We start from the raw sequence: 113049 nt of genomic DNA, 5'->3' as shown, positions 1-113049 counted from the left end.
TCCGGTACGTCGGGGAAGTGGGGGCGGTAGTACGTGGGGTCCTTGCGCACCAGTGCCGACTGGTGGCTGCGGTGGAACGCGGGGTCGCCGAGCCAGGGTGGCAGCTCACCCGCCGCCGCGAGCCCGGCCTGCTCGCGCACCTCGGCCGACGGGCGCCAGGCGCGGTAGTCGGTGACGAGGGTGAGGGAGCAGGTGTCGGCTCGCCCCTCGGCGGTCCAGGTGTCGCAGACGTCCAGGCCGTACCGCACCAGGGCCTCCTCGTACCCGGCCCACATCCGCACCGCGGGGTGCCGCCGCCACCCGTACGTCGGCACGGTCAGCCCCCGGAACACCTGGAGCGCCTCGACGCGCTGCTTACCAAGACGCCTCGGGTCCAGGACGGCCGCGGAGTCGGAGAAGTTCGCATACGGGAGAAATGTCTGCATGCACCTCTTGTCCCCACGACGGGGCGCCCACTCACCCGGGCGTCACCCGAGGCGGGAGGCGCGGTCGAGCCGACGGGAGACGCGGCGCGCTCTTCCAGCCGTGTCACGTAGCAGAGCCCCGACACGCGTCCACCGCCCTACGTTGCGGACCGGACGAGCCGGGAACCCTTCTGGCATGAGCGGCGCCGAACGGGTCGCCGTGGGGACGTGCTGAGAGGGATGCCGCATGACGGCTGACGAGACGGAAGCGTCGCGGCTCGTGGCGGAGGCCACCGCGGGAGTGTCCCCCGCGGAGCTTCCCCGACGTCTGTGCACGGCTGTCCGCGCGGCGCTGGGAGCGGACGGAGCGACGCTGTCGTTGTTGACCGACACACCCGCCCGTCAGCTGTTGGGCGCCTCCGACGCCACCGCGCTGCGGCTGGAGGAGATCCAGTTCACCGTCCTGGAGGGCCCGTGCATCAGCGCGGCGACGACCGGCGAGCCGGTGATCGTCGCCGACCTGGCCACGACGGTCGGCGCATGGCCCCTGTTCGGCGCGACCATGAGAGAACAACTGCCGCGGGTGCGGGCCGTCCACGCGTTCCCGCTGTACTTCGGCGACTACGTCCTCGGCACGGTGGACGTGCTCGCGGTGCGACCGCGCGCCCTGGAAGCGGACGCGGTGAAGCGGGCGCTGGAGGTCGTCGACGCCGTGGCGGTCGCCCTGATGCCGGCCCGCACCCGGCTGTTCCCCGGCAACAGCGCACCCGTGTGGGAACCGGAGGAGATCGTCCGCGCCCACTGGTTCGACACCCGCCACGCCGTCGGCCTCGTGGCGGAGCACCGGGGGGTCGGTCCCGAGGACGCGCTGGCTCTCATGCGTGCCGAGGCGTTCCGCACCGGGCGGACGCTGGCGGAGATCACCGCCGACGTCCTCGGGAGGCCGCCCGAGCCCTCCTAGCGGACTCCACCGGCAGCCGCCGCGGCGCGGGACCGTCGACCGCGCCGCGGCGAGTTCAGTCTCCGGTGGTCTTGTCCACCAGCGCGGCGTACGCCAGCTGCAACGCGTCCGACCCGGCCAGCGCGGCGAGCGCGCCCATGGTGGTGCGGGTCGCGCGCGGCCAGAGCAGCTGGCCGGCGGTCAGCGTGGAGGCCACCCAGACGCTCATGCAGAAGGGGCAGGTCACCAGTTCGCCGACCGTGTCCTTGCCGCCCTCGGACTGCGCCTCCTCGTGGAGTTCGGCCGGACCCCGTGGACCGACGTACCTGGTGAAGGGAGCCCGCAGCGGGCTGGTCACCGATGCCTTGCTGAGTAGCCGGCTGAGCCGGAACGTGGCCACGGAGGTCAGGACCACGTCCCAGGGTTCGGGCCGGTCGGGCACGGGCCGCCCGCGGAGCCGCACCACCGTCGCCCAGGCCGCGGTGTACGCCCCGAACCCCGCCATGGCCGCGAGGTATCCGCCCAACGGCCGGTCGCGCGTACCCGAGTAGTCCTGCTCGGTGCGCCGGAGGGCCCCGCGCACACGTCGTCGGAGGCCGTCAGCACCTGTGCTCATGGCGCCATCACGCTCCCGCCCCGGTCCGCTTCCCGGCCGTCGCTCGCCCGCTCCGCCCGGTCCTGCCGGCGCAGGCGCACCTCGACGTGGCCGTCGACGACCCGGGTGTCGAAGGCGGGCTGGGGCGCGGTCGCCGGGCCGCGCACGTTCCAGCCGTCCGAGAGCCGGAAGACGCTGCCGTGCCACGGGCACCGCACACACCCGTCATCCACCGTGCCCTCGGACAGCGGCCCCGCCAGATGGCTGCACCGGTCGGCCAGCGCGTGGACCGTTCCGCCGGTCTCGCGCACCACGAGGACCGGCACGTCGTCCACGCTGCGCCGCACGGGCCGGCCGGCCGGGAACTCGTCCACCGTCCCGATCCGGTGCCAGCCCTCGGTGACGAGGTGCGGGACCTCCTCGGCGTGGTTGGCGCCGGACGCCTGCCGGTAGGCCAGGTGGCCGCCGAGCATGCCGCCGACGCCGACCGCCGTCAGCCCCAGGAAGCCGTACGTCCGGCCACGCCCCGTCCGCCCGCGGACGCGACAGGCGAGCGAGGCCGCGTACAGGGCGACGGCCGTGGTGTTGGACAGGGCGTGCGCCAGTCCGACGCGCTGCTGCTGTCGGTGCAGCTCCGCCCAGTCGACGGAGCCGGTCAGCGCGGCGGGCGTGGCCGCCGCGAGTCCGACGGCCACGAGCAGGCCCGCCTCGCGGGAGCGGCCGGGCCGCAGGTCCAGCACGGCCGCGGACAGCCAGCTACCGATCGGCACCTGCACCATCAGCGGATGGACCGGGTGCCCGAGCCCTCTGCCGTGCAGCGCGTCCCGGCCGCGCCCCAGCGGCAGGGCACGCACTGCCCTGCCGAGGAGGTCGATCAGCGGGTCGGCCCGTGGCTCCCGTTCGAGACGGTCCAGCAGCCGCAGCAGACGGTTCTGTCGCATCCGAGGGTGATGTCGCCGTGTACTCATGGGCAGCCGGGTTTCCTTCCGATCACACCGCAAACAACGCAGTCGGGTGGGACCCGCAGCGCCGTCCGGCACCTTGACGGCGCCGTAGTCCGCGCAGGGGGACGCCCACGGTGCTGACCCACCGGCTCAGGAGCGCTTGCGCACCAGCACGGCGACCGCGCCCGACACGAGCAGCCCGGTCAGACCGGCCAGGATCCTCCTGCCCCACGGGCCGGACACGCCTGGCCCCAGCCCGTCACGGAGCCGGTCGTAGAGGCTGAGCGGCACACCCAGAACCGCGTTGCCGGGCGGGCGCCGCGGCACCACCGGGTGCGGACGGGTCGGCGCGCTCCCGCGCACCGTCTCCCATGCCGCACCGAGCCGCCGTAGCCGGCCGGCGTCCAGCGCCTCCTGTAGCCGGGGCAGGACGAGGTCCTCCTCGTCCCGGATGTCCTGCCGGATCAGGGCGAAGACCCGCAGCACCTTCTCCTCGCGCTCGGCCGAGCCGGGGGCCAGGCGCTCGACGTCGGTGACGAGGTCGTTGATCTCCTGGTGCTCCTCCTCGACCCTGGAGGTGAGTTCCTCCCCGTCCGCCGCCGCACGCCGAACGGCCGGCCACAGGACGGTCTCCTCGGCGAAGGCGTGGCTGAAGACGAGTTGGACCAGCTCCCTGAGGACCCGCTCGCGCTCCGCGCCGTCCCGTAGTGCCTGATGCCGGTCCATCAGCCGGTCCATCTGCGCGTGGTCACGGCGCTGCCGGACCAGGACGCTGCCCTCGCCCCCCAGCTGTTCGACGGTCTGGTCCTCTATGGTCCTGGACATACCCCGCTCCTTCCCGCCGCCGGTGACGGCCCGCTGCCCGCCGCGGCACCCGGCGGCGCCGCGCAGGGCGGCGGGTACCCCTTTTCGCGCGGGGCTCCTCCTGCCACCGGTTGGCGGAACCCGCGGGTTTCCCGCGCGGGCACGCCTGGGCCGGGATCCTGGCGCGGGGGCCGGCCGCCGCCGCTGCGGCCCGTCATCCGCGCGGGGCCGGGGAGCCGCCGCGCTCGCGGGCCGCGTGTCCGCCGGGGCCCAGCGGGCCGGTGGGCGCCAGGTGCGACTCCCGCTCCAGCCGGGGCAGCTCCCGCCGGGAGACCCAGGTGACCACGGGGGGCAGTGCGGCCCGCACCGCCTGTACGGCCCTGAGCCAGGCGGGGACGTACACCGTGGCCGACCGCCGTTCGATCTGGCCCACCAACCGCGCGGCGACCACCTCGACGGGATAGATCCGTCTGGCTGGGCGCGGCATGTGGGCCCGTAGTTCCCGCAGCACGGCGTGCCGGTCAGCGTCGTGGATCATGTCGGTGTCGGTCCAGTTCAGGTAGGCGATGCCCACGTCCACCCCGAGATGCGCGAGTTCCGCGCGCAGCGCGTGCGTCATGGCCTCCACACCGGCCTTGGACGCGCAGTACGCGCTCATCAGGGGCGAGGTGCCGAAGCAGGCCAGGGAGCCGATCTGGAGGAAGAAGCCGCGGGTGTCGAGCAGCGCGGGCAGGAACACGCGGGCGGTGACGGCGCTGCCGATGAGGTTGACCTCGACCGTGCGGCGCCAGGTCACCGGGTCGGAGAACGCGAACGGTCCGCCCTCGGCGATCCCCGCGTTGGCGACCACCACCGACGGCGGGCCCATCCGGCCCCGGATGTCCTGGGCGACCCGCGCCATGGCGGCGTCGTCGGTGACGTCCACCTCCCAGCACCGCACATCGCCCGGCAACGGTTCGGCCACCGCCGCCAGCGTCGCCTCTTCGCGGCCCAGCAGCGCCACCCGGGCGCCGCGGTGCGCCAACGCGCGCGCGGTGGCGGCCCCCACACCACGCGCGGCGCCGGTGACCACGGCCAGCCGTCCCCGCAAGGGGCTCACGTTCGTCACCGGCGACTCCCACTCCACGCTCCGCGACCGGGCCACCCGACCCCGACGGCACACGGCCACCTTGGCCACACCGGGGAAGGCCCCGCATCGCGACATCCGCCGATTGGCCCCGCCCGCGCCCGGCATCGTCCGCGCCCGGACACGGGCGGGATGCGCCGGGCCCGGGCGTCGTTCGTGGCCCCGGCGTCCCACCGCACGCCCGGCCGGAGGTGCGCGGCGGCCGGTCGGCCGCGATCGTGGAGCGCAAGGCGTACGGCGACGACGGATCGGGAGCGGGTGCCACGGATGGACAAGTCCCAGTTGGTCAGCACCACCACGGATGAGACGGCCGGGGACGGCGGCGGGCGGCGGCTCGCTCCGGAAGAGGTCGAGCGGGTACTCGACACGGTTTTCGGGACCATGGACCGCCCGGGGGTCATCGCCGGCGCGCTCAGGGAGGGCGAGACGGTCACCCTCGGGAGCTTCGGAAGCTTCCACGGCCAGAACGGAACCGCCGCCTTCCGCCCCGGCAAGGCGCTCACCGAATACCTGCACGACGAGACCGGCTGACGCCACGGGCACGACCGCACGACCGCACGACCGCGCGGCCCCGGAGGCGCCTGAAGGTCGGTGAAGGGGAGGACGTCTGAGGCGTCGGGGCGCATGCGAAGCGTGACCAGTGGCAACGGTGGTTTCGCGTGCCCGTCGCGTCGTTGGGGCACTGACCAGCCATGACCGATCCGTGGGCGCGTCGCCGTACCTCGTCACCTGCGCACGGCGCGCGACGGAATGCCGAACTGGGCGCCCCCGCTGCCCGATTGCGCCCTTTCCCTGCCCGTCCTCCTGGCCGCGATCCTCGGCCGGCCCGTCACGACCGGCGAGGGTGGCGGTGTTCGCGGGGCGGGCGGGCACCTCCACGGGAAAGGTATGGGCGTCACCGGGGCCGGCGCCGCGAACGCCCGGGCGGCGATCTCGGCCGCTCGGGCGCGGCCGGCCGCGTCGGCGACTCCTGGCGTCGGCCGCCTGGCGGCGCTCGCTCGTGACGTCGCTGGCGGTGCCGCGTCAGGGGTGGGTGGTGGCCTGGGCGAGCAGTCGTCGCAGGGTCGCTCGCTCCTCCTGCGTCAGGCCGGCGAGCGGGGATTCCGAGCTGAGCAGTTCGAGGAGTCGCTCGCGCAGCGCGGTGCCCTGCGGGGTGAGGACCAGTTGTTTGGCGCGGCGGTCGGTGGGGTGCGGGTGGCGCTCGATCAGTGACCGCTTCTCCAACTTGTCCACGACGAAAGTGGCGTTGGAGGGTTCGCAGCTCATGCGCTCCGCCAGCTCGCGCATCGTCATCGGCCCGGTCAACTCGCGCAGCGCCGTCGCCTGGGGGGCGGTCAGGCCCAGGCTGACGGCGCGCTGCCGTACGTGTTCCGCGATCTGGTGGGCCATCCCGTTGATCAGGCCGCACAGTTCCCGCTCGGCGATGGCCTGCGTCTCCGGGTGTGTCATGCGGCCAATCGTAGCAAAAGCATCCAGCCTGAATATTGCAAGCTTGCATAGTTCAAGCTTGATGAATACGGTTGCCGGGACGTCGCCGGCCGATGCCCAGCGGGCCAACGGCCGGCGGTGATCGCCTTGTCGTGTGCGCAGAAGTCGTTCGCGGAGACGTCGTCCGCGGAAAGGAACGAGCACCCATGAGCACCACCGCATCGCACCAGGCCGAGCGGCTGCGCCGGCCGTCCGAACTCCGCTCGCTGGAGCTGGGCGGGACGAAGGTGACGTACGTGCCGGACGGGGCGGTCCAACTCGCCCCGCGCGGCTGGCTGCCCGACACCAGCGAGGACGTGTGGGCCACCCACCCCGGGTACCTGGACGATGCCGGCTACCTCGTGGCCGGCATCGGCGGGCTGCTGGTGGAGGCGGAGGGTCGCGCACTGCTGATCGACGCCGGATTCGGCCCGCGGTCGCTGCCCGCCCAGCCGGACGGCCCGATCGGCGCCACGTACGGCGGCGCCCTCCTGGAGAACCTGGCCCGCCTCGGCCACCGCCCCGCGGACATCGAGGCGGTGGCCTTCACGCACCTGCACGTCGACCACCTCGGTTGGGCCGCGCACCGCGCGCCGGGCGCCGACCGGCCCGCCTTCACCGGGGCCGACTACCTGGTCGCCGAGCCCGAGTGGACCCGGCGCGACCTGCTGGCGGCGCACGGCACCAGCCCCGAGACGTTGGCCGCGCTGGAGCCGCGGGTGCGCACGGTGACGGACGGACAGGAGATCTTCCCCGGCGTCCGGGTCCGCTTCCTCCTCGGCCACACGCCCGGCCACACCGCCTACGTCATCCACGGAGACGGACGCCGGCTGATCGCCTTCGGCGACGCCATGCACTCGCCGATCCAGATCGGCCACCCGGAATGGTCCGCCTGGTCCGACCACGACAGCGCGCAGTCCGCCGACTTCCGCCGCCAGCTCGTCGCCGAACTCCAGGAGCCCGACACGATCGGCTTCGGCGTCCACTTCGCCGACGTGGTGTTCGGACGCGTGCGCCCGGGCGACGACGGCCCCACCTGGCACCCCGTCGACGCGTGACCCACGGCGCTTCGGCCCGCGCGGGAGTTCGCCCCACGGCCGGGCGCCAACCTGCCCAGCCCGCGCGCCAACCGCCTACTCCGCGGGGCGATCCAGCCGGATCAGCGTCTGCTGCCCGTGGGCGACGGGCTTTCGCTCGCCGTCACCCTGGACGCCGAACACCTCCAACTGGCAGACCGTCAGGGTGCGTCCGGACCTGATGACGGTTCCGACCGCCTCGATGTGGTCGCCGGTGGCCGGCGCGAGCAGGTTGATCTTGTACTCGACGGTGAGCACGTCCGCGTTCTCGGGGAACAGGGTGTACGCGGCGTAGCCGCCGGCGCTGTCGGCGATGGCGCTGGTGGCGCCGGCGTGGAAGAAGCCGTTCTGCTGGGTGACTTCGGGGCGGGCCGGGAGCACGATGTGCACGCGGCCCGGCGCGATGTGCGATATCCGCGCACCGAGGTGGCTCATCAACCCCTGGCGGTCGAAGCTCTCCTGGACGCGCCGCCGCACCTGCGGACTCGCCGCTTCCTGTCGCTTCAGGTCTGTCACGTGCTCTCCTCCGTCGGGCGTCACGGTCCGGGAGGCGGGCGCGTGGGCGGGCGCCCCGCCGGTCGGCCGGGCGCCCGCCCACGGAGGTCCGCCGTAGCCGATCATCATGGCATCGGGGTGCGGCGCCGTGGCAGACAGTGTCGACAGTGTCAGGCACGCGCTGACTCGCGGGCCCGCCCCGGGCCGGGCCTGCCGGTTTCGTCCCGCGCCCGCCTTGCTGGCGAACGCGCCAGCGGCGAGGATGCGGGAGGTGTCGAACGCCGGGAGGCGCGGTGGAACTGGGAACGGTGGCGATCACGGGTGCCGCGGGGACCATCGGGACCGTGGTACGGGAAGCCCTGCGGGACGAGGCGCGACGCCTGGTCCTCATCGACCGCGTCCCGCTGCGGGCGGAGCGCCCGCACGAGGACGTGCGCACCGTCGACCTGCGCGACGCGTCCGCCATGCGGTCGGCTCTCGCGGGGGCCGACCGCGTGCTGCACCTGGGCGGCGTCCCCGACGAGGCGCCCCTGCCGGACCTGGTGGAGGCCAACGTGCTCGGCACCCACCACGTCCTGGAGGCGGCCCGCCACGCGAGGATCGAGCGGGTGGTGCTGGCCAGCAGCAACCGCGTGACCGGCTTCTACCCCACGGGCCACCACACGGGCCCGGGGGAGCCGGTGCGCCCCGACGGCCTGTACGGCGTGAGCAAGGTGGCCGTCGAGGCGCTCGGGCGGCTCTACGCCGACAAGTTCGGCCTGTCCGTCGTCTGCCTGCGGATCGGCAGCTTCGAGACCGCGCCCAGCGAGCCCCGCCACCTGGCGACCTGGCTGAGCCCACGCGACGCCGTCGGCTACGTGCGGGCCGCGCTCACGGTCCCACCCACCACCCGCTTCGCCTCGGTGTACGCCGTGTCCGCCAACACCCGCCGCTTCTGGGAACTCCCCGATCCGGCGGTCCTGGACTACGCCCCCGTCGACGACGCCGAGCGCTACCGCGAGCACATCCCCGGCGCCGACCTCCCCGCCGACCCGGCCGCACCCCAGGCCGGCCCGTTCGCCCTGCCCGAGTTCACCCTCCGCCACCTCGACCCCTGACCCGCGCCGAAAGCGAGCCCGCGAAATCCGCGGCGGCCCCGGGTCTCTTCCGGGCCCTCCGAAGAGTCGCCGAGACGCCGTACGCGCGCCCGTGGCGGCCCGGCCGAGCACGACGCGGAGTCGTACGGGCCGCGTCGGCCGCGCTCAAGGAGTCAGCACCACCCGGCCGAACACCGTGCCCGCGTCCATCGCGTGGTGGGCCAGCGCCGCCCGGCTCAGCGGCAGGACCTCGTGCACGACCGTGCGCAGGGCCCCGCGGGCGGCGTCGGCGAACTGGGCCGACCGCACGGCCTGTCGGGCGGGGCCGGGCACCGTGTCGGAGCTGAACGTGGCGAACGACAGCGACCTGCGGAAGGCGTCCACCAGCCGCCCGCCGAAGTCCGCCGGCGGCTGCCCGCCGACCACGCCGACCGCCACGTACCGCCCGTTGGCGTTCAACCGGTCGATGAAGTGCGGGAGTCGTGGACCGGCCACGACGTCGACCACCACGTCGAAGCCGTGCGGCGCGTCCGGTCCGCCCGCGCCGGAGCGGTCCAGGACGTGCGTCGCGCCCAACTCCCGCAGGCGGGCCCCGCGCTCGGCCGACGCGGTGGTGACCACCACCGCACCGGCCCCGCCGCCGGCCGCGAGCTGGACCGTCGTGAGCCCGATGCTGCCCGCCGCGCCGCGCACCAACACCGTCTCGCCGGGCGCGAAGCGGGCCCGGTCCAGGGCGAAGTGGGCGACCACGCCGGAGGCGCCCAGGGTCACCGCGTCGGCGCAGGTCAGGCCGGCGGGCAGCGGGAGGACGTCCTCGACCGCGGCGACGGCCTGCTCGGCGTAGCCGCCGGACAGGCCGGTGAAGGCCCACACCCGCCGCCCGGTCCACGCGGCGTCCACGCCCTCTCCCACGGCGCTCACGCGGCCCGCGACCTCGCTGCCGAGCAGGTGGCCCGCCCGGAAGCCGTGAGCGGCCAACGTCCCCCGGCGGATCACGGCGTCCACGCCGCCCACCCCGATCGCCTCCGTGGCGATCCGCACCTGGCCCGGCGCGGGGTCGGGCACGGGTACGTCGACCACCTCCAGACCGTCCGGGCTTCCGAACGTCCTGATCACGACGGCTTTCATAGCGACTCCTCGGAGCGGGGGAAGGGGGGCGGCGCACGGCCGCGACGGTCGTGCGCGGAGCGCGTCGGTCCCACCCCGACACCGCACGGCGCGGGCGGGGTGGCACCGCGCCGCGAACGTAACCGGCGCCCTCGTCCGGTTGGCTAAAGTGAGAAGGGATGACCGGTCATTTGTCTCACCCGGCGCGCTCCGACGCCCGCGACAACCGAGCGCGCATGGTGGAGGCCGCCAGCGCGGTCTTCGGCGACGAGGGCCTGGGCGCGCCCATGCGCGAGGTCGCCCGGCGCGCCGGCGTCGGCCCGGCCACGCTCTACCGGCACTTCCCGACCAAGCGGGCGCTGATCGCGGAGACCTTCGCCGCGCAACGCCGGGCCTGCCACACCGCCGTCCGGGACGCCCTCGCGGACCCTGACCCATGGCAGGGGTTCCGGGAGCTGGTCGAGCGGATCTGCGAACTCCACGCGCACAGCCGGGGGTTCGCCGACGCCTTCATTTCGGCCTTCCCGGAGGCCGCCGACTTCGCCGCCGACCGGGAGCACACGCTGCGCGCGGTGACCGAGGTGGCCCGCCGCGCCCAGCGGGCCGGGCGACTGCGCCCCGACTTCGTCGTCGACGACCTGGTCCTCATGCTCATGGCCCACCGGGGCGTCCAGGACGCGCCGCCCGCCACCCGACTCGCGGCCTCCCGCCGCTTCGCCGCCTACCTGATCGAGGCGTTCCGCGCCGCGCCGGACGCGGGAGCCCCCGCGCCGCTGCCGCCAGCCGCGCGCCTGCACCACGCGCCCCCGCCCACCCTGCCGTAACCCGTAACCCGTAACCCGTAACCCGCCCCCGTGACCCGCGGCCACGCGGGAGGCGGCCGGGGCACGGGCTACGGACCATCGGAAGCAGGAAGCAGGAAGCAGGAAGCAGGAAGCAGGAAGCAGGAGGCCGCCGACATCCGCCAACCGGCGAGAACACCCGCCGCGGACCGACCGCCCGTCGGTCGTCGTCGCTCAGTCCTGGTGCAGCTCGTTGCGGCCGGGGCCGCCGGAGAGCTTGTCGGTGCCCTGACCGCCCCACAGGACGTCGTCACCGCTGTTGCCCCACAGCGTGTCGTTCCCCGCCTCGCCGTGGAGCTGGTCGTCGTCCCTGCCGCCGTAGAGGACGTCGGCGCCGCCCCCGCCGCGCAGGACGTCGTCGCCGTCGTCGCCGTGCAGGGTGTTGTCCTCGTCGGTGCCGGTCAGGGCGTCGTTCCCGGGGCCGCCGAAGCAGTCCTGCCCGCAGCGGGTGAGGGTGTCGTCGCCCGGGCCGCCGTCGGAGCCGAAGCCGAACGGGCCGCCGCCGCCGTCGAGGCGGTCGTCGCCTTCCTCGCCGTACAGCATGGCGGACGCGGAGGCCCTGAGCACGTCGTTGCCCTGCCCCCCGTAGACCCCGGCCCGCGCGTGGCTCTCCGGCTCCAGGGTGGCCGTGTCGTCCAGGTCGCCGAGGCTGATGTCGTAGCTGTCCGAGTCGTCCGAGTTCTGCGGGATCAGGACCGCGCAGCGCACGGTGGTCCGGTCGCCAGGTGTCGGGTACGCGCACTCGTCCGTGCTCGCGGCGCTCGCGTCGATGGTGATGTCGTAGCGGTCGTGGAAGGTGAGCACGTAGTACGACTCGAACTCGCCTCGGTCCTCGATCTTCTCCCGCACCGTCAGCTCGTTCCGCTGGCCGGGGGCGGCCTTGTACCACAGTTCGCCGTCCTCGTGGGTGACGCTGGCCGTGGTGGCCGTGGTGGCCGTGGTGGCCGTGGTGGCCTGGGCGGCGGTCGGCGCCGCGAGGGTGGTGCCGGCCAGGGCGAGGGTGAGGGCGGCTGTGGCGGCGAGGGCGCGGTGAGTGCGCATGCGTGGGGCCCCTTCGAGGATGCGGTGCGCGACGGTGCTCGTGGTCATCCGGTGAGACGAGTTGTCCAGCGGCACAGTTGTGCCCCCGCTCGTGAACAGCTGTCGGCTGAGCGGTGGCCGGGGCGTGGAGGGTTTCGGGGGAGTGGGGGAGCGGGCTTCCGGACCGGTCCCGAGCGGGTGCGGCTGTGATGGGCCCCCGACCAGTGGAGGAAGTCATGGGCCTGTTTCGGAGGAACGGGAAGAAGAGGCGCCCCGCGCCGTCCGGGGGAGCGGCCGGGTCCAGGCCGTGGGCCGATCACGGCCTGGCCGACGGCGAGACCGTGGAGTGCGGCCGGTGCGCCAGGACGCTCAGGGTCGCGCTGCAGTCCGCGTCGTCCGTGACGGTCAGCCATGACGGCGCGCTGGAGGGCATGGCCCTGATCTGCACCGCGTGCGGTCAGTTGCTCTGCTCCGCGTGCGCGCTGGCGGCCAGCGACAACCCCTACCTGCCGAAGTGTGACCGCTGCGGCGGGCAGGTCACCCTGCCCGTGGCGGGGTGAGGCGCGTGGGTGGGAGCGGGCGCGTGGGGTGTCAGGCCGGGGGGAGGGACGCGACGACCGAACGGGCCAGGTCCTTGGCCAGCGCGCAGGGGGCGGAGCCTTTGAGGTCGTCTCCCTTGGCGGTGAGGGCCACCCGCTCCGTACCCTCCACCCGGTCCGGCCCCATGTACGCGCGGTGGACCACCTCGACGCGGCAGGAGCCGGCGCCGTCGTAGTCCGGCAGGACGACGGCCGAGCGGTCGCCCACCTTGGTCCGTTCGGTGTCCTTGCCGCTCGGCAGCCTGCCCTGGTCGAACTGGAGGTCCACCTCGATGTCCGCGGTGGTGGACTTCCACTGGCAGGCCCAGTGGCCGAACCCGGCGTCCGGGTCCCCGGCGTCGACGCCGGGCACCTTCGCCAGGGCCGCCACGTCGAGCAGCGTGCACGCGTCATGGTGGGCCAGTGAGTTGGCCGCGAAGTCGCCGTCGCGCCGGCGGACTTCGCCGTCGTTCAGCACCTTGACCGCGTACCGGGTGGCGATCTCGGCGGTGTCGCACAGGTGTTGCTTGACCTGGTCGGGTTCCCGCGCCGCCACGGTGATCCGCAGGCTGCTGTCGCGGGCGCCGGTGACCGCCAGGGCCCGTTCGCACCTGTCCCGCTCGACGGCGGGTTCCACGACGGTGACCCGGCCCGTGGTGCGACTCTTCTCGCCCTCGGGCAGCTCGTCGGCGTCGAGCTCCACCCGGACGTCCACGACGTCGTCGTTGCCCTCGAGCAGGAGCACGTCACAGCGGTTGAAGTTGCCCTGGTGGCGGTCGAGTTCGGTGGCCTCGTACGCGTCGAACCCCCTGGCGTCCAGCAGCGCGCAGGGGTCGGCCGTCCGAGGCTCGCCGAGGAAGGCCGGGTCGGTGGCGGACGGACCGCTCGGCGACGGCGCGGCCTGGGCCTCGGCGCCGTCGCCGTCGGACAGGCTCAGCAACAACAGGGGCACGGCGACGGCGAGTGCCGCCACGACCAGCGCGCCGAACGCGAGCAGCGGGTTGCGCCGCAGGACGGCCGACGGGAGCAGGCGGGGTGGTGAGGGAAGGGTGGGCCCACCGGGCGGGGCGGGCAGGCGCTTGGTGATCATGCCCAGGGGGAGGGTGGCGAGGTCCCGCGCCCCGCCCGCGAGGTCCGCGAGCGCCTGGTGCGCCGCGGCGGCGGTGGGCCGGGCCCGCGGGTCGGTGTGCGTCATCGCGGTGACCAGGGCGCTCAGCGGCCCGATGTGCGGGCTGATGGCCTCCTGCCGCACCACGTGTCCGGGGCCGCGCAGCGGCGGGGTCCCGGTCGTCAGCACGTACAGCGTGACGCCGAGCGAGAAGACGTCGGAGGCCCGTTCGGGGGCCCCGCGGAACGCCTCGGGGGCGGCGTAGGCGGGCGTGAGGCTGAGCGGCCCGTTGGGGGTGATCGTCGCGCTGGAGTCCACCCGGTGCGCCGCGCCGAAGTCGGCCAGCTTGGCCACGTGTTCCTCGGTCAGCACGATGTTGCCCGGCTTGACGTCACAGTGCACGAGCCCCTTGGCGTGCAGGGCGGCCAGCGCGTCGGCGATCTGCGCGCCGATGGCGGCGGCGTGCTGGGGAGCCAGCTTCACCGGGGCGTCCAGGCTGCCGCCCCGCACGTGCTCCATCACCAGCCAGAACGTGGCGCGCTTGTCCCGGCCCGTGCGGACGGCGTCGTAGAGGGTCACCACGTGCGGGTGGCTGAACTTGGCCAGCGCGCGCGCCTCGGCCAGCAACTCCTCGAAGGCCCCGGGGCCGCTGTTCTCCAGCCGGGCGCGCTTGAGGACGACGCTGCGGGCCAACTCCGTGTCGACGGCGAACCAGACGGCCCCCCGACCGCCTTCCACGGGTCCTTCCGTGAGCCGGTACTTGCCCACCTTCTCCCCCGGGTGCACAACGACACTCCCCTCACGAAAGGCCGGAACCACTGGTGTTGACCGGTACGCGGACCACGGGTGCGGACCGAATGTACTGCGTACCGGGCACGGCACTCTCCGTTTCCGACGTAATTCCCCGGGCTGTCGCACCGTGCCTGGGCACACCTGTCCCAATCGCCCCGGAGCGTGTCTCACATGGTGGCGAACAGGCCCTCACCCGGGGCCATGATCGGCTGGCAGACTGCGAGGGGGACACCCCTGTCCGCCGTCAGGGGTAGGGGTCCGCCGACCGGGAGACGCGCCGTCGGGAGGGGTCCCGCGACGGTGGGTGGACCATGACCCGGACGCCTTGCTCGGGCGGTACGACGACCTTGAGGAGAGGGCGATGAGCGGCTCTGACAGCTTGGCGCGCGGTGTCCCGCCCGGGCGGCCCGGCACCCTGCACGCGCGGACGGTCAGCGGCGACCTCACCGCCCCGCCCCGGCTGGGCCTGACCGTGCGCTTCGGGCGCGGTGACAAGCCCGGCACGGACCTGGGTGTGGGCGTGGACGACCGGCGGGTGAGCCGGCGCCACGGGGAGTTGACGTACCGGCAGGGAGGTTGGTGGCTGCGGAACATCGGGCAGCAGCTCGTACGGCTGCCCCGGGGCCGGATGATGCACGCCACCTCCGAGCCGATCCCCCTCGCCACCGGCTACACGCCCCTGTTCGTACAGGGCTCGGGCCACCGGGAACACCTCGTCGAGCTGTACGTCACCGACCACGACGACCGGGGGCCCGTCTCCAGCCGGTCGGCGGACACCGTCCAGCCGGAGCGCTGGGCGCTGACCGACGACGAGCGGCTGCTGCTGGTCGTGTTGGGCCAGCACTACCTGGAGTACGAGCCGGACCCGCGCCCGCTGACGTACGGCCGGGCCGCCGAACAGCTCGCCTATCTGCGCCCGGACGCCGGGTGGACGGTCCGCAAGATCGAGTACCGGGTGGAGGCCGTACGCCGCCGGCTGCACCGCACCGGCTTCAAGTACCCGCTGATGCACGACAACCCCGAGGAGCGCCCGTCCGACAACAGCCTCCTGCACAACCTGCTCCGGGGGCTGGTGGCCTCGACCACCCTGGTGCCGCCGGACCTGGAGCTGATGGAGGACGAGTTCGGGTGGCCCAGCTCCCGCGTCGGTGAGGCCCCCGGCGCCGGCTGACGCCCGCGACCGGGGCACCGGGGCCGCGGCTTCGGCGTTTTGGGACCCGTCCCCACCACCCGGCCCTAACGTCACCACCGACACGCCCCGGGTGGGCCTGGCGCAGGCCCGCCCGGGGCGACACCCCCTCGTAACGACGGAGGACAGACCCCGTGACACACAACGACTCCGCACGCTCTGGGTGGGGCAGGCGCGGCCGGCTGGCCCTGGCGTCCGCCCTGCCGGTCGCGGCCCTCACGACGGCGCTCGTCGCGCCGGTGTCCGTGCAGGCCGCCGACGCGCCGGCCGGTCCCGGCGCGCGGGCCGCCACCCAAGGCGGCCGTGCCGACCTGCCGTCCGAGGTGCTGGACCTCGGCAACTGGAAGGTGACGCTGCCCATCGGGGAGGAGGAGAAGCCCACGGAGATCTTCCAACCCGAACTCGACGGCTACTCCAAGGACCCGTACTTCACGGTCACCAGGTCCGGCAAGGCGGTCAGGTTCCGCGCCCCCGTCAACGGCGTCACGACCAGCGGGTCGAAGAACCCCCGTACCGAACTGCGGGAGATGGAGAGCGACGGCTCGGACGAGATCGAGTGGTCATCGACCTCCGGCAAGCACACCATGACCGTCCGCGAGGCGTTCACCCACCTGCCCGAGGACAAGCCGCACGTCGTCGGCGCCCAGATCCACGGTGGCGACGACGACGTCACCGCCCTGCGCCTTGAGGGCACCAAGCTCTACGTCACCAAGGGTGACACCACCCACCACCACCTGATCACCGACGACTACCAGCTCGGCACGGTCTTCACCGTCCGCTACGTGGTCGCGAAGGGCAAGGTCAAGGTGTACTTCAACGGCAGGTTGGAGACCACCATCGCCCACTCCGACCCCAGCAACTACTTCAAGACCGGCGCCTACACCCAGGCGCACTGCGGCAACTCCTCCCCGTGCGCCGACGACAACTACGGCGAGGTCGAGATCCGCGACGTGCGGGTCAGGCACGAGGACTGACCGCCCGGCCGCCGCCGGCTCGCGGGAACCACCTCGCCGCCACCCACGGTGGCGGCGGGGCTCCTCGCGCGGCGGCCCTGGTGACCTTGCCCGGCCGACGTGCCTAGGGACACGGGGACGTCAGCGGGCGACGGCCGCGGCGTACCGCGCGTCGTTGGCGAGCAGGTCGCGGTGGGTGTCCTCGGCGGTGATGACGCCGTCGTCCAGGACCAGGACGCGGTCGGCGACGTCCAGCAGGGCCGGGCTGCCGCTGATCACGATCGTGGTACGGCCGCGACGGAACCGTGCCAGGTTGCGCGCGATGAGTTGCTCGGTGACCGCGTCCACGGCCGTCGTGGGGTCGTGCAGCACCAGGATGTCGGCGTCGGCGGCGAGCGCGCGGGCCAGGGACAGCCGCTGCCGCTGACCGCCGGAGAGGTTGGCCCCGCGGTCGCGGACCGCGTAGTCCAGGCCGTCGCGGTGCAGGGCGACCACGTCCGTCAGCAGGGACGCCTCGACGGCCTCGGCCACCAACGCGCTGGTGCCCGACGGGTCGATGTTCGTCCGCAGGGTGCCGGCGAAGACCTCCCCGTCGTACGGGTTCACCAGCAGGTGCGCGCGGACCGCCTCGATCGAGAGGTCCGCGAGGGCCTGCCCGCCGACCCGCACCACCCCCTCGTACGCCCCCGGCGCGACGCGCACCGCGAGGACGGACGCCAACTCGGCCGCCGCGCGCGGCTGGTAGGCGGCGATGGCGACGAAGTCGCCGGCCGGCACCTCGAACGCCAGCCCGCGCAGCGACCCGTAGCGCACGGCGTCGACGGCGAGCCCGCCACCCGGGGTCGGGCGCCGGGTGCCCGGCACCATCGCCGGCGGCGCGGTGAGCACCAACGCCATCCGCTCGGCCGACGCGCGCGCGATCATCACGTACTTGGGCATCTCCGAGAACAGCTTGAGCGGCTCCATGATGAACTGCGCCAGGCCCACCGCCATGACCAGCTCCCCGATGGTGATCTGGCCGCCGAAGGCCAGCCAGCCCGCCGTCAGGGAGACGGCGGTGGCCAGGACCGCGCTCAGTCCCAGTGCCACGCCCTCGTAGGCGCCGTGCACCCTGGCGACCGTGATCGCCTGCTCCCTCGCGTCGGTGCTGACCTTCCGGTAGGAGGCGAAGGCCGCGTGGTTGCCGCCGAAGCCGTGCAGCGGGCGCAGGCCGATGATGAGGTCGGCGACCTTGGCGCCCGCCCGCGCCACCCGGGTCTGCTGTTCCCGGGTGCTGGCGCCGATCCGCTGCGACATGACGGCCAGGATCGACAGGATCGCGATGGTGCCCACGATCACCAGCAGGCCCAGGCGCGGGTCGGCCAGGCCCAGCGCGACGGCCGCCACCGCCACCGCGACCAGGGAGCTGACCAGCAGCGGCACCACCTCGATGATGTCGGCGGTCTGGTCGGCGTCCTCGGTGGCGATGGTCAGCACCTCGCCGGACCTGAGGTCCACGTCCCTGGCCACCGGCTGGAGCCCGCAGCCGGCCACCCGGACGCGCCAGTGGTGGGCCTCGGTCGTGTTGGCCTTCTGGAGGACGCGCATCCCGAACCGCCACGACAGCGACACCGTCGTGATGATCACCGCGAGGGCGCCGATCGACAGGCCGAGCGCGGCCGGGCTCCGGTCCCGCAGCGCGTGCTCGACGATGAGGCCGAGCGCGATCGGGAAGGCCGTCTCACCCGCCTGGTACAGACCCATCAGGACGGTGCCCCCGGCCATGGCGCCCAGGTTGCGGCGCAGCGCGGTCCGCAGGATGTCCGCCCCGGGTCGGGGTCGCCGGCGGGCAGCGGTCTTCAGCACGGGGCCATCGCCTCCAGGGTGTGCGGGGTGCGCGGTGTGGGTGGGGTGCGGGCGTCGGGCCGCCGGGCGGGCCCGGCCTTCGGTGGCGCTGTGCGCGGGGGCCGCACCTAGCCGCCCTCGCGCCAGGCGCGCCACAGCCGCGCGTACTGGCCGCCCAGGGCCACCAACTCGTCGTGCGTCCCTTCCTCCACCACGCGCCCCGCGTCGAGCACGGCGATCCGGTCGGCCGCCATCGCCTGGGTCAGCCGGTGCGCGACGAACAGCGCGGTGCGGCCGGCGCACGCGGCCCGTACGGCCCGCTCAAGGCCGGCGGCGCCCTCGCTGCCGGCCTCGGCGGTCGACTCGTCGAGCACCACCACCGGGGAGTCGTTCAACGTCAGCTTGGCCAGCGCGAGTTGGGCGACCTTGGTGCCGTCGAGGCGTTCGCCGCCCTCGCCGACCAGGGTGTGCAGCCCGTCGGGGAGCAGGTCCACCCAGCCGTCGGCGCCGACCGTGCGCAGGGCGGCCAGCAGTCGGGCGTCGCTGGCCTCGGGCGCGGCGAGCCGCAGGTCGTCGGCGAGCGTGCCCGAGAACACGTGCGTCTCCTGCGTCAGGATGCTCACCAGCGCCCGCGCCCCCGCCTCGTCCAACTCGGCCAGGTCGTACGGCCCGACGCGCACCGAACCGCGCTGCGGGGCGCCGATGCCCGCGACCAGCGCGGCCAGTGTCGACTTGCCCGCGCCCGTCGCCCCCACCAGGGCGAGCGAGCCACCCGCCGGGATGGTCAGGTCGACCTCGCGCAGCACCGGCCGTTCCGTGTCGGGGTAGCGGAAGGTCAGCCCGCGTACCGTCACCGGCTGGGGCCCGGCGTCCGCGGGCGCGAGCGAGGCGTGGCCTACCAATCGATCCGCCGCGGGCTCCTTGACCACTCCGACCAGGCGGGTCAGGCTGGCGCCCGACTTCTGCGCCTCGTCGAAGGTGAACATGATGGCGCCCAGCGGAGTGAACAGCCGGTGGAAGACCAGCGGGGCCGCCGACACCTCGCCCAGGCTGGCCGCGTCGGCCTCCAGCAGGGCGTAACCCACCACCACGATCAGTACGAGGCCGATGAACTCGGCGCGGTTCTCCCGGCCGACGAACCGGCCGAAGAAGCGGAACACCTCGACGCCGAGGTCGCGCACCCGCCACGACGCGCGGGTCACCTCCTCGCGGACGGCGTCCTCAAGGCGGTACGCGCGGACCGTGTCGATCCCGTTCAGGCCGCTGATCAACGCCTGCGCGCGGTCGGCCTGGGCCATCCGCTGCTGTCGGTAGAGCGGCGCGGAGCGAGGCAGGTACCAGCGCAGGGCCAGGGCGTAGGCGGGCAGCGCGGCGGCGCCGGCCAGGCCGAGTCGCCAGTCCAACCCGAACATGCCCACGGTGGCGATGGTGACCAGCACGCCGGCCGAGAACACCGTGGGCACGGCCGTGCGGATGCCCTTGGACAGGATGGCCACGTCGTCGCCGACGCGGGAGAGCACGTCGCCCCGGCCGACCTGTTCGACGCGCGCGCTCGGCATCCCGAGCACCGCGCGGACGGCGCCCTCACGCAGCCGGGCGAGCAGATCGGCGCCCAACCGTCCGATCAGGTAGGTCGAGAGGGCCGTGGCCGCCGCGCCGAGCAGCGCGGCGGCCACCATCAGGCCCCCGACCGTGACCAGCACCGAGCGGGACTCCTCGGCCACCACCCCGTCCACCACCCGGCCCAGCAGGAGCAGCGGCAGCACCTGGAGCGCGGCCCCGGCCACCGTGGTGAGCGCGGTCGCGGCCGTCAGCCATGGGATCTGTCGGCAGTGCGCCGCCACCCAACGGGTGGCCTCGCGCCCGCTCGCCGTACGCAGCGTCGCCGAGGCGACACCGGGTTCGGTACCCTTCATCCCCGCACCGGACCGGGCCGGTGGCCCAGGGGTTGGCGTGTCATCCCTACGTGACCGACGTGACGAGCTTGTCGATCGCGTACGGCAGGGACAGCAGCGTGCCCTGGGACATGGCGGCGCCGACGGCCGGGCCCTCGCTGTCCAGCAGGTACGACACCTTGTTCTGCTGGACGGCGGGCAGGTTGGCGAACAGCTTGAACTTCCTGAGCGCCTCGGTGTCGGCCTTGTCGTTGATGACGAAGATGCGGTCGACGTTCACCAGGTCGATGCGCTCGGGGGAGAGTTCGGTGGAGAAGCTGCCGCCGGCGATCTTGTCGATCTCGGTCTGGTACCTGAAGCCGGTGCCCGTCACCAGTCGTCCGCGCACGTCGGTGGAGGTGAAGGGGGCCACCGAGTCCTTGTACCAGGACAGCACGACGGCCTTCTGGTTCGCGAACTCCGGGTGTGCCTTCTTCGCCGCGCTGAGCTTGCCCTCGATGCCACGCACCAGTTTGGTGCCCTCGTCCTCCTTGCCGAGCGCCTTGGCGATGTGCACCGCGTTGTCCTGCCACGGGGCGCTGAAGGGCTCCTTCTCGCCCTTGGTGCGGGCCACCGTGCGGGCGATGCTGGAGAGCTTGTCGTAGGCGGCCTTGTCGATCTCGGAGTAGACGGCGATGATCAGGTCGGGCCGGAGCGAGGCGATCTTCTCGTAGTTGGGGCCCGAGTCGCCGTTCTCCATGATGACCTCGGGGCGGGTGTCGCCCCACTTGTCCTTCACCCACGGCCACTGGGTGTTGATGTCGGGGGACTTGCCCGCCGGGTTCGGGTACTGGTCGACCATGCCGACCGGCTTGATGCCGAGTGCCAAGACGGCCTGGTCGTCCGTGTAGCCCACGGTCACGACGCGGCGCGGGGCCTTGGTGATCTCCGTGGACCCGAAGGCGTGCTCCACGGTGACCGGGAAGGTGCCGCCACCGGCCGCCGGGCCGGCGTCGCTCTCCTTGTCCGAGCTGTCGGAACCGCATCCCGCGAGAAGGGTGACGCCGAGGGCCGCGGCCGACAGCGCCGCCGCTATCCGCCGCCGTGGTCCTGCCAGCATCGTTCGGGGGAAAGGCATGCGTCATCCCTTGCTTTCGCACTGTCCACGGCGACCCCGCGGGGCAGCCCTACGATATACCGTTAATTTAGGCCAGCCTAGCCTAACTGGTGCCCTGTGCTGTCGCCCCGTCCAGGGGGCTCGTTGCGGCCCGTGGCCAGGCCAAGTCCGGTGGCGGGCGGCGCGGATGGGTCGCCGGCGGCGGTCGTACGGGTGGCTGGTTCGCGCGGGCCGCGCGCGGCGCCGGTCCGTGACCGGGCGGCGCCGAGCCGCGTGCCCGCGCGCCGGGACCTACGGGTCGAGCCGGACGTGCGTACGGCCTATCGGCACGATGAGCGGCCGGTCGCCCACCGGGTCGTCGATCACCTTGGCGCGCAACCCGAAAGCCTCCTCCAGGAGTTCCGCGGTGATCACCTCCCGTGGGGTCCCCTGCGCCAGGATCGATCCCGCCCGCATCACGATGAGGTGGTCGCTGTAGCGCGTGGCCAGGTTGAGGTCGTGCAACACCATGACCACGGTGCACCCGGACTCGTGCAGGTCGTCCACCAGGTCGAGCACGTCGATCGCGTGCGCCAGGTCCAGGTAGGTGGTCGGCTCGTCGAGCAGCAGCAGATCGGTGCCCTGGGCCAGGGTCATCGAGATCCAGACGCGCTGGCGCTGCCCGCCGGACAGCGAGTCGATCGGGCGCTGCGCCAGCTCGGACACCCCGGTCATGGCCAGCGCCTTCTCCACGATGTCCGCGTCGTCCGACGACCACTGCCGCAGCCAACTCTGGTGCGGGTGCCGCCCCCTGGCGACCAGGTCGGACACCGTCAGCCCCTCCGGCGCGACCGGCGCCTGCGGCAGCAGGCCGAGCTTCTTCGCCACGTCCCTGGTCCTGAGCCTGGCGATGTCCTCGCCGTCCAGCACGACCGCCCCCCTGGCCGGCTTGAGCAGCCGCGTCAGGGTGCGCAACAGGGTCGACTTCCCACACCCGTTGGGCCCGATGATCGTGGTGACCACGCCGGGCGGGATCGTCACGTCCAGGCCGTCGATGACCGTCTGGCCGCCATACCCGACCGTGATGTCCCTGGCGGCCAACCGCGCGGCGCCCCCGGCGCCGGACTCGGTCGTGGTGCCGAACTGAGCGTCCACAAGCCCCCCTCGCTGAGCTTCGCCATTGCCGCTTGTCATGATCTGAGGTTCGCCCGTACGAGCAGGTAGACGAGGAACGGGCCGCCGATCGCGGCGGTGACCACGCCCACCGGGAGCGAGATCGGCAGGGCCGTGCGCGCGACCAGGTCGGCACCGATCAGCAGCAGCGCGCCCACCAGCCCTGAGGCGACCATCGGCGGCGTCGGGCAGCGCGCCAGCCGCATCGCCACCTGCGGCGCCACCAGCGCGACGAACGGGACCGGCCCCGCCGCGCTCACCGCGGCGGCGGCCAACAGGACCGCGCACAGCATCAGGACGGCCCGCACCCGCCCGTACCGCACGCCGAGTCCAGCGGCGACCTCGTCGCCCAGGTGCATCGGCTTGAACTGGAAGGCGACCGCGGCCACGACGACGCACAGCACGAGCGTGCACCACAGCGCCACCCGCACCTCGCCCCAGGAGCGGTTGTCCAACGAGCCGACCAACCACGCCTGGGCCTTGGCCACGTCCCTGATGTCGGCCGAGGCGAGCAGCCAGGTCGTCACCGCCTCCATGACGGCGCTCACCGAGATGCCGATGAGGATGAGCCGGAGGCCGTCGATCCCGCGCCGCCAGGCCAGGAAGTACACGAGCAGCCCGGTGCCGAGGCCGCCGGCGAGCGCCGCCGCTGACAGGCCGACCGAGCTGACGACCGCGGCCGTGGTGCCGCCGGAGACCGTCACCAGGGACACCGCGACCGCGCTGGCCCCGCCGGTGATGCCCAGTACGTCCGGGCTGGCGAGCGGGTTGCGCGCGAGTGACTGCAGGATCGCCCCCGAGACCCCCAGCGCGATCCCCACCACGACCCCGGCCAGGGCGCGCGGCATGCGCAGGTCCATGACCACGAACTCGTCGATCCGCTCGCCCCGACCGAAGACGGTGGCGACCACCCGGGGGAGGCTGATGGCGAAGTCCCCGACGCTGATGGACAGGCAGAACAGCAGGAACGTCGCCGCCGCCAGCACCAGCGTCACCAGTACGAGCCAGGGCCGCCACACGAACGAGAGGGGGCCGAGCCGCACGCCCGGCGCCACCGATGTCTTCACGTCTGCCGCGTTCATGCGCTCTTGAACTTCCCTCGCCACACCAACACCGCGAAGAACGGGGCGCCGAGGAGGGCGACCACCACCCCCGCGTCCAACTCGCCCGGCCGTACCACCAGGCGCCCCACGATGTCGCAGACCAGCAGGACGACGGCGCCGAGCACGCCCGCGTACGGCACCAGCCAGCGGTAGTCCGGGCCGGTCAGGTACCGCGCCACGTGGGCCACCATCAGGCCGAGGAAAGCGATGGGCCCGCACGCCGCCGTGGCCGCGCCCGCGAGCAGGGTGATGGCCACGATGCCGAGGGTTCGGCTCGCCGCGATGTTCACCCCGAGCCCCCGTGCCACGTCCTCGCCCAGGTTGAGCAGGTTGAGGGCGGGCAGGGTGATCGCCGCCAGCGCCAGGCCGACGGCCACGCACGCGGCCACCGGCCAGATGACGTCGAATCCGACGCCGGCCACCGAGCCCGAGTTCCAGAACCGCAGCGCGTTCAGCGACGTCTGGTCGGACAGCGCGATGCCCGTGGTCATCGCGGTGAGGAAGACGGTGATGCCCTGCCCGGCCAGGACGAGCGTCAGGGGGTTGCCCGCCCCGCGGCCGATGCTCGCCAGGCCGAAGACGATGACGCCGGCGACCGCCGCCCCGGCGAAGGCGAACCAGACGTACTGGAGCGGGTTGGTCAACCCGAACACGGCGATCACCGTCACCACCGCGAAGGAGGCGCCGGCGTTCACCCCCAGCAGACCCGTGTCGGCGATGGGGTTGCGCGTGTACCCCTGGATCAACGCCCCGCCCACCCCCAGCGCGAGACCCGCCACGACCGCGAGCACCGTCCGGGGGACCCGCACGGTGCGCATGATGAGCCTGATCTCGGTGAGCCGCTGATCGGCGTCGGGCGACCCGAACAGCCCGTGCCAGACCTCGGCGGGACTGAGCGCGCGTGCGCCGACCGCCAACGAGAGCCCCGCGGCGACGACGAGGACCACCACCAGCGCGCCCAGGCCCACGCTCCGCCGTCGGCGGGCGGCCGTGAGGCCGCTGGGAGCGGGGCGCTCCACTGTCGTCGTGCTCATGTCGCGGTTCGTCGTTCCTTTGGTCTGCCGGGCCCCGCCAGTTGGGCACCCGCCGCCCCAGCCGGGCGGGCACGCGCCACCGTTCGCGCGCTGGCCCGCCCGGCGAAGCCGTGCGCAGTGGGCCCGTGTTCGGCCCGCCACCCGCGGGAGGGCAGGGGGAACGAGCACGCCGACGGGGCGAGCCAACTAAACTTAGGCGAGCCTAAGCGAGTGGCGCAATACTGTCGACAGCCGGCCCGTATGACCCTTCCGGGCTGGCGGGCCATCGAGCGGGCCCAGGCGCGCGGGCTCGGAGCGCGTGGGCTCAGGCGCGCTGGGCCGCGGGGGCCTGGGAAGGTGCCCGCCCCCGGGGACGCGCCCGCCGACGACCCCGAGGACCCGCAGTAGTGTCACCCCTGACGGACGCCGCAGAGTTGCCGGGCCATCAAGGGAGCGCCTGCCCATGAGCGTTGAGTTCTTCATCACCGCGTTGATCATCGTGGTCTCGCCGGGGACCGGAGCGGTGTACACCGTCGGCACGGGCCTGACGCGCGGGTTCCGCATGTCGGTCGTGGCGGCCTTCGGCTGCACCCTCGGGATCGTCCCGCACCTGGCCGCGGCCATCGCGGGGCTCGCCGCCGTGCTGCACACCAGCGCGCTGGCCTTCGAGAGCTTCAAGTGGGCCGGCGTCGGCTACCTGCTCTTCCTCGCCTGGCAGACGCTGCGCGAGAAGGGGGCGATGAAGATCGACACGGACGGCGGAGGCCAGTCGAAGGAGAACTCGGCGGCGCGCGTCACCTGGACCGCCATCCTGATCAACTTCCTCAACCCGAAGCTGTCCATGTTCTTCCTGGCGTTCCTGCCCCAGTTCGTCCCGGCCGACAGCGACAACTCCCTGCCGCACATGCTGGCGCTCTCGGCCGTCTTCATGGTCATGACGTTCGTCGTCTTCGTGATCTACGGCGCCTTCGCCGCGACCGTACGCGACCACATCGTCTCCCGCCCCACGGTGCTGGCCTGGATGCGGCGCACCTTCGCCGCGGCCTTCGTCGGCCTGGGTCTGCAACTGGCCCTCGCGAGCCGCTGACCCCGCCACCCCGCGCGCCCACCTCGGGAGCCGGCCGCGCGGGTCGGCCCCCGGTGCCGGAGCGGCCGGGGGCCGTGGTAGCGCCCCGTGGCAGCGCCCCCGTCATCCGGCGGCGGGCTAACCTAGCGCCCAGGCCCGACCACCGTGCCCGGGCCGATGGCCGCCCGGGTCGCCGCAGCGCTGACCTGGTGGGGCCGCGACGGCAGCCTCGTCAGCCCGCGTGCGTTCGCCGCCCCCGGGCCCGTGGCGACGCGACGACCGGGTGGGCCCGACGGAAGGGGAGGCGGCATGGCACGGCGTACGGCAGCCGTCTCGCGCCGCCCGGTGGGCGCCGGCGCGGACCGGGCGCGGGCGCTGACGGCGGCCGTCGTCGCCGTCCTCGTCGGCGTCCTCGGCCTGCTGTCGTCGGCCTCCCAGCCCGCGTACGCCTCCGCCGCGCTGTCGTCCGCGCCCTTCACGACGCAGGCCGTCGCCGCGACGGGCTCACCCGGCGCGGTCGAGACCCCCGCGCCACCCGGCGCCACCAACCCCGGCGCCACCAACCCGGGCGCCACCAACCCGGGCGGCCCCGCCCCCGCTGGTCACACCGCCGGGCCGGCCGCCGTGGGGCGCGACGCGGACCAGACCCGTGGGCCGGGGCCGGAGGTGCACGGGCCGCACGGCCGGCCCAGCGGCACCTGGCCGCGGCTGTACGCGGACCACTCCGGCACCCGGCACGCCGCGGCGCCCCCGGGCGCCACGCTGCTGCCGGTTCCGGTGGTGTTCACCCCGCCCGTCGGCTGGCGTGCGCCGCCGACGGCGCCGTACACCGCCCCCGACACGCGTCACCTCACCCCCTACTCCGGACGGGCACCGCCGCCGCCACTCGGCAGCTGACCCTTTCCCCTTTCCTTTCCGCGCCGCCTCGCGCGGCCGCGGCATGCCTGCCGGAGGCATCCTTTGACGCGCTCCATGCGAGTGCGGGCCCTGCTCGCCCTCGCCATCGTCGCTTTGTCGCTCTACATCGCCGTGACCGTGCCCGCCCGTCTCGGCCTCGACCTACGGGGTGGCACGCAGATCGTGCTCGAAACCCGTGACACACCCACCGCAACGGCCGACTCCGAGGCCACCGACCGGACGTTGGAGGTACTGCGCCGCCGCGTGGACGCGCTCGGCATCACCGAACCCACCCTCACCCGCTCCGGCGACCAACGCATCATCGTCGAGTTGCCCGGCGTGCAGGACCCGCGCGAGGCCGCCGACGTCCTGGGCCGCACCGCCCAACTGGCCTTCCATCCCGTACTCGGCGAGGCACCACCCGACGCCGTGGACCGGCCGGGCAAGAAGGGTGAAAAGGGCAAGCCGGGCGAGTCGGGTGAGCCAGGTGCGTCAGGTAGGCCGGACAAGCCGGACAAGACGGACAAGGCTGGGCAGGCCGACGAGGCGGGCAAGAGCGGGCGTGAGCTGGTGTTGCCCGACGAGGAGGGCAGGCCGCTGCGGCTGGGCCCGTCGTCGCTGAACGGGGGCGAGGTCGCCGAGGCCGAGGCGCGCATCGAACCGCAGCAGGGCCTCGGCTGGTTCGTCAGCGTCGACTTCCACAAGGGAGGCAAGGGCAAGTGGGCCGACCTGACCGGCGAGGCCGCCTGCGCCGCTCCGGGTGACCCCGCCCGCCGGGTGGCGATCGTCTTGGACGACGAGGTCATCTCGTCCCCGCAGGTGGACCCCGGTGTCCAGTGCGGCAAGGGCATCGCAGGGGGCTCGACCCAGATCACCGGGGACTTCGACCGTAAGGAGGCCCGCGAACTCGCGCTGCTCATCAACGGCGGCGCCCTGCCGGTGCCGGTCGAGGCCGTCGAACAGCGCACCGTCGGCCCCACCCTGGGGGCCGCCGCCATCGAGGCGAGCGCGCGGGCGGCCATCATCGGCACCGCCCTGACCGGCCTGTTCATCATGGCGGTCTACCGCCTCCTGGGCGGCCTGGCGGTCATCGCCCTGGCCTGCTACGGAGTCATCTCCTACGCCGCCCTGGTCGGGCTGGGCGCCACCCTCACGCTGCCCGGGCTCGCCGGTTTCGTGCTGGCGATCGGCATGGCCGTGGACGCCAACGTGCTGGTCTTCGAGCGGGCCCGCGAGGAGTACGCGTCCGCGACACGGCAACGCAAGACCCCGCGCTCCGCGCTGGCGGCCGGCTTCCGCGAGGCGCTGAGCGCCATCGCCGACTCCAACATCACCACGCTCATCGCCGCCGCGCTGTTGTTCCTCTTCGCCTCGGGCCCGGTCCGTGGCTTCGGTGTGACGCTGGGCATCGGCGTCCTGGCGTCCATGGTCAGCGCGCTGGTGATCACCCGCGCGCTGGCCGACCTCGCGGTGGCCCGGCGCGCGGTGCGACGCCGGCCGGCCATCACCGGCATCGCCCACATCGGCGCGGTCCGCACCCGCCTCACCCGGCGCGACCCGGACCTGATGGGTCGCCGGCGGCGCTGGCTCGCCGGCTCGGCGGTGGCCATGGTGCTGGCCACGGCGGGCATCATGGTGCGCGGCCTCGACTTCGGCGTGGAGTTCACCGGGGGCCGGCTCGTGGAGTACGCGACCACCAAGCCGGTGGACGTCGACCGGGCCCGGGACGCGGTGGCCGACGTTGGCTTCCCGCGCGCCGTCGTGCAGGCGTCGGGCGATGGCGAGCTGACGGTACGTACCGGTGGGATGTCGAACGCCGAGGAAGCGCGGGTCGGCGAGGCGATCGGGGACCTCGCGGGGGAGAAGGTGGAGAAGGTCCGCGACGAACTCATCGGGCCCAGCATGGGCGAGGAGCTGCGGCGCGGGGCGCTGATCGCCCTCGCGGTGGCGGTGGGAGCCCAGTTGCTCTACCTCGCCATCCGGTTCCGCTTCGCACTCGGCTTCTCGGCCGTGGTGGCGATGGTGCACGACGCGCTCATCGTGGTGGGCGCCTTCGCCTGGATGGGCAAGCCCATCGACGGGGTCTTCCTGGCCGCGCTGCTGACGGTGATCGGCTACTCGGTGAACGACTCCGTCGTGATCTTCGACCGGGTCAGGCAGCTCCAGGCCAGCCATCCGGAGCAGCCGTACGCGCGCACGACCAACACCGCGCTGGTCCAGACGGTGCCACGGACCGTCAACACGGGCATGGGCGCCCTGTGCATCCTGGCCACGCTCGCCCTGGTGGGCGGCGACTCGCTGACCGACTTCGCCCTGGCGCTGTTGATCGGCGTGGCCGTCGGCACGTACTCCTCGATGTTCACCGCGGCCCCCCTCGCGGTGGAACTCCAGGCGCGCGGCCTGTCCACCTCCCGCACGCCCGGCGGCGACGGGAACACCGGCGACCGCGAGCCCGCCGACGCCCGCAAGGCGCCGACCCGCACCCGGCCGGGCGCCGGCCTGCCGCGCTGAGACCGGCGCGGGACGCGCCCGACGGCGCGGCTGCCGTGGCATGAGGCCGGCGCCCGCGCGCCATCCGTGGCGCGCGGACGCCGGCCTGCGCGCGGACGCGCGGCGCCGTCGGCGGGCGCGTCAGTCGGTGTCCTTGGGGCGTTCGCCCTTGGGACCCCGGCCCCGCTCGGTGCGCGGGCCACGGCTGCGGTACTCGGGGTCCTGTCGCAGGGTCTCGTTGGCCGCCTCGTTGGCGTCCTGGTCGGAGATCCCCGACCGCTCCGCGTCCTTGCGCAGCCTCGCCCGCCGGGTGTCGTACTTCTTGCTTCCAGGTTCCGGCACTACGACCACCTCCGGCCCCCGGGTGCCCTCACCGGTCAGGGGACAAACGCCGCAGGTCGCGCCGTACGGGCACGGGCCACGGCCAGGCGCCCCCGGCTGACGGGGGCACGCGGCGCGCACCGTCGTGGGGCGGGGCCGCTCACGGACCGGTGCGGCCGTCATCCTCCGGGGAGTCGTCCGCGTCAGGGTCCTCGCCCTCGGCCTGCGAGGGCGTCGTCCGGGCGACGTTGTGGCCGTCGGGCGCGTTCGGGTCGTCGGGTGACGCGATGTCGTCCTGTCGTTCGCCCTCTGCCTGGGACGGGATCTGGTCGCTCATGATCGGCCTCCATCGAAAGGTGTCGTTCTTCATCGGGGTGTCCCGTGCGGGCGGTGGTCAACCGGCGCTGTCGCGGCCCACGGGGCGGGTGCGGAGCCAGGCGGTGATCCACCCGGCCTCCATGGCGGCGTCCCACAGGTACGTCGGCCGGATGCGCCCCTTCGGTACGTAGACGAGGTCGATGGCCAGCAGTGTCAGGGCCGTGCCGAGACCGACGCGGCGGGCGTGGGCCGCGCCCTGCGGCGTAGAGGCCGCCGCCAACTGGGCGAGACCGGTCGAGACCAGCAGGCCGCCCGTCGTCTGCTGGAGCCACCGGTCGTGCTTCGGCCCGAAGACCCGTTCGAAGCTGCGCAGGTGCAACAGCGGCCACAGTCCTCCCACGACGTTGAAGGCACCGTGCGCGACGGCGAGCGCCGCCGCGGGTTCCCGACCTCTCGTCTCTCCCATGGGCAGTCCCTTCGTTGGCTTCGCGTGCTTCGGCCGTGCTTTCGGATGCGTCGGCCGGCGCGTCCGGTCACCCCCGGGTACCCCGCTCACCGCCCTCACTCCGCGCCCGGCGCCACCCCCGTGACCCGATTGCGGCACGCGGCCCACGCCGCCGCGCCGTACGAGGCCACGCGGCCGGGCCGCTGCCGGCGCGCCGCGACCGCGCCCCCGGCGCCCGCCGGCGCCCCGCGCACCGCCACCTGCCGCGCCTGCCGCCACCCGCCGTGATCGCAGGTGGCGGCCCGTGTCGCCGGCCGCGACCGGCCCGTACCCCCGCCTCCGGACCGCGCGGCCCCCGGCGCCCGCGCCCGCCGGTACCACCCTCCGCCGGCCGTGCGACCGCCTCCGCCCACCCCCCGGTCGGGCCATCGGCGGCGCGTCCTCGGAATGCGGACCCCGGCCCGCTGACGCAGCCTTGCGGTAAGCCCAGGGCCGGGTGCCGGCCTCCTGCGCGCGCGGGCAGGCGCGCGGGCTCACATCCGCTGCGCGATCGCGGACGAAGTGGGTACTGGAACGGAACCACCGTGCCCGTACGCCGTCCGGCACGCGGGCGTACGGGCGCACGGACACTCGCCGAGGAGCCAATGGCATGACCGACGTTTCCAGCTTGGGTTCACCCGAGGACGACCCCCAGACGGTACTCACCGACCGGCAGGGCCACCCGATCTACGACAACCAGAACCAGCGCACGGTGGGCGCCCGCGGCCCGGCCACCCTGGAGAACTACCACTTCCTGGAGAAGATCAGCCACTTCGACCGGGAGCGCATCCCGGAGCGCGTCGTGCACGCCCGGGGCGTGACCTCCTACGGCTACTTCGAGGCGTACGGGGCCTGGGGTGACGAGCCGATCAGCCAGTACACCCGGGCCAAGCTGTTCCAGGAGCGCGGCAAGCGCACCGACGTGGCCGTGCGGTTCTCCACGGTCATCGGCGGTCGCGACTCGTCGGAGGCGGCCCGCGACCCGCGCGGCTTCGCCGTGAAGTTCTACACCGAGGACGGCAACTGGGACCTGGTCGGCAACAACCTCGGCGTCTTCTTCATCCGGGACGCCGTGAAGTTCCCCGACGTCATCCACGCCCTCAAGCCCGACCCGGTCTCCCACGAGCAGAAGCCCGCCCGCATCTTCGACTTCATGTCGCAGACGCCGGAGAGCATGCACATGCTGGTCAACCTGTTCAGCCCGCGCGGCATCCCGGCGGACTACCGGCACATGCAGGGCTTCGGGGTGAACACCTACAAGTGGGTCGACGCCGAGGGCCAGACCGTTCTCGTCAAGTACCACTGGATGCCCAAGCAGGGCGTGCGCAGCATGACCGAGGAGGACGCGGCGAACGTCCAGGCGGGCGAGCTGGGTCACGCCACGAAGGACCTGTACGAGGCCATCCGCCGGGGCGAGTACCCCGAGTGGGAACTGCTCGTGCAGATCATGGCCGACGGCGACCACCCCGAGCTGGACTTCGACCCGTTGGACGACACCAAGACCTGGCCGGAGCAGCTCTTCCCGCCCAAGCCCGTCGGCCGGCTGGTGCTCGACCGCACGGTCGACAACTACTACGCGGAGAACGAGCAGATCGCCTTCGGCACCGGCGTCCTCGTCGACGGCCTCGACTTCTCCGACGACAAGATGCTCGTCGGCCGGACGTTCTCCTACAGCGACACCCAGCGCTACCGCGTCGGCCCCAACTACCTGCAACTCCCGGTCAACCAGGCCAAGAACACGGAGGTGCGCACCAACCAGCGGGACGGGTTGATGGCCTACGACAACCGCGCGGCCAACGCGAACCCCGAGGTCAACTACGAGCCGTCGATCACCGGCGGACTGCACGAGGGCCAGTACCCGACCCACGACGACCAGGGCCCGGAGATCAGGGGCCGGCTGACCCGCAAGCGCATCCCGCTCGCCAACGACTACCAGCAGGCCGGCCAGCGCTACCTGCTGCTGGAGGACTGGGAGCGCGACGACCTGGTCACCAACTTCGTCAACCTCATCTCCCAGTGCGACCGCCGGGTGCAGGAACGCATGGTCTGGCACTTCCTGCTGGTCGAGAACGACCTCGGCCTCCGGGTGGGCAAGGGCCTGGGCATCGGGCCCTCCGACGTGACCCACCTGGAGACGCTGCCCGGCCAGAGCCTGACGGACGAGGACCGCGAACGCCTGAGCCGGCTGGGTGACAACCCGCCGCGCGACGTGTCCGGGCTCACCATGACCCACTGCGTTCCCGACGAGCGCCACGTGGTCACCCGGTAACCACCAACCAGCCGCCGCTCCCGCCCCGTGCCGCGACGGGGCGGGCCAGCGGCGTCACGCCGCCCGGCCGGGGCGACCCGGCCAGGGCGACCGCCCGGGACGCGTCCGCGCCGGACCGCGCCCCGGGGCCGGCCACCGATGCCAGGGCCGCCACCGCGCGCTCGACGGCCCCACCTCGGGCCGACGCCGGCGGCAGTCGTGGGCCAGGCGGTGACGCGGGCCGGTCGAGTGACGCCCACGTGGCCCGAGGGCATGGCAGCGAGCCCGGGTGGTCGGCCAGACCGAGGATGGCCCGGCGTCCCCCCCACACTCCGCCGGTTCCGCCGGGCATTCGCGGGTACTTCGGAGATTCCGCCCCACACCACGAGGAGATCCAGGTGTCGTTCAACCCGTTGGAGCATCGAGGAATCCCGCTGGATCGCCAGATCAGAAGCTGGCGCGAGCTGAACGTCGAACCGATCGACCCGGACCACTGTGACCCGTACACCCGCTGCCGCGTCATCACCATGAACGGCATCGAGGTCGAGGCCATCATGTTCAGCCACCAGTTGGCCCGCCACACGAAGGACCCCGAGGTCAAGCGGCAACTGGCACGGACGCGCTACGTCGAGGCACAGCAGCAGAAGGCGGTCAACTGGCTGCTCCCCGGGGTGTCGTCGGTGTTGGAGACGACGATCGCCTACGAGCAGGTGGCCGTGGACCTGACGGCCTGGGTGGCACGCATGGAGCCCGACCCGTACCTGAAGCAGGCGTACCAGTTCGGCGTGCTGGAGGACTTCGACCACCTGTACCGGTACGCGAACCTGTACGAGATGATCGAGCACCGCAAGGCCGAGGCGATCGTCGACGGCCTCACGGAGGTCATGCCGGGCCGGCCCACCCGGTTCCACCACCGCAACCCGGTGGACAACGTCCGCGACCCCTACGACCGCACGCGCACCGACCCGCTCTCCAAGCTGCACGCGCTGACGATCCTCTCCGCCGAGCAGCAGACGATGAACTTCTACATGAACACCGGCCCCACCTACATGGAGCCGATCGCCCGACAGCTCTACCAGGAGATCGGGCTCATCGAGGAGGAGCACGTCACGCACTACGAGTCGCTGGTCGACCCGGGCGAGACGTGGTGGGAGCAGCTCGTCAACCACGAGTACAACGAGTGCTACCTGTACTACTCCTTCATGGAGCAGGAGAGCGACCCGAAGGTCAAGGCGCTGTGGGAGCTGCACCTGAACATGGAACTGGAGCACCTGCACATCGCCTGCGACCTGATGCGTCGCCACGACAACCGTGACCCGGCCGAGGTGCTGGCCCCCGAGCTACCCAACGTGCTCACCTTCGAGCCGAACAAGGGCTACCTGCGGGAACTGCTCGCCACCCAGATCGACCTCACCACCCTGGGCGCCGGGTACGTCCGTGAGGCACACGAGCGGTTCGAGGAGATGCAGGCACAGATCCACGGGGGCGAGGCCGCGCCGAGCGACCGGGTCATGGACCAGCACCAGGAGGTGTTCGGCCGCCAGTACCGCCTGGAGACCGAAGGCGAGCACCCGGTCGCCGCACTGCCCGAGAACCAGTGAGGGACGACCCCGCCATGACACACACCCACACACCGCACGCCGGCGACAACGCCGCCGACACCGACGTGGTGTCGCTTCTGATGCGTCAGCACGGCGACATCCGCAACCTCTTCGACGAGGTCGAGGCGTCGACCGGGGAGGACCGCAAGGACGCCTTCCGGCGCCTGGTACGCCTGCTCGCCGTGCACGAGACGGCCGAGGAGGAGGTGGTCCACCCCTTCGCCCGCCGCGCCTTCCCCGGCGCCGAGGAGGTCGTCGACGAGCGCCTGGCCGAGGAGCACAAGGCCAAGGAGAGCCTGGCGGCCCTGGAGGACCTGGACACCGAGGACCCGGGATTCCTCCCCCGGCTGCGCGTGCTCCGCGAGAGCGTCCAGACCCACGCCAGGGCCGAGGAGCGGTACGAGTTCACCCACATCCGCCGCAGCGCCGACACCGCGCGCCTGGCCTCCATGGCCAAGGGCGTCAAGGCGGCCGAGGCCATGGCCCCGACCCGCCCGCACCCCGGCGTCGAGTCCCGAGCGGCCAACATGGCCCTCGGGCCCGTCGCGGCCCTGATGGACCGCACGAAGGACGCCGTACGCAAGGCCATGGGCAAGGACGGCTGACCCGAGCGCCGGCTTCGCGGTGGCGCCACGCCCGGCTCGGACGGCGGGGCGCCACCGCGCGACCCACCGCGGCACGCCCACGGGGCCACACGGTCACCGAGCCGATCCACGGGGCCCGGCTTTCGGCCCACGGGCCGGCCCGCGCTCCGGCGTACGGGCCGCGTGCCCGGGCATGTGCCCTGGTCAGCGGCGTAAATGCGTTGCCCGTCGGCGAGCGCGTGGTGAGGATGGCGGGGCAAGCACCAGTCTCCTCCGTGAGGGCCCCATGGACGTCATCCCCACCACCGCAGGTTCGGTACGCGGACGCCGGAAGGGAGGGGTCGCGGCCTTCGCGGGCATCCCGTACGCGGCGCCGCCGTTCGGGCCGCGCCGGCTGCGGCCACCCCAGCCACCCGAACCGTGGTCGGGCGTGCGCGACGCGTTCGCCCCCGGCCCGTCCGCGCCCCAGCCCGGCTACCACCCCGCGCTGCTCGGCCTGCTGGGGGAGGCGGGGGAGGTGGGCGAGGACTGTCTGAGCCTCAACGTGTGGACGCCGTCCCCGGGCCGGGCCGAGGGCGGGCTGCCGGTCATGGTCTGGGTGCACGGCGGCGCGTTCCGCAACGGCGCCGGCTCGCTGCCCAGCTACGACGGGGCGCGGCTCGCCGCGGACGGCGTCGTCTGCGTCACCCTCAACTACCGGCTCGGCGCCGAGGGGTTCCTGCTGCTGCCCGACGGTACGAGCAACCTGGGCCTCCTGGACCAGATCGCCGCGCTGGAGTGGGTCCGGGACAACATCGCCGGTTTCGGCGGCGACCCCGACAACGTCACCGTCTTCGGCCAGTCGGCCGGCGCCATCAGCATCACCGCCCTCCTGGCCATGCCCCGGGCCCGCGGGCTGTTCCGCCGCGTGATCACGCAGAGCGGCGCCGGCCACCACAGCCACCCGGAACACATCGCCCGGCGCGTCACCGAGCGGCTGGCCGCCCTGGCCGGGGTGGCGCCGACGCGCGAGGCGCTGGCCAGCGTGCCGCCCGAGCGGCTCGTCGCCGCCGACGCCGCCCTCAGCCGGGAGATCGCGCAGGACACGGACCCGGCGCGGTGGGGCGAGTCGGCGGGCGGCGGCACCACCGTGCTGCCCGTGGTGGACGGGGTGACCCTCCCCGAGCGGCCGATCGACGCCATCGCCGCCGGCGCGGGCCGCGACATCGACGTGCTCACCGGAACGACCTCCGATGAGTTCCGGCTCTTCCTCGTCCCGCTGGGGATCACGCCGCGCATCACGGACGGGGTGCTGCACGGCTTCCTCGCCGGTTTCGGCCTCGACCCCGACCACGCCCGCGCCGTCTACGCCGCCGCCCGGCCCGGGGCCTGCCCCGGTGACCTGTTCTCGGCCGCCATGACCGACCACGCCTACCGCGTCCCCGCCGTCCGCGTCGCCGAGGCCCGCGCCGCCTCGGGAGCGGAGACCTTCGTGTACGAGTTCACCCGGCCGTCCCCCGCCATGGACGGCGCGCTCGGGGCGTGCCACATGGCGGAGATCGGCTTCGTCTTCGGCAACCTCACCGACCCGCTCGTCGGGCCCGACGCCCCGCGCGACCTCTCCGACCGGATGCGCGCGGCGTGGACCTCCTTCGCCCGCACCGGCCGCCCCGACGCCGTGACCAGCGGTGACGCGGCGCCGTCCTGGCCCGCGTACGGGGAGCGGCGGTCGGTCATGCTCCTGGGCGACGCCGCGCCCGCCGTGTGCGATGACCCCGCCGCGGACGCGCGCGAACTCTGGGCGGGCCGGCGCTGAAAGAGGGAGCCGAGCCGGTGGGCGCCGCCGCGCCCACCGGCTCGGACGCGGCCGGTGCGGTGGCGGGTATCGGAAACACGCTTGTCCGCGCGCCGCCCCGCACGGAGGATCGGATCATGGATGAGAGCGCTGAGCAGTGGCGAGTACGGTTCGACGCCGAGGTGACCTTCGGTAACGGGGGCGGCCTCCAGACGCGGGGCTTCCTGTTGGACGTCCCGGCGCCGGACATCGACGACCGGGCGCTGGCTGACCTGTTCGTCGGCGAACTCGGCCTCCTGATGGTGGCCGAGGTGCGGATCAGCGGACGCGAGGCGGTGCGCGAGCCGCACCGGGGGTTGCGGACCGCGGCCGACGCGCGCGGGGCCACGGGTGCGGGCCGGGCCGGGGAGCGTCGGTTCGTGGAACTCAGCCACACCGTCCGGCACGGCATGACCACCTACCCCGGCCTGCCGGGACCCGAGATCGGCGACCACCTCTCGCGGCGGGCGTCGCGCGACCACTACGCGCCCGGAACCGAGTTCGCCATCGGCCGCATCACGATGGTCTCCAACACCGGCACCTATCTCGACAGCCCGTTCCACCGCTTCCCCGACGGTTCCGACCTCGCCGGCCTGCCGCTGGAGAAGCTGACCGACCTGGACGGGGTGGTCGTGCGGGTGACGGGCCACGAAGGGCGCGCGCTGGACCGCGAGTCGCTGCTGCCGCACGACGTCGCGGGCCGGGCCGTGCTGATCCACACCGGCTGGGCGCGGCACTGGGGCACCGAGGAGTACGGGAGCGGTCACCCGTTCCTCACCGCGGCAGCCGCCGACTGGCTGGTCGCACAGGGGGCCGCTCTCGTCGGCATCGACTCCCTCAACATCGACGACACGGACGACGGCGCCCGCCCCGCGCACACCGCGCTGCTGGCGGCTGGCATCCCCATCGTGGAGCACCTGCGCGGCCTGGAACACCTGCCCCCGCGCGGCTTCCGCTTCCACGCCGTGCCGCCGCCCGTCGAGGGCATGGGCACCTTCCCGGTACGCGCCTACGCCCTGCTCGACGCGGACCGCTGACGACCGCTGACCCGACCCGAGCCACGGCGGGCCCTCGCACCGGGCCCGCCCGCCGCACCTCCGGGGCCCCGGTGACCGATCCCCCTGAATCCCCCGAATCCGCACCCGTGCCGCACGTCGTGCCGTACGGTCGGGAGACGTCGAGGACGGCATCGGCCCGGGGCCCGGAGGGCGCGGTACCCCGCACGGTGCTGGAAGGAGGGACGGTCGTGGCGGACCAGGAGGACCCGCACGAGGTGGCGTTGGCGCGCTACCGGCTCTACGTGGACACGCTCCGCGCCCGCATGCCCAAGGAACAGTTCGACCTCCTCATGGAGGTGATCCGGATGTGGGCCGAGCACGGTGGCGGCACCATCCGGCTCAGCCTGGACGGCCCGGAGAAGGAGCTGTTCACCCAGGCCATGCAGCAGGAGTTGCTCAACCTCATGGGGTTGATCGGGGCGCTCGAACCCGGCCACGAGGACCGCGCCGACCACGTGGTGGCCCAGCTCGGCGACGGCGAACACGCCAAGGGCGCCATGTCGTTGGTGCCCCCCGACGTCGCCGCGGACCCCGAACGCCTGCGCGCCATGCGCGACCGCCTCGACGCCCAGCAGCGCCAGCGCGCCCTCGACCAGCGGGAAGTGGAGAACATCGCCCGCGCCTCGGGCATGCCGACGACCACGGACGACACCTGACGGCGGGGCGCGGGGGCCGGCCGTGAGGGCGGGCATCCGGCACACCGTGCGGCCCGGCCGGGAGGGCGCGGTCACCGCGCCCAGGGGAGCGGGATCTTCTCGTCGCCGCCCGGCACCGTGGCCTGGCCGCCGACGACCATGGCGACCAGGGCCTGCGCCGGGCCGCCGACGGCCCTGAGCCGCCGCACCGCGCCGGCGCCGAGGACGAGCGCCTGGCCCGCCCCGACCTGTTCGGTCCTGCCGCCCACCTCGGCCTCGAACGTGCCCGACAGCGGCATCCAGACCTGTTCGCGGTCGACGGCGTGCTCCGGGGTGGAGGCGTCCGCGTCGAGCGCCACGCGCCAGGTGCTGACCTCGGCACTGCCCTGACTGGGGCCCGCCAGGGCGAACATCGCGCCGCTGGGTGTGTGGGTCGTCCGCTGTTCGCTCTCACTGACCACGTACATGGAACCTCCTGTGTAAAGGGCCTTTACTCGCATCGAGTAAAGGAGCTTTACACGCGTGTGTCAAGATGCGTCGATGGAGACTCACGACCCAGGCGAACCCACCGAGCTGACCTTCCTGCTCGGGATGGCCTTCCAACTGGTCCTCTCCGAGTTCGTGAGCCGCGTGGAAGCGGCCGGCTACGCCGACCTTCGCCCCATGCACGGCCTCGTCTTCCAGGCGCTGCGCGGAGCCGGCGCCACGAGCAGCGAACTGGCCGAGCGACTCGGGGTCACCAAGCAGGCGGCCGGCCAGATCATCGACGACCTGGAGCGGCGGGGGTACGTCGAGCGCCAGCCGCACCCCGCCGGCGGGCGACGCAAGCTCGTCGTGCTGACGGCGAGGGCGCGGGAGCATCTGACGGTGGCCGGAAGGATCCTGCACGAGCAGGAAGCGCAACTGGCCGAGCGGCTCCACGAGGTGGGCCTGCGCGTTCCGCGCGCCGAACTCGCGGCCATCATCCGGGTCACGGCCGGCGACTCGATCCCGCCCCTGCGTCCCATCTGGTGACGGCCGCGCGGCGGTCGGCACGCCTTCACGCCAACCGCCCCGCACCGCCGCACCAGGACCGTACGATGCGGACGACGCACCACCGCGCAGCGGACACGGCCCGGGAGGCGCCCCCACCCGGGCGGTGACGCGGTGTCGGACGCGCTGGACCACATGGTTGAGGAGCTGTCGTGAGACGACCCACCGCCCGCGTGACCGGAAGCGCGCCCTTCCGTTGGCTCTTCGTCCTGATCGCCACCGCGCTGCTCACGGTGTCAGCGAGCGGTTGCGGCGCCCTGGCGGACGAGCCCGCCGGCTCCGGGGGACTCGTCTCCCTGCACCGGGAGGGTGGCTTCGCGGGCCGCTGGGACCAGGTCACCGTGTACGACGACGGCGCCCTGCGCACCGAGCACCAGGGCGCGCGCGGCGGCCAGGGCCGGCTCACCGGCCCGGAACTGAGCCGGCTGCGGGCCCTGCTGCGGCAGGTCGGGTTCGCCGACCTGCCGCGGCGCAGCGTCAGCGAGATCGGCGGCGACCGGTACGTGTACCGGCTCACGCATGGTGGGCACACCATCACCACCGACCAGTCCCGGAAGCTCGGTGCCGTGGACGAGGTCATCGACCTGCTCAGCCCCCGACTGGCCAGAGGCCGGTGACGGGCGCCCGGGGCTGACCCGCCCTCGCCGAGCGGGTGTGGGGGAGGATGCCGTGGTGACTGACGGGATGAGCAACCACCAGAACACCGCGGCGGCCTGGGGCCGTCTCACCGCCTGGCTGCAGGCGCACGCCCCGCTCTCGTACGCGTCGCTGCTCCCGCCCGCCCCGGAGCGGGCCATCGAGGCCGCCGACGCCCAACTGAGGCGGCACGCGGACTTCGGGCTCCCCGCGGAGCTGGCCGAGCTGTGGCGGCTGTGCGGTGGTGTGGAGCACCAGTACATCGAGGCCAACGAGGAGGAGGGCGAAGTCGGTTCGGGGGCGTTCCTGCCGGGTGGGATTCTGCTGGGCCCGGCGGAGGCGCTCGGGCCGCGACTGCCCGAGGTCGGGCGTCGCGACGTGTGGGGCGCCCCGGTGGTGCCGTGGCTGACCCGCGACGAGGCGGGCCCGGAGTCCGGGCACTACGTGGGCGGGGCCGGCGTCGGCTCCTGGTCGCTCCCCGACGACCTGGGCTTCGGGCCGCCCAGCTACCCGTCGATCGCCGGCTACCTCGACGCCGTGCACCGCACGCTCACCGAGGGGCCGGCCGACGCCATGGGCCCGGACGTGCCCGGCCTGGTGTGGGGCTGCCTCGTCTGGGACGACCCCGAGGCGCCGTTGCTCGACGACGCGCTGGAGCACTGGCGGCCCGTCCACTGACGCGGGGACGGGCCCGCGCGGCGGACCGGGTCCGCGCGGCCGGCGCGGGCCCGGTCGCGGGCGGCGGCCATCGCGGCGTACTCGTGACGTACCAGGTCAGCCCCGCACCGAAAGGTACGATCGCCCGCACCGGGCGGGACGGCGGGGAGCGGAAACGGCAGGGAGAGGCGGCGCGCGGCGGCATGCGAGTGGGAGTCAGGTGGGGGCCCGACGGGTGTTCCGCCGTGCTGCTCAGCGGCTCCCGGGTACTGGCCGCCGCGCGGGCACCGGGGCGCGGGCGGGCGGTCCTGACCCGGGTGTTGGCCGAGGTGTGCGGAGCGCACGCCGCGGCCGTACGGCATGTCACCTTCGACGTCGGGCCCGCCCTGCTGGCGGCGGTGCGGGAGCCAGCCGACGGTCCTGGGCACGGGGTGGACGAGGGCGCCGCGCGTACCGTCCCGGTGGTCGCGGTCCGGATCGCGCCCCGGCCGGCCCGGCATCCCGCCCTGGCCCGGCGCCCGTCGGCGCCGATCGCCGGGCTGGTGGCGCGTTCGGTCACCCTGCCGGGCGGCCACGACCTGCTGGGGCGCGAGCTGGCCGCGCTGGACGAGGCGCGAGTCGGGGAGCTGGCGCGTGAGCTGGCCGCGACCGGGGTGCGCGCCGTCGCCGTCGCCGGCTGCGGATCGCTGGCCGCGCCGGCCCACGAACGGACGGTCGGCGAGCGCCTGCTGGCGGCCGTCCCGGGCCTGCGGATCTCGCTCTCCCACGAGTTCGGCGGTCAGGACCTGGCGGGCCGGGAGGCGTCGGCCGTGCTCAACGCGGCGCTCGCCGACGTCGCCGAGGAGGTGCTGGGCGCCTGCGAGGCCGCCGCCCGCCGGGTCGTCCCGCGAGCCCAGCACGGCGTCGCGCGCGGGGACGGCGGTCGTACCCCGCTGGCCAGGGCGCGGACGCTGCCGGTCGTGGCCGTGGGCGCGGCCGAGGCCGCGGCGCTGTTGGGCGCGGCGCGCCTGGCGGGACGTGAGCGGTGCCGGGTGCTGCTGCCGGGGCCGGAGGGCGCGCTGCTCGGCGAGGTCCGCAACGGGGTGCCGCTGGTGCGGCCGGGGCGGGTTCCCGGCTGGGGCGTGCGTCTTTCGGTGCCGATGGCGATCCTCTCCGCGAAGGGCACGGCCCTGGACGGGGCCGGCGGCGGTGCCGACAGCGCGGATGCCGGCGCCGAGGCCGAGGCCGGTGCCGAGGCCGGTGACGGTGACGGGGGCGAGCCGCCGCTGGTGGTGGTCGCCGCCGGGGACGGGCATCCCGCGTGTCCCGCCCCGGCCGCCGACCCCGGCGCCGCGACCGGGCCGGTCTCCGGCGCCGAACCGAGCGCCGGCCACCGGGTGGCGGGGCGCGACGGGCGGGTGTCGTTGTCGCCCCCGGCCGACCTGGCGCTGATCGGGACCGCGCTGTGTCCGCCGATGGCCTGGGTCGACGAGGTCGTCCAGGTCAAGGACGCCCGCGAGTTGGCGGCGGTGCGGCGGGACGCGGAGCAGCGCACCATCGCGATGGTCACCGCGCAGGGCGCCGCGCCGGGCAGCGCGCGGCTGGTGGAGACCACCGTGGTCGCGCTGCCGTTCAGCCCGGCCGGCACCATGCGGGTCCACCTGCGGGCCGTCGGCGAGGCCGAGCCGTGGGCCGCCGAGGAAGCCGCCGCCCCCGACGCCGCGCCAGACGGGACCGGAGCCGGCGACGAGCGGGTGGCGGGCCGGTCAGGCGTAGGCGGCCAGCGGGCGCACGAGGCGCGGGAGGCGGGGAAGGCGCCAGCGGCCCACCAGGTGGGGGAGGGGCGTGGCGCGCGGGCCGCCGAGGGCGCGCACGGCGGCCGGCGCCCGCGGGGGCCCCGGTGACGGCGCGCGGGGCGGGGCCGGTGCGGGCCATCGGCGCCGAGGACGTGCCCACGCTGTGGGCGGGCGCGCAGTTCTACGCCCCCGCCTTCGGCGACGACGGCGCCGAGGGGCTACGGGAGTGGGTGACCGCGCTGCTGGCCGAACACGGCCCCGTCCCGCTGGTACGGGCCGAGGCCCTGCCGCCCGACACCCGGTGCGCCGCGCTCGGTCTGGTCGGCTCGGGCACGGCGCTGGCCGAACTGCCGCCCGTCGGAGACGAGTTCACCACGGCGCTCAACGGGCTCGAGCGGCGGCTCGGCCAGCGGGTCGAGGCGGTGTTCCCGCTCGCCGCCGCCGCCCTCAACGCCCTGACGCCGCTGGTGGCGGCCTGCCTGCGCGGGCTGCCGCTGATCGACAGCGACGGCATGGGGCGGGTCTTTCCGCTGGTGCAGTACACCTCGCTGCATCTGGCTGGCCTGCCGGTCGGCCCGGTGTGCGCGGCGGGGCCGGCCGGCGAGAGCCTGACCGTGGAGGCGGCGTCCGCCGACCGGGTGGAGGCGATGCTGCGGGCCCAGGTGCACCTGATGGGCGGTTGGGCGGCCACCGCCAGCTACCCGTGCGCCGCCGCCGAGCTGCGCCGCGCGGGCCTGCACGGCACGGTCTCCCGGCTGCTGGCCGCGGGCCGTGTCCTGCTCGCGGGGGGCCCGGTGGACCGGGTGGTCAGCCAGTTGTCGGCCGTCACCGGCTGCCGCAGCGTGGGGCGGGGCCGGGTGGTCGAGGTCGAGCAGCTCACCCGGCCGATGGAGTGGGCCCAGCCCGCGCACGCCTCGACGGTGCTGGTGGCCGAGTCCGGCGGGGCCGGACGGTTGCTGCAACTGGAGTTGCAGAACGACATCCTGCTGGTCCTCGCCGACGGCGCGCTGACGGCGGCCGTACCGGACGTGATCTGCTTGCTGGACGCCGTACGGGGCGGCGTCGTCGGCCTGGACAGCCTGGGCGGTGGTGAGGTGGTGGAGGTGTTGGTGATGCCGGCGGCGCCGGTCTGGTACTCCCCGGCGGGGCTCGCGTTGGCGGGCCCGCGCGCCTTCGGCCTGCCGGTCGAGCACCCCCGGGTGGCCCGGTGAGGGCGCACCCGACCGGCCCGCGGGCCCGGCTGACCGTGGCCGAGATGCTGACCGTGGGCGCGCTGCGCGGCGCCGAGGAGGTGTTCCTCGCCGACGGCGGTGGCCCCGTGGAGCACCTGGTGCTGGCCGGGGAGCTGCCGAGGCTGCGCGAGCTGGCGCCGAACACCGTGGTGGTGCTGCACGGCGAGGCGGCGAGCGGGGGTTGGTCGCTGGCCAGCGCCCTGCACATGGCCTGGGAGCGCCATGCCGCGGCGGTGGTCACCCCACGGGTCGCGCTCAGCCGCTCCGCCGCGCTGTTGGCGCGGCGGCTGGGCATCACCGTGCTCGCCGTCGGCCGGGACCCGGTGGAGGTGGCGCTGGCCCTGGCCGCCGAGGTGGCGCAGCCCGAGGCGGAACGCGCCCGCCGGGTGGCCGCCTGCGCCGAACTGTTGGCGCGCGAGTCCACGGTGCGCGGCGTGCTGGGCGTGCTGAACGCGGAGTTGGCGGGCTTTCCGGTGGCCCTGCTCGTGGACGGCGGCCTCGTCGCAGGGCGCGCCGCCGCCCTGCGGCCCGGCCGTGGCCGTACCGACGTACGGGTGGACGTCCCCGGGCCGGGCGGGCGGCGCTGGGCCGAGCTGGTGGCCGCCGTGCCCGAGCCGTCGGACGGCTACGCCGAGTACGTGCCCACGCTGCTGCGGCTGGCGCGGGCCCCGCTGCTGGCGGCGTCGGCCCGCGGGCGCATCGAGACGGCCCGGCGGACCGCCCGGGAGCAGGCGGCGTTCCGGCTGCTGCGGGAGAGCGCCGAGCACGGGCGGGCGGCGGACGGGGAGCCGCCGGCCGCCGGCGCGGCGCCACCCGATGGGGAGCCGCCGGTGTGGACCAGCGAGCTGGGGTGGCGCGTCGAGGGGGTCAACACGGCGTTGTGGCTCGCCGACCCCGCCGGCGCCCAGGGCCCGCCGGCACCGGAGCGGACCACGATGGTGCGGGCGGCGTGGGCCGAGCGACTGCCGGACCTGCCGCTCGTCGCCGACCAGGGCGGCTGGCTGAGCTGGTGGAACCAGCCGCGCGGCGCGCCGGGCGGCGGGCTGCCGAAGCGGCTGCGCGCCCTCGTCGGCGACGTGGCCCGCGCGCACGGCGCGGCGGTCGGCGTCGGCTCACCATTGCCGGGCGCCACCGGGTTGCTGCGCTCGCTGCGCGAGGCCCGGTTGGCCTCGGGCGCCGCGGCGGCCGACGGGCCGGGTGGGGTACGGGAGTTCGGCGAGGCGGGGGTGGCCGCCGCGCTGGCCGCGCTGCCGGTGGGCCACCTGGTGGCCGTCGCCGACCTGGTGTTCCCGGCCCTGGCCGACGTCCGCGACCGGGAGCAGATCGTACGGACCGTGCTGGCCGTCCTTGACCACGGCGGCTCGCTGCACCAGGCCGCGACGCGGCTCGGGGTGCACCGCAACACGGTGCTGGCCCGGTTGAAGCGGGCCCAGGAACTGGGCCTGGCGTACGACGACCCGGCCGGCCGGCTCGCCGTGCACGTGCTGTGCCACGCGCTGGCGGCCGACGGGCCGGGCGACGCCCGGCAGTCGGACGCGCCGCAACCGCCGCCCGCCACCGGGCCGGGCCAGGCTCGGTAGCCAGCCAGCCGGGCCGTGTGGCGGCGGGGCGGGCGCCCGACGGCGGTGGTCACCGCCGTGCCGGGCGCCCGCCCCGCGCGGGCCGCGTGGCCGGGTGGGGTGTCAGTCGCCGACGCCGTACTGGCGCAGCGCCGCCTCGGGGCTGACGTACCGGTCGGCGACGTCGGCGCGTACCGCCTCCGCGTCCCGCTCGGCCGGGTCGCCGAAGCCGCCTCCGCCGCCGGTGGCGCACCGTACGACGTCGCCCTGGGCCAGCTTCAGGCCGTTGGCCTTGAGCAGCCGGCGCTCGTCGGGGCGACCCGGGTTGATGACGACGTCGGGGCCGATCGCGTCGGCGCCGCCGAACAGGCCCCAGGCGGGCTGCCGGGACCGCTCGAACCACAGCGACACGGTGCAGTCGGCCAGCGCCTCGTACTCGCGGACGACGCCGTTGCCGCCGCGCCAGCGGCCGGCGCCGCCACTGTCCGGCCGCATGCCGTAGGAGGTGACGCGGAACGGGTAGCGGGTCTCGAAGACCTCGATCGGCACGTCCTTGAGGGAGCCGTTGACGTTGTTGATGAGCGCGCTCTCGCCGTCCGAGCCGCGCCAGGCCCCCCAACCGCCCAGCGTGGCCTCCAGGCTGACGTACTCCCGGGCGACGCGCGGGTCGAAGCCCGCGAGCAGCACGATCATCGAGTCGCCGTGGCTGGCCGCCGCGACGCGCTCGGGCACGGCCGGCGCCAGCGCGCGGCCCACCATGTCGATGAGCAGCCCGAGGTGCGAGAAGTACCACTGGCAGGCGGCGGGGGCCTTGGCGCCGAGCACCGAGCCCTCCCGCACCTGGGTGGTCATGGTGCGGAACGAGCCGCCGTTGCCGGGCACGTCCGGGCTCACCAGCAGCTTGTAGCCGACCCGCAGCGCCGAGACCGCCTGCGAGACGCCGCAGTTGACGGGGCCCGTCGTCTGGTCGGCCGAGTCGGTGACGTCGAAGTCGATGGTGTCGCCGGCCACCGTGACGCGCAGGCTGATCGGCACCGGCGTCGCCAGGTCGACGCCGTCGTTGTCGAGCACGCCGTCGGCCGTGTACACGCCGTCCGGGATGGCGGCGACCACCTCGCGCTCCAGGAGTTCGGTCTGCCGGAAGATCTCGGCGCTGGCGCCCTCCAGGGTGTCCAGGCCGAACCGGTCCACGATCTCCGTCAGCCGGGCCGAGCCCATCTGGATGCAGGCGATCATCGCGTGCATGTCGCCCGTGGTGGGGTACGGGAAGCGGACGTTGGTGCTGATCGTGTCGATGATCTCGCGGACGAACTCGCCGCCCGACACCAGCTTCTGCGGGCCGAGCCGCAGCCCCTCCTGGAAGATGTTGACCGAGTCCATCGAGCCGCCGGGGTCCTTGGACCCCACGTCGATCCAGTGCGCCCGGGAGGCCGTGAAGCCGATCAGGCGGTCCTCGTGGAAGACCGGGCCGAAGATGGTGACGTCGTTGAGGTGGGTGCCGCCCAGGTAGCTGTCGTTGAGGATCCACACGTCCCCCGGCTGCCACACCTCCCGCCCGAAGCGCTCCTCGGTGGCCAGCGTGCAGGTCTCCAGGTTGCCGAGGAAGATGGGCAGCCCCGCCGACTGTCCGAGCACCTGGTGGTGGGCGTCGAGCAGCGCGACCACGCAGTCGCCGCACTCGTAGATGATGGGCGTGTACGCGGAGCGGATGAGCGTCGCGTTCATGTCCTCCGCCGCCGAGTTGAGCGCGCTGCGGATGATCTCGACGGTTACCGGGTCAACTGCCGTGGTGGTGGTCATCACTTGCCCTTCACTCGGATGATCAGTGAACCGATCTCGTCCACGCTCACGTCGTACCCGGGCGGTACGACGCTGGTCGCGGTGGCCTCGACGATCACCGCCGGCCCCTCGAAGCGGTGCCCCGCCCGCAGGTCGTCGCGGTGCACGACGACGGACTCGGTCTCCCGGCCGCCGAAGACGACCGGGCGGGTGCGGTGCGGGAAGTCCGGCCCGTCCGCCTTCTCCAGCGGCTCGGGCTCGGCGCGGCCCAGGTCGCCGAGGGCGGTGCTGCGCAGGGTGACGAACTCGATCGGCGCCCCGGGGTTGGCGTGCCCGTAGCGGCTGTGGTGCATCGCGGCGAAGCGCTCGGCCATCACCGCCCGGAAGTCCTCCCGGCGGGGCTCGGCCGCGTCGGTGAGCGGCACGGTGAGGGTGTACTCCTGGGCGGCGTAGCGGATGTCCACGGCGTGCTGGACGGTGCGCTGGTCCGCGACGACGCCCTCACCCGCCAGCGAGGCCAGGCCCTCCTCCTCCATGGCGGCGAGCCTGGCGGCCATGTCGCCGCTGTCCAGGTCCTCGTCGAGGAAGAAGTACGGCTCCGAGAAGTCCTTGCGGATCTGCGTCTGGAGCATGCCCCAGGCCGAGAACGCGCCGGGGAACCGGGGCACGATCGTCTCGGCGATGCCCAGTTCGCGGGCGAGGAAGACCGCGTGCATGGGGCCGGCGCCGCCGAAGGCGACCAGGCTGAAGTCGCGTGGCTCGATGCCACGGGAGACGGTGATGGTGCGGATGGCCTGCGCCATCTTCGAGTTGGCGACGTCGCAGATGCCCTCGGCCATGGCGGTGGTCCCCAGGCCCAGTTCGCCGGCGAGCCGGTCGACGGCGCTGACCGCCGCCTCCTGGTCCAACGTCATCCGGCCGGCGGCGAAGCCCTCCGGGTCGACCCGGCCGAGGACCAGGTTGGCGTCGGTGACGGTCGGTTCGGTGCCGCCCCGCCCGTAGCAGGCCGGCCCCGGGCTCGCGCCCGCCGACCGCGGGCCCACCCGCAGCCCGCCCGCCTCGGCGTACGCGACGGAGCCGCCGCCCGCCCCGACGGTGTGGATGTTGACCACGCTCATCAGCATCGGCAGGCCCTCCAGGCGGGCCTCGGCGGCCACGTCCGGCTCCCCGTCCACGATGAGCGACACGTCGAAGGAGGTGCCGCCCATGTCGACGCCGATGAGGTTGGGTCGGTCGGTCACCCGGGCCAGTTCGTGGGAGCCCATCGCCCCGCCGACCGGGCCCGACAGCAGCGTCTGGAGCGGGCGCCGCCGCGCGGACTGCGCGGTGAGCACGCCGCCGGACGACTGCATGACGTGCAGCGGGACGGCCAGCCCGCCCTGGCGCAGCTCCTCCTCCAGGCGGCTGAGGTACTGGCGGACCACGGGCCCGGTGTAGCTCTCGATCACGGCGGACGAGGTGCGCTCGTACTCGCGCCACTCCTTGGCCGCCTCGTGCGAGAGCGAGACCGTGAAGTCCTCGCCCAGTTCCTCGGCCACGATCTCCCGGGCCCGCAGCTCGTGCGCCGGGTTCTTGTAGCTGAACAGGAAGGCGACGGCGATCGCGCCGTGCCCCTCGCGGCGCGCCCGGCGCGCGGCCCGCCGTACGGCCTCCTCGTCCAGTGGCCGCACCTGCGAGCCGTCCTGCGCGAGCCGCCCGCCGATCGCCACCACGTCCCGGCGCGGGACCAGCGGCTCCGGCTTGCGGTAGTGCACGTCGTACAGCCGCGTCCGCGGGCCGCGGGCGATGTGGTACGTGTCCTCGGCCCCCTCGGTGGCGAGCAGCAGGACGCGTACGCCGCGCCGTTCCAGGAAGGCGTTGAGCCCCTGGGTGGTGCCGTGCACCATGAAGCTGATGTCGCCGGGGGAGGCGACGACCGACGCCAGCCCGGACAGGACGCCGCGGCTGAGGTCGTCCGGCGTCGTGGACGCCTTGGTCGCGGCGAACCTGCCGGTCTCCTCGTCGTAGGTGACGACATCGGTGAACGTTCCTCCGATGTCCATGGACACGCGGTAGCGGGTCATGAACCCTCCTTGAGTGCGGAACCTGCTCCGCAAGCTAGAAGGTGGCCCGGACGCCGCCCTGTGCCCGCCGCACAGTCGGCCGTGCTGCGCCCGTGCTGCACGCACCCTCGCGGGCGGGCGCTCGCAGGGGTGTCCGGCGGCGGCCGTGCGGGCGCGGGGCCGGCGCGGGGGCAACCAGGCCGGGGCTTGGCCGCCCCCGCGCGACGGGCGCGACGGGCACGCGGGGTGTGCGGGACCCGTGCCCCGCGCCGGTGGGCGAGGTGGTCAGCCGGCGCCCTGCTGGTCCTCGTGCAGATGCGTGATGAGCCAGCGCCCGTCGGCGCGCCGCAGCACGGCGGTGTTGCGCAACAGCGCCGACGGCCGGTCGTGGTAGTCGACGCGCACCCAGTGCCGGCACACGGCCAACTCCCCGAAGACGTCGACGACCTGGTCGTACGCGGTCAGCCCGGCCTCGACGGGGCCGCCGTCGGCACCCTCGGCGGTGGGCCGGCGCGCGCGTATGCGGTCGAGATCCGGCTTGCCGAGCAGGAGTTGCGGCGTGGCCGAGTCCCAGATGGTGGCCTCGGGGTCGAGATGGGCGTCGATCCGGGCCCGGTCGCCCGACAGGTACGCCTCGTACATGTCGGTGAACACCGACCACACGGCGGCGAGGTCGGCGGCCGAACCACCGGGGCGCGCGGCGCCGCGGGATTCCCCGGACGGCGTGGATGGCGTGGTCGGCGTGGGGGACACGGGTGGTACGGAGGGCATGGCTGGCACCTGTCGTCAAGGTTTTCGGGGTGTCGGGGTTCCAGGGTTTCGGGGGTTCGGCAGCGGGCCCGTCGCGCGGCGGGGTCGGCGGCTGCGCCGCGACCGCCCGGACGGCCGGCTCGCGCCGTCGGCCGCGCTCCCGTTCCGGTCCGTGGGAGGCGCTGACCACCGCACGCGCCGGCCAGGGCCGGGGCCGAGCGCGGCCGGGGGCTGGCGATCTGTAGATCCGTCGGCTAAGCCTACCCAGGTTCGAATCTGGCGCCGCCATGTTTAGGGAGATGGCCCCTGAGCTGCGGAGACGCGGATTGGGGACCGTTTTTGTTGGGGTGCGGTGACGGGCGGACTGTCTCGCCCTGGCTCGTCGTCAACCCGGTTTTACCAGTGGGTGTGGACGGGGCGTGGACGGGTTTGCTGGCTGGTCGAAGGGCTATGCGCTCGGCGGTGCGCATCCTCGTTCTGGGCCTCTGGGGAGGGGCTTTAAGCCCCAGGGCAACCGGCGGATGGTACCCCTCTGCCCCGATTGAAAGCGCGACGTGCGCGAGGCGGCTTCCGCCCGGGCCGTCACGGTTGCGCTCTACGACGCCGAACCGACCGCCCGCCGCCCGCACGTGTCATCGCCCCGCCCGGCGGCCGGGGCGGCCAGTACATCCCGCGCTTCGGCCCGACGGCCCAGGCCAAGTGGCTGTGCGCCAGTTCCACGCGGACCAGGCCGCGTTAAGCACCGAGCAACGTCACGGCGCTGACAGGTGCATCCGCTACCTGCGCACCAAGCGCGAGTTCCCGCACTTCGTGAAGGCCCTCGCCAGCGGCTGGCCCATTCGAAGTCATGGCATTTCATGGGTCGCGGGCAGCGGTCGTCTAGCGGCTGCCGAGCTCTCCCTTGGTGAACCCGTATTGGTGTGCCGCAAGCACAGTGGCGAGTGCGGGGACGAGCAGTGCGAGCGCGACCCAACTCAGCCAGGACGCATCCAATCCGCTGAGGACGATGCCTCCGATGATGCCACCACCGGCGATTCCGACGTTCCATCCGGTGGTGAGGAGTGCTTGGGCGACATCGCCGGCGTCGCCTGCTGCTTCGGCGACTGCGGTCTGCAACAGGGTGGAGGTGCCGCCGAACGCGAGCCCCCAGAGCGCCGCGCTGGCGTAGACGAGCGCGGGCACGCCGGAGAAGATGCCGAGCAGCAGCGCGCATGTCGCGAAGAGCACACACGCGATGATCATGAGGAGGCGCAGGCGCCGATGGACGAGCGCTCCGGCGATCCAGATGCTCACCAGCGATACGAGGCCGAAGGTGAGCAGCACGGCGTCGATTTGACCTGTCATGTCGAGCGGCTTGAGGAACGAGGCGATGTAGGTGTAGAGGATGCTGTGGGCGAGCACGAACGTGAGGGTCACGAAGAGCACGGGCGCTACGCCCGGAATGCGAAGGGTACGGGTTAGTGGGAGCCGTGAGCCCTTGGGCTGTCCGGGGAAGTTCGGCACCGCCGCGATGACCCACACGATCAACGCGAGCGTGAGGACGGTCATGATCCCGAACGCGTATCGCCACTCGACGAGCTTGGCCAGAAACGCCGCAGCAGGAACTCCGACGGACAGGGCGACGATTGCGCCCCCCATCGCGATCGCCATTGCCTTGCCGCGCTGTTGTGAGGGAACCATCCGTACCGCGTAGCCGGCCAACAGCGCCCAGAGCAATCCGCCGACGATGCCGCCCAGGCACCGGGCGGCTAGCGTGAGTGCGAAGTTGTCGGAGAGCGCGGTGACGGTGTTGGCGATCGCGAGTCCTGTGGTGGCCACCAGTAGCAGGTGTCGGCGCGGCCAGCCGATCGTCGCCTTGGTGAGCGGGATGGCGGCGAGGATCGCCCCGATCGCGAAGACGGTGACGCTCTGCCCGGCGGTGCTTTCGCTGACACCCAGGTCTCGGCTTATCTCGGGAAGCACCCCGGCGGGCATCGTCTCGGTCAGGAGCGTAATGAACCCGGTGGTGGCCAAGGCCAGAAGACCCGCCAGCGGGAGCCGGGCGTTCGTTATCGAGCGAGGTAGCAGAGTGTCTGGTCGTGTCATAACCTCACCATCGATGGGTGACATCAGTGTGAAGGTCAACTCGGTGTGCGCCGAGTCACAGAACGTCAGCCACAGAGGGCGAGGAGAGGGATATGCGGATCGGTGAGCTGTCGACGCGCACCCGGACTCCGATGAGGTTGCTGCGCTACTACGAGGAGCAGGAACTGATCGAGGCGAATCGACTACCCAACGGATACCGGGACTACGAGGAGTACGTCGTTGACCGGGTTCTCCAGGTACGGGGCCTGCTCGACGCAGGGCTACCCACACGGATCATCAAGCAGATCCTGCCCTGCCTGAACACCCCCCGCACGATCCACATGCCCTACGTCACGCCAGACATGGTCGCAACGCTCGAACACGAACGCGATCGCATGGCCGAGAAAATCGAATGTCTCACCAAGAACCACCAAGCCATCACCGACTACCTCGACGCCGCGCGCCGTAATACCCGAGCCTCCTAACCGGTGCCGGGTCTGCTGAGCTGTTGCCAGCCACTCGGTCAGCTTCTCCGCATCCGCGACCGGACACTCCCGAAATCAGAAATGCTCCCGGGCCCGTCGTACCCGCCATCAGCGTTCCCATGGAACGAGTAGCTGTAGGCGAAGCACAATCCAGACAGCGGGCCTCCGGGCGGTGTCCGCCGGCCGCTTCCACGCCCCGTGCGGCCGGTTCCGGAGCCGGCGGCCGGCTCGCGGAGGTCAGCCGTTCACGCTCCGGACAGCTTGAACTCCCTTCACCGGACGCGGCGACTTCACGGGGCGACCACAGGGTGGATTAGTCATGTTCGCGACATGAAAGGACTCCGCTCCATGGTCCAGACCCGCGCAGCCCACTCACGCCTTGGCCGACTCGCCCTCACCGCCGCCCTCGCGGCGCTCGCCGCGGCCGTGTCCGCCCCGGGTGCCCACGCCGCCGCGCTCCCTTCGGTCGTGCCGGTCGCGGAGACCCCCGCGCTCCACGACGACGAGGCGGGCGGCAACGCCGACGCCGACGACCCGGCCATCTGGCGCAACGCCGCCGACCCGGACCGCAGCCTGGTCATCGCCACCGCGAAGGAGGGCGGGCTGCGCGTGTACGACCTGGACGCGCGCGAGGTGCAGTCCGTGCCGGCGCCCACGCCGCCCGGCCCGGACGACGCCCCCGGCCGGTTCAACAACGTCGACCTCGTGCACGGCCTGCGGCTGTCGACCGGCCGCACGGACCTGGCCGTCACCAGCGACCGGGGCAACGACCGGCTGCGGGTCTACCGCGTCGACCCGCGCCGCGCCGGCGGCCCGCTGGTCGACGTCACCGACCCGAAGGCCCCGCCCGTCTTCTCCGCCTCCCAGCAGGAGATCAACGAGCAGCGCACCGCCTACGGCCTCGCGACCTGGACCGACCCCGCCACCGGCCGTGGCTACGCGCTGGTCAGCCAGCGCGAGCGGACCCGTATCGGCCTCCTCGAACTGACCGCGAACCCCGACGGCACGGTCGGCTACCGCCCGGTGCGCACGCTCGACCTGCCGGCCAGCTTCCGGCTGCCGAACGGCACCGACTGGTCCCCGTGCGCCGAGCCGGGCGAACTGCCGCAGGTCGAGGGCATGGTCGTGGACCCGGCCAACGGCACGCTGTACGCCGGGCAGGAGGACGTCGGCATCTGGCGGCTGCGCGCCGACCTGACCGGCACGCCGCACCTGGTGGACACGGTGCGCGAGTACGGCGTACCCGGCACGTACGACGAGGAGAGCGAGGAGTGCGTGGCGGGCGCCGACCCCGGCTTCGGCGGCGAGCGCCTGGCGGCCGACGTCGAGGGCCTGACACTGCTGCGGGAGGCGGACGGCGACGGCTACCTGCTGGCCTCCAGCCAGGGCGACGACACCTTCGCCGCCTACGACCGCGAACTGTCCGACCGCAACGAGTACGAGGGCGGCTTCCGCGTCGGCGCGGCCTCCGCCACGCTGGACGGCTCGCAGGAGTGCGACGGCGCGGCCGTGCTCAACGAACCGCTGGGCCGCCGGTACCCGCACGGCCTGCTCGTCGTCCAGGACGGTCACGACACGCCCGGCGCCACCGAACGCCCCGCCACCAACTTCAAGTTCGTGGACCTGGGCCCGGTGCTCGACGCGCTCGACGACTGACCCACGGACCCACTGACGCACTGACCCACGGGCCGGCTGACGCCCCGCCGACCAGCGCACCGACCCGTGCGCCGGACCGGTCGGCGGGGCGCACCGGCCGGTCGACGACGACCGCCGGCCGGCGCCTCGCCCGGTGGGCCGGGTCCGCGCCAGCGGTGGGCCCGCGCGAGGCCGGCGGCCAACGCCCCGGGTGCCGGCCCGGTCACGGGCGCCGGAAGAACTCCACCTCGGCCAGGGCGAGATGGCGGCCGGCGGTCAGCCCGGCCGGGGAGGCGAGCGTGAGGCGGATGCTCGTCGCGTTGCTGACGCCGACGTGGAACGTCTGCGGCCCGGGCTTGTCGGCCAGGTCGAGCCTCTTGCGGGTGATCTGGCCGTCCTTGGCCACCACCTCCATGTCCATGCGCAGCGCCCGCCCCTGACGGGTGTACTCCTTCCGGGAGGCCGAGGCGCCGTTGGTGACGATCAGTTCCACCAGCCGGAACGGCTTGCCGAAGGTGTACGTGACGGTGGCGCCGGACGAGGGCGCGCCCCAGTAGCGGTTGCGTAACTCGTCCGTCGTGTTGCCCGCCGGATGGCCCGCCACCTCCGCGGAGGCCGACGCGCGCGTCGGCGTCACCGCCTTGGGCTTCTTCAGCTTGTCGCGGGTGTCCTCGAAGACGTGCCGTGCGACGGGGAGCAGCAGGTAGCCACCGACGCACAGCGCCGCGACCACGGTCAGGATCACGAACAGCCGCACCAGTCGGCCCGAACGCGCCCTGGTGCGACGACGCAGCGGCCACAGGGTCCGCCACCACGGGAGCGGGGCCCGCGCGGCGGCCGAGGCCAGCGGCGCCGCGCAGCGGCGGCAGAACCGGCGGTGGGGCGGGTTGGGCGCGCGGCAGGCGGGGCAGGGGATGCCGGTCGTCGGGTCGTCCGTCGTGACCGGCCGCACGGTGGGGCGCGGTGCGACCGCCTTCGCGGGCTTGACCGGCCGGGGAGCCTCGCTCTCGGGCGGGGCGCTCGCCGGGCCGGGCCGGGTGGGTTCGGGCGCCGGGGTCGGACGCGCCGCCCGCGCGGTGCGTTGGGCGCCCGAGGGCGGCGGGTTGGGGCGCGGCGGCGTTGAGCCGGCCGGGGGCTCGCCGGCCGTGGCCGCTGGGGCCGTCGCGGCTCCGGCGTCCGGTGGCCTGGTGGCCGGCGCCCCGGGCTCCGGTGCCTCGGGGGCCCGTGCCGCGCGGTCGGGGGCCGCGGGCTCCTGGGGCGCGGTGGGGCGGGCGGTGGCGGTGGGGGCGGGGGCGTTCGGGCCCGCGTCCGTGGCCGGGGCGCGGTGGTGGGGGCGGGGCGGGGCCGCGGTGTCCGCGTCCCCGGGGGCGCCGTCCGCGGCGTGGGGCGCCGCACCGCCTGGCGCGCTCCCCGCGCCCGCCGCCGGCCGGGGAGTGGACCAGCCCAGGTAGCCGCCGCAGTTCCCGCAGAAGTCGTCGTTGTCCTCGTTGGCGGCCCCGCAGGCCGGACACGCGCGCGTCACGTTGACCCTCCTTCGTCCGACGGCGGCCCGGCCAGGACCTCCACGCGGTACGCCGTGTGCACGGGGACCAGGGCCCGGACGATCTCGTGGACCTGCTCCGCCTCCACCACCGCCGCTCCCCGGGGCCACACCCGGACCACGATCTCGGCGGCCGGCGGGGGAGGCAGCGCGGAGCCCGCCGTGCGCGACCAGACCGCCCCGCCGTCCCCCACGACGTCCGACCCCACGCCGAGCACCAGGCGCAGCGCCTCGGTCAGCCCGCGCCGCGTGCCGCGCCCTCGGTGCAACTCCACGGCGCGCGTCGCGGCCTCGCGGCGCAACGCGAGCGGCCAGTTCACGTCGTCGATCCCGCCGACCCAGGACGCGAGCCAGCCCAGGAAGTCGGCCGGGGTCAGCCGTGGGTCGAAGTAGGCGTGCAGGTTGTCGAGGGTGGCGAAGACGGGGGCCAGCACCGTGTCGAGGCCGGCGGTGAACCGCTGGGCCAGGTCGTCGTCGGCGTACAGGGCGGGCAGTTGGGCTCCGATGGGGTGCCGGCTGGGGAGGCCGGGCACGGCGGCGCGGGTCATGCCGGGCCCTCCGGCGCGGCGGGGCCCACGATTACCTGGTGCCGGTAGGAGAAGACGAGCGCGCCCGGGCCGATGTCGATGCGGTCGACGGGCGCGCCGCGCCGTCCGGTGATCGGGTCCGCGGCGAACATGCGGATCTCCTCCACGAGCGCGTTCCCCACGACACCCTGGAGGACGCCGAACACCTCCCCGTACTGCACCGGCCGGCCGAACGGCCAGCCGGCGCCCTCCGGCCCGCCGCGCAGCGGGTTGAGGTAGCGGAACAGCGCGGCGAGCGCGGCGTCGCGCACCTGGTCGGGTTCGTCACCGGCGCGCGCGGACAGCCGGGCCACCACGGTGACGCCCTGGTAGACGGGGGGCTCGACGACGAGGCGGGTACCGATCAGGCGCCGCTCGTCCAGTGCCCTGGTGACCGACGCGAGCACCTGGTCGGTCGGGATCAACTGCTCGAACCGGAGCCGGTCCCCCTCGTCGGCGACCGCGTCGGGCACCAACAACACCCGGACCGCCCCCGGCGAGTCCGCCGCCGGCAGGCACCGGACACGGCGCACGGAGGGGGCCGCCTGGCGGGCGATGATCTCGTGGTCCGCCGCCGTCACCGCCCGCCCCTGCGTCCGCAGCGCCTGCGGGGCGCGCAGCCGGGCGTTGGCCACACTCTCCCCGGCGACCCCACCTCGGGCCGCCTCGCGGTTGTCGACCTGCGTCACGTACGGGACGGAGCTGCGCAGCACGTTGATGGCGCCCCGGGGCACGTTGCCCTCCGGGCCGCCGCCGGTGCGGTAGCGGGCCACGCGCAGGTGCGCTCCCTTGGGCGGCACGGCGCCGTACGCGCGCAGCGTGCCGTCCCGCTCGCGCAGCACCGGGCCGAAGGCGAACTCACCGCGCGTGGCGTCCACGCGTACGTGCCGATCCTCGGGCCCCGAGCGGCCGAAGTCGTCGACCACCTCCCAGCGTTGCCAGCCGTCGGCCGTGGAGACCTCGACCACCGGGGGTGGGCCGTCGAGCAGGACGGGTGGGCGGTCAAGGCGGAAGCTCTGTCCCGCGACCCCCTCCGAGATGCCGAGGGCCGCGTCGGTCACCGTCTCGGCGTGCTCCACCGTCATGGTGCCGCCGACGGTGAACACGGCCGCCTCGCGCACGGTGGGGGAGACCGAGTAGAAGGGCTGCCCCGGCTCGGGTTCCACGACCCGGCAGCGCAGCCAGCCGCCCCGGGTGCCGCCGATCACCGAGGCCGTGTGCGCGGCCGGCACGTACACGATGACCTCGCCCGGCCGGTTCAGGCCGCCGGTGGTGTCGGTGCCGGTCTCGCAGCGTTGCCAGCGTCCGCCGTCCCACGCCTCCCACACCAGCGGGGGCTGGCGCGGGTCGACGCCGACGCCCTCGACGCGGCTGTCCAGACGCACGGCGACCACGCAGCGCGGAACGGCCGTCGGCAGGCCGAACAGCAACGCGTCGCCCGGCTCGGGCGTGGCCTGGAAACAGGGCACGTCCCGTTCCTCCGCGAGCGCGCCGGTCAGGTCGGCCTGTTCGCCCGTGCGGGGCGCGCTCACCAGGCGCGTCAACTCGCTGGGCACGATGCGGAGTTCGTCCGTGGTGGCGAACACCACGGCCTCCTCCGTCTCGCCGGTCGCGGTCGTCACCTCGGTGCCGGCGGCGAGCACCACCACCTCGGGCTGCGGCGCCGACAGCCAGAAGTCGACCTCGGCGCTCGCGGCTCCGGGCGGGAACAGCCGGATGTCCAGCAGGTCGAGGAAGGCCAGGTAGTTCTTCTCCGGTACCCGGTTCAGCCGGTAGAGCGTCAGGTCCACGAGGTAGGCGAAGGTCTCGATCAACGTGACGCCGGGATCGGAGACGTTGTGGTCGGTCCACTCCGGCGCACGCTGCTGGACGTACCGCTTGGCCTCGTCGACGAGCTGCTGGAAGCGCCGGTCGTCGAGGTTGGGGGAAGGCAGGGCCATCAGCTCGGGACCGTTTCCTCAGCGCCCTCGTCGGAGGGGATGGTGTAGAAGGGGAAGACCAGGTTGCGCCGGTCGTTGGTGGTGCGCACCGTGTAGCGCACGTCGATGTAGAGGGTGCCGACCTGCACCGAGTCGAAGGCCACGAGCACGTCGGTCACCGTGATCCGTGGCTCCCACCGCTCCAGTGCCTCCCGCACCTGTTGGGCGATGCGGCCGGCGGTGGCGCCGTCGCCGGGCGCGAACACGTAGTCGTGGATGCCGCAGCCGAACTCGGGCCGCATCGGACGCTCGCCCGGCGCCGTGCCGAGCACGAGCCGGATGGCCTCCTCGATCTCCCGTTCCCGCTCGACCATGGCGATGCCCCCGGCGGGCCCGACCCGCAGCGGGAAGGCCCAGCCGCGGCCGATGAACCGCTCGCTCACAGCGCCCCTCCGATCTGCACGTCCAGCGCGCCCGTGATGATCTGCGCGCCGCACGTGGTCCGGTCGCCCACCCGCGCGGCGGGCAGCCCACCGATGAGCACCAGGCCGCCGGTGACGCTCCCGGGGCTGGGTGTGACCACGTTGCCCGGGCCGAGCACCGTGTGCGGCAGCAGCGGGCAGGAATGCACGCTGCCCACGACCGCGGCCGGTCGGCCGCCGATCAGGACGCGGACCACCGCGGCGGCGGCCGGGGGCGGCGGGGTGGTGATCCGGCCGCCGTGGACGGTGGCGTCGCCGGTGCGGGCTGCGGCGGGCATGGGGTGCTCCTTGGGTCGAAGAGGCTGGAGGCTGGTGGAGGGAACGGGACGGAGTACGGGGGCCGGGAGGCCGGGGGGCGGAAGGGGTCGGGCCGTGGCCTCAGTTGATGCGGATGAGCTTCGCCTTGAGCACGCCGAGCAGGCCGCCGTCGACCGTGACCTGGGTCCTGCCGGACACGCCGACCCTGGTCCCGTCGATGTTGACGCCCGCGCTGCCGCTGATGTCCACCTGGCGGCCCTTGAGGGTCACGGTTCCCTGCCCGGCGTCCAGCGTGATGCTCCGCCGGTCCAGGACGACGGAGGTCGCGGCCCGCTTGGGTCCCGCGTACACGGTCACCTCGATCCGGTCCCGACGGTCGTCCATGCGCACCTCCAGGCGCTCGTCCCCGGTGACCAGGCGCAGCCCCGATGGGCCGGGCGCCGGGGCGTCCAGCAACTCCACGCGGTGCCCCGAACGCGAGGCGACGGAGCGGCGGTTGACCTTGCCGCTGACCTTGTCGATGAGGGGAACGTCGTGCGGTGACGGCTTGTCCACGCCGTTGTAGAGCCCGCCGATGACGTACGGGCTGTCCAGCAGCCCCTGCTCGAAGCCCACCAGCACCTCGTCGTTGACCTCGGGGCTGACGACGCCGCCCCCGCCCTTGCCGCCCCACTGGACGGTGCGCACCCAGTCGGAGACGTACGTGGTGTCGAGCCAGGGGAACTTCAGCCGCACCGCGCCGCGTTCGGACCGGTTCGGCTCGCGGACGTCCGTGACCACGCCGATGGCGAGCCCCGGCATGCGCGGCCCACGGTCGGGCGCGTTGGCGCCGGTCACCAGGCCGTTCAGCGAGCGGTCCGGACTGGCGCTGACCCACAGGGTGGTCCGGTAGCCGCCGTGCGGCTCCAGGACGTGCTGCACCGCCGTGGCCGTGTAGCGGCCGGTGAACGCCTGCCCCACGTTGCCCAGCGCGATCGGCTTGCCGGCGCGCAGCTCCGGGTTCCCCTCGACCACCGCCTCCAGCTCCGCGAACCCCGCCGCGACCTGCTCCGCCGTCGCCCGCGCCACCGCCGTCGTCTCCGCCTGGGTGCGGTACGGCGTGTCCGTGACAGCTACCCGGGCTGCCTTGCCGAACTTGGCGGCGACGGTCGCCGGCTTCAGGCCGGGCGCCACCGCCCCGCTGACCACGGACGGCTGCTCGGCGACCAACGGCTTCTTGGTGGTCGTGTTCCAGCCACGGACCTGCACCCGGGCGGCCGAGTCGGCGGCCGAGAGCCCGGCCCGCAGCGCCAGCAGGTTGCTCCCGAACTGCAACACCAACGGGTTGTGCCCGGCCGACGTCGAGGGCGCGGGCGCGCGGGCGGCCTTCACGGGCTGGGTGAACTGGAGGAGTCCCTTGTCGTCGACGCGCACGTGGGCGCCGCTCTCGCGCGCCAGGTACTGCAGGAAGTCCCAGTCGGAGACGTTGGCCTGGGACAACTGCTGGTGGGTGATGGCCGGCGCCTGCACCCTGCCGCAGGCGAGCCCGGCCCCGGCCGCGACCTTGCGAACGATCGCCGCGGTCGTCATGTTCCGGTACGCCACCACCTTGCGGCCCCGCTGGAGGCGGTGGGCCTTGGAGTAGGCGCGCAGGACGGTGAAGGCGCCGGTGCCGTCCTGGTCGAGCTCCAGGGCCGTGACCTCGCCGCTGAACAGCAGTTGGCGCGCCTGGTTCTTCGCGGTCATCACCGACACCCGCAGGGGCGTGCCGATGGTGATGCCGTTGGCCGACAGGAACTCGTGCCGGTCGTCGCGGTAGGTGAGGACCGCCGTGTCGGGCAGGCCGACGTTCTCGTCGACGACGCAGCTCACCAACTGCGCGGCCCACGCCTGCGGCAGCTCGGCGGGCGCCTCGACGATGGGGTCGGCGGCGAACGACCGGCCGCCGCTCGCCTTGGACGGGCTCACGACGCCTCCTCGTCGTAGCCGCCCCGTACGGCCGGCACCACGACCTCGCTGCCGGGGACGAGGGCGATCGGGTCGTCGATGTCGTTGGCCTCCGCGATGACGCGCCAGACGGTCGCGTCGCCGTACTCGCGCCAGGCCAGCATCGCCAGGCTGTCGCCGGCCACCACGGTGTGCGTGCGGCGCGCGGTGCGCGCGCCCGAGGTGGGGTTCTGCCCCGCGGGCCCGACGCTGGCCTCCTCGATGGACAGCGAACACGTCGCCCGTAGGGGCGTTCCGTCCACGTCGAAGAGCGTGTACGACACCGACAGGTTCGACAGCACCCCGTCGAAGGAGGTGGAGCGCGCGGTGCCCCACTCGAACCGCACCCACGGGCTCGCCGGCTTCTTGCGGCCCAGGCTGGTCGGGGTCGGCACGCACGCCTTCATGAGCGTCTCGACGGCCCGCTCCACCGAGTCGTCGTGGCGGGCGGTGGCGTCCAGGAACACGTCCAGGCTCAGCGTGCGCGGACCACTGCCGACGAACTCGGGCAGGGCGGACTCGCCCGCCATCCGCGAGGGCGTACGCCGCCACTCGGTGGTCTTGCCCAGTTGCAGCGTGGACGGGTTGAACTGGAGGTTGAGCCGCGCGATCACCCCGCCGGGCTTGGCCCCGACGGCGGTCGGCGGCTCCTTGAGCGTGAGCTGGGCCCTGGCCCGGCTGGCACGGACCGCTGGGGACATGCTGTGCCTTCCTGTTTCGGGCGGTGCGTCGGACGGGTGGGCCGGCTCGCCGGCCCGTTGGCGCCGCGTGGCGCCGTCGTGTCGGTGCCGGCGGCGTCAGCTCGGTGACAGGCCCTGGTGGGCGATCTCCAGCGTCTCGACGGCCGGTTGGGAGCTGCTCGGGTCGAAGGACGGGCCCTGCCAGCGCACGGGGACGATGCCGAACACCTGCCAACTGATGATCTGGCTCAGGTCCGGCCGCAGCGCCACGATCTCGCCGTCCTTGGCCTCGACCCGGCGCAGCGTCTCGTCCAGCCAGCGGCCGATCTTCGCCGTGTCGGCGGTGACGGGCCGGGTGAGGGTGATGTTGGACCAGGACACCCGGCCGGGCAGTTGCCAGGTGAAGCCGTTGTTGCCGCCCTCCGCGTAGCTCTCCATCTCGACCTCGGCGCCCATGCCCGAGCAGGTGTGGAAGGCGCCCAGGTCGCTGCCGCCGATGGCCAGCCGAAAGAACACGCTCGTCGCGAAGATGTTGTCCGTCATGCGTCCACCGGTCCCGTCGTTCGTTCCTCGTCCGTCGCGCGTCTCCCCGCGGCCCCGCCCTCGGGGGCGGTGCCGCCCTGGCCCGTCCTCACCGGCGCCCGTCGAAGGGCCTGCCCGCCCGCTCGCGACCGCGCCGTAACTCGGTGCGCAGCAGCCGGGCCACCGGGTCGAGCAGGCGCCGGGCCAGCTCGTCCATGTCGGGCCCCGGGGGCGGCGCCGCCTTCTGGTGCGCGGCGGCCTGCTGCGCGGCGCCTTCGCCCCGCTCCGTGGGCCGCGCCGGGTGGGGCGCCGCCACCCCGGGCGGGTGACCGTCGGGCCCGCCGCCGCCCTCGGTCGGGCCACCCGGGGCCCGCTGGATCACCGGCGCGCCGGGCGGCCTCGCCGTCGCCGTCGCCGCCGAGGGCGTGGCCGGGCGGCGGGCCAGCACGGGCGGCCCGGCCGCCGCGCGGGGCACGGCCTGTACCGGTACGACGGGGGCGTTCCCCACCGGGGGCCGCGCCGCGCCCGGTTCGGCGCGCGGCGCGGTCACGGGCAGCGGCCCGACCGGCGCGAGCCCGCCGCTGGCCGCCGTCGTCCCCGGCCTGACCACGGGGGCGCTCGGCCGTACGAGCGGGGGAGCGCCGGGTGGAGACGGGGCGCCGGGCGCGTCGGCGAACGTGGCCGTGCCGGCGGTGCCGTGCCCCGGCCTGGTGGGCGTGGCCGGCGCCCGCTGGACGGGGGCGGGCGCCCCGGCGACCGGCGGGGTGTGCGGCGCGGGTCGCGGGGGCGGGCCCGGGGCCTGGTCGGTGAGCGGCGGCGTGGCACGGGGCCAACGGGGCGCCACCACGGGGCGGGTGGCGCGCGGTGGCGCCGCCTCGGCGGTCGCGCGGATGCCGGGCACCAGCGGACGCGAGGCGAGCAGACGGGCGGCGGGCAGACGGGTGGTGGGCAGCGCCCGGGGCACGGGCTCGCCCACGCCGCCGCTCGCGCCTCCCGCGCGGGGCACGGGCCGGGCCATGACCAACGGGACCCGCCCGCCCGCGCGGGGCGCGGCGGACGGGGCGGCGCCGCGCGCCGCCGGCCGCGCCGCGTCCGGGCCCGCCGGTTCCGCACCGGCCGCCCGACCTTCTGGTCCGTGCGGGGCGCCGGGCGCCACGGTCGTGCCGGCTGCGGGCCGCGCGAGGCGGCTCGCGGGCGCCGTGGGCACGGGCGCCACGACGCGCTGGACGAGCGTGGGGGACACCGTCACGCCGTAGGTCCGCGGTCCCTCGCGGCGGACCTCGCCGCCCTGGCGCGGGCCCACGCCTCCCAACAACGGAGCGTGGCCCGATGTCGTGGCCTCGGCACCCGGTCGCGGCGAGCGGGCCGGCGGTGCGGTGGGCGTCGGCGCGGCGGGTGACGGCGAGGCGGGTGACGGCGAGGCGGGCGCCGGAGCGCCGGTCGGGGGCGCGGCGGTCGGCGACCGCTCCGGCGCACGCTGGCTCTCCGTACGGGAGCCCTGCTTGGCGGCGCGCTGCACCGGCGCCGACAGGTCGGCGCTGGGCGGCAGCGAGGGCAGCGGGGCGCCGAGCCCCGTGCGGGGGCTGGGGCGCCGTGAAGTGGGAGCCGTGGGGCTGTTGGGGCGAGGGCGCGCCGCCTCGTCCGTGGCGGAAGGGGCGGCGGGGGCCCGGCCACGGGCACGCGGTGTGGTCGGCGCGGACGCGGCGGGCCCCGGGGCCGGGCCGGCGGCGCGGCCCGGAGGACCCGCCGGGCGCTCGACGGGGTCCGCCGCACGGGGCTGCACCACCGGCAGCGCGCCAGCCACGGGTTCAGGGGCCGTCGGGGCGCTCGGCGTCAACGGCACGGCGGTGGCCGGCAGGCTGGCCATCGGAGCGCCGAGCGGCGGACGAGTGGCCGACGTCCCGGGGCCCCGGCCCGACACCCCGGCGTTCCGGCCCGCGCCACCGGCCTCGGCAGCGGGCCGCGCGGCGGTGGTGGGCGGCGCGGCGGTGGCGGACGGCGCGGTGGCGGGCTCGCCGTGCCGGCCGGACGGGGCGCTGGTGCGTACGGGAAGCACACGCCGTGGCGTACGCACCGGCGCTCGGGCGACGATCAGCGGACGCCCCAGGGGGCGAGCGCGGACCGTCGGGGCCGGCGCCCGGTGCGCCCCGTCGGCGCGCGGTGTGCGGCTCGCACCGCCGTGACCCGGGCCCCCGACACCTGCCGCCGGGCCGGGGGAGTCGGTAACCGCCGGTCTGGCGGCTGGGGTTCGCGCCTGTCCGGTCCCGCCGGCGCGTCCGCCGTGCTCGGCAGGCCCGGTGTCAGCGCGCCCGGTGGCCGGTGTCGCCGTCGCCCCGGCCCGGTCGGGCCCGGGGGTGGGGCGGGGCGACGCGTCGGCCACCACGGCGACGCGACGTACGAGGGGAAAGCGCGGGAGCGCGGGCCGGGGGGCCGGTTCGGCCGACGCGGGCACCGCACCGTCCCCGCCCGGCGCCACGGCCCGTTGGACGGTGTCCGGCACGGTGGCGCCGCGCGCCGGTATCGGCCGTTCGGACACGAGGCCGCGCGCCGGAGACGACGGAGAAGCCGGGGCCGGCCCGCCCCGGGGGGCCCCGTCACCGATCGGCTCGGCGGACGCGGGAGCCGGCGGGGACGCGCTCCCGCCCGGGGCCCCGCCGCCCCCGGCAGCGCCAGCAGCCGGGACACCGCCGCCCGTGCCGGAGCGCGCCGAAGTGGCCCCGACGCCGACGGAGTTGGAGGCCGGGCGGGCCGACGGCGTGGCGCTCGGGCCCGCCGGTCCGCCGCCCCGACCGGCCTGGGCGGCGGACGAGCCGCCGCCCGCCGTCGACCGCGCGACGACGGGGCCCGCCCCGCGCTGGCCGCCCGCGCCGGCCGACGAACCGCCACCCGACGCACTCCGCACCGGGCCCGCGCCGGGCGCGGTCGAGCCCGAGCCCGCGACGGTCGGGCCCGCACCTGGGGCGGCCGGCCCCGCCGCGCCGCCGGCAATGACACGGCGTTGGACGGCGCCCCCGGTCGAGGGTGCGCCGGGTCCGGCACGGTGGCCGCTGCCACCGGCGTCGCGCGGGCCCCGCGCCGCGGCCTGGCGATGGGCCCCGTCGCCCCGCTGTCGGGTCGCGCCCGACGCGCGCGGGGGCCGGCCGCCCCCGGCCCCGGCCGGTCCGTCCTCGGCGGGGTCGGCGGGCGGGAGCGCGGAGCGCAGCAGGAGCGGGCCGCCGCCGCTGTGGGAGGCGGGCGTCGCTGGCGCGCCGATGACCCCGCGCACGAGACCGGACGGGGCGGCCGAGTCGATGGCGTGCGAGAGGCCGGTGTCGAACAGGGAGTTGCGCCAGGCCGCCAGTTTCGACCGGAAGACCAGGCCGTCACCGACGGCCAACGGCGAGCGGGAGATGGTGAGTCGCGCGGGCCGCGTGTGCCGCCAACCACCGTCCCAGCCGGCCGGCACGGCGGGCGTCCGCGCCGCTCCGGCGCCCTGTCCAGCGGAGCCCTGTCCAGCGGCGTCCCGCCCAGTGGCGTCCTGCTCCGGGGCGGCCGTCTCGGGCAGCCGCGTGTCCGGTGCGCCTCCCCCGGCCGGGCGCCTGCGCCACCTGTCCCGCCAAGCCATGCCTCAACCGCCTTCGTTCACCCGGGTGTTGATCTGCGCGATCTCGGCCACCCACTGCTGGCGTTCGCCGTGGGGCAGGTCGAGAATCTCCTCGCGCGGCCAGTGGAAGTGGTAGGCGATGTACGCGATCTCCTCCCGTAGCCGGGGGAGGGCGTACGTCACGATTCCCCCAGGCGCCCACCCGAGAGGTCGACCTCGAAGCCGCCCTCGCAGTGCGGGCAGGTCACCGCCGCGCGTGTGTGTCCCTCGCTGTTGACGCGCCGGTAGAAGTCCTGGAGGAACGCGATGTCGGTCGCGTACATCCGCTCCACGATGCCGGCGTGCACGTCGGTGATCGCGCCGATCCGGGTGATCACCTGACTGAGCAGCACCACGCTCAGGTACGCCGGGTTCTCCTTGACCCGCAGGTCGATTTGGGGTCGTAGCTCGTCGCGGGCCGTGGCCAGCCGCATCGCGCCGTGCCGGTGCACCGTCCCCGCCTCGTCCAGGTACCCGCGCGGCAGCTCGAACTCGAACTCCGTGCGCCACGCCTGCTCCTGGACAGCTCCGGGCACGGCGGCCGGCGGCCCGGGCGCCTGCTCGTCCGCCTTCGCCGCGGGCGCCGTGGCCTGGAGGATCTCCTCCAGGTTGCCCGCTGTGACCGTACGGCGCCTCATTCGACGACGATCTCCTCGAACACGATGGTCACGGTCTCGGTGGCGGCCGACGACTCGCCCGCCTTCAGCGAGGGGCCCTCCCACTTGGACGCCCAGCCCTGCATGAGCTGGATGCGTCGGACGGTCTCGCCGGTGGAGTCCTTGATCTCGATGGTGAGGTTCTGCCGCGCGGTGTCGACGGCGCCGTTGTTGAGCGTCTCCTTGATCCAGGTGGTGAACTCGCTGCTCTTGTCGAGCCCCCGGGTGATGGTGATCTCGCCGGCCTGGCGGGCGCCGGGCTGCTTGCGGATGATCTGTTTGCCCTCCGCGCTGACCTGCCGTACCTCGACGACCTCCTCCTCGACGTTCAGTCCGCTGATCTCCTGGATCGATTCGACCAGGTAGCCGCCGAGCTGCACGCCGAAGATATGGGTGGAAAGAGCATCGCCCTCTGCCATGACTGTGTGTCCCCTTTCCTACTCACTCGTCGATCAGGCTCGTGCTGTCGGAGAACTGGGCCAGCCGGAAGACCACGAACTCGGCCGGCTTGACGGGGGCCACGCCGATCTCGCAGACCACGCGCCCCTGGTCGATGGACTCCTGCGGGTTGTTGTCGCGGTCGCACTTGACGTAGAAAGCCTCCGCGGCCGTGCGTCCGAACAGCGCGCCCCGGCGCCACTCCTCGGAGAGGAACGCGCTGATGTTGCGGCGGATGCTTGACCACAGCCGGTCGTCGTTGGGCTCGAAGACCACCCACTGGGTGCCCAGCAGGATGGACTCCTCCAGGTAGTTGAACAGGCGGCGCACGTTCAGGTAGCGCCAGGCCGGGTCGGAGGAGAGGGTGCGCGCGCCCCACACGCGGATGCCACGGCCGGGGAAGGCGCGCACGCAGTTCACGCCGATCGGGTTCAGCAGGTCCTGCTCGCCCTTGCTGAGCCGCAGTTCCAGGTCGGTCGCGCCACGGATGACCTCGTTGGCCGGGGCCTTGTGCACCCCGCGCTCGGCGTCGCTACGGGCCCACAGGCCGGCGATGTGGCCGCTGGGCGGCACCGTGGCGTTGCGGCCGGCGGCCGGATCGAAGACCCGCACCCACGGGTAGTAGAGCGTCGCGAAGCGGGAGTCGTAGCCGGCCTCGTCCTTGCGCCAGGCGCGCATCTGCTGGGCGGTCAGGCCGGGCGGCGAGTCGAGGAGGGCCACCCGGTCGCCCATCTGCTCGCAGTGCGAGATGACGGCGAGCTGGACCGTGCGCAGGCCCTCGGCGTCGATGTCACCGCGTTGGTAGGCGCTCATCAGGTCCGGCACGGCGACCATGGTGATCTCGTCGATGGACTCCAGACCGGCGAAACCGGTGCGGGCCTCGGAGTCCCCCAGGTACTCGGCCGCGTCCAACCGCGCGACCCCGCCCGGCGCGGCGGGCGGAGCCACCGGGGCGTCGGGCACCGCCACCGTCTGCGCCACGGGCCGGCTCTGCGTCGCCCCGCGCTGCTCGGTGACCTCGATCAGCTTCGAGGCCCGGGTCTGGTTGAGGAGGTAGCCCTTCACGTTCTTGCGGGTGGACGCCTCGTACGTCTCGACCACCTGGCCGCCCTGCCGGACCAGCACCTTGAAGCGGTCGTCGGGCGGGTTCTCCCCGTCGGGGTCGGCGATCTCCACGGACACGCCGCTCACCCCGGGCCGGGCCGCGACCAGGAAGCCGCCGAACTCCACCGTCGCCCCCTGGGCCGGCTGCGGCGCGCTCTGCTCCCCGGCCGGCGCCGACGTGTCGGTGGCGGAGCCGCCGATGCGCACGATGTACGCGGCGCCGCCGCCGTTGGAGAAGAAGCCGTGCACGGCGTGCGGCAGGTAGGCGCCCCGGGTGAAGCCGCCGAACTGCTGGCTGTACTGCTCCCAGTTGGTGACGAGGGTCGGGGTGTGGAAGGGCCCGTTCTCGGCGAAGCCGACGAACGCGGCGACGGCGGTGCCGACCCCCTCGATCGGGCGAGCGCCGGATTGCACCTCCTCCACGTACACGCCTGGGGTGAGGTACGTCGGCATGCTCGCTCCTTCACGCTGGGGGACTGGGGCCGCGGACTCGGGGCCCGGGCGGTCGCAGGCACAGCTTTCCGCCCGCCACCACCGGTGCCAGCGGACCGCGGGCCCTGCCCGGGGGCAGAGGCCCTGCCCGCGCGGTCGCCGCCGCCGCGCGCCGCGTGCAGCCACCGTGGCGCACGGGGCGCGCGAGGGCGGCGAACGGACCGTACGGAACCGGCGTGAGCGGGACGGCTCAGCGCCCGTTCGCCTCGGCCAGGTAGGGCCCGAACTCGCTCTCCAGCACCAGCCGGCCGAGCTTTCGGTACTCGCGGGCGATCGCCGTCACCACCTGGCCCATGGTCAGCCGGGAGCCCGACGCGGCGGACAGGTACGCGGCCGTCACCGCGCAGGCCCGGATCGAACCCCCGGACAGTTCGAAGCGGTCCGCGCAGAAGCCGAGGTCCAGATCGCCGTCGCGCGGCACCCGGCCGTTCAGGCACCGCTCCCACAGGGCCAGCCGCTGGGCCCGGTCCGGCACCGGGAACTCCGCCACGATGTCCAGGCGCCGGGTGAACGCCTCGTCCACGTTGGCCCGCAGGTTGGTCGTCAGGATGGCAATGCCGTCGAACGACTCCATGCGCTGGAGCAGGTACGCCGACTCGATGTTCGCGTGCCGGTCGTGGGCGTCCTTCACCTCCGAACGCTTGCCGAAGATCGCGTCGGCCTCGTCGAACAACAGCACCGCGTTGACCGCCGACGCCTCGGTGAAGATCCGCTCCAGGTTCTTCTCGGTCTCCCCGACGTACTTGTCGACCACCGTGGACAGGTCCACCACGTACAGGTCCATGCCCAGATCGGCGGCCACGACCTCGGCGGACATGGTCTTGCCGGTACCCGACGGGCCCGCGAACAGCGCGATCACGCCGTGCCCGCGACCACCGCCGGGCCGCATCCCCCACTGCCCGAGGACCTGGTCGCGGTGGCGGGCCCGTACGGCCAGCTCGCGCAGCTCGTGCCGGGTGCGCGCGGGCAACACCAGGTCGTCCCAGCCCACGGCGGGCGCCACGCGGCGGGCGAGGCGGGCGAGCCCCGCGCCGTTCTGCGCCCGCACGGCGTCCCGCAGGTCGCCGGGGCCCACGGGCCGCCCGGCGAGCGCGGCCGTCCGCACGGCCGCGCCGGCGGCCCGCCGCAACTGGCCGGAGTCCAGGCGGTGCGCGGCCACCGCCCGGGCCAGCGCGTCGGCCTCCGGCACCGCCGCGCCACCGGCCCGCTCCAGCGCGTGCCGCCACCGCGCCACCTGCTGCTCGGGCGAGGCGGCCGGGACGGCCAAGGTGACCGGCGTGGCGGTCGCCCACACCGGGTCCCAGGCGTTCGACCCGTACGTGAACAACGGGACGCCGGCAGCCGCCGCGCACAGCGCGCGCAACGCGCGGGCCCGCTCGGACGGCTGGTCCGGCAGCGCCTCCAGCGGCCCCAGGACGATCCCGGCGCCGGTCAGCCGCGCCTCGCGGGCCGCGACCGCCGCGGTGCCGGCCAACTCGCCGGGCCGCTGGGCCAGCGCCGCCGCGTCCAGCACCAGCGAGCGGCGCCCGGCCTCGCGCAGGGCCGCACCCGCCAGGCCCTCGGGGGCACCGCCCTGGGCCCACAGGTGCACGTGCCCGGTCCCGGTGCCCGCGGCGGCGATGGCCGCGCGGACCAGGGCGGGGTCGGCCGCCGGGTCGGCGCCGCCCTCACCCAGTACGGGAAGCAGGCCCGCGTCCGGCGTGCCGTCGCCGAGCAGGTGGGCGGTGATCCGGTCGGGCACGGTCACCACGCGCGACAGCGGCGGGCGTTCCGGCTCCACGACCTCCAGCAGCCCACCGGCGCGCAGGGGAGCGCCCGCGGCCAGCCGGAACCGGCCCGGGGACATCCCGCTGTGCCCGCACAGTTCCAGCGCGAGGCCCACGGTGGGCCGACGGCGCGTCAGGTCGTCGTTGAGGTAGCCGTAGAGCTGCTCGAACCGGGCGTCCAGATCCGGCGCCACGGCGACCAGCAGCAGGTCCACGTCCAGCGGGGAGAGGCCGAAGTCCCGCGCGAGGAGGTCGAGCACCGAGCCGGGCGGCGGGGCCGAGGCCGGCAGCGCGGGCAGGCCGAAGCGGTCAGCGGGCGCGTCGAGCACGCGGGCGACCGCCTCGGGGGAGAGGTACTGGCCCCGGTAGGGGTCCTGCGGATCGGGGTCGCTGGCGTACCTGGCCGCCACCGCCGTGCGCACCCGCTCCTCGACCAGCCGCAACCGTCGCCACAGGAACGGCGCGCTGTCCTCCTCGGGCGGGGACGCCGGCTCCACGGTGTACGTCACGGCTGGCGGCCCCCTCGTCGCCGTCGGCGCGCGGGCGTCGCCGGCCGCTCCCGAGGCGCGCCGAAGCCCTCCGCGCCCGCGTCGCCGACCCCCTCGTAACGCAGCCGGCGCGCGGGCTCCGAGTCCCGCGGGTCGGCCTCCGGCGCGGCCCGCACGACCAGCCCTTCGGTGACGGGCGGCGCGGCGGCCAGGTGCGGGCCCCGCAGCGGCGCCCGCACCCGCACCTCCAACGACGGCCGCAGCTCCCCACCGAGCGCCGACCACACGTCGGAGGCGGCCGGCGCGTCGGGGTCGCCGCCCACCAGGTCGAGGCCGACCGCGAGGCCCAGCTCGGCGAGCGTGCCGGTCAGCAGCCGCGCCGGCAGCGTGTCCGCCGCCGTGACCGTGGTCAACACCTGGGCCAGCAACCGGTGTTCGTCCTGCGAGCGGCTGGCCCAGGCGGTGACCAGGTACGTCAGGTCGAACCAGCGCGCGGGCGCGCGGCGCGCGACGACCAGCCCGTCCGCGTCATACACCTCGCCGCCGCCGGTGCCGCGCCGCGAGCCGTCCTCGCGGATGTCGTGCAGGAACACGCAGACGGTCGGGGCGCTGCGCCGCGCCGCCCAGTCGCGGGTGGGCGCGTCGAAGACGACCTCCACGCCCGACGCCGCGAAACCGGACTCGTCGAGCAAGCGGTTCAGCGCCTCGTCGACTTCGTGGATCATCGGCGGATCACCTCGTCGGGCGGCTGGATGCTGCCGTAGATCACGAGGAAGTCCGTCCGCACCGGCGAGAAGCCGGGACCGCTCGCGGTGATGGTCCGCGGGCCCGTCTGGTCCTTGGCCAGGATGAGGAGTTGGCCGATGAAGGTGCCGTTGGCCTTGGGGATCGTCGGGGCCGCCGCCGCGGTGATGCCCGGCTTCCACCGGAAGCGCACCGGCACGCCGGGCGGGAAGTCCCTGCCGCGCACCGAGGTCACGAAGCCGGGCTTGCCGACGGCGGGCACCGCGATGATGCGCGGTCGCAGGATGCGCAGCCGCTCGCGGTCACTGTTGTCACCGAGGTCGGCGTCCGTGCCGGTCGTCGTCAGCTCCCCGGTGACCTGGGTGGTGAGCGCCTTCCTGGGACTCAGGACGACCTGGAGCACGGTGCGCGCGCCGGGCCTCAGGTCGGGCAGCGCGCACCGCCAGTCGGCGTCGCAGCCGGGGGGCGGCCCGTTGTTCGGCACGCCCGCCGGCAGGCCGATGCGCAGGCGCAACCCGGTGGCCAGTGCCTGGCGGCCGTTGCGGACGGTGTACGTGACCACGACCCGACCACCGACGTAACCCGGGTTGGGCTGCGCCCTGACGCTGACGGCCGGCCCGGCCCTGGGCGCGGGCGGCTCCGCCGGCGGCGGCGGAGGGGGCGGCTGCGGCGACGGCGGGGGCGGAGGCTGCTGCGTGGGCGGAGGCGGCGGTGGCGGCGGCGGCGCCGGTGTGGACGGCGGCGGCGTGCTGGGCGGCGCCGTGGTCGGGGTGGGGGTCGGCGGGGTCGGGGTCGGTGTGGGGGTGGGCGTGGGTGTCGGGGTCGGCGTGGGCGTGGGCGTGGGGGTGGGTTCGGGCGGTACGGGGGCCTCGCGTACCGGGATCAGGGTCCGGTCGGCGTTGTCGCTCGGGTTCGCGTCGAGGACGGCGCCGGTCACCGACCAGTCGACCGGCTGATGCCCTGGCGCGACCCCGGCCAGGGACACGGTCACCGGCACGGTGTCGCCGGGCCTCACCACCCCCAGGTCGCAGGTGAGGCCCGCGGCGTCACAGGAGCGGCCGGGCGCACCGAGGCCGGTCAGGCGCACCCCGCCGGCCGGCGCGACGGTCAGCCGGGTGCCGGGGGACGCGGCGGGGCCGTGGTTGACGACGTCGACCCGGAACGTACGGGTGCGGCCGACGGTGACCTCGGGGGTGGCGTCGGGCGCCCGCACCGCGAGGTCCACCGACCGCTGCACGGTCGGCTCCTTCTGCCGACCGGGCAACCCGTCGGTGAGTGAGGTCAGCACGCCCGAGTCGATGTTGAGCAGCCGCAGCTTCTCCGGACTGTAGGCGGGCGAGTCGGCGCGCGAACTGAAGACCAGGTTCTCGCCGTCGGCCGTCCACGCGGCGTCCCGGGGCTGGAAGGGGCCGGTGACGCTCGTTTCGGGCAGCGGCTGCTCGCAGGCGCCCGGCTGGTCACGCTCGCTGGCGGGCAACAGCACCCGGCAGTCGTCGCCCGTCACGGAGGTGAGCAGGAGGCCGTCGTGCTCGTTGCCGCTGCCGCTGACGTCCTTGCGGTTGAAGACGATGGTCGTGCCGTCCGGCGAGAACGCCGGGCTGTCGTCGATGACCGCGCAGGGGTCGGGGCACACGGTGGCGCTCAGGTCACGCTGCTGGTCCAGGGCGTTCACCGGCACCGTCCAGATGTGCTTGCTGCCCTTGTCGCCGGCGACGTGCGTACGGGTGAAGGCCAGTGTGGCGCCGTCGGGTGACCAGGTGGGTTGGGCGTCCTGCCGTGCTGCGTCGGGCGGGGTGATCGTGTGGCGGATCGCGCCGGTCGCCGCGTCCGCGATCAGGACGCGACTCGCGGTCCTGCCGTCGGTGCCATCCGGGGACGTGCGGGAGAAGGCGAGGGAATTGCCGTCGGGGGAGAACGTGGGATCGGTGTCCCAGTCGTGCTCGCCCCGGCCCGCGAGCTCAAGGTGCCGGGCGTCGGAACCGTCGGCACCGGCGATCAGTATGCGCTCGGCCCGCTTGTCCGTCTCGCCCGTGAACTTGGTGAACGCGATCTGCCGGCCGTCGGGCGTGTAGTTCTGTCGTTCGAACCACGGGTGGTACTGGGGTCTGGGCCGGAAGAGTGGGTCCTCCTCCGACCCGTGGGGGCCGTCTGCTCGTGGGTCCTCCGTGAGGACGTCCTGGTTGAGGTCGCGCGGGTCGGAGCCGTCCATGCGGATGTCCTGGAGCCGGGCCGTGTGCTTGGTGACCGCGGTGGTGCGGTCGACCACGACCTCCCGGCCGGCGAGCGGTTCCAGCCAGGTGGCCGTCCCGACCTCGCGGTTCTCGTCCAGGACCAGAACCGGTTCGTCGGGCTCATGGCCGATATCGGGAATCTTGTAGACGTGTTCCCAGTCGGTATCGCAGTTGCAGTTCTTCTCCGGACTGATGAACAGCAGACCGTTCCCGTCGGGCAGCCACGCTGCCCCGCGCGCCCGCCAGTTTTGTTGGAGGCCCTTCTCCAGCAGAACGCCACCTCCCCCGCTCTCGGTGGTCCAGCGCAGCTTGGGGCCCTCCGAGCCGGTGGCGGTGTAGGCGATCTTGCTCCGGTGCGCGCCGTTGACCACCGGGTTCCAGGCGAGTTCGCTGGCCGTCCCGTTCACCGGGTCCGTGACGCGCTTGGCGGCGCCACCCGCCAGGGGACGTACGTAGGCTTGCCGGCCCGCGAGCGGGTCGCCGTCGCTGGTGTACGCCAGCCGCTGCCCGTCCGGTGAGACGGTCGGCCACTCCTCGTTCGCCGGGGTGCCGGTCAGCCGGGTCAGGCCGCTCCCGTCGACGCGCACCAGCCACAGGTCACGCTGCCTGCGGTCGCCGGGCCCGGCGGTCTCCGCCGAGTCGAAGACGACCGCCTGCCCGTCCGGTGTCAGCCGTGGATGCGCGGCGTCGTGGCCGCTGGTGAGCCGACGCACCGATCCGTCGGCCGCCCGCAGGTAGACCTGGGGCCGTCGCTCGTCCCGGCGGCTGACGAAGACCAACTGATCGCCCAGGGCGTTGGGTTGGACGTCGTAGTGGGCAATCCCCACACCGAACAGCGGACTGCTCGTCTTGACGTCAGCAACCTCGCCCAGGCTCCGGTGCCGGGTCCCGGCGTACGCGATGCGCGTGTCGGGCGCGTCGGCCGGCCGCACCGTGACCTCGTCCGCGACCGGCCGGTTGGCCGCCGTCACTCCCAGCAGGGGAGCCATCAGCAACAACGCCAGGCCGATGCTCCGCCAGCGATGCCACCAACCGCCCGTGCTACCCGTGCCCCTCACGGCCCACCTCACTGTCCCCACGCCGGCTCTGCACATACGGCCACCAGCCTGCGGCCCGCCCCGGGAGGCGGGGCAGGGCCGCGGGGCCGAAGCCGGGGGAAGAGACCGGTGTGTTCGAGGGCAGCGCGCGCACGGCGGCGGCCGGTCGGGGCACGGGCGGGTGGGTCAGATCAGGCCCTTGCGCAGCGCGTAGCCGACGGCATGGGCGCGGTTGCGCACCTGGAGACGCGTGATGACCTCGTGCAGCACGTTCTTCACGGTCCGCTCCGAGTAGGCCGTCTTGCGGGCGATCTCCCTGGTGTCGAGCCCTTCCGACACCAGGCGCAGCATCTCCGCCTCGCGGGCCGTCAGAGTCGACAGGGACACGGCCTGCGGGTCGAGCGACGAACTCTGCAGGCCCCCCACGTGGGTGAGCAGCTTGGCCAGCAGGTCACCGGGGAGCACGCCCTCGCCGTTGGCTATCGCCGACACCAGGCGTATCAACTTGTCCTGGTCGGCCTCGGCGCGCCGCAGCACCGCCGCGACCCCGAGGTTGAGCGTGCGTTGCAGGGCGTCCCCCGACTCGAAGGTGCCCACCACGACGCCGGTGCGGGTGGCGGAGTTGTGCCGCAGTCTCTTGAGGAGGGTGGACGTCTCGTCGTCCACCACGTCCACGACCACCAGGGACACGCGCGCGGTGTCGAGGTGGGCGTCGGTGACGAGTTCGATCTCGGGGCGGTGTCGTAACTGCTGGACCGTCCCCACGTAGAGGATGGGGTCCGGGGCGTAGACGGCGACGCTGACGCGCTCGGAGCTGACCGTGTGGGCGGGCCAGCGCGCGGGCTGAGCAGCCGCCCGGTCGGGTTCCTGGCGCACCGTGGTGAACGCGGCGGCGGGGCTGATCATCTGGGTCGATGGCATGGGCAGGCACCTGTTCCATGAGGCATGCGGGCACGGGCAGGAGTTGCGGGTGGTGCGGCGGAGCGACACGGCCGCCGGCCGGGGCGCGATCGCGGCGGCGATCGGTCGACGGCGGTCGGGAAAGGGAGCCGGAGGGAGCTTCCGAAGGCACCGCTCCTGTCCGCGGCCTTGCCCTCGGGCCCCTCGTGGCGATCGGCGGGGCGTCCTAGCGTCGAGGTGTGACGTCTCCAACAGCCTCCCCCAGTCCAGGTGCAGCCGGTCTCGACATCCCCGAAGTGTCGGTGATGCCCGGTGGCACCGCGTCCACCACACTGACCGTTCGCAACGACAGCGACATCGTCGAGGCGTACACCTTGGAGATCGTGGGTGACTGCGCCTCCTGGTCCACCGCGGAGCCGGCGCGCGTCTCGCTCTACCCGGGCACCTCCGAGACGGTGACGATCCACCTGGCACCACCGCGCTCGTCCGAGGTGCGCGCGGGCGCGTACCCGCTGGCGGTACGGGTGTTGCCCACCGAACACCCCGAGGCGGTACGGGTCCCCGAGACCACCGTCCGCGTCGAGGAGTTCCGGCACCTGCGCGCCGACATGGTCCCGCGCCGCCGCCGTGGCTGGTTGCGCGGCCGGTACCAACTGGCCGTGCGCAACGAGGGCAACACCCCGGTACGGGTGGGCTCCACGCCCGACCAACCGGGCGAGGAACTCGGCTTCGACTTCCGGCCGACGACGCAGGAGCTGGCCCCGGGCGAGGCCGCGCACGTGGGCCTGCGGGTCCGTACGGGCAAGCCGGTGTGGTTCGGCGCCCCCGTGGTCTGGCCGTTCACGGTGGTCGTCGCCGAGTCCGCGACGACCGGCGACGGGCAGGACCGACAGGACGGGCTGGGCCCGGCGGCCGTCCAACCCTCGCTGGACGTGGAGTTCGTCCAGATCCCGATCTTCCCGAAGTGGCTGCTCGCCGTGTTGGCGGCCCTCCTCGCCCTGATCCTGGCCTGGCTCCTGCTCGTACGCCCCACCGTGCGCAGTGCGGCCAAGGACGCGGCCAACGACGTCGTGCGCCCCCGTCCGACGCCCGGACCGAGCGTGCCCGGCCAGGACGAACAGGGCGCCGGCGGCGGCGCGGACCAGCGGCCCGGGGGCGGTACGGACGCCCAGCCCGGCGGCGGCACGGACACCCAGCCCGGTGGCGAGAAGGGCCCCGGGGCCGGCGGCGAGGACGGTGGTGACGGCAAGGCCAGGGGCGGTGGTACGACCGGCGGCAAGGAGCAGCATTCGGCCACGCTCGACGTGGAGGCGCCCGCGGGCGCGGTGGGTGCCACTCCGTACAAGGTGCAGAAGGGGAAGATGTTCGAGGTCACCGACATCGTCGTCTCCAACTACCAGGGCGACGAAGGGGTGTTGACCATCCACTTCGGTAACCGCAAGATCACGACGATCGCCCTGGAGACCTTCCGCAACCTGGACTACCACTGGGTCACTCCCATCCGGATCACCGAGAACGCGACCGTGCGGGCCCAGATAACCTGCGCGAAGCCGGGCACACCGGCGACGGGACAACGGGCGCAGGGGTGCCACGAGGTCGTCAACGTCAGCGGTCTGCTCAGCGACTACAGGTGAACTGGGTGCCCCGACCATGGCCAGGGCGCACGGTCGGCTTGCACACGTGGGGCCGCCCTACCGCGTACGGAACTGGATTCTCACGCCATTCGCCCGAATAGTTCTCTCCAGTAGCGAATATTCCGGGATAGCTGCTCAGAATGCCCCGGCTCGATAGCGAGTGGTGGCATTCGGTAACCGAGAAGATTTGGCCTGTCATTGGTACCACCCGCGAAGGCGGGGCGGACGCCGGGTCGATGTGTGCGGCAGGTACTTGCCAGGAAAGCCGCGACATACCGCCTTGCCGTTCTGCCGGGGCCTTCGCGGAGCGCACCCCGTTCGGTCGGCGAGACGGCTGCCGTTCTGGCTGACCCACCGCGGGATCGCGTGGCGCCGTCCGCCTTCTTCAGGACATCAGGTCGAGGAGGGCCCGGCCGCGCGGCGTGTGGTGCGGACGGACCTCGCGGCCCCGGCCCCGGCGGGTGAGGGAACCCGCGGACTCCAGGAAGCGGCAGCGGTAGGTCGCGGAACCGGAGGAGAGGGCCGTGGCGATCTCGCCCACGGTCGAAGTGTGTGCGGCCAGGCGCAGGATGGCGGCCCGCGCGGGTCCCAGCAGGATGGCCAGGGAGTCGGCGGCGGGCTGGACCGGGTCGCCGCCCGAGATCAGCGCCAGCACGGGTTGGCCAGTCCGGCGAGCACGACATCGAGCGTGCCGGTCACCGTCGCGGTGCCGACGCGTTCGGTCCCCCGCCACAGCAGGGACCGCGTCCGTTGCCAGACGACCGCGTAAGCCTCCCAGATGGCGGGCCGTGGTGTGCGGCTCAGCGGTCGGCGCGGCTGCTGGACGAGCCAACGTGTTCGGCCCAACAAACCCTGGCCCGCCTACGGTTGTGGGGCGGGGAGCGCGGACTGTCCTCTCCGTATCCGGTGTTCTGCCATCCGCTGGACACGGCCGGCTGTGCGCCGGGCGGCCGTGGTGTGTGCCGCCGGGCCCACGGAAGCGCTGGGAGATGGCCGTTGGAGGAGGCCGCCCACTGTGTGCCGCGATTCCTTTCCCGTTTGCACGCGTGGAAGTGCGGATACACGGTCGAGGCAACCCAGTCACCACACGAGAGGGGAATGCACGTGGGCCACGGCGGAGACGTCATCGCGGAATTGACCACCGACCACCAGGAGGTCGAGGAGTTCTTCGGGAAGATCCAGGCCCTGCCCTCGGGAGACGAGCGGCGCAAGAAGTACGCGGAGCAGGCGGTGATCGAGCTGGTGCGCCACTCGGTGGCCGAGGAGGCGTATCTGTACCCGGCCGTGCGCGAATTCCTGCCGGACGGGGACGCGGTCGCCGACAAGGAGATCGAGGACCACGCGAAGGCCGAGCGGATCATGAAGGAACTCGAAGGCGTCGACGCCGACGACTCCCGGTTCGACCGGCTCGTGGACGATCTCATGACGGAGATACGCGCACACGTGCGGGACGAGGAGGACCACCTCTTTCCCCGGCTGCGGACGGCGGCTTCCGCGGAGGAACTGGCCAAGCTGGGCGACAAGGTGCGCCAGGCCAAGAAGACGGCGCCGACCCGCCCCCACCCCTCGGCCCCCGACACGCCGCCTGCCAACAAACTGCTGGCCCCCGGCGCGGGCATGGTGGACCGCCTCCGGGACGCCCTGACGGGCCGTGGCAAGGACTGACCCCACACGCCCGCCCCAGCCGCCCGCCCCCGCATGGCCTCGGGGAGCGAGGGAGCCGTGGTCGGCGCTGAGACAGTGGGACGCTCTGGCGGCGGTGGTTGCGGCAGGCGGCTGCGGTGAGGTTGGCGGCAGTGGCCCGGTCAGGGCCGGGGCCGCAGCCCGCCGTCCTGAGATGGTCGGCCGCCGACGCTGGTGACCAGGTCGCGGCACAGGTCGCGGAGCTTGATGTTGCGGTTCTGCGAAGCGCCGCGCAGGATGCCGAACGCCTTCTCCGCGTCGCAGCGCTGCTGGCCCATGATGATTCCGATGGCCTGGTCGATGATGCTGCGCGAGCGCATCGCCGTCTCCAGATCGTTCGCGAACTCCTGGGCGTCGGCGATCCGCTGCGCCAGAGCGATCGCACCGGTGGCCTGCGCGGCGATCAGCCGCAGCCCGGTGAGGTCCGTTTCGGCGAAGCCGTCCGGCTTGGGCGAGTAGAGGTTGAGCGCGCCGGCCGTGTGGGTGTGCGCGGCGATCGGCAGCGAGAGCGAGGAACGGGTCCCGCACGCGACGGCGTGGGCGGGATAGGGGTCCCACCGCTGCTCACCCAGCATGTCGGCGACCATGAACTCCTCACCGTTGCGCAGGGCTTGCAGGCAGGGGCCGTCGTCCAGGCCGTACTGCTTCTCGTCCAGGTCGCGAGCGCTGCGTCCCGCGCTGGCCACCGTCAGGAACCGGCCCTCGCGGCTGAGGGTGATGCCACAGCCGTCCGCTGCGGGCGTACGGGTCAGCGCGTGGTCGGCCAGGGTGTCCAGAAACCCTTCCAGGGAGTCGGTCTCCAGAAGGAAATCGGTCACATGCAGGTCGTCGTGTGCCATGAAAAAGCCCCTCGCGCAGGTCATACGGGCCTGCCATCGGCATCGGTCAGAATGAGCGGCGCCAGGGGCCACGGCCCGGACCGGAGGGGGAATCTCCCAGCGTCAGCAGTCGCCCTGGCCCGCGAAGGAGCCGGAAGGGGCGGCCACACCTCCAGCATCGCACGCACGTTCGCCACACCGCGCCGTGTGAACCCCGGCCGCTGCCTCGCCCACGAGGACACCGACGCCGGCATCACGGCAGCCACCGCCGTCGCACGGACGCGATCTACATCAGATGCCGGGCCCGGCGGTGAATCCGGAAGGCAGGTGGGCGCATCCGGTAGCGAGTCCCGGCTGGAGCGAGGCCGCCACGCAGTCGCTCCGCGATCGATGCCGACTATCCCCGCCCCCGGGTCGCGAAAATCTATGTCGGCCGGAGTAGACATTGAGCGGTGGCGTGGTTATGGTTTTTCTCGTAGCCAGAGAGACAGCAGGGCCCGGCAGAGACGAACTGCCGGGCAGTAGTACCCGCAGTTGCGGCTCGCAAGACGGTGCGGCGGTGGAGTTTCGAAGCCGGAGTAGTTGCAGGATGGCGACGGGACTGACGGCCGGACCGGGTGGCCCGCAGTGATCAGGGGCCGCCGTGAGCAGTACCCGCAGTTCACGCAGGAGCAGTACCCAGCAGCGAAGGTGAGCAGCACCTCGGTGAAGGCGTCGGCTGCGGACGCGCGCGCCGGGAGGTTCGGCAGTGGGGTTCCAAGCCAGAGCAGACGCAGGACGGGCAACGGGGCTGGCTGCCGAAGAGTGGCGCTGACACAGGCCACTGAGCAGTGTGCAGGACAGCAGTACCAGGTGTAGGCAAGTGATCGATCCCAGAGGGAAGAACGGAGGGACGAGGCGCCATCAGGATCGCCCGGGCGGAGGCTAGAGCCCGGGTACCGCAGGACATCGATAGTGAGGTGGTCTCCGGTCAAGCAACCGCGATCCCCGCGCCCCCGACAGAATTCAGTTCGGGTGAGCGGAAACAGAAGGCCGGCGTAGTACCAGGGCCGGCAGATGGTGTAGTTGTTCCTTCGGGGTCCGGGTGCCGTGTGGCACTCGGGCCCCTCCACGCGTTCCGCAGAGAGGTGTACATGACAGCAAACGACTCGTTCGACCGTCTCGACGACGACGACTATCCCGCCTACACGATAGGTCGGGCCGCCGAACTGCTCGGCACCACGCAGGGCTTCCTCCGCGCCGTCGGTGAAGCCCGCCTCATCACCCCGCTCCGTTCCGAGGGCGGCCACCGCCGCTACTCCCGCTACCAACTGCGCATCGCCGCCCGGGCCCGGGAACTCGTCGACCAGGGCACGCCCATCGAGGCCGCCTGCCGCATCGTCATCCTCGAAGACCAGCTCGAAGAGGCCCGACGTATCAACGCCGAGTACCGCCGCACCGCGTCCCAGTCCGCGACCGGCGACTGACCCGGTCGCGGACAACCTTTCGACATCCTTCGCCTCCCGATTTCCGGATGAGTACATGACTGCTGAAAATGCCCATCCGGTGGCGCACAGCCGCCAACCCGAGCACCTTTCCGACGCCGACCGCGGTCCCGAGGTCGACGCGCCGCCCGACCCGCCCGACCGGCGGGCAGGTGCCGTCGCCCCGGATGACGCCCTTCGGCGCGCGGCGGCTGTGCTGAAGCCGAGGATGCGGGGCTGGTTGCACGCCGGGGTGTTTCCCCTCGCGCTGGCCGGCGGCATCGTCCTGATCGCCCTGGCCCGCTCGGCGGCGGCGGTCGCCGCCTGCTCGGTGTACGCGCTCTCGGCCTGCCTGCTGTTCGGCACCAGCGCGCTCTACCACCGCGGGACGTGGGGTCCGCGTGGGGAGGCCGTCCTGCGGCGGCTGGACCACGCGAACATCTTTCTGATCATCGCCGGCACGTACACGCCCCTGGCGGTCATGCTGCTGCCCGAGGGACAGCAGCGGGTTCTGCTGTCCCTGGTCTGGGGCGGAGCCACGGCCGGCATCACCTTCCGCGTCTTCTGGATCAACGCCCCGCGTTGGCTCTACACCCTGTGCTACATCGCCCTGGGCTGGGCCGCCGTCTTCTATCTCCCGGACTTCGCGCGCGCCGGCGGCGCCGCCGTGGTCGCGCTCATCATCGCCGGCGGCCTCCTCTACACCGCGGGCGCGGCCGTGTACGGCCTCAAGCGCCCTGACCCCTCACCCAACTGGTTCGGCTTTCACGAGGTCTTCCACTCGCTCACCATCGCCGCGTTCTCCGCGCACTACACGGCCATCTTCCTGGGAGCTACCTGACCAGCGACGGCCAAGCCCGCCGCACGTCGTGAAAGAAGTTCACCGCGGTGCTCGCCTATCTGTCGCGGCCGAATGAGGTTTTGGCGCGCCGCGTGCGGAGTCTTTCTCTCGGCGTAGGCGGAGTGCGGTCAGCAATCGGACGAACGCGTTTCTGGCGTGCTACTGTCGATCTCAGTTGCAGTTGTGGTTCCCAAAACTTCGACGCTTACCTCGGCACTCAGTCGTGGGAAGCGTCTTGTATTTCCGGTTTTCTCCGGGCGGGGCATCATCGCGGCGACCCGGTGTCCGTGAAGCGCGGATGCCGGCGTACTGCCCCAGAAGGAGATATGACATGGCGTCTGGCACCGTGAAGTGGTTTAACGCGGCCAAGGGTTTCGGCTTCATCGAGCAGGACGGTGGCGGTCCCGACGTGTTCGCCCACTTCTCGAACATCGCCGCCCAGGGCTTCCGTGAGCTGGCCGAGGGACAGAAGGTCACCTTCGACATCGCTGCGGGCCAGAAGGGCCCGACGGCCGAGAACATCGTTCCCGCCTGACGCTGACGCGTACTTCGTAGCTGGGGCCCGCATCCCTCGGGGTGCGGGCCCCAGCTACGAGCATTTCCCTCGGTCACACCATCCGTGGGACAGAAGCACCCCAGATCTTCTCCCGTGATGCGCGCCTTTCCGGGCCGCGCCCGTCGACGTCCGGGATTCTGACGCCCGTACGACGTCCCATCGCATCGCCCGCACCGCGCCCCGGATTCATCGCACAGCGGCTGCGCTTTCGCTTTCATTTTCGCATTCCATTTCGGCCCGTTCTTGTGATTCCCAGCGCTGTTCTTCCGCTGCGGGAATGCCTTGATACGAGCCGTATCGAGGAAGGTTCCCGCATGAACCCCACACGCACGAACGGCCGCACCTCCCGTCCCCGTCGCTCCGGCGGCCCCGCTTTCGGCTCCAGCGCCGGTTCGAGCCGGGGCGGTCGCTTCGGCTCACCGGCCCCGAGCCGTTCAGGGGGCCCGAGCCGCTCCGGCGGCCACGGTCGGCGGCCCGCCGCCCCCACGGGCGAGTTCGCCCTGCCGAAGACGATCACTCCCGCGCTCCCCGCGGTCGAGTCCTTCGCCGACCTCGACATGCCCGCCCCACTGCTGGCCGCGCTGACCGCGCAGGGCATGAGCGTCCCGTTCCCGATCCAGGGCGCGACCCTGCCCAACACCCTCGCGGGCCGCGACGCCCTGGGGCGCGGGCGCACCGGATCCGGCAAGACCCTCGCCTTCGGCCTGGCTCTGCTGGCCCGCACCGCCGGCCGGCGCGCCGAGCCCCGGCAGCCGCTGGCCCTGGTCCTCGTCCCGACGCGCGAGCTGGCCCAGCAGGTGACCGACGCGCTCACCCCTTACGCCCGCTCCGTGAAGCTGCGTCTGGCCACCGTCGTCGGCGGCATGCCGATCGGCCGACAGGCCAACGCGCTGCGGGGCGGCGCCGAGGTCGTCGTCGCCACGCCGGGCCGGCTCAAGGACCTCATCGACCGCGGTGACTGCCGGCTGAACCAGGTCGCGATCACCGTCCTCGACGAGGCCGACCAGATGGCCGACATGGGCTTCATGCCCCAGGTCACCGCACTCCTGAACCAGGTGCGCCCCGAGGGCCAGCGGATGTTGTTCTCCGCCACCCTCGACCGCAACGTCGACCTCCTGGTCCGCCGGTACCTCACCGACCCGGTCGTCCACTCCGTCGACCCGTCCGCCGGCGCGGTCACCACGATGGAGCACCACGTGCTGCACGTGCACGGCGCGGACAAGAACCGTACGACCACCGAGATCGCGGCCCGCGACGGCCGGGTGATCATGTTCCTGGACACCAAGCGCGCCGTGGACAAGCTCACCGACCACCTGCTGGCCAGCGGTGTCCGGGCCGCCGCACTGCACGGCGGGAAGGCGCAGTCGCAGCGCACCCGGACGCTGACCCAGTTCAAGACCGGGCACGTCACCGTGCTGGTCGCCACGAACGTCGCCGCCCGTGGCATCCACGTCGACAACCTCGACCTGGTCGTCAACATCGACCCGCCGACCGACCACAAGGACTACCTCCACCGCGGTGGCCGTACCGCGCGGGCCGGCGCGTCGGGCAAGGTCGTCACCCTGGTCACCCCCGACCAGCGCCGCGGCATGAGCCGTCTCATGGCCTCCGCCGGGATCGTGCCCCAGACCACCCAGGTCCGCCTCGGTGAAGAGGCGCTGAGCCAGATCACCGGCGCCCAGGCGCCCTCCGGCATCCCCGTCACGATCACCGCGCCGGTGGCCGAGCGACGCAAGCGGGGCGCGGCCTCACGCGGGCGGCGCAGCCCCGCCTCGGCTGCCCTGCGCAGGACCACGCGGCAGACCTCCTTCGACGCCGCGGCGGCCTGAAGACCTCGTGATCAGGAAACTGACCTACCACTGCAGGAGGCACCTTTTGACGCTGGTTCGTTCGTGGTCCCGCTCGACAGAGGTCACCCCCGCGCACGGGACCGTGGCAGACGCCGTGGACACCGGCGTACCGCGGGTCTGTGACGACATGACCGTCGAAGTCGCGCTGTCCGTCATGGCCGGCGCCGGCACCGGGCACCTGGTCGTCTGCGACGACGACGGCCCGCGCACCCAACCGGTCACCCTGGGCCAGCTCACCGCGGTCCGTGACAGTCCCGCGTACACGGACCGGCTCCAACTGCGCGACATCCTCGACGGCGGTGAGCCGTCCGGTTCCCCCGCCGTGCCCACGACCGCCGAGGCCGAGCACGCGGCGCCGGGCCGCCGGCTCGCGGCACCGCCGGTCGTCGAGGACCAGGACAACGCGCGGGGCGCCCTCGCCCTTGCCGCCCACTGAACCACCTCACCACCGTAGGACCATCCCCTTCCTCTCCCTGTGAGGCACCATGCGCTGCGTCATCGCCCGCTTTCCGTTCCACCTCACCAAGGGTGGCGTCCTGGAGACCATGAGGGGCGTCAAGCCCGAACCGGTCATCGGCGAGTCCGTGATCATCGGCCGCCGCACCTACCCGGCCAAGCAGGTCGGGCAGGTCATCACGCGCCAGGACCGCCGCGACTTCACCGCCGGTGAGGTTGTCCGGGCCATGGCCCAGCTCGGCTTCACCTGCCCCGACCCGCACCAGGCCGCCGCGCCCCAGCGCGTCCCCGGCCCGCTCCAGCAGGCTTCCGCGCTGCTCGGCACCCCGGCCGCCGTCTGACCGACGGGCAGGCGAGAGCCGCCACAGAACACAGTGAGGGTCCGACCGGCAGATGCCGGTCGGACCCTCGTCCCGTTGCCGCGCGATCCGTCAGCGCGGCGTCGTGTTCACTGGTCGGAGTAGCTGAAGTCGCCCACGGTCCAAGCGCTGACGTCTTCGATCGCCACGCGGTACATCCCGCCCGTCTCCGGGATGCCCACCGTGCCCTGCAGAATGCGCGCCACATGGAAATGCAGATGCGTGGGCGCCTTCTCCTCACCCTTCGTGGCGGTGAAGGCGGCGGAGAATTCACTGAGCTGGGCCGAGTCCGCCAGGACCTCGGACACCCGCTGCCTCCAGACAGCTTCGGGAGCCAGTCGACCCGTGATGACAGCACCACCGGTGACCACGGTCAGAGTCATCTGGTTGCTGCGCTCGGACTCCACCAAGGCCGCGACATCGACAAGCAGTTCGTCAGGCTTCGACATGGGAAGCGATTCTAATCAACGCCGCTCGGTGTGCCTAAGCGGTGGCGCAGGTGCGTCCTACAAGTCGAAGCGCGGGGGAGGGGGCGACCCGAACCCCGAAGCGTGTGATGCCCGTGCGCGGCGGTGCCGGGGCCTGGCCCGTATCGACTCGGCCAGGACCCCGGCACCCGCGGCGCGCGGGCGCCGCTGCCCGCCCGGAGGTACGCGGCTCGACGCTACGACCCGGGTCTCCGGTACCGGCTGGGACATCGTGCGGCCCCGGGCGTGGGGCCGGGCCGCACGTCACCGCCGGCGTCGGTCGTCGCGACGGGAGTCGGGACGGTGGTGCCCGGCGCGGATCGTCAGGCGCCGGGTTCCTCCTGGAGGGCACGCACCTCGACCTTGCTGCGCAGCGCCCGCGAAGCCTGCTTGGCCCATTCGATCGCGACGTCGTCGTTCTCGGCCTCGATGATCCAGAAGCCACCGAGGTACTCATCGGCCTTGACGAACGGGCCCGGCGTGAGGACGGGGCTGTCTCCGGAGTAGTCCACCGTGGTCGCGCTCGACGGCGGCTGCAGGCCGCCAGCGGTCACGAACGCGCCCGCCTCCTGCACGGCGGTGTTGAACGCGCCGACCGCGGCCATGATCTCCTGCAGCTCCGCGGGGTCCATGCTCTCCATCGTCGGCTCCTCGGCGGAGTCGTGCGGGAGGCTCAGGAAGTACTTCGTCATGCTCGTCTCCTCGTCGTAGGGCCCACGGCCGACGGCCGCTGCCTTGATGACCGCAACGCTAGGCGGGGCGTACCGCTGACGTATCAGTCATCGTGACTGGTGTCCGGGAGGCCGACGACCGGCGTCGGCTACCGGACGAGGTGGGCCAGCTCGGCGCGCCCGGTGACGCCGAGTTTCGGGTACGCCTTGTAGAGGTGGTGGCCGACGGTCCGTGGGCTGAGGAAGAGCTGGGCGGCGATCTCCTTGTTGGTGTGACCGCTGGCGGCCAGCCGTACGACCTGTAGCTCCTGCGGGGTCAGCAGGGTGAGCGGGCCGCTGCTCCGCGGCTCGTCACTCCGCTCGCCGAAGGCGGCCAGTTCGCCGCGCGCACGCTCGGCCCAGAGCCGCGCGCCGAGGCGTTCGAACGCGGACACCGCCGCCGCGAGATGGCCACGGGCCTCGGCGCGGCGACGACGGCGCCGCAACCACTCGCCGTAGACGAGTTGGGTGCGGGCCCGCTCGTAGGGGCCGCCGTGCCGCTCGTGGAGCCGCAGCGCCTCGGCGTACAGCGCGTCGGCGTCGCCCTCGTCGGTCAGCAGGGCCCGGCATCGCAGAACGAGCCCGGTGGCGACCGGGCGGTCGACGTGCTCGGCCCAGTGGCGGAAGGCCGCCAGTGGCCCGTGGGCGCGATCCGGCAGGCCGCCGCGCACGGCCGCCTCCACCAGATCCGGCACCGCCCGCACCAGGACGTCGCGGCTCGCGGGTCCCCGACACACCTGCTCAAGCCTGTCCAACGCGTCCCCGAACCGCCGGGCGGAAAGGTCGAGCATCCCCAGACCCCAGGCCGCGATCTCGGCATTGACCCGGTGCCGGGCTCGGGCTCGCGGGAGCACCTCATCGGCCAGAGCCCGACAGCCCGCCTCGTCACCCGACACGGCGCGCAACCACACCTCCACCGACCGGTGGGCCAGACTCTCGGTCGCGTTCCCGAGTTCGTCGCTCACGGACACACCCTCCGCCACACAGGCGCGCGCGTCCGCGAACTCGCCGCGCAACAACCGCGCCACGGCCAGGACGTTCAGGGTGTACGGGACCCACCCCAACGCCCCGGTGGCCCGCACCACGGCCAGCATGTCCTCGGTCTCGGCGACGACGTTGTCGTCGTCGGCGATCATGAGCCCGCCGAACCCGGCGGTGATGCGGCGCATCAGGTCGTGCCCGCCACCGGGTGTGGCGGTGTGGAGAGCGCGCATCGGGCCAACGGCCAGCTCCGGACGACCGGCGAAAAGCTCCGCCCACCCGAGAAGGGCGCCGACGACGGGTGCCCAGTGCTCCGGCGGGGTGACCCCGCGCATCAGGTCCGCCGCGCGCTGCACGAGGTCGTGCGATGCCCCGTGCCGGGCAGCGTGCGCGGCCTCGTAGAGCGTGAGCGCGGCGCGCTCCGGATCGGTGTCCCGCACCAGGGCGGCGGCCTCGAGCGTCAGCTCCGCGTCGGCCCGCGGCGAGGTGCGTTCGTACTCCACGGCGCCACGGGTGTAGATGGCATCGGCCCGGACGCCGGTGTCGGCGGTGAGCGCGAGCGCTTCGGCCGCCAGCCGGGCGGCGCGGTCGGCCTTGCCCGCGTCGAACGCGGCCTGGCTGGCCCGGGCGATACGCCGGGCCTTGCGCTCCCGGTCGCTACTGAGCCGACCGGCGCGTTCGTAGGCAGCGCACACCGCCATCGCGCCGCCTCGGTGCCAGGCCCGCTCCGCCACGCCCTGGAGTTCGGCGGCCACCGCCTCGTCGGGTTGGGTGGTGGCGGCGGCGAGGTGCCAGGCCCGACGGTCGGCATCGGCGTCCGCGCGCAGCGCCTCGGCGTACGCGCGATGGACCTCCATCCGCCGGTGCAGCGGCGCGTCCTGGTAGGCGGCTGCCCGTACCAGGGGGTGGCGGAACGTGATCCGGCTGTCGATCCGTACCAGTCGGTCACGTTCGGCGGGCGCCAGGTCACCGGCGGCGCCACCGAGGGACTCGATCACGTGCAGGATCGTCGCGAGGGGCGCCGCCGTGTCGGCCGCCGCCACCAGGAGGGCGCGTTGGGTGGGGTCGGGAAGCTCCACGATCTGGTGGCGGAACGCCTCCTGTACGCGGCGGGTCACCGGCAGCGGGCCGACCTGCTCGGCCGGGTCGGAGTCGTCGGCATCGCGGGCCGCGAGCCGCGACGAACCGAGCTCGATGATCGCCAGGGGGTTGCCACCGGACTCCGCGAGAACCCTGCTGCGCACCCGTTCGGCGAGCTCCGGCGCGTGACCGTCGAGCAGCCGGGCGGCCTCGGGAGCGGCGAGGCCGGACAGATCCACGACCTCGACGCCCGCGATCACGGCCGGCACCGCCGTGTCGCGTACCGCGAACAGCACCGCGATCGGGTCCGCCACGAAGCGGCGGGCCGCGAACAACAGCGCCTCCACGGAACCCTGGTCGAGCCATTGCAGGTCGTCGACCACGCACAGCAGCGGGGATTCCTCGGCCAGATCGGCGAGCAACGACAGGGTGCCGGCGGAGATCAGGAACCGGTTGGCGTCGTCTCCCTCGGCCAAGCCGAAAGCGCAACGCAGCGCCCTCGCCTGGGGAGCGGGCAGGGCGTCCAACCGATCCAGGTGGGGAAACAAGAGGTGGTGCAGGCCGCCGTACGCCAACTCGTGGTCGGACTCGATCCCAGCCCCGCGCACCACCCGCATGCCCTCGGCTGCGGCGATCGACACAGCGTGGTCGAGCAGGACCGACTTCCCGATCCCCGGCGCGCCCCGCCACCCCAGCGCCCCGCTACGTCCGTCGCGCGCGTCCGCCAGCAGGCGCTGAACCCGCGCCTGCTCGGCCCCTCTTCCCACCAGCAACATGCGGGCACCCTAGTCCGCTGTCGTGAACGCGGTCGCGGCTGGTGCCTCGGGCCAAGACTGGAGCTGGCGCCCCGGGCCACGGTGGGTGCTCAGACCTGTTGGCCGCGGGGTCAGCCCCCGTGGCGGCTCCGCCTCGATGAACCACCGGGCCCTGCGGCTCAGGCCGGCAGGCGCGACCGGGACGGGTGATACGGCTGGTCGGCCACTGCTACTGCTCGCCGTCGGCGGTGTGCGCATGGTGTCTGCGGCGTGGAGCACGGCCGACGCGATCTCTCGCACCCGTTGCAGGCTGACCCCCGCGCGCTGTTCCACGGCGAGGGGGTGGTCGGTGGGCTCCAACTCGACGAAGGGGCGCTCGCCGATCGCACGGGTATGGACGTGCGTCTTCAGGTTGAGCGTCGTCGTCGCGTACACCGGAAGATCGGTGGTGAGCCAGCCGAAGTACGGCTTCTCGGCCTCGCGGCCGGGCCTGTCCCACAGCTCCGATACCCGGGAGAAGCTCTCCCGGCTGAGCGAGACCCAGACGCCCCAGGAGAACACCTCGTCGCGGCCGGTGATCGGTATCTCGATCAGCCCCTTGACGAAGTAGTGCTGACCGTGGATCACGCACTGATCCTTGGTGAGCAAGCAGCCGTCGGCGTCGGCGAAGGTCGGGTCCCACACGTCGGGGGCCTCGGCCGTGTAGTTCATCGGCAGTTCAGGGTGCTGGGCCTCGCAGCACGTGCAGGTGAACCCGAGATCACCGGTCATGGTGCCGGAGCCTAGCGACGGACCTCGGCAGTACCTCGGTCGGTGTGCCGGGTCACGATGGTTGTGGCACTCGTCGGGCTGCGTGACCTGGCTTGGGGCGCCCGGGGCCTGGCTGTGCTGGTTGGCGCAACTTGGCCAAGTCCCTTGGGGATGTGTCGAGTTGTGACGTTTTTTGGCGCCGGTTCCAGGGCGCAGCGCGGCAGCGGGGCGGGCGCCCGTGGGGTACGACGGCGACAGCGGCGCTTTCTACGGACCATCCAGTTGCCTGGTCACTGTGTCGAGTGCCGGCCACGGAGGCCCCTCGCGCAGTAAGCGCAGGCATTCCTCTCCGAATCGCCTCCCCTTCGGATACTGGTCGCCAAGCTCCCAACGCCACGCGGCGACCATCGCGATCACGAGCTGCCGGCACGCGTCCAACAGCTCTTGGTCAACGCCTGGGTAATGCGCGCAGACCGCTTCGGGGACATGGGCGAGATCGAACTCCACGGGTCCTCGGCAGCACGTCTCCAGGTCGATGAACATCGGGCCGTTCTTCGTGCTGAGCACATTGCCTGGATGCGGCTCGCCGTGGAGCAGCTGCTCCATGGCGTCGCGCTCGTCGATCGCTCGTCGCAGGCTCGCCAGCCTGCCGCTGAGGAACACGCGGTCCGCGTGGGTGAGTTCCGGCGAGCGATCCGGGTGGGCGACGACTTCGGCCGCCTCCGCGATACGGTCCGTGAACCTCGGGCTCGGCATGTCGACCTCGCGCATGCCGGCGTGCAACTGCTCGAGCGCCTCGGCGTAGTCGACTGGTGGGGTGTGGGGTGTCACGGGCTCGTAGTAGGTCCACAGCGTCACCGCGAAGCCATCGCGCGTGTACACACGCCCGCCCGCCCGAGGTTCCAACGGACGCACCGGACATCCGACTTCGGCGAGCCGCTGGGCGAGCTCGACTTCGAACTGTGCGACCTCGTTCCCCCCGGGGGCGACCCGGGCAAGGGCGTCGCATGGCGTCAGTCGCAGTGTCAGCTTGTTCGAATTGTGGAGGACGATGGCGTCATTGGCTGGCAGGTCGAGCGATGCGGCGACCGACATCGCAGCCGCGATCGCACGTCTGACGTCGGGCATCTCCACCCTTGCATCCTGGCATAGAGAAGCGCGGGGGAGGCCAGTCAGCGTGACCAGGCACCAATCAACGTGGTTCGGCGCGGCCGGGAGTCCGACGGGTATCCCGTGCGCCGCCGGATCGCCCAGCCCGAGGCCGATGATCGGGCGGCCGTCGGCGGACAGTGCACGGGCCTCGTCGGTCAGCGTGCCGTGCAGCCCGTGACGGTCGGCAGCGACCACCCGCCGGGCCGGACGGGCGCCGCCTACGGGGCGTACGACGGAGGTCACGACACGGCCTACGCCTGGAGGGCGGCGCGCAGCCGGGCGGGCCGGTCGGCGGACGCGTCGATGCTCTCCGCGGCGCTCAGCGCCGAACGGACCGCCGACTCCTGGCTGTCGATGTCGTACAGATAACTACCGGCCAGTTGCACGTGCGGGCTGAGCCGCAGGTCGTGGAGTTTCCGTCGGACGGCCATGGCGTCCACGGTGAGGACCAGGTGCCGGAAGTGCGCGACGCACAGGACATCGGCTGGCTCCTCGCGGTGGGTGATCCAGTTCTTGGAGACGTCGGGTCGATGGAGGTGACCCACTCCCCGTACGGGAGCTCCCGCACGGGGTAGCCCATCGCGCGCAGCCGCCGTACCGCCAGACGACCCGGGCGGGCACCATGTGTGCGGGCAGCCGGTCGCGGGTGTGCTCGCGCAGGCGCCGCACGAGACCGTCCGGCTCGGCGTCGGCACTGATGATCACCGCGGCGCCGAGTCGCTGCCCGGCGTGCTCGCCCATGACGTCCACGGCGACGTCGATGCCGTCCGGGTGTGCCTTCATCGCTGACTCGATCTCGTCGAGTTCGACGCGGTAGCCGCGGACCTTGACCTGGCGGTCCTGGTGTCCGTGGAACTCCAGTACCCCGTCCTCGCCAACTGGCGAGATCACCGGTGCGGTACAGGGGCCCGGCTCCGGCTCCGGACGCTGTGCCGAAGGGGTCGGGGACGAACTCCTCGGCGGTCTCGTCCTCGTCGTTCAAGCCGCCTGCTGCCACGCCGTCGCCGCCGACCCACAGTTCGCCTTGTTCGCCGATCTCGACGAGGCTGCCGTCCAGGCGTACCACGTAGGCCGTCGAGGCGGTGACCGGGCGGCCGATCGGCACGGAGTCGGCCTGCGGCGGAAGGCTCTCGACCCGGTGGACGGTGGAGAGCACCGAGTTCTCGGTGGGGCCGCAGCCGTTGAGGAAGGTTCCTGGCCTGTCGTGGGACAGAACGGCCTGTACGGCGGCCGGGTTGAGGACGTCACCGCCCGCGACCAGGCATCGCAGGCGGGCGAACATGCGCGAAGCAGGTCAGGCGCATGCCGTCGGCGTCGGTGAAGCGAAGTTGGGCGCCGGGGTGCGGGCGTTCCTTGCGGGCGATCAGCCGCATGCCCGTGGGCCAGCCGTCCAGTACATCACCGGCGAGTTCGGCCACCCAGGCGACGTCGCGTATCTCACCGTCCGGTTCAACGGCCGGCGTCCACGCGCTGGCCGGGGCCCTGAGGACGGCAGAGCGGATGGCGTCGGTGACGGTCATGCCGACCGAGTACGACAGCCACCGTCCGCGCTTGGCGAGCCAGGCCACGGACTCGTGGGTGGCCCCGCCGGAATCGCGGCGCATGAGTGTCTGCCGTCCGCGCCGGTAGCCTTCCGGTAGCTGAGCGAGCGCGAGCCGGGCCGCTTGGATGTGATCACTCGCGGTGTCGGAGCCCGCGTTCCCCGGCCGCAGCAGTCCCACCACCGGTTCTCCGGCCCCGCCTCGGCCGTGGTCGACGAACCCCATCAGCGGATGGTGGCCGAAGGTCTTCTTCCGGGTCGCGGCGGCGTCCTGCTTATCGGAGTGCGCGATGACGAGCACCCCGTCGAGGTCCACGATCACCTGAATACGCTGCTTCATCTGAGGAGTGCAGCTTTCTCTGCGACGAACAGGACCCTAGAAAAGCCCCATCGCTCCAGGTCAGCGGCACTCTTCGCTCAGTTGACCGAGACTCGGGCACCCACCCTCGCGATAGCGGGAGGCTAGGTTGGCCCGCCTGCACCCAGCCGGGCGCGCCGCGTGCGGTTCCGGCGGTGGACGGCGAGCGGCAGGGCAGAGCCGATCAGTGCCACAACTGCGGCGGCGACCCAGTGCCGCGTTTGCTGGCCTGTGAGCAGGCACGAGACGACACCGAACCAGGCGCCCGCGGCCGGGACCAGGGCCGCGTGCCGACCGGCGGTCGTATCGGTGAGAGAGGCCACGCTGAAGTAGGCGACGATGAATCCGGCAAACACGGCGAGGTTGTACCACCCGCTGCCGTCAGGGAGTGCGTAGCCGTTGCGGGTTCGCTCCAGTCCCAGGTCGACGGCCCCGGCGACGCCCCAGAAGAACGCGCTGGAAGCCACCACGCCGAGAGCGACGCGCCACGCCGTATTGATCATGCCGGGATCGTATGAGCGACGACTGGAGTTCGGCCAGGGCATTGTTCCGGCCCGCCGTGTACGCAGAGCCGTGACTTCGGCGTCGAGGGCGGCGAGCAGCTGCCGGGGCCGATGCGCTTCTTCACCCGGAAAGTGTGTCCGCCTGGTACAGGAACCAGCACTTCAGCAGTCTCCATTCTCGCTGTTCAGAGGCGCTTCCCGCTTCCCTGATCACGTGCCGGACAGACGGCTTCGTGAAAGCGCGAGGTTGGAGCTGCCGTCCATCCACACCGCGCTGTCGTCGAAGCCGTCCAGCCCCTCCATGCGCCTGGCCAGGTGCTTGAGGTTGTGACCAGCTCCGTCCCTCGGTGGGCTTCCTCAGCCGGATGAGCAGCGTCGTCCCATCGGCGTCGCGCTCCTCCAGCAGCCGCAGCAGCTCCGATCGGGCATCTGGGGTACACCCCTGCGGAAGACGCGGCCGGTCGCCGTGAGTTTGCCGCCCGAGGGAAAGCGTTGCTCCGACCAGAGGAGTGGGTGGCGTGCATCAGTGTGTCGTTTCATATGACCGCTTTTCGGGGCGCATGGTGTTGCTCACCACTCGCTACGAAAGGGCGTCTCATGCGTTCTGCCATCCGTCCGGTCCTCGTCGTGCTCGCCGTCACCGGGTTCTCCCTGGCGGGCGTGGCCGCCGCCCAGGCCCACGGCCACGACCACAGCCACGGCCACCACAGCCAGCGGGTCCACAACGACAACGACCATGTCAATGTGCGGGCCACGGATCGGTCGTACAACACCGAGTCGAGCGCCGACGACAGCTACAACGGCAACGTGTTGGACAGCTACAACGACTCTCTCATCCTCGGCGGCACCAAGGTGTCCTGAATCCGACATCCCTGCCAGGTGTCCTTCGCGGGGGAGACCGCAACAGGGGAGTTAGGTCTCGGTTGAGAAGTCTGGCCCGTGAGGGCCTTCCGGGTTCGGTGTGGACGGCGATGTCCACACCGCCCAGAAGGCCCTCGTGCCATCCCGCTCCTCGCCTGACCGGGACCGGACGGTTGTGCCCGGACCGTGGCGTGGTCGAGGATCACTGGTCGCTGCGGCGAGCCACCGAACGCTTCCAGGTCTCGTCCGCCACGGCCCAGCGGTGGGCTGACCGCTACCGTCGGCTGAGCGAGGAAGCTGAGGGCGACGGTGTCATTCTCGCCGCGGTCGGGTGGAGGACCACTGACCCCGGCTCTGGAAGACCACAACGTCCCCACCGACTCCCTCACGATCACCGACGTGCTGGGTCTCGCACAGATCAGGAGGCTGCGCGAGAACTGCGCGGAGACGGGAATCCGGCTCTTTCGGCTCGGGGACCGCGAGCAGGGGATCGTGCACGTCGTCGGCCCCCAGTACGGCTTCGTGCAACCCGGGATGACGGTGGTGTGCGGTGACAGGCACACCTCCACGCACGGCGCCTTCGGAGCGCTGGCGTTCGGCGTCGGCACGAGCGACGTCGAGCACGTGCTCGCCACGCAGACCATCCCGCTGGTCCGGCCGAAGACCATGGCGGTGGGTTCACCGGAGCACTGCCGGTGGGCGTGCGCGGGGAACTGACGGTGCCGATGAGTCATTCGGCGGCTGGCCTCGGCCATGTGGTTGTGCGTAGCGGGTACGAACGCCTCATCCGGTCGGCCTCCCGCAAGCCATCTTGTGACAGGCGGGCTCGCAGACGGTTGACCGAGCGCTTCGCTGCCCGCTGGAGGGCCCGCCAAATGGCCGAAGGCCCCAGCGGGCGCCGCGTGGCCGCTCAACCGTCTCCAGCGCCTCCGAGGGGAACCCAGCGCCTCGACACCACGCACTTCCGAACAGGTCGTTTCGCCCACAGCCCAGGCTGAGGGGGCGAGGGGGCTCGGTGACGTCACCTCATCGACTCCGTCACGGCCTTGCCGAAACTCGTGACGTCCTCATCGGTGGTGTCGTAGGAACACATCAGGCGGACCTCCCTCCTCTCCTCGTCGTTGACGTAGAACGAGTACCGGTCGCGCAGCCGGGCCAGGGACCTCGCGGGGAAACGAGCGAAGACCGCGTTGGCGTCGACAGGTCTGGACACCGTCACCCCCTCGACCTGTGAGAGCAGGACGCTCAGGCGCTGGGCCATGCCGTTGGCGTGGGTGGCGTTGCGCTTCCAGAGGTCTCCCTCGAGCAGTGCCTCGAACTGGACCGACAGGAAGCGCATCTTGGAGGCCAGATGCGTGGACCGTTTGCGCAGGTAGGGGACGCCGGAGACGGCGGACGGGTTGAGGACCACCACGCACTCGCCGAAGAGCAGTCCGTTCTTCGTCCCGCCGAAGGACAGGATGTCGACCCCGGTTTCCGCCGTGCAGGCGGCCAGACCGGTTCCCAGGGACACCGCGGCGTTCGCCAGTCTCGCGCCGTCCATGTGCACGGCCAGTCCGTGGTCGTGGGCACGGGCGGTGAGGGCGCGGAGCTCCGTCAGTGTGTAGCAGGTGCCCAGTTCTGTGGACTGGGCGAAGGACACCGCCTGGGGTTGCGCGCTGTGCACGTCACCGGCGTTGCTGACAGCGTCGTCGATCATGTGCGGAGTGAGTTTTCCGTCCTCGGAGGAGAAGGCGAGCAACTTGATGCCGCCCATGTGTTCCGGCGCGCCCCCTTCGTCCTCGTGCAGATGGGCCCGCCGGGAGCACACCACCGCACCCCAGCGTTGGGTGACGGCCTCCAGGGCGATGATGTTGGCACCCGTTCCGTTGAAGACCGGGAAGACCTGGGCGTCGGACCCGAAGTGGCGACGGAACGTCTTCTCCAGGTGTTGGGTGTAGACGTCCTCCCCGTACGCGCGCTGATGGCCGGCGCTGACCAGGTTCAGCGCCGCGAGCACTTCGGGGTGGGCTCCCGCGTGGTTGTCACTCGTCAGTCCCCGTGAAGTGGGGTCGTGGCGCAGTACGGCATCCGTGCGGGGCGAGTTCGCGGGCCCGGTTCGCCCCGCGCCGGCGGCTGACGGGAGGCCGGCGGGCACGGCCTTCCTTCAAGTACCGGCCACATAGGTCCAGTACGGGTCGATGAGGGAGCCCAACTGTCGGGCGGTGTGCAGGAGCCGGTCGGGTTCCTCCCCTCGCGACAGGCCGTACTGGAGCACCTCCAGGGTGCCCTCAGCCACTTCGGGGGGCGGTTTGTCGCCCCAGGACTCCATGTAGGTGATCACCGGTCGCGGTGCGTCCGACATGTGCTGTGTGGAGTCGATGATGCGGGAGAACAGCGTGCACCAGGTGGAGAGGTCCGTGTGGAGGTAGAGGGCGGCTTCGGCCGGGCCCGCGTGCATGCCCATCCACGTGAGGTCACGCACCACCCGGAACATCCCCTCGTCGGCGGGCACTGCCGGTATGTCGCCGTCGGTGATCCCGACCGACGGGGCGGCCTCGCGCAGGAGGCCACGTGCCGTGGCTATCGTGTGCAGGAGGAAGGAGAACAGGGCGGTTGGCTTCTCATGGCGGTGCCGCGCCACGAGAAGCGCGTAGGTGGTGAGTTCGGCCTCCTGACACTGGAACTCCGCGAGCAGTAGTCGCTTGAAGTGGTCGGTGCCGACGTCGCCCGTACGCGCGAGACTGATCAGCGGGTTGTCGCGCACGAACCGGTCGACGTCGGGCTGCATAGCCTCTACCAGCTGTTCGGGATTCATGCCGCATTCCTCGATTCGGACAGGGATGTCCGGCTTGCACCGCCGGCGGCCACCCTTACTTTTCCCTCGGCCGGACCGCGTAGCCGCTGTTTTCAGGACAGGGTCCGCCGCGCCCATCTTGCATTTGGATCGCTGATTATTCGTCGCCGTCTCCCGTGCGCGACTCCGCTGGGGGAGGCGAGGCTCGAGGAAATACTGAGACCCCTGAGATATTGAAGGGGGTCGAAATAGATGGCTGCTCCGCTGATCAAAAGGATAGTGAGGGTGGCTGGTATGAGACGGGTCTGCTTTTCGAGTTCTACGATCTTGTCTTCGCGTTTTTGCGGGAGGTCAGGTGCGTGGTGAACGACGCGGGGTTTCTTTTCGCCAGGTGGTGAGTTCCTCCGGGGCTTTGAGGTGGTGACGCGCGGCCTTGTCGTCGTGCGCGACCCTGAGAGAGGCGCGTCGTCGACCCGGATAGCGGGGCGGGCGGCGGTGCGCGCCGCATCGGGGGTGTCCCTCGGCGCGGCGGTGCCCAGGGCGATTTGGCCCGTTGTGAGCACGTCCGGAGGGGTGGAAGTAGTGGCATCGTTCCGCGTGGTGCTCCAGTGCTTGGAGTAACGCGTTCCGCTCGTGCGCTACAGCACGTTCCAGTCAGGCCGGGGCCCGGTCCGCGGCTGTACCCGCCCAGCGCGGCCGGGCAGTGCTTTTCGGAGTCCACGCAGGTCATGGGAGCTATATCCCGACGTGCGCGGTTTCCGTATTGAGCTGCGCGGCGGAGGCGCCGAAAATATGTCACCCACGGCCACGCTCGGTTCCTCTTTCGGGCGAGTAGCCTTTAGCGGCAGAGGTGTGGCGAGCGCGGCCGTGAGCGGCGCGGCAAAGACGCGCCACCAGGCGGCGCACGCTCAAGGGGCTCGCGTCCGGCGCACTGTTCACCGTAGCGCGCCGAGTAATGCGGCCTCTGTTGCGGATGCCTGTAGTGAAGGGACTCCACTGTGCCTGTCACCGGGTTCGTCGACGCCGTCGGGATCAACATTCCTCAGCATCTCGGCGCGAACGAGTTCCTTTCCCTGGCTCGGGAGGGAATGATCGAGAGGAAACACCTTCGAGCGTTCGCTCTCTCGGATTACCAGTCGCAACAAGCTCAGTGCGCCGCCTATGGGCTGCTGCTGTCCCGGTACCCGCACGAGGTGCCCGGAGAATTCTTCTCGTTCGTCGCCCGACGGGTGGCCGCGGCGCGCCGGCGCATGACGACCCAGCTCGCCCCGGCGCTCGGCCTGACCTCCGACGACATGCGGAGGGCGCCCCTGCTGGAACCGGTGCGCCGGTTCACGGAGTTCGTCTCCTGGGCCGCGCTCCACGCGGGCCCGGGTGAAGCGGCGTTGCTGGCGCGTACGGACTTCGACCTGTGGTCCCACAGCTGCGCGGTCCTCGTCGACCTCCTGAGCGAGGCGGAGAACACGCCCGAGGAGGCGGTGGAGTACATCGGCTCCCAGCAGGAGAACCCGGCCGAGATCGCGGACGGCGCACTGGAGGTCATCGAGTACGGCCGAGCCGCGCACGAACCGGTCGAGTGGGTCCCCCGGAGCGCTCTGCGGGCGGAGCCGGTCCGGCGCGCCTGGTGGCGGGCGGTGGCCACCGACGGCTGACGACGACGACACGGCGATCGGGGCGGGACAGGTCGGTCACGGAGGTGGGCATGGGGCGCGAAGTGGGTCAACTGACCTTCGCGGAGGCGGACTACGCACTCTTCCGTGACCGACTTCGCCGGCAGCTCCACACGCTGGCAGACCTCACCCGGCACGCGTCCTTCGGGGCGCAGCCACCGACCCTCGGGGCGGAACTGGAGATGCCCCTGACCGGGGACCACGGTCGTCCGGTCCCACTGAACACGGCCGTGCGGGACGCGCTGCTCGACGAACGGCTCACCCTGGAAGTGACCCGGCACAATCTGGAAGTGAACCTGACGCCGGTCGCGTTGGCGGGATGCCCGTTCACCGAACTGGCCCGGGAAGCCGCGTGGATGCTGACACGGGTCACCGCCCTGGCGCGCGCGAACCACGGAGCCCGGGCGGTGAGCATCGGAACCCTTCCCACCCTGACACCGGCGGATCTGACGGGCGAGATGCTCACCCCCGCACCGCGCTACCACGCGCTGGAACGAGCGTGGGCGCGGCGCGTACCCAGCCCCTTCCCCCTGCGCGTGCGGGGACGGGAACTGCTGCGGGCGCGGCCCGTGACGGCGCAGGGGGCGGTCTGCTCCTGGCAGGTCCACCTGACGGTGCCACCCGATCGCTTCAACCGCACTTTCAACGCCGCCCAGCTCGCCACCGGCCCCGCCCTGGCCGCCGCGGGCAACTCGCCCCTGCCGCTGGGGCACCACGGATGGCAGGAATCGCGCATCACGTGGTACGAGCAGGGCTTCGGCGACCGCCAGCCCGGCCGGGGTCGGAGGGCGCCCCGGCCCCGGGTCGGTTTCGGCCGCGCCTGGCTGCGCGGCAGCCGGGTCGCCGCCTTCGAGGAAGCGGTACACCGGTACGACGTCCTGCTGCCCGACACCACGGGCGGTGACGACCGCGCGGACGGGGAGAGGTGCCCGCCGTTGGAGGAGCTGCGGCTGCACCTGAGCACGGTGTGGCCCTGGAACCGGCCCGTGTACGACCCTACGGGCCACCTGCGCATCGAGTTCCGGGCGCTTCCCTCGGGGCCGACACCGCTGGACATGGCGGCGAACACGGCGTTCCTGATCGGCCTCACCCTCTCGCTGACATCCGGAGGGCACGACGTGGCCACCGCCCTGCCTTTCGCGTATGCCAGAGCGAACTTCTACCGGGCCGCGCGCGACGGGCTCCGCTCCTCCCTGTGGTGGCCCTCGCCAACGTCCGGCGCCCCGCGGGAACACGGGGCGGCCGACCTGGTGAGGCAGTTGCTGCCGCGGGCACGGGCCGGGCTGCTGAGCGCCGGGGTGCGCGCCGCGGAAGCGGACACTTCGCTGGAACTGCTGCGCCACCGGGTCACGACCGGACACACCGGAGCGCGGTGGCAGGAACGGGCACTCGAGGCGCTGGAAGGACCCGCCACGCCCACACACCCCGGTCGGCCGGAGAGACGAACAGCCGCACTTCGCGAGCTGACCACCCGATACGCGCGGCTCGCCGAACGCCAGGCACCCGTCCACACCTGGCCCCTGCCACCCCACTCCTGAAGGAGAGCCCGCGATGAGCCCGTTCCCGCCCCCGCCCGCCGCCGACCTCCAGGCGGACTTCCCCTTCGACTACGCCGCCCATGTCGCCGGAGGCCGGCGCATGGGGCGCCTGCCGGAAAGCACCCAGAGGCCACGCGTCGCCGTCATCGGCGCGGGCGGCAGCGGGCTGGTCGCCGCCTACGAACTGCTACGAGCGGGTGGCCGGCCGGTGGTGTACGAGGCCGAGCGCAGCGCGGACGGGCCGGGTGGGCGGCGGCTGGGAGGCCGGATGCACAGTTGCCGTCTGGAGCAGGAGGACAGCGCGGTCGTGGAGCTGGGTTGCATGCGCTTCCCCACCTCGGCCGCGCTGCTGCACCAGTACGGGCACACCTTCGGTGTGCGGTTCGACCCGTTCCGCGAGAACTACGCTCCCGCCACGCCCCTGACCGTGCTGGACATCGACGGCCACCAGTACCCGGCTCGGGAGATCGACGACCTTCACGACCTGAACGACGACTTCCGCGAGGCACACACGCGCTGGCGCGCGGCTCTGACGCGTGTCGGCCTTTTCCAGCTCCAACGGGACATCGCCGCCCGGGAGACGGCCGCCGTGCGCCGACGCTGGCAGGAGGTGGTGACCCGCTTCGAACCGTGGTCGTTCTACCGCTTCCTGCGTGACCCCGAAGGCGCGGGCCTCACCCACGACCAGGCACGGGTGCTGGGTACAGCGGGGGTGGGGCCCGCCGCGTGGGATGTCTTCTTCGATCTCAGCGTGGTGGAGATCCTGCGTCTGCTCCTGTGCACCGAGGGAGGCACCCAACTGTTCGCGCGTGACGGCATCAGCCGTCTCGCGGAAGGGTTCTGGGCCCACCGCACCACCGATCCCCAGGGCCGCGGGTGCAGTCTCGAAGCGGTGAACGAGGGCGTCCTACGACCCGCCGTCGTCGCGCTGGACGTCGAACCCGAGGCATCCCGGGGAGTCGTGGTGCACAGCGAGGACGGCCGCAGCGAACGCTTCGCCGCGGCCGTCTTCACCCCGCAGCTGCGCCTCCTGGAGACCGGCGTGCGACTCCGTTCCACCACCACCGGCACTCCCGTGCTCGGGCCCCGGGTATGGCGGGCTGTGCGCCGACTCCACTACTTCCAGTCCGCGAAGACCGCGCTCGTGGTCCACCGCCCGTTCTGGGAGAAGACCTCCATGGACGGGGTCACCCTGACCGATCGTCTGCCCCGCGCGTCGTACACCATCGACTACGGTCCCGCTCGCGGCCCCGGCGGACGCCAGGGCGTGCTGGACCTCAGCTTCACCTGGGCACACGACGCGATGAAGATCGGCCCTTCCACCCTGGAGGAACGCACCGCCCTGTTCCTCCGGGACCTCGCCGAAATCCACCCTGACATGGCGATCGAACTGCGAGCCCAGGCCCGCACGGGACAGGCCGTCACCATCTCGTGGGAGAACCAGAAGAACTTCCGGGGCCTGTGCCGGTTCTCCCGGCCAGGCGACCACACCTACCAGCGTGACCTGTTCGCCCACTTCATGAAGGACTTCGCGGGGGCGCCGGCCGTACCGGGCGAGCCACCCAACGCGCTGTTCCTGGCCGGGGACGACACCTCCTGGTCCCCCGGCTGGCTCAACCACGCTCTGGCCTCGGGCCTGAACGCCGCCTGGGGCGTGTTACGCCAACTAGGTGCCCGCCGCGACCCCGACAACCCGGGCCCCGGAGACCTCTGGCACCACCCCGACTACCACCCCCTCAGCGCCCCCTGAAGCCCGGAGAACGAACGTCCGCCCGCAAGCCCCCACCCGGGGTCCTGGAACCGCCCTCCGGCACATGCACCCCGTTGCGACGATCACAGAGGTGTGTCCATGCCCAAGTCCCCCGGCCGAGACCTGCTGCTGCGACCCGACCGTGTGTGGGACGCGATCGAGAACGGTCCAGTGGAGGGGGTGTCCGTTCTGGTGCGCGAGGGCCGCATCGCCGCCACCGGACGCGATCTGCCCTCTTCCCCGGAAGCGGACGTACTGGAGATGCCCGGCTGCACCCTCATGCCCGGCTTCATCGACTGCCACGTCCACCTCCTGGACGAGGCCGCGGACACGAAGCCGTCCGCCTACCAGACCCTCACGGCGGTCCCCGCCCTCAGGTCGCTCCTGGCCAACGGGTTCACGACCGTCCGCGACCTGGGCAGTGCCCATCTGCCCCTCAACGTCTCGCTACGGCAAGCCGTCGAGGACGGCCTCATCGAGGGCCCCCGCATCCTCGCCGCCCCCAACATCCTCTCCCCCCGCGGCGGTCACGGAGACAAGCAACCCGCCCTGGCGCAGCGGTACGGGCGAGACGTCGGCACCCTCGCCGACGGACCCGACGAACTACGCCGCGCGGTACGCGAACAATCGCGCGCCGGAGCCGACTGGATCAAGTTCGCGGGCGGCGGGGGCTTCTCCTCCGCCGTCGACAGCCCGACCAGTACCGCCTACTCCCGCGTCGAGATGCACACCATCGTCGCCACCGCCGACGACCTCGGCCTGCCCTGCGCGGCACACGTCTTCACCGACCGCGCGGTGCTCCGCGCCGTCGCCGCGGGCGTACGCAGTGTGGAACACGCCTGCCTGGCGACCGAGACCGCGTACCGGGCCATGGAAGACGCCGGCACCTACCTGGTTCCCACCCAGTACGTACAGACGTACTTCCTCAACCGGCTGGAGGACGACGACTTCTGGGACAGCGGTACGGCCACCCTCCGCCGGAGCTATGCGGAGCACACCGAGGAACTACGCGAGGGGCTCCTGCGACCCGCACGCAGCGCGGTGACCGTCGCCTTCGGCACCGACGCGGGCATGTTTCCCCACACGGACAACTGGCGCGAGTTCCCCACCCTGATCGCCAACGGTTTCACACACCTGCGCGCCCTGCGCGCGGCAACCAGTGTCGCGGCAGAACTGCTGAACCGCCCTGACCTCGGCGTCATCACCCCTCACGCGACGGCCGACCTGATCGCGGTGGAGGGCGACCCCTTCCGCGACATCACCGCCACCGGCCGGCCTCGCTACGTGTTCCAACAGGGTCGCCCGGTCAGGGGCCTGCCGACCTGACACCGCGACGGTGCCTGTCCCCAGTTGCACCGCTGTCGTGGGTCGTGTCCGCGTCGTCCGTGGCGACTGACACGGGCGACGACCCAGTCCCGGCGGTCTCGCGGCCCTCGCCCGTCTCGCCGACCTGGTCGACCGGCGCCGGGACCGGGCGAGCGGCGCTGGGCGCCCAGCCGCGCCGTCTACACGGCTGGGGGTCTCCCGAGGCAATCGCCGAACTCACGAGCCTGCTCGCACCCGGTGGCGGCATGCGGTGACGGTGCTCACCGCGTGCCGAGGTCGTGAGCGGTGCCGTCGGCGACGGCCTGGAGCTTGTCCGGGTTGGCCATGTTGTGGATGGCGGTGATACGACCGTCGGCGTCGTAGTCGAAGGTGACGGTGGCGATCACGCGTCCCGGCCCGCTGAACACGATGCCCGGCCCACCGTTGATCTCGACGAGTTCGGCTTTCATGTCGGCGGGCTCGACGCCCTGGTAAGTGACGGTGCCGATGGCCGCGAACCAGGCGGCAACCGTGGCCGCGCCCACGACCGGGCGCAGGGCCTGGCGGACCTTGCCGCCGCCGTCGGTCCACAGGGTGACGTCCGGGGAGAGCAGTTCCATCAGGGCGTTGACGTCCCCACCGGTCGCGGCGGCGAAGAACCGCTCGGTGGCCTCGCGCTGCCGCGACCGGTCGGCGGCGAAGCGCGGTCGCCGGGCCCGTACGTGCTCGCGGGCTCGGTGCGCGGCCTGCCGCACCGCGGCCTCGGAACGCTCCACCGCCTCGGCGATCTCGGCGTAGTGGAAATCGAAGACCTCCTTCAGCACGAACACCGCGCGTTCCAGCGGGCTGAGCGTCTCCAGCACCACCAGCATGGCCATCGACACCGACTCGGCGTCCGTGACGGCCTCGGCGGCATCCCCGCCGGTGAGTATGGGCTCCGGCAGCCACGGCCCCACATAGGTCTCCCGCTTGTGCCGGGTGGAGCGCAGCCGTTCCAGCGCCAGGTTCGAGACGATCCGGGTCAGGTACGCCTTGGGGTCGGCCACCTGCGAGCGGTCCGCGGCAGACCACTTGATCCAGGCGTCCTGGACCGCGTCCTCGGCATCGGCCGCGCTGCCGAGGAGGCGGTAGGCCACGGAGAACAGCAGCCGCCGGTGCTCGTGGAAGACTTCCTGGTCGGGTTCGGGTTCGGGTTCGGGTTCGGGGTCGAGGTGGGGGTGGGCGGGCAGGTCGGTCACTGGGGCCTCCGGACGCGGGTGAAGCGGCCCCCGCGGGGCCAGAACGCGCCCGAGGCGGGCATTTTCTTCATACGGCCGTAGGTCGGCCAGGGCGAGGCGGTCACCGTCTCCTTGTACCGGACGGCCATGCGGCCGGTCAGGCAGACCCGGCGCGGGCTGCCATCGGGCCGTGTGAACTGCACCATGGCGTCACCGCGTCCCAGGCTCACCGGCGTGTGGTAGTAGCCGAAGCGGAACGGCTTGGGCTGCCTGCCCCTGAGCACCCGATCGATCGACAGCGCGGCGTGCACCCCGGTCGGCATGCCACCCTGGCAGGTGCCGTGCATGAGGCCGTAGCCCTGGCGGATCGCAGCCGCGTCGCCGATCGCGTACACCTCGGAGTGGGACACCGACCGCAGCGCGGCGTCGGTGACGATGCGTCCGTGCCCGTCGACGGCCAGCCCGGCGGCGGCGGCCAGCGGCGACACCCGCGTACCGCTCGTCCACAGGACCGCGTCGGCCGCGATGCTCTCCCCGCCCGCCAGTTCCACCGCGTCAGGCAGCACCTTCACCACCTCGACGCCGGCGCGTACCTGGACACCCAGCCGGTCGAGCGCGGCGTGCAGATACGCCTTGGCCTTCGGGGTCATAGCCGCACCGGGCTCCTGTCTGCCCAGCAGCACCACGTTCAACTCCGGGTGTCTCTCGGCGATCTCCGCGGCCGACTCGATGCCGGTCAGCCCGCTGCCCGCGACCACCACCGTGCCGCTGCCGAGCCGCGCCAGCCGGTCGGCTAGCAGCTCGGCGTCCTGGGCGCTGCTCAGGGTGTACGCGTGGTCCTCGGCCCCCGGCACCGCCGAGGTGTCGGCGACACCGCCCAGCCCGTACACCAGCGTGTCGTAGGGCAGCACCCGGTCGTCGTCGATCCGCACGGTCTTCGCGTCCGCGTCCACCGCCGTCACCCAGCCGCGCACGAACTGCGCGCCCGTACCCTCCAGCAGCTGAGGGATGCTCAGCTCGGCGAGTCGCTGCCCGGTCGCCGTCATGTGCAGGCGCATACGCTCGGTGAACCGCTCCTGCCCGTTCACCAGGGTCACCTGCACGTCCTCGCGCCGCTTCACCCGGGCCGCGAGCTGGATGGCCGCGGCCATGCCCGCGTATCCCGCCCCCAGGATCACCACGCGGTGCGCGGTCGCCGTGCCGGTCTCCTGCTGTGCGCTCATCGTTCCGTCCTTCTCGGCTCGCTTGCTGACGCCCACCAGATGGGAGCAGGCGGCCTGGTCGTGACATGGGCTGGGTGTGATGCGCGACACAGACCGGCATGGTGGTTACGAGATCCGCGGGGAAGGCGTCGCCCGGCTGCCCCCGCTCAAGCACCGCGAGCTCCGGATCCCCGCGCCCACTGCGTGGCCCGGACGCGCCGAAACCGGACGAGGACGACGACGGGAGCGAGCAGGACCAGTTGTGGCCGACCAACGCGGTGATGAGCTTGCGGGCCCTGGCCTGGGTCAGCCGCTTCGCGGCCGACAGGGGCGGTAGCGTGCTGGCCCCGACCCCGAGGGAGCGGCCTGCCAGCTTCAGGGCGAACGCCGCGTGATGGGAGTTCACCGCGGCCTCTAAGCCCTGCGGCGGCGCACGCGGGGATAGAGGGTGGTTCCCCGAATCAGGTGTGCTGGAGTTCGCCAGTGCCGACTCGCGTCCCGGCCCCGGCATGGACGGCGTAGCGAGAGGTGACCGGCCCGCCCCCCCACGCCTGCTGGAGTACCGCGACGGTGGCGAGGAAGACCCGGCGTGGTTCCGGGTCCACGATGCCGAGGCCGTCGGCGGCCTGTTCGGGCGTGAGGGTCGGGGGAGTAGGGGCGTGGCGCCGGATGGCTTCCACGTCGTCAGCCGTGAGGACGCGCGCGTGGGTGAGGACGTCGACGAACGGGACGTCGAGCGCGTCCGCGACCGCCGCCGGGCGGCCAAGATCGCATCCGCCTCGTACCAGCAGGTTGCCATCGGCGGCGCGCACTCGCTCGACCACCACGACATCGAGCTCCTGGTCGTCGGGGAGCAGGGCACGGCCCATGGACCGCCCATCGCACGCCACCGCTCCGCTTCCGCCACCATGGCTCGATTGGACGTTCGAATGCGGGAGGCGACCCCTAGCTCTGTGCTGTTTTGTCCGTGCACGGCCACCCGTCCTCCCACCCACCGGGGCCCCGGCCCGCCCGGTGGGCCGATACCCAGATGACACACATCCGCGCGGTGCTGGCCGCACGGCCCTGATCGGCTGGCTGCGGTCGTCTTCCAGTCTTCGAGGTGTGCGCGGGACCTTCGTGCACGTCGAAGACGGGAGAGGCGGTCGCCGGTGCGCGCTCGTTGGATACGCGTTGCTCGTACGGGAGCAGCGGGGTGGGGTCGGTGTCGGGCGGCGGGAACCTCGGCCGCGTTGATCGTGGCGGTCGGTGTCGGCGCTGGTGGTTGGGTGGGGCTCGCCGGCGGCGGTGAGCAGGGCGGTGGCGGTGTGCGGGCCGGCGGTCGAGCCTTGGTCGGCTCGGCGTCCCCGGCCCCGTCCGGCGCGCTCCGGCTGGACCTGCCGTGGCCCGCGGAAGGCCAGGCGAGCGTCGAGGTCGCGGGCCTTGGCAGCCTGGGCAGCAGCGGGCAGCAGCAGCCGGTGCCCATCGCGAGCCTCGCCAAGGTGATGACGGCGTACGTGATCCTCAAGGAGCATCCGCTGCGGGCCGACGAGGCAGGGCCCCGGATCACCGTCGACGCGACAGCCGAGGCCGAGTCGCACTCGCTCAGCGAGTCCACCGCCCCGGTCCGTGCCGGGCAGCGGCTCACCCAGCGCACACTGCTGGAGCTGTTGCTGCTCCCCTCGGGCAACAACGTCGCCCGGCTGCTGGCACGTTGGGACGCCGGCAGCCAGCAGGCGTTCGTGGCGAAGATGAACCGCGCGGCGGCCGACCTCGGAATGCGCCAAACCACGTACACCGGGGCCAGCGGCGTCGAGCCGACCACTCGCAGCACCGCCGATGACCAGCTCAAACTGGCCCGCCAGGCCATGCGGCACCCGGTGCTGCGCACGGTGGTGGGCCTGCGCGAGACGACCGTCCCCGAATCGCCCGGCGTCATCACCAATACCAACCGGCTGCTGGCCAAGCCCGGTGTGATCGGGCTGAAGACCGGATCGAGCACGCCCGCCGGGGGCAACCTGCTGTGGGCCGCCGAGGTGGGATCGGGCCGGGCGCGGCACCTGGTGCTCGGGGCGGTGCTGGGGCAGCGTGCCCACACCACGCCGGCCGAGGGCATGGCGGCTGCGCTGACGCACAGCGGTGAGTTGATCGACGCCGTCCGCCAGGGCCTGCCCGCGGCCCTGATCGGCAGCGGTGCCCGGCAGCCGGTGCGCTCGTGAGCGCGCTGGTCGACCGCCTGGTGCGCCGCTCCCGGGCCACCGAGTCCGCCGACCGGCCGACGGTGGCAGCTGGGGCCGCAGCGGGGGACGGGGGGAGGTGGCGGCGCGGTCGGTGGGTGGCTGCCGCCGCGGGGCTGTGCGCACTGGTCATGGCGGCGCACGCGGCGGTGCCGAACGGGTTCGGCAACCTGGGCAGCCTGCTGGAGACGTTCCTGCCCTGGCTGGGTGTGAGCGCGCCCGTGCTGCTGGTCCTGGCGGCGGTGCGGCGTTCCGCGGTTGCCGCGGTTGCCGGGCTGCTGCCGGCCCTCGTGTGGTGGTCCCTGTTCGGCGACGTACTGGTGGACAAGCGAGCCGCCGGCGGCGACCTGACCGTGGTGAGCCACAACGTGAACGACGCGAACCCGGACCCGGCCGGCACCGCCCGCCAACTCGCCGCCAGCGGTGCGCAGGTGCTGGCCCTGGAGGAACTGTCGCCCGACACGACGCCGACGTACGAGCGCGTGCTGGCCGACTCCTATCCCTACCACGCCGTACGGGGCACCGTCGGACTGTGGAGCAGGTACCCCCTGCACGACGTGGCACCGGTCGAGATCATGCCGTGGCCCCGCGCCCTGCGGGGCACCGTCGCCACGGCCAAGGGCCCGATCGTCGTGTACGTCGCCCACCTCGCGTCGGTACGGGTGCGCCCGGGTGCGGGTTTCGCCACGGCGGGGCGGAACGCGGCGGCCGAACGGCTGGCCGCTGCCGTACGGGCCGAACCGGCGCCCCGCGTCCTGGTGGTGGGTGACTTCAACGGCACGCCCAACGACCGCGCCCTGGCGCCGGTGTTCGCCCCGTTGCGGTCGGCGCAGGAGGAGGCCGGCGCCGGGTTCGGCTTCAGCTGGCCGGCTGCGCTGCCGGTGGCCCGGATCGACCAGATCCTGCTGCGGGGCATCACCCCGGCCTCGTCGTGGACCCTGCCGAGGACGGGCAGCGACCACCTGCCGGTCGCGGCCACCCTGCGACTGTGACCGACTGCCTCGGCCGGGCCACCCGCAGGGACACCCACCGGTCCAGCCGCCCGGTCACCACCAGCGCGCCGCCACGGCAACCGCCCCGCCGACAGTCGTACTGGCAGGGTATCCCTGGACCCGGAGCGCCCCGCCCACGGGCCCGTACCCACGCAGCCGGACCACCCGGCTCGGCTCGACCTTCAGGTGATGTGATGCGACAAGAGCGTGACCCCAGTGCGCGAGCGGACGCGGCGGCGCCAAGCCGCCCCGCCGCCAACCTGCCGCCGGCCGTGCACGTGCTCCTGGTCGAGGACGACGAGGCGATCCGCAGGTCCGTGGGGATGGCACTGGAGCGCTACGGCTACCGGGTGTCCGTGGCCCCCGACGGCCTGACCGGCCTGGAGATGTTCCGGGCAGCGCAGCACGACCTGTTGCTCATCGACATCATGCTGCCGCACCTGGACGGCATCGGGCTGTGCCACCGGATTCGCGAAACCAGCCAAACGCCCATCCTGATGATGTCGGCCCGCAGCGACGCGCTGGACGTGGTGGCGGGGTTGGAGGCGGGGGCCGACGACTACGTCGTCAAGCCCGTCGACACCAACGTCCTGGTGGCACGCATCCGCACGCTACTGCGCCGGGCCACCTTCACCGCCCCGCCCGCGACCGACGACCGGCCGGGCGACGCCGATGGCCTGCTCACCTTCCGCGACCTGAGCATCGACACCCGTGGCCTGGAGGTCCGCGTCGACGGCCGGCCGCTCGCCCTCGCCCCGACCGAACTGCGGCTGCTCCTGGAGTTCGCGGCCGCGCCGGGCATCGCCCTGCAACGGCAGACGCTGTTGCGCAAGGTATGGGACTACGGGTGGGATGGCGACATCCGAGTGGTCGACCTGGCGGTGCAGCGGCTGCGCAAGAAGATCGGCGCCGAGCACATCGAGACCACCCGTGGCTTCGGCTACAAGTTCCGGCGCTGAGATGTCACGGAGCAACCCACCCACATCCGCCGCCCACACCACACCCGACGAGGGCCCGGAGCACACCCTGCGGCGCCTGGTCAACCTGCGGTCCCTGCGGTGGAAGGTCGCCGCCGGGGTAGCGGCAGCGGCCTGTGCCATGGCCCTCGGCATCGGGCTCCTGGTCCACCGGACCACCGAGGAGCGGGACATGAACATCGGCCGCGGCCGTGCGATCGAGGCGCTGACGAAGGCCGAGGCCGCATTCCGCGGCGAACAGCCCGTGCCCCCTTCGCCCGCGGTACGCCCCGTCTACCTGGCCGGTGACGACGTGCCGGACCCGCTGCTGGAGCGCATCGGCTCGCGCCCCACGTCCCGCCCCGTGACCTGGTACGACACCCGAAAGCCACTGCAAGGACCGCGGATGTGGGCGGCGGGCCGGGTGGACGGCACGGCCTTGGCCGTCCACGTGGACATGTCCAGCGACTGGCGCAGCCGACAGGCGCTGGACCGGCACATGCGGTACGCGGCCCTCGCCACGCTCGCCGTCGTCGTCCCCCTCACGGTCCTGGCCGCCGAACTCGTACTGCGGCGTCTGCGCCGCGTCGCCGGGACGGCCCGGCGGATCAAGCACGGCGACCTCGACGCCAGGACCAGGAGCCGCGGCCACGACGAGATCAGCGACATCTCCGGCGCGGTCGACCTGATGGCCGACGCCCTCCAGGACAGGCTGCGCAACGAACAGCGCTTCACCGCGGACGTCGCCCACGAACTCCGCACCCCGCTCACCGGCCTCGTCACCGCCACCTCCCTGCTACCCGAGAGCGAGGCCACCGACCTGGTGCGCGACCGGGTGCGGGTGCTGCGCTCCCTGGTGGACGACCTGCTGGAGATCTCCCGCCTGGATGCGGGAGCCGAAGAAGCCGACGCCCAACCGGTGCCGCTCGGCGAGTTGGTGGCGGAATCCGTACAACGCACGGGCCTGGAGACGGACCTTTCGGTGATCGGTCACCCGGTCGTCGAAACCGACCCCCGCCGGCTCGACCGCATCGTCACCAACCTGATCCTCAACGCCCACCGCCACGGCACGGCGCCCGTTGCGGTCCTGGTCGAGGGCTCAACCATCGTCGTACGCGACCACGGCCCCGGCTTCCCCCGGGAGGTCCTCGACCACGGCCCGCAACGCTTTCGCACCGGAGCCGCCGAACGGGGCCACGGCCACGGCCTCGGCCTCACCATCGCCCTCGGCCAGGCCCACGTCATCGGTGCCCGCCTCACCCTGACGAACGCCGACGCGCCGTCCGGCGCCGTCGCCACGCTGGAACTGCCCCGCTGAACTGCCCGACCCCCTACGACGGCCGGGCCGGCCCCCCGTCTCGCCGCCACGCGCGGCCCGGTCGGGGCGCTGCGCGTCCCCGGGCCGGGCCTCCGTCGCGGTGTCAGCGCGCCATGCTGGTTGCCAAGCGCTATCCAGCAGGGGTGTCGTGGGCGATCACAAGAAGCCGGACCCAGATCTGAGCGATGGAGAGCCGCCCACCCTGGGGGCGGGTGGGCTTGGTGGCACTGACCGTAGCCGCCGACGGCCAGTCAGCCTCCGGTTGGATGCAGGGCCTGGCGATGTTCATGAGCACCAGGCGCACGTGCGCCGGACGGACCTGGGGCCAAATCTCCACCCAGCCGGTGCAGGCGGAACGCCGACTGGATCGAGACCTCACCCCCCTGCATACCGAGGGCAGCCTGCGCTTCGCACTGCGGGTCGCGCTACCCGAGGCGGTCCTGAGCACCACCGCACGCGAGGGCCGCTTCACCGCCCGCGTTCATGACGGCGTCTCCTCTTGGGCCACCCTCACCCAAGACCCGCTGCAGGCCGCTGTGCTGCGCCAGGCCGGGCCACGCTGCCTGGTCGACGAGCTTCTCGCTGCCTGGAATTGGTGGGAGAGCCAAGGCGCGCCGCACCTCTACGACTTCGGCATGACCGTCACCGCTACGAGCCAGCACGTATGGTGCCGAGACCCCGCAGCCGGCCCCTACTGGCCACCCCACCACCGGAGCCGGGTTAGCTCGACATGAACCCGAAGCCCCGGTCCGCCGGTCAGCGGAAAGACCGGGTGGGCAGGGGACGGCTACTCGCGGCGCGCGAAGTCCTCCGGGGTGGAAACGTACCGGGTCACGCGAGCCTCCCGAGGCCGGTGAAGATCGGGCAGAGGCCCACCGTCCGAAGGCGGCGGACGGACGGCGGCCGAACACACTGGGGAGGGGAACGCGCTGATGGAGCGGCCTACCGTCCTATGCGAGCACTGGCGCGCCGGGCTTTCCCTCAGCCCGACACGGCCCGGGCAATGCGCCGGTCCCGATCGGGCGACCCGCGTATAACGGTGCTGCCAGGTCGCGACGACCGAGCCGCCGCTCTACGCCGGACCCGCGCGGAACGCGCCACGCGAGAGGCGAAAAGGCGACGCAATTACGCGGCGGCGGCGCTAAGGAGGGTTGGCAAGAACCTGCATGGATGTGGCTCGCCAGACCAGTCCCGGGGATGCCAGTATGCCGTCAGGAGCGCTGACAGCCATTCATCGCGCTCGTGCTGTGCGCCGTCGGTGTTGCCGTCTGCGAGCGGAGTAATAATCAAGCGCCGAATGGGCGTTCATCGCTCGCCAGCAACCCGCTGAATCGCAAGAAAAACAAACAGAAGGAAGGCTTACGTGGCTCGTAAGCTCAAGGCGAGCGCGCACGACCCCAAGAGGGCGTGCGGCACACCCAGAGAGCTTACGCCTTCCGAGAGGTCTAACTCTTCGACGCCAAGAGGTGAACATTCATGGAAACCGCAGCCGAGTTAGCTAATGCAGGTATACAGACTCCTGCGTACGTCTTGTTCGACCAACTCACCCGCGACCAACTGAAGGGCGCCGACCTGGCTCAGTTGGCGGCGGGAGTTCTGGCAGCGTTGCGCGTCGAAACCTTCTTCAGCATGGACGAGTGCTCCAGCATCATGACGGCACTCCAGTCCTGCGAAATGGGCTCCTACGATGAACAGGTGGTCAGGCCGCGCATCGCCAAACTGGGCCCTGCTGTCTACGATTTCTATCTCGAGGGCGCCCTGAGTGACGCGTACTGGGAGCATGCTGCGGAGTCCACCGAGACCCGACGCCGCCTGCTCGATGGCCGTGATCCACTGCAACGCGCCTGGGACCTTATCGGTGCGGCATGGGGAAGTGCTGTACGCCCCGCCACAGTCGGGCAGAAACCGCTCTTCGCAGGCATGATCCGGGAAATCAACAACGGTGCTCGCATGCATTTCGACGAGGTCGTTCGCGAGCTTCCTGGAACGTTCGACGAGACCCCTGTGTGCCAGCTCGCCTTCAACTGCCACTTGGAGATGCCTGCTCAGGGCGGCGAGGCAGTGGTCTTCCGCCGCCGTTGGAATCCTGAGGACGAGCAGCACCGGGACGGGTACGGCTACT

The 113049-nt window shown here is 73.1% G+C and carries 99 protein-coding genes and 4 pseudogenes (2 of these 103 running past the window's edge); 45 read left to right on the top strand and 58 right to left on the bottom strand.

The annotated features are described in order from the left end of the window. Positions 1–425, bottom strand: partial view of an MSMEG_6728 family protein gene (locus tag AC3CHW_RS03370; protein WP_488469508.1) — the 5' portion only. The gene continues 58 nt to the left of window position 1, outside the view; 425 of the gene's 483 nt are visible here — the first part of the coding sequence; the start codon lies at positions 423–425; its stop codon lies beyond the left edge, outside the window. Positions 426–651: 226 nt separating this feature from the next. Between AC3CHW_RS03370 and AC3CHW_RS03365 the strand changes: the two genes are divergently transcribed. Further along, positions 652–1365: a GAF and ANTAR domain-containing protein gene (locus tag AC3CHW_RS03365; RefSeq protein WP_398606904.1), complete on the top strand. Its 714-nt coding sequence runs from the start codon at positions 652–654 to the stop codon at positions 1363–1365. Positions 1366–1420: 55 nt separating this feature from the next. Here AC3CHW_RS03365 and AC3CHW_RS03360 read toward each other — a convergent pair whose 3' ends face one another. From AC3CHW_RS03360 to AC3CHW_RS03345, 4 genes are all read right to left on the bottom strand, one after another. Further along, entirely contained in the window at positions 1421–1960 is a 540-nt protein-coding gene (locus tag AC3CHW_RS03360; protein WP_398606905.1) for a DUF1360 domain-containing protein, read from the bottom strand. Further along, complete coding sequence (locus tag AC3CHW_RS03355) at positions 1957–2880, bottom strand: Rieske (2Fe-2S) protein (RefSeq protein ID WP_488469507.1); 924 nt, start codon at positions 2878–2880, stop codon at positions 1957–1959. Before AC3CHW_RS03355 ends, AC3CHW_RS03360 begins: the two co-directional genes overlap by 4 nt. A 153-nt stretch (positions 2881–3033) precedes the next feature. Beyond that, the gene (locus AC3CHW_RS03350) at positions 3034–3708 is read right to left on the bottom strand and encodes a hemerythrin domain-containing protein (RefSeq protein ID WP_488469506.1); all 675 of its coding nucleotides are present in this window, start codon (positions 3706–3708) and stop codon (positions 3034–3036) included. Between the two features lie 193 nt (positions 3709–3901). After that, entirely contained in the window at positions 3902–4795 is an 894-nt protein-coding gene (locus tag AC3CHW_RS03345; RefSeq protein ID WP_488469505.1) for an SDR family oxidoreductase, read from the bottom strand. Between the two features lie 285 nt (positions 4796–5080). Here AC3CHW_RS03345 and AC3CHW_RS03340 point away from each other — a divergent pair, with 285 nt between their 5' ends. Then, entirely contained in the window at positions 5081–5344 is a 264-nt protein-coding gene (locus tag AC3CHW_RS03340; protein ID WP_488469504.1) for an HU family DNA-binding protein, read from the top strand. Between the two features lie 492 nt (positions 5345–5836). Here the strand turns inward: AC3CHW_RS03340 and AC3CHW_RS03335 are convergent, their stop codons facing one another. After that, the gene (locus tag AC3CHW_RS03335) at positions 5837–6262 is read right to left on the bottom strand and encodes a MarR family winged helix-turn-helix transcriptional regulator (protein ID WP_187087641.1); all 426 of its coding nucleotides are present in this window, start codon (positions 6260–6262) and stop codon (positions 5837–5839) included. A 185-nt stretch (positions 6263–6447) separates the two neighbouring features. Between AC3CHW_RS03335 and AC3CHW_RS03330 the strand changes: the two genes are divergently transcribed. Continuing rightward, positions 6448–7338: an MBL fold metallo-hydrolase gene (locus AC3CHW_RS03330; RefSeq protein ID WP_488469503.1), complete on the top strand. Its 891-nt coding sequence runs from the start codon at positions 6448–6450 to the stop codon at positions 7336–7338. Positions 7339–7413: 75 nt separating this feature from the next. Here the strand turns inward: AC3CHW_RS03330 and AC3CHW_RS03325 are convergent, their stop codons facing one another. After that, positions 7414–7791, bottom strand: a complete 378-nt coding sequence (locus tag AC3CHW_RS03325) for a PaaI family thioesterase (RefSeq protein WP_488470954.1) — start codon at positions 7789–7791, stop codon at positions 7414–7416. Between the two features lie 404 nt (positions 7792–8195). Here AC3CHW_RS03325 and AC3CHW_RS03320 point away from each other — a divergent pair, with 404 nt between their 5' ends. Further along, a complete protein-coding gene (locus AC3CHW_RS03320; RefSeq protein WP_488469502.1) occupies positions 8196–8948 on the top strand; it encodes an NAD-dependent epimerase/dehydratase family protein in 753 nt (250 codons plus the stop codon). A gap of 144 nt (positions 8949–9092) precedes the next feature. Here AC3CHW_RS03320 and AC3CHW_RS03315 read toward each other — a convergent pair whose 3' ends face one another. Next, the gene (locus AC3CHW_RS03315) at positions 9093–10055 is read right to left on the bottom strand and encodes a zinc-binding dehydrogenase (RefSeq protein ID WP_488469501.1); all 963 of its coding nucleotides are present in this window, start codon (positions 10053–10055) and stop codon (positions 9093–9095) included. A 158-nt stretch (positions 10056–10213) separates the two neighbouring features. Here AC3CHW_RS03315 and AC3CHW_RS03310 point away from each other — a divergent pair, with 158 nt between their 5' ends. Next, positions 10214–10858 (top strand): TetR/AcrR family transcriptional regulator, encoded by a 645-nt coding sequence (locus AC3CHW_RS03310; protein ID WP_488469500.1) that lies wholly within the window; start codon positions 10214–10216, stop codon positions 10856–10858. A gap of 192 nt (positions 10859–11050) precedes the next feature. On the opposite strand, the gene AC3CHW_RS03305 is transcribed toward AC3CHW_RS03310, so the two are convergent. Then, positions 11051–11917: a calcium-binding protein gene (locus AC3CHW_RS03305; protein WP_488469499.1), complete on the bottom strand. Its 867-nt coding sequence runs from the start codon at positions 11915–11917 to the stop codon at positions 11051–11053. Positions 11918–12132: 215 nt separating this feature from the next. Between AC3CHW_RS03305 and AC3CHW_RS03300 the strand changes: the two genes are divergently transcribed. Next, positions 12133–12456, top strand: coding sequence for a hypothetical protein (locus tag AC3CHW_RS03300; protein ID WP_459246394.1), 324 nt, complete (start codon positions 12133–12135; stop codon positions 12454–12456). A gap of 31 nt (positions 12457–12487) precedes the next feature. On the opposite strand, the gene AC3CHW_RS03295 is transcribed toward AC3CHW_RS03300, so the two are convergent. After that, positions 12488–14320, bottom strand: a complete 1833-nt coding sequence (locus AC3CHW_RS03295; RefSeq protein ID WP_488469498.1) for a serine/threonine-protein kinase — start codon at positions 14318–14320, stop codon at positions 12488–12490. A 415-nt stretch (positions 14321–14735) separates the two neighbouring features. On the opposite strand from AC3CHW_RS03295, the gene AC3CHW_RS03290 reads away from it, so the two are divergent. After that, a complete protein-coding gene (locus AC3CHW_RS03290; RefSeq protein ID WP_459246396.1) occupies positions 14736–15545 on the top strand; it encodes an FHA domain-containing protein in 810 nt (269 codons plus the stop codon). 152 nt (positions 15546–15697) lie between these two features. Continuing rightward, positions 15698–16537 (top strand): polysaccharide lyase family 7 protein, encoded by an 840-nt coding sequence (locus tag AC3CHW_RS03285; protein WP_488469497.1) that lies wholly within the window; start codon positions 15698–15700, stop codon positions 16535–16537. 120 nt (positions 16538–16657) lie between these two features. Here the strand turns inward: AC3CHW_RS03285 and AC3CHW_RS03280 are convergent, their stop codons facing one another. From AC3CHW_RS03280 to AC3CHW_RS03255, 6 genes are all read right to left on the bottom strand, one after another. Beyond that, positions 16658–18280 carry an ABC transporter transmembrane domain-containing protein gene (locus tag AC3CHW_RS03280; RefSeq protein ID WP_488470953.1) on the bottom strand — a complete coding sequence of 541 codons (1623 nt, stop codon included), beginning with the start codon at positions 18278–18280 and terminating at the stop codon, positions 16658–16660. A gap of 188 nt (positions 18281–18468) precedes the next feature. Next, positions 18469–20256 carry an ABC transporter ATP-binding protein gene (locus AC3CHW_RS03275; RefSeq protein ID WP_488469496.1) on the bottom strand — a complete coding sequence of 596 codons (1788 nt, stop codon included), beginning with the start codon at positions 20254–20256 and terminating at the stop codon, positions 18469–18471. A 46-nt stretch (positions 20257–20302) separates the two neighbouring features. Then, positions 20303–21352: an iron-siderophore ABC transporter substrate-binding protein gene (locus AC3CHW_RS03270; protein WP_488469495.1), complete on the bottom strand. Its 1050-nt coding sequence runs from the start codon at positions 21350–21352 to the stop codon at positions 20303–20305. Between the two features lie 270 nt (positions 21353–21622). After that, a complete protein-coding gene (locus tag AC3CHW_RS03265; RefSeq protein WP_398606922.1) occupies positions 21623–22465 on the bottom strand; it encodes an ABC transporter ATP-binding protein in 843 nt (280 codons plus the stop codon). Between the two features lie 35 nt (positions 22466–22500). Next, positions 22501–23565 carry a FecCD family ABC transporter permease gene (locus tag AC3CHW_RS03260; protein WP_459246400.1) on the bottom strand — a complete coding sequence of 355 codons (1065 nt, stop codon included), beginning with the start codon at positions 23563–23565 and terminating at the stop codon, positions 22501–22503. After that, positions 23562–24620, bottom strand: a complete 1059-nt coding sequence (locus AC3CHW_RS03255) for a FecCD family ABC transporter permease (RefSeq protein ID WP_488469494.1) — start codon at positions 24618–24620, stop codon at positions 23562–23564. Before AC3CHW_RS03255 ends, AC3CHW_RS03260 begins: the two co-directional genes overlap by 4 nt. Positions 24621–25062: 442 nt before the next feature. On the opposite strand from AC3CHW_RS03255, the gene AC3CHW_RS03250 reads away from it, so the two are divergent. The 3 genes from AC3CHW_RS03250 (at position 25063) to secD (ending at position 29073) form a co-directional block, all read left to right on the top strand. Then, the gene (locus AC3CHW_RS03250) at positions 25063–25686 is read left to right on the top strand and encodes a LysE family translocator (protein ID WP_176165136.1); all 624 of its coding nucleotides are present in this window, start codon (positions 25063–25065) and stop codon (positions 25684–25686) included. Between the two features lie 288 nt (positions 25687–25974). Beyond that, entirely contained in the window at positions 25975–26562 is a 588-nt protein-coding gene (locus tag AC3CHW_RS03245) for a hypothetical protein (protein WP_488469493.1), read from the top strand. A 75-nt stretch (positions 26563–26637) separates the two neighbouring features. After that, positions 26638–29073, top strand: coding sequence for a protein translocase subunit SecD (secD, locus tag AC3CHW_RS03240; RefSeq protein ID WP_488469492.1), 2436 nt, complete (start codon positions 26638–26640; stop codon positions 29071–29073). A gap of 120 nt (positions 29074–29193) precedes the next feature. Here the strand turns inward: secD and AC3CHW_RS03235 are convergent, their stop codons facing one another. The 3 genes from AC3CHW_RS03235 to AC3CHW_RS03225 all read right to left on the bottom strand — a co-directional run bounded on the left by AC3CHW_RS03235 (position 29194) and on the right by AC3CHW_RS03225 (position 30157). Beyond that, positions 29194–29394, bottom strand: coding sequence for a hypothetical protein (locus tag AC3CHW_RS03235; protein ID WP_398606927.1), 201 nt, complete (start codon positions 29392–29394; stop codon positions 29194–29196). 139 nt (positions 29395–29533) lie between these two features. Then, positions 29534–29710 (bottom strand): hypothetical protein, encoded by a 177-nt coding sequence (locus AC3CHW_RS03230; RefSeq protein WP_176165140.1) that lies wholly within the window; start codon positions 29708–29710, stop codon positions 29534–29536. A 57-nt stretch (positions 29711–29767) separates the two neighbouring features. Next, complete coding sequence (locus AC3CHW_RS03225) at positions 29768–30157, bottom strand: hypothetical protein (protein WP_459246403.1); 390 nt, start codon at positions 30155–30157, stop codon at positions 29768–29770. Between the two features lie 628 nt (positions 30158–30785). Here AC3CHW_RS03225 and AC3CHW_RS03220 point away from each other — a divergent pair. The 6 genes from AC3CHW_RS03220 to AC3CHW_RS03195 all read left to right on the top strand — a co-directional run bounded on the left by AC3CHW_RS03220 (position 30786) and on the right by AC3CHW_RS03195 (position 38135). Beyond that, positions 30786–32444, top strand: a complete 1659-nt coding sequence (locus tag AC3CHW_RS03220) for a catalase (protein WP_398606929.1) — start codon at positions 30786–30788, stop codon at positions 32442–32444. Positions 32445–32821: 377 nt separating this feature from the next. Further along, positions 32822–34024, top strand: a complete 1203-nt coding sequence (locus tag AC3CHW_RS03215) for a hypothetical protein (RefSeq protein ID WP_398606930.1) — start codon at positions 32822–32824, stop codon at positions 34022–34024. A gap of 14 nt (positions 34025–34038) precedes the next feature. Further along, entirely contained in the window at positions 34039–34629 is a 591-nt protein-coding gene (locus tag AC3CHW_RS03210; protein WP_488469491.1) for a hemerythrin domain-containing protein, read from the top strand. A 265-nt stretch (positions 34630–34894) separates the two neighbouring features. Next, positions 34895–36403, top strand: coding sequence for a carboxylesterase/lipase family protein (locus tag AC3CHW_RS03205; RefSeq protein ID WP_488469490.1), 1509 nt, complete (start codon positions 34895–34897; stop codon positions 36401–36403). Between the two features lie 116 nt (positions 36404–36519). After that, positions 36520–37458, top strand: a complete 939-nt coding sequence (locus AC3CHW_RS03200) for a cyclase family protein (protein ID WP_488469489.1) — start codon at positions 36520–36522, stop codon at positions 37456–37458. A gap of 209 nt (positions 37459–37667) precedes the next feature. Then, positions 37668–38135, top strand: a complete 468-nt coding sequence (locus tag AC3CHW_RS03195; RefSeq protein ID WP_381157963.1) for a hypothetical protein — start codon at positions 37668–37670, stop codon at positions 38133–38135. 71 nt (positions 38136–38206) lie between these two features. On the opposite strand, the gene AC3CHW_RS03190 is transcribed toward AC3CHW_RS03195, so the two are convergent. Continuing rightward, the gene (locus tag AC3CHW_RS03190) at positions 38207–38581 is read right to left on the bottom strand and encodes a cupin domain-containing protein (protein ID WP_488469488.1); all 375 of its coding nucleotides are present in this window, start codon (positions 38579–38581) and stop codon (positions 38207–38209) included. A gap of 73 nt (positions 38582–38654) precedes the next feature. On the opposite strand from AC3CHW_RS03190, the gene AC3CHW_RS03185 reads away from it, so the two are divergent. The 6 genes from AC3CHW_RS03185 (at position 38655) to AC3CHW_RS03160 (ending at position 45026) form a co-directional block, all read left to right on the top strand. After that, positions 38655–39128 (top strand): MarR family winged helix-turn-helix transcriptional regulator, encoded by a 474-nt coding sequence (locus AC3CHW_RS03185; protein ID WP_488469487.1) that lies wholly within the window; start codon positions 38655–38657, stop codon positions 39126–39128. A 170-nt stretch (positions 39129–39298) separates the two neighbouring features. Further along, positions 39299–39763: a hypothetical protein gene (locus AC3CHW_RS03180; protein WP_488469486.1), complete on the top strand. Its 465-nt coding sequence runs from the start codon at positions 39299–39301 to the stop codon at positions 39761–39763. Between the two features lie 55 nt (positions 39764–39818). Then, complete coding sequence (locus tag AC3CHW_RS03175) at positions 39819–40460, top strand: SMI1/KNR4 family protein (RefSeq protein WP_488469485.1); 642 nt, start codon at positions 39819–39821, stop codon at positions 40458–40460. 224 nt (positions 40461–40684) lie between these two features. Beyond that, positions 40685–42322, top strand: coding sequence for a hydantoinase/oxoprolinase N-terminal domain-containing protein (locus AC3CHW_RS03170; protein ID WP_488469484.1), 1638 nt, complete (start codon positions 40685–40687; stop codon positions 42320–42322). Further along, entirely contained in the window at positions 42319–43425 is a 1107-nt protein-coding gene (locus AC3CHW_RS03165) for a DUF917 domain-containing protein (RefSeq protein ID WP_488469483.1), read from the top strand. The genes AC3CHW_RS03170 and AC3CHW_RS03165 overlap by 4 nt, the downstream gene beginning before the upstream one ends. Beyond that, positions 43422–45026, top strand: coding sequence for a helix-turn-helix domain-containing protein (locus AC3CHW_RS03160; RefSeq protein WP_488469482.1), 1605 nt, complete (start codon positions 43422–43424; stop codon positions 45024–45026). The genes AC3CHW_RS03165 and AC3CHW_RS03160 overlap by 4 nt, the downstream gene beginning before the upstream one ends. Positions 45027–45128: 102 nt before the next feature. Here the strand turns inward: AC3CHW_RS03160 and AC3CHW_RS03155 are convergent, their stop codons facing one another. The 4 genes from AC3CHW_RS03155 to AC3CHW_RS03140 all read right to left on the bottom strand — a co-directional run bounded on the left by AC3CHW_RS03155 (position 45129) and on the right by AC3CHW_RS03140 (position 51685). Further along, positions 45129–46805: a hydantoinase B/oxoprolinase family protein gene (locus tag AC3CHW_RS03155; RefSeq protein ID WP_488469481.1), complete on the bottom strand. Its 1677-nt coding sequence runs from the start codon at positions 46803–46805 to the stop codon at positions 45129–45131. Then, complete coding sequence (locus tag AC3CHW_RS03150) at positions 46805–48847, bottom strand: hydantoinase/oxoprolinase family protein (RefSeq protein ID WP_398606943.1); 2043 nt, start codon at positions 48845–48847, stop codon at positions 46805–46807. Before AC3CHW_RS03150 ends, AC3CHW_RS03155 begins: the two co-directional genes overlap by 1 nt. Before the next feature lie 264 nt (positions 48848–49111). Further along, complete coding sequence (locus AC3CHW_RS03145) at positions 49112–49597, bottom strand: nuclear transport factor 2 family protein (RefSeq protein WP_488469480.1); 486 nt, start codon at positions 49595–49597, stop codon at positions 49112–49114. 858 nt (positions 49598–50455) lie between these two features. Beyond that, positions 50456–51685: an MFS transporter gene (locus AC3CHW_RS03140; protein WP_488469479.1), complete on the bottom strand. Its 1230-nt coding sequence runs from the start codon at positions 51683–51685 to the stop codon at positions 50456–50458. A gap of 68 nt (positions 51686–51753) precedes the next feature. On the opposite strand from AC3CHW_RS03140, the gene AC3CHW_RS03135 reads away from it, so the two are divergent. Then, positions 51754–52125: a MerR family transcriptional regulator gene (locus AC3CHW_RS03135; protein WP_488469478.1), complete on the top strand. Its 372-nt coding sequence runs from the start codon at positions 51754–51756 to the stop codon at positions 52123–52125. A gap of 348 nt (positions 52126–52473) precedes the next feature. Further along, positions 52474–53781, top strand: coding sequence for a phytase (locus AC3CHW_RS03130; RefSeq protein ID WP_488469477.1), 1308 nt, complete (start codon positions 52474–52476; stop codon positions 53779–53781). A gap of 202 nt (positions 53782–53983) precedes the next feature. Here the strand turns inward: AC3CHW_RS03130 and AC3CHW_RS03125 are convergent, their stop codons facing one another. The 17 genes from AC3CHW_RS03125 to AC3CHW_RS03045 all read right to left on the bottom strand — a co-directional run bounded on the left by AC3CHW_RS03125 (position 53984) and on the right by AC3CHW_RS03045 (position 75191). Continuing rightward, positions 53984–55282 (bottom strand): zinc ribbon domain-containing protein, encoded by a 1299-nt coding sequence (locus AC3CHW_RS03125; protein ID WP_488469476.1) that lies wholly within the window; start codon positions 55280–55282, stop codon positions 53984–53986. Beyond that, positions 55279–55848 carry a phage tail protein gene (locus tag AC3CHW_RS03120; RefSeq protein ID WP_488469475.1) on the bottom strand — a complete coding sequence of 190 codons (570 nt, stop codon included), beginning with the start codon at positions 55846–55848 and terminating at the stop codon, positions 55279–55281. Before AC3CHW_RS03120 ends, AC3CHW_RS03125 begins: the two co-directional genes overlap by 4 nt. After that, positions 55845–57806, bottom strand: a complete 1962-nt coding sequence (locus tag AC3CHW_RS03115; protein WP_488469474.1) for a putative baseplate assembly protein — start codon at positions 57804–57806, stop codon at positions 55845–55847. The genes AC3CHW_RS03120 and AC3CHW_RS03115 overlap by 4 nt, the downstream gene beginning before the upstream one ends. Beyond that, the gene (locus tag AC3CHW_RS03110; RefSeq protein WP_387595946.1) at positions 57806–58228 is read right to left on the bottom strand and encodes a GPW/gp25 family protein; all 423 of its coding nucleotides are present in this window, start codon (positions 58226–58228) and stop codon (positions 57806–57808) included. The genes AC3CHW_RS03115 and AC3CHW_RS03110 overlap by 1 nt, the downstream gene beginning before the upstream one ends. Next, positions 58225–58545, bottom strand: coding sequence for a PAAR domain-containing protein (locus tag AC3CHW_RS03105; protein ID WP_488469473.1), 321 nt, complete (start codon positions 58543–58545; stop codon positions 58225–58227). Before AC3CHW_RS03105 ends, AC3CHW_RS03110 begins: the two co-directional genes overlap by 4 nt. A gap of 100 nt (positions 58546–58645) precedes the next feature. Beyond that, a complete protein-coding gene (locus AC3CHW_RS03100) occupies positions 58646–60472 on the bottom strand; it encodes a VgrG-related protein (protein WP_488469472.1) in 1827 nt (608 codons plus the stop codon). Continuing rightward, positions 60469–61191: a CIS tube protein gene (locus AC3CHW_RS03095; protein ID WP_488469471.1), complete on the bottom strand. Its 723-nt coding sequence runs from the start codon at positions 61189–61191 to the stop codon at positions 60469–60471. The genes AC3CHW_RS03100 and AC3CHW_RS03095 overlap by 4 nt, the downstream gene beginning before the upstream one ends. A gap of 96 nt (positions 61192–61287) precedes the next feature. Further along, positions 61288–61713, bottom strand: a complete 426-nt coding sequence (locus AC3CHW_RS03090; protein ID WP_176165171.1) for a phage tail protein — start codon at positions 61711–61713, stop codon at positions 61288–61290. Positions 61714–61801: 88 nt separating this feature from the next. Next, positions 61802–62698 carry a hypothetical protein gene (locus tag AC3CHW_RS03085; RefSeq protein ID WP_488469470.1) on the bottom strand — a complete coding sequence of 299 codons (897 nt, stop codon included), beginning with the start codon at positions 62696–62698 and terminating at the stop codon, positions 61802–61804. Between the two features lie 2601 nt (positions 62699–65299). Continuing rightward, on the bottom strand, positions 65300–65458 hold the full coding sequence (locus AC3CHW_RS03080; protein ID WP_176165173.1) for a DUF6760 family protein: 159 nt from the start codon (positions 65456–65458) through the stop codon (positions 65300–65302). Further along, positions 65455–65952 (bottom strand): hypothetical protein, encoded by a 498-nt coding sequence (locus AC3CHW_RS03075; protein WP_359323429.1) that lies wholly within the window; start codon positions 65950–65952, stop codon positions 65455–65457. The genes AC3CHW_RS03080 and AC3CHW_RS03075 overlap by 4 nt, the downstream gene beginning before the upstream one ends. Beyond that, positions 65949–66389 carry a phage tail protein gene (locus AC3CHW_RS03070; protein ID WP_176165175.1) on the bottom strand — a complete coding sequence of 147 codons (441 nt, stop codon included), beginning with the start codon at positions 66387–66389 and terminating at the stop codon, positions 65949–65951. Before AC3CHW_RS03070 ends, AC3CHW_RS03075 begins: the two co-directional genes overlap by 4 nt. Positions 66390–66411: 22 nt before the next feature. Beyond that, positions 66412–67965, bottom strand: a complete 1554-nt coding sequence (locus AC3CHW_RS03065; protein ID WP_488469469.1) for a phage tail sheath family protein — start codon at positions 67963–67965, stop codon at positions 66412–66414. A gap of 229 nt (positions 67966–68194) precedes the next feature. Further along, complete coding sequence (locus AC3CHW_RS03060) at positions 68195–70279, bottom strand: ATP-binding protein (protein WP_488469468.1); 2085 nt, start codon at positions 70277–70279, stop codon at positions 68195–68197. Beyond that, positions 70276–70983 carry a Pvc16 family protein gene (locus AC3CHW_RS03055; protein ID WP_488469467.1) on the bottom strand — a complete coding sequence of 236 codons (708 nt, stop codon included), beginning with the start codon at positions 70981–70983 and terminating at the stop codon, positions 70276–70278. Before AC3CHW_RS03055 ends, AC3CHW_RS03060 begins: the two co-directional genes overlap by 4 nt. After that, positions 70980–74291 (bottom strand): hypothetical protein, encoded by a 3312-nt coding sequence (locus AC3CHW_RS03050; RefSeq protein ID WP_488469466.1) that lies wholly within the window; start codon positions 74289–74291, stop codon positions 70980–70982. The genes AC3CHW_RS03055 and AC3CHW_RS03050 overlap by 4 nt, the downstream gene beginning before the upstream one ends. A gap of 165 nt (positions 74292–74456) precedes the next feature. Next, positions 74457–75191: a helix-turn-helix transcriptional regulator gene (locus tag AC3CHW_RS03045; protein WP_398606960.1), complete on the bottom strand. Its 735-nt coding sequence runs from the start codon at positions 75189–75191 to the stop codon at positions 74457–74459. A 284-nt stretch (positions 75192–75475) separates the two neighbouring features. On the opposite strand from AC3CHW_RS03045, the gene AC3CHW_RS03040 reads away from it, so the two are divergent. Next, positions 75476–76804: a COG1470 family protein gene (locus AC3CHW_RS03040; protein ID WP_488469465.1), complete on the top strand. Its 1329-nt coding sequence runs from the start codon at positions 75476–75478 to the stop codon at positions 76802–76804. 385 nt (positions 76805–77189) lie between these two features. Here AC3CHW_RS03040 and AC3CHW_RS03035 read toward each other — a convergent pair whose 3' ends face one another. Further along, positions 77190–77459 (bottom strand): hypothetical protein, encoded by a 270-nt coding sequence (locus AC3CHW_RS03035; protein ID WP_488469464.1) that lies wholly within the window; start codon positions 77457–77459, stop codon positions 77190–77192. A 449-nt stretch (positions 77460–77908) separates the two neighbouring features. On the opposite strand from AC3CHW_RS03035, the gene AC3CHW_RS03030 reads away from it, so the two are divergent. Continuing rightward, positions 77909–78469, top strand: coding sequence for a hemerythrin domain-containing protein (locus tag AC3CHW_RS03030; RefSeq protein WP_488470952.1), 561 nt, complete (start codon positions 77909–77911; stop codon positions 78467–78469). Positions 78470–78609: 140 nt separating this feature from the next. Here the strand turns inward: AC3CHW_RS03030 and AC3CHW_RS03025 are convergent, their stop codons facing one another. Further along, positions 78610–79326, bottom strand: a complete 717-nt coding sequence (locus tag AC3CHW_RS03025) for a GAF and ANTAR domain-containing protein (RefSeq protein ID WP_398606964.1) — start codon at positions 79324–79326, stop codon at positions 78610–78612. Between the two features lie 1112 nt (positions 79327–80438). Here AC3CHW_RS03025 and AC3CHW_RS03020 point away from each other — a divergent pair. The 6 genes from AC3CHW_RS03020 (at position 80439) to AC3CHW_RS02995 (ending at position 84812) form a co-directional block, all read left to right on the top strand. After that, positions 80439–80771 (top strand): MerR family transcriptional regulator, encoded by a 333-nt coding sequence (locus tag AC3CHW_RS03020; RefSeq protein WP_187084998.1) that lies wholly within the window; start codon positions 80439–80441, stop codon positions 80769–80771. Positions 80772–80826: 55 nt separating this feature from the next. Then, positions 80827–81609 carry a PAQR family membrane homeostasis protein TrhA gene (gene trhA, locus AC3CHW_RS03015; RefSeq protein ID WP_488469463.1) on the top strand — a complete coding sequence of 261 codons (783 nt, stop codon included), beginning with the start codon at positions 80827–80829 and terminating at the stop codon, positions 81607–81609. A gap of 331 nt (positions 81610–81940) precedes the next feature. After that, positions 81941–82144: a cold-shock protein gene (locus tag AC3CHW_RS03010; RefSeq protein WP_176165184.1), complete on the top strand. Its 204-nt coding sequence runs from the start codon at positions 81941–81943 to the stop codon at positions 82142–82144. 335 nt (positions 82145–82479) lie between these two features. Further along, positions 82480–83994, top strand: coding sequence for a DEAD/DEAH box helicase (locus AC3CHW_RS03005; protein ID WP_398606966.1), 1515 nt, complete (start codon positions 82480–82482; stop codon positions 83992–83994). A 46-nt stretch (positions 83995–84040) separates the two neighbouring features. Then, complete coding sequence (locus AC3CHW_RS03000) at positions 84041–84451, top strand: CBS domain-containing protein (RefSeq protein WP_488469462.1); 411 nt, start codon at positions 84041–84043, stop codon at positions 84449–84451. A 49-nt stretch (positions 84452–84500) separates the two neighbouring features. Then, the gene (locus tag AC3CHW_RS02995) at positions 84501–84812 is read left to right on the top strand and encodes an SCO5918 family protein (protein WP_488469461.1); all 312 of its coding nucleotides are present in this window, start codon (positions 84501–84503) and stop codon (positions 84810–84812) included. A 107-nt stretch (positions 84813–84919) separates the two neighbouring features. Here AC3CHW_RS02995 and AC3CHW_RS02990 read toward each other — a convergent pair whose 3' ends face one another. The 10 genes and pseudogenes from AC3CHW_RS02990 to AC3CHW_RS02945 form a co-directional block, all read right to left on the bottom strand. After that, a complete protein-coding gene (locus tag AC3CHW_RS02990) occupies positions 84920–85279 on the bottom strand; it encodes a hypothetical protein (RefSeq protein WP_359323394.1) in 360 nt (119 codons plus the stop codon). 341 nt (positions 85280–85620) lie between these two features. Then, positions 85621–85989: a YciI family protein gene (locus AC3CHW_RS02985; RefSeq protein WP_381159802.1), complete on the bottom strand. Its 369-nt coding sequence runs from the start codon at positions 85987–85989 to the stop codon at positions 85621–85623. A 128-nt stretch (positions 85990–86117) separates the two neighbouring features. Beyond that, positions 86118–88844, bottom strand: a complete 2727-nt coding sequence (locus tag AC3CHW_RS02980; RefSeq protein ID WP_488469460.1) for an ATP-binding protein — start codon at positions 88842–88844, stop codon at positions 86118–86120. Positions 88845–88853: 9 nt separating this feature from the next. Next, complete coding sequence (locus AC3CHW_RS02975; protein WP_488469459.1) at positions 88854–89594, bottom strand: DUF2199 domain-containing protein; 741 nt, start codon at positions 89592–89594, stop codon at positions 88854–88856. Between the two features lie 246 nt (positions 89595–89840). Beyond that, positions 89841–90701, bottom strand: a complete 861-nt coding sequence (locus AC3CHW_RS02970; RefSeq protein ID WP_488470951.1) for a phosphotransferase enzyme family protein — start codon at positions 90699–90701, stop codon at positions 89841–89843. A gap of 275 nt (positions 90702–90976) precedes the next feature. Beyond that, positions 90977–91270, bottom strand: coding sequence for a hypothetical protein (locus AC3CHW_RS02965; RefSeq protein ID WP_488471270.1), 294 nt, complete (start codon positions 91268–91270; stop codon positions 90977–90979). Positions 91271–91388: 118 nt separating this feature from the next. Further along, a pseudogene (locus tag AC3CHW_RS02960) lies at positions 91389–91466 on the bottom strand (hypothetical protein); the annotation flags it as partial. A gap of 304 nt (positions 91467–91770) precedes the next feature. Further along, a pseudogene (locus AC3CHW_RS02955) lies at positions 91771–92007 on the bottom strand (hypothetical protein); the annotation flags it as partial. 1 nt (position 92008) lies between these two features. Then, positions 92009–92590 (bottom strand): annotated as a pseudogene (locus AC3CHW_RS02950) (transposase); the annotation flags it as partial. A gap of 137 nt (positions 92591–92727) precedes the next feature. Continuing rightward, positions 92728–93126 (bottom strand): hypothetical protein, encoded by a 399-nt coding sequence (locus tag AC3CHW_RS02945; RefSeq protein ID WP_488469458.1) that lies wholly within the window; start codon positions 93124–93126, stop codon positions 92728–92730. A gap of 597 nt (positions 93127–93723) precedes the next feature. Here AC3CHW_RS02945 and AC3CHW_RS02940 point away from each other — a divergent pair. After that, positions 93724–93987 carry a hypothetical protein gene (locus AC3CHW_RS02940; RefSeq protein ID WP_398606975.1) on the top strand — a complete coding sequence of 88 codons (264 nt, stop codon included), beginning with the start codon at positions 93724–93726 and terminating at the stop codon, positions 93985–93987. Positions 93988–94329: 342 nt separating this feature from the next. Continuing rightward, positions 94330–94662 (top strand): annotated as a pseudogene (locus AC3CHW_RS02935) (aconitase family protein); the annotation flags it as partial. A gap of 346 nt (positions 94663–95008) precedes the next feature. On the opposite strand, the gene AC3CHW_RS02930 reads toward AC3CHW_RS02935, so the two are convergent. Both AC3CHW_RS02930 and AC3CHW_RS02925 read right to left on the bottom strand, forming a co-directional pair. Beyond that, positions 95009–96049 carry a threonine aldolase family protein gene (locus AC3CHW_RS02930; protein ID WP_488470950.1) on the bottom strand — a complete coding sequence of 347 codons (1041 nt, stop codon included), beginning with the start codon at positions 96047–96049 and terminating at the stop codon, positions 95009–95011. Between the two features lie 84 nt (positions 96050–96133). Further along, a complete protein-coding gene (locus tag AC3CHW_RS02925) occupies positions 96134–96784 on the bottom strand; it encodes a hypothetical protein (protein WP_398606976.1) in 651 nt (216 codons plus the stop codon). A gap of 1067 nt (positions 96785–97851) precedes the next feature. Between AC3CHW_RS02925 and AC3CHW_RS02920 the strand changes: the two genes are divergently transcribed. From AC3CHW_RS02920 to AC3CHW_RS02905, 4 genes are all read left to right on the top strand, one after another. Beyond that, on the top strand, positions 97852–98415 hold the full coding sequence (locus AC3CHW_RS02920) for a hypothetical protein (RefSeq protein ID WP_488469457.1): 564 nt from the start codon (positions 97852–97854) through the stop codon (positions 98413–98415). Between the two features lie 50 nt (positions 98416–98465). After that, a complete protein-coding gene (locus AC3CHW_RS02915; protein WP_488469456.1) occupies positions 98466–99971 on the top strand; it encodes a glutamate--cysteine ligase in 1506 nt (501 codons plus the stop codon). A 13-nt stretch (positions 99972–99984) separates the two neighbouring features. Continuing rightward, complete coding sequence (locus AC3CHW_RS02910; protein ID WP_488469455.1) at positions 99985–101721, top strand: flavin monoamine oxidase family protein; 1737 nt, start codon at positions 99985–99987, stop codon at positions 101719–101721. A 99-nt stretch (positions 101722–101820) separates the two neighbouring features. Beyond that, positions 101821–103047, top strand: a complete 1227-nt coding sequence (locus tag AC3CHW_RS02905) for a metal-dependent hydrolase family protein (protein ID WP_488469454.1) — start codon at positions 101821–101823, stop codon at positions 103045–103047. Between the two features lie 260 nt (positions 103048–103307). On the opposite strand, the gene AC3CHW_RS02900 is transcribed toward AC3CHW_RS02905, so the two are convergent. The 3 genes from AC3CHW_RS02900 to AC3CHW_RS02890 all read right to left on the bottom strand — a co-directional run bounded on the left by AC3CHW_RS02900 (position 103308) and on the right by AC3CHW_RS02890 (position 106314). Next, complete coding sequence (locus tag AC3CHW_RS02900; RefSeq protein ID WP_488470949.1) at positions 103308–104255, bottom strand: RNA polymerase sigma-70 factor; 948 nt, start codon at positions 104253–104255, stop codon at positions 103308–103310. Positions 104256–104260: 5 nt separating this feature from the next. Next, the gene (locus AC3CHW_RS02895) at positions 104261–105466 is read right to left on the bottom strand and encodes an NAD(P)/FAD-dependent oxidoreductase (RefSeq protein ID WP_488469453.1); all 1206 of its coding nucleotides are present in this window, start codon (positions 105464–105466) and stop codon (positions 104261–104263) included. A 440-nt stretch (positions 105467–105906) separates the two neighbouring features. Continuing rightward, positions 105907–106314, bottom strand: a complete 408-nt coding sequence (locus tag AC3CHW_RS02890) for a hypothetical protein (protein ID WP_488469452.1) — start codon at positions 106312–106314, stop codon at positions 105907–105909. A gap of 369 nt (positions 106315–106683) precedes the next feature. On the opposite strand from AC3CHW_RS02890, the gene AC3CHW_RS02885 reads away from it, so the two are divergent. The 6 genes from AC3CHW_RS02885 to AC3CHW_RS02860 form a co-directional block, all read left to right on the top strand. Continuing rightward, entirely contained in the window at positions 106684–107643 is a 960-nt protein-coding gene (locus AC3CHW_RS02885) for a D-alanyl-D-alanine carboxypeptidase family protein (protein ID WP_488470948.1), read from the top strand. Between the two features lie 62 nt (positions 107644–107705). Continuing rightward, positions 107706–108653, top strand: a complete 948-nt coding sequence (locus AC3CHW_RS02880) for an endonuclease/exonuclease/phosphatase family protein (RefSeq protein ID WP_488470947.1) — start codon at positions 107706–107708, stop codon at positions 108651–108653. Between the two features lie 194 nt (positions 108654–108847). Then, on the top strand, positions 108848–109612 hold the full coding sequence (gene cseB, locus AC3CHW_RS02875) for a two-component system response regulator CseB (RefSeq protein WP_488469451.1): 765 nt from the start codon (positions 108848–108850) through the stop codon (positions 109610–109612). Position 109613: 1 nt separating this feature from the next. Next, a complete protein-coding gene (locus AC3CHW_RS02870) occupies positions 109614–110927 on the top strand; it encodes a histidine kinase dimerization/phospho-acceptor domain-containing protein (RefSeq protein WP_488469450.1) in 1314 nt (437 codons plus the stop codon). Between the two features lie 221 nt (positions 110928–111148). Continuing rightward, positions 111149–111661, top strand: coding sequence for a hypothetical protein (locus AC3CHW_RS02865; protein ID WP_488469449.1), 513 nt, complete (start codon positions 111149–111151; stop codon positions 111659–111661). 742 nt (positions 111662–112403) lie between these two features. Then, on the top strand, positions 112404–113049 hold the 5' portion of the coding sequence (locus AC3CHW_RS02860; protein WP_459250291.1) for a 2OG-Fe(II)-dependent halogenase WelO5 family protein. Its footprint extends 179 nt past the window's final position; 646 of the gene's 825 nt are visible here — the first part of the coding sequence; it begins with the start codon at positions 112404–112406; its stop codon lies beyond the right edge, outside the window.

It is taken from the genome of Streptomyces sp. MGP-BFMKR1, assembly GCF_057766585.1.
This window is presented reverse-complemented; position numbering and strand designations above follow the sequence as displayed.

What these genes read in the sequence shown, in the direction of transcription:
- AC3CHW_RS03190 (WP_488469488.1), bottom strand. Translation starts at nt 38,581, where the DNA reads ATGTACGTGGTCAGTGAGAGCGAACAGCGGACGACCCACACACCCAGC.
- AC3CHW_RS03075 (WP_359323429.1), bottom strand. Translation starts at nt 65,952, where the DNA reads ATGAGGCGCCGTACGGTCACAGCGGGCAACCTGGAGGAGATCCTCCAG.
- AC3CHW_RS03135 (WP_488469478.1), top strand. Translation starts at nt 51,754, where the DNA reads ATGCGGATCGGTGAGCTGTCGACGCGCACCCGGACTCCGATGAGGTTG.
- trhA (WP_488469463.1), top strand. Translation starts at nt 80,827, where the DNA reads ATGACTGCTGAAAATGCCCATCCGGTGGCGCACAGCCGCCAACCCGAG.
- AC3CHW_RS02915 (WP_488469456.1), top strand. Translation starts at nt 98,466, where the DNA reads ATGGGGCGCGAAGTGGGTCAACTGACCTTCGCGGAGGCGGACTACGCA.
- AC3CHW_RS03340 (WP_488469504.1), top strand. Translation starts at nt 5,081, where the DNA reads ATGGACAAGTCCCAGTTGGTCAGCACCACCACGGATGAGACGGCCGGG.
- AC3CHW_RS03010 (WP_176165184.1), top strand. Translation starts at nt 81,941, where the DNA reads ATGGCGTCTGGCACCGTGAAGTGGTTTAACGCGGCCAAGGGTTTCGGC.
- AC3CHW_RS03005 (WP_398606966.1), top strand. Translation starts at nt 82,480, where the DNA reads ATGAACCCCACACGCACGAACGGCCGCACCTCCCGTCCCCGTCGCTCC.
- AC3CHW_RS03055 (WP_488469467.1), bottom strand. Translation starts at nt 70,983, where the DNA reads ATGATCCACGAAGTCGACGAGGCGCTGAACCGCTTGCTCGACGAGTCC.
- secD (WP_488469492.1), top strand. Translation starts at nt 26,638, where the DNA reads ATGCGAGTGCGGGCCCTGCTCGCCCTCGCCATCGTCGCTTTGTCGCTC.
- AC3CHW_RS03260 (WP_459246400.1), bottom strand. Translation starts at nt 23,565, where the DNA reads ATGAACGCGGCAGACGTGAAGACATCGGTGGCGCCGGGCGTGCGGCTC.
- AC3CHW_RS03365 (WP_398606904.1), top strand. Translation starts at nt 652, where the DNA reads ATGACGGCTGACGAGACGGAAGCGTCGCGGCTCGTGGCGGAGGCCACC.
- AC3CHW_RS02970 (WP_488470951.1), bottom strand. Translation starts at nt 90,701, where the DNA reads ATGCCCGACGTCAGACGTGCGATCGCGGCTGCGATGTCGGTCGCCGCA.
- AC3CHW_RS03300 (WP_459246394.1), top strand. Translation starts at nt 12,133, where the DNA reads ATGGGCCTGTTTCGGAGGAACGGGAAGAAGAGGCGCCCCGCGCCGTCC.
- AC3CHW_RS03095 (WP_488469471.1), bottom strand. Translation starts at nt 61,191, where the DNA reads ATGTCCCCAGCGGTCCGTGCCAGCCGGGCCAGGGCCCAGCTCACGCTC.
- AC3CHW_RS03090 (WP_176165171.1), bottom strand. Translation starts at nt 61,713, where the DNA reads ATGACGGACAACATCTTCGCGACGAGCGTGTTCTTTCGGCTGGCCATC.
- AC3CHW_RS03025 (WP_398606964.1), bottom strand. Translation starts at nt 79,326, where the DNA reads ATGGCACACGACGACCTGCATGTGACCGATTTCCTTCTGGAGACCGAC.
- AC3CHW_RS02905 (WP_488469454.1), top strand. Translation starts at nt 101,821, where the DNA reads ATGCCCAAGTCCCCCGGCCGAGACCTGCTGCTGCGACCCGACCGTGTG.
- AC3CHW_RS03355 (WP_488469507.1), bottom strand. Translation starts at nt 2,880, where the DNA reads ATGCGACAGAACCGTCTGCTGCGGCTGCTGGACCGTCTCGAACGGGAG.
- AC3CHW_RS03130 (WP_488469477.1), top strand. Translation starts at nt 52,474, where the DNA reads ATGGTCCAGACCCGCGCAGCCCACTCACGCCTTGGCCGACTCGCCCTC.
- AC3CHW_RS03020 (WP_187084998.1), top strand. Translation starts at nt 80,439, where the DNA reads ATGACAGCAAACGACTCGTTCGACCGTCTCGACGACGACGACTATCCC.
- AC3CHW_RS02985 (WP_381159802.1), bottom strand. Translation starts at nt 85,989, where the DNA reads ATGACGAAGTACTTCCTGAGCCTCCCGCACGACTCCGCCGAGGAGCCG.
- AC3CHW_RS02995 (WP_488469461.1), top strand. Translation starts at nt 84,501, where the DNA reads ATGCGCTGCGTCATCGCCCGCTTTCCGTTCCACCTCACCAAGGGTGGC.
- AC3CHW_RS03120 (WP_488469475.1), bottom strand. Translation starts at nt 55,848, where the DNA reads ATGACCCGCGCCGCCGTGCCCGGCCTCCCCAGCCGGCACCCCATCGGA.
- AC3CHW_RS03105 (WP_488469473.1), bottom strand. Translation starts at nt 58,545, where the DNA reads ATGCCCGCCGCAGCCCGCACCGGCGACGCCACCGTCCACGGCGGCCGG.
- AC3CHW_RS02945 (WP_488469458.1), bottom strand. Translation starts at nt 93,126, where the DNA reads ATGATCAATACGGCGTGGCGCGTCGCTCTCGGCGTGGTGGCTTCCAGC.
- AC3CHW_RS03220 (WP_398606929.1), top strand. Translation starts at nt 30,786, where the DNA reads ATGACCGACGTTTCCAGCTTGGGTTCACCCGAGGACGACCCCCAGACG.
- AC3CHW_RS03115 (WP_488469474.1), bottom strand. Translation starts at nt 57,806, where the DNA reads ATGGCCCTGCCTTCCCCCAACCTCGACGACCGGCGCTTCCAGCAGCTC.
- AC3CHW_RS03230 (WP_176165140.1), bottom strand. Translation starts at nt 29,710, where the DNA reads ATGAGCGACCAGATCCCGTCCCAGGCAGAGGGCGAACGACAGGACGAC.
- AC3CHW_RS03140 (WP_488469479.1), bottom strand. Translation starts at nt 51,685, where the DNA reads ATGTCACCCATCGATGGTGAGGTTATGACACGACCAGACACTCTGCTA.
- AC3CHW_RS03205 (WP_488469490.1), top strand. Translation starts at nt 34,895, where the DNA reads ATGGACGTCATCCCCACCACCGCAGGTTCGGTACGCGGACGCCGGAAG.
- AC3CHW_RS03290 (WP_459246396.1), top strand. Translation starts at nt 14,736, where the DNA reads ATGAGCGGCTCTGACAGCTTGGCGCGCGGTGTCCCGCCCGGGCGGCCC.
- AC3CHW_RS02920 (WP_488469457.1), top strand. Translation starts at nt 97,852, where the DNA reads ATGATCGAGAGGAAACACCTTCGAGCGTTCGCTCTCTCGGATTACCAG.
- AC3CHW_RS02990 (WP_359323394.1), bottom strand. Translation starts at nt 85,279, where the DNA reads ATGTCGAAGCCTGACGAACTGCTTGTCGATGTCGCGGCCTTGGTGGAG.
- AC3CHW_RS03275 (WP_488469496.1), bottom strand. Translation starts at nt 20,256, where the DNA reads ATGAAGGGTACCGAACCCGGTGTCGCCTCGGCGACGCTGCGTACGGCG.
- AC3CHW_RS02870 (WP_488469450.1), top strand. Translation starts at nt 109,614, where the DNA reads ATGTCACGGAGCAACCCACCCACATCCGCCGCCCACACCACACCCGAC.
- AC3CHW_RS03315 (WP_488469501.1), bottom strand. Translation starts at nt 10,055, where the DNA reads ATGAAAGCCGTCGTGATCAGGACGTTCGGAAGCCCGGACGGTCTGGAG.
- cseB (WP_488469451.1), top strand. Translation starts at nt 108,848, where the DNA reads ATGCGACAAGAGCGTGACCCCAGTGCGCGAGCGGACGCGGCGGCGCCA.
- AC3CHW_RS03210 (WP_488469491.1), top strand. Translation starts at nt 34,039, where the DNA reads ATGACACACACCCACACACCGCACGCCGGCGACAACGCCGCCGACACC.
- AC3CHW_RS03155 (WP_488469481.1), bottom strand. Translation starts at nt 46,805, where the DNA reads ATGACCACCACCACGGCAGTTGACCCGGTAACCGTCGAGATCATCCGC.
- AC3CHW_RS03330 (WP_488469503.1), top strand. Translation starts at nt 6,448, where the DNA reads ATGAGCACCACCGCATCGCACCAGGCCGAGCGGCTGCGCCGGCCGTCC.
- AC3CHW_RS03310 (WP_488469500.1), top strand. Translation starts at nt 10,214, where the DNA reads ATGACCGGTCATTTGTCTCACCCGGCGCGCTCCGACGCCCGCGACAAC.
- AC3CHW_RS03250 (WP_176165136.1), top strand. Translation starts at nt 25,063, where the DNA reads ATGAGCGTTGAGTTCTTCATCACCGCGTTGATCATCGTGGTCTCGCCG.
- AC3CHW_RS03070 (WP_176165175.1), bottom strand. Translation starts at nt 66,389, where the DNA reads ATGGCAGAGGGCGATGCTCTTTCCACCCATATCTTCGGCGTGCAGCTC.
- AC3CHW_RS02975 (WP_488469459.1), bottom strand. Translation starts at nt 89,594, where the DNA reads ATGACCGGTGATCTCGGGTTCACCTGCACGTGCTGCGAGGCCCAGCAC.
- AC3CHW_RS02925 (WP_398606976.1), bottom strand. Translation starts at nt 96,784, where the DNA reads ATGAATCCCGAACAGCTGGTAGAGGCTATGCAGCCCGACGTCGACCGG.
- AC3CHW_RS03305 (WP_488469499.1), bottom strand. Translation starts at nt 11,917, where the DNA reads ATGCGCACTCACCGCGCCCTCGCCGCCACAGCCGCCCTCACCCTCGCC.
- AC3CHW_RS03045 (WP_398606960.1), bottom strand. Translation starts at nt 75,191, where the DNA reads ATGCCATCGACCCAGATGATCAGCCCCGCCGCCGCGTTCACCACGGTG.
- AC3CHW_RS03145 (WP_488469480.1), bottom strand. Translation starts at nt 49,597, where the DNA reads ATGCCCTCCGTACCACCCGTGTCCCCCACGCCGACCACGCCATCCACG.
- AC3CHW_RS03335 (WP_187087641.1), bottom strand. Translation starts at nt 6,262, where the DNA reads ATGACACACCCGGAGACGCAGGCCATCGCCGAGCGGGAACTGTGCGGC.
- AC3CHW_RS03185 (WP_488469487.1), top strand. Translation starts at nt 38,655, where the DNA reads ATGGAGACTCACGACCCAGGCGAACCCACCGAGCTGACCTTCCTGCTC.
- AC3CHW_RS03280 (WP_488470953.1), bottom strand. Translation starts at nt 18,280, where the DNA reads ATGGCCGGGGGCACCGTCCTGATGGGTCTGTACCAGGCGGGTGAGACG.
- AC3CHW_RS02980 (WP_488469460.1), bottom strand. Translation starts at nt 88,844, where the DNA reads ATGTTGCTGGTGGGAAGAGGGGCCGAGCAGGCGCGGGTTCAGCGCCTG.
- AC3CHW_RS03200 (WP_488469489.1), top strand. Translation starts at nt 36,520, where the DNA reads ATGGATGAGAGCGCTGAGCAGTGGCGAGTACGGTTCGACGCCGAGGTG.
- AC3CHW_RS03270 (WP_488469495.1), bottom strand. Translation starts at nt 21,352, where the DNA reads ATGCCTTTCCCCCGAACGATGCTGGCAGGACCACGGCGGCGGATAGCG.
- AC3CHW_RS02940 (WP_398606975.1), top strand. Translation starts at nt 93,724, where the DNA reads ATGCGTTCTGCCATCCGTCCGGTCCTCGTCGTGCTCGCCGTCACCGGG.
- AC3CHW_RS03255 (WP_488469494.1), bottom strand. Translation starts at nt 24,620, where the DNA reads ATGAGCACGACGACAGTGGAGCGCCCCGCTCCCAGCGGCCTCACGGCC.
- AC3CHW_RS02890 (WP_488469452.1), bottom strand. Translation starts at nt 106,314, where the DNA reads ATGGGCCGTGCCCTGCTCCCCGACGACCAGGAGCTCGATGTCGTGGTG.
- AC3CHW_RS03225 (WP_459246403.1), bottom strand. Translation starts at nt 30,157, where the DNA reads ATGGGAGAGACGAGAGGTCGGGAACCCGCGGCGGCGCTCGCCGTCGCG.
- AC3CHW_RS03350 (WP_488469506.1), bottom strand. Translation starts at nt 3,708, where the DNA reads ATGTCCAGGACCATAGAGGACCAGACCGTCGAACAGCTGGGGGGCGAG.
- AC3CHW_RS03040 (WP_488469465.1), top strand. Translation starts at nt 75,476, where the DNA reads ATGCCCGGTGGCACCGCGTCCACCACACTGACCGTTCGCAACGACAGC.
- AC3CHW_RS03150 (WP_398606943.1), bottom strand. Translation starts at nt 48,847, where the DNA reads ATGACCCGCTACCGCGTGTCCATGGACATCGGAGGAACGTTCACCGAT.
- AC3CHW_RS03360 (WP_398606905.1), bottom strand. Translation starts at nt 1,960, where the DNA reads ATGAGCACAGGTGCTGACGGCCTCCGACGACGTGTGCGCGGGGCCCTC.
- AC3CHW_RS02910 (WP_488469455.1), top strand. Translation starts at nt 99,985, where the DNA reads ATGAGCCCGTTCCCGCCCCCGCCCGCCGCCGACCTCCAGGCGGACTTC.
- AC3CHW_RS02895 (WP_488469453.1), bottom strand. Translation starts at nt 105,466, where the DNA reads ATGAGCGCACAGCAGGAGACCGGCACGGCGACCGCGCACCGCGTGGTG.
- AC3CHW_RS03065 (WP_488469469.1), bottom strand. Translation starts at nt 67,965, where the DNA reads ATGCCGACGTACCTCACCCCAGGCGTGTACGTGGAGGAGGTGCAATCC.
- AC3CHW_RS03245 (WP_488469493.1), top strand. Translation starts at nt 25,975, where the DNA reads ATGGCACGGCGTACGGCAGCCGTCTCGCGCCGCCCGGTGGGCGCCGGC.
- AC3CHW_RS03325 (WP_488470954.1), bottom strand. Translation starts at nt 7,791, where the DNA reads ATGAGCCACCTCGGTGCGCGGATATCGCACATCGCGCCGGGCCGCGTG.